The 115,343-nt window shown below is 50.1% G+C and carries 119 protein-coding genes and 1 pseudogene (1 of these 120 running past the window's edge); 27 read left to right on the forward strand and 93 right to left on the reverse strand.

Annotated elements, in window-relative coordinates; genetic code table 11:
* From RB298_RS08700 to RB298_RS08760, 13 genes are all read right to left on the reverse strand, one after another.
* On the reverse strand, positions 1–2,258 hold a 2,258-nt coding region (locus RB298_RS08700; RefSeq protein WP_486046818.1), incomplete at its 3' end, for a glycoside hydrolase family 95 protein.
* A 141-nt stretch (positions 2,259–2,399) separates the two neighbouring features.
* On the reverse strand, positions 2,400–5,006 hold the full coding sequence (locus RB298_RS08705) for a carbohydrate-binding protein (protein WP_096775898.1): 2,607 nt from the start codon (positions 5,004–5,006) through the stop codon (positions 2,400–2,402).
* 16 nt (positions 5,007–5,022) lie between these two features.
* A complete protein-coding gene (locus RB298_RS08710; protein ID WP_486046821.1) occupies positions 5,023–7,083 on the reverse strand; it encodes an alpha-galactosidase in 2,061 nt (686 codons plus the stop codon).
* Positions 7,084–7,344: 261 nt separating this feature from the next.
* Positions 7,345–8,118, reverse strand: a complete 774-nt coding sequence (locus RB298_RS08715; protein ID WP_486046823.1) for a VOC family protein — start codon at positions 8,116–8,118, stop codon at positions 7,345–7,347.
* A gap of 253 nt (positions 8,119–8,371) precedes the next feature.
* Positions 8,372–8,638 (reverse strand): hypothetical protein, encoded by a 267-nt coding sequence (locus RB298_RS08720; RefSeq protein WP_486046825.1) that lies wholly within the window; start codon positions 8,636–8,638, stop codon positions 8,372–8,374.
* Between the two features lie 20 nt (positions 8,639–8,658).
* Positions 8,659–9,345 (reverse strand): class I SAM-dependent methyltransferase, encoded by a 687-nt coding sequence (locus tag RB298_RS08725; protein WP_486046826.1) that lies wholly within the window; start codon positions 9,343–9,345, stop codon positions 8,659–8,661.
* A 32-nt stretch (positions 9,346–9,377) separates the two neighbouring features.
* Complete coding sequence (locus RB298_RS08730) at positions 9,378–9,893, reverse strand: hypothetical protein (protein ID WP_096775903.1); 516 nt, start codon at positions 9,891–9,893, stop codon at positions 9,378–9,380.
* A 15-nt stretch (positions 9,894–9,908) separates the two neighbouring features.
* On the reverse strand, positions 9,909–10,790 hold the full coding sequence (locus RB298_RS08735) for an alpha/beta fold hydrolase (RefSeq protein ID WP_486046828.1): 882 nt from the start codon (positions 10,788–10,790) through the stop codon (positions 9,909–9,911).
* A gap of 26 nt (positions 10,791–10,816) precedes the next feature.
* Entirely contained in the window at positions 10,817–11,515 is a 699-nt protein-coding gene (locus tag RB298_RS08740; protein ID WP_486046830.1) for an HAD family hydrolase, read from the reverse strand.
* 16 nt (positions 11,516–11,531) lie between these two features.
* Positions 11,532–11,999: an NUDIX domain-containing protein gene (locus RB298_RS08745; protein WP_096775906.1), complete on the reverse strand. Its 468-nt coding sequence runs from the start codon at positions 11,997–11,999 to the stop codon at positions 11,532–11,534.
* A 90-nt stretch (positions 12,000–12,089) separates the two neighbouring features.
* Positions 12,090–12,632: a YfiT family bacillithiol transferase gene (locus RB298_RS08750; protein WP_015736525.1), complete on the reverse strand. Its 543-nt coding sequence runs from the start codon at positions 12,630–12,632 to the stop codon at positions 12,090–12,092.
* Between the two features lie 42 nt (positions 12,633–12,674).
* Positions 12,675–13,076, reverse strand: coding sequence for a hypothetical protein (locus tag RB298_RS08755; RefSeq protein ID WP_192571159.1), 402 nt, complete (start codon positions 13,074–13,076; stop codon positions 12,675–12,677).
* Positions 13,077–13,161: 85 nt separating this feature from the next.
* Complete coding sequence (locus RB298_RS08760; protein ID WP_486046833.1) at positions 13,162–13,611, reverse strand: NUDIX domain-containing protein; 450 nt, start codon at positions 13,609–13,611, stop codon at positions 13,162–13,164.
* Between the two features lie 437 nt (positions 13,612–14,048).
* Between RB298_RS08760 and RB298_RS08765 the strand changes: the two genes are divergently transcribed.
* The 3 genes from RB298_RS08765 to RB298_RS08775 all read left to right on the forward strand — a co-directional run bounded on the left by RB298_RS08765 (position 14,049) and on the right by RB298_RS08775 (position 18,808).
* Complete coding sequence (locus RB298_RS08765; RefSeq protein ID WP_486046835.1) at positions 14,049–15,140, forward strand: class I SAM-dependent methyltransferase; 1,092 nt, start codon at positions 14,049–14,051, stop codon at positions 15,138–15,140.
* Positions 15,141–15,530: 390 nt separating this feature from the next.
* Positions 15,531–17,015, forward strand: coding sequence for an endonuclease/exonuclease/phosphatase family protein (locus RB298_RS08770; RefSeq protein ID WP_486046837.1), 1,485 nt, complete (start codon positions 15,531–15,533; stop codon positions 17,013–17,015).
* Positions 17,016–17,236: 221 nt separating this feature from the next.
* The gene (locus tag RB298_RS08775) at positions 17,237–18,808 is read left to right on the forward strand and encodes an acetamidase/formamidase family protein (RefSeq protein WP_096775912.1); all 1,572 of its coding nucleotides are present in this window, start codon (positions 17,237–17,239) and stop codon (positions 18,806–18,808) included.
* A gap of 77 nt (positions 18,809–18,885) precedes the next feature.
* On the opposite strand, the gene RB298_RS08780 is transcribed toward RB298_RS08775, so the two are convergent.
* Both RB298_RS08780 and RB298_RS08785 read right to left on the reverse strand, forming a co-directional pair.
* Entirely contained in the window at positions 18,886–19,362 is a 477-nt protein-coding gene (locus tag RB298_RS08780) for a DinB family protein (protein WP_486046839.1), read from the reverse strand.
* Positions 19,363–19,402: 40 nt separating this feature from the next.
* The gene (locus tag RB298_RS08785) at positions 19,403–20,080 is read right to left on the reverse strand and encodes a class I SAM-dependent methyltransferase (RefSeq protein ID WP_486046841.1); all 678 of its coding nucleotides are present in this window, start codon (positions 20,078–20,080) and stop codon (positions 19,403–19,405) included.
* Between the two features lie 530 nt (positions 20,081–20,610).
* Here RB298_RS08785 and RB298_RS08790 point away from each other — a divergent pair.
* Positions 20,611–21,672 (forward strand): S-layer homology domain-containing protein, encoded by a 1,062-nt coding sequence (locus RB298_RS08790; RefSeq protein WP_486046843.1) that lies wholly within the window; start codon positions 20,611–20,613, stop codon positions 21,670–21,672.
* Between the two features lie 64 nt (positions 21,673–21,736).
* On the opposite strand, the gene RB298_RS08795 is transcribed toward RB298_RS08790, so the two are convergent.
* The 5 genes and pseudogenes from RB298_RS08795 to RB298_RS08815 form a co-directional block, all read right to left on the reverse strand.
* Positions 21,737–22,195 carry an NUDIX domain-containing protein gene (locus tag RB298_RS08795; RefSeq protein ID WP_277746492.1) on the reverse strand — a complete coding sequence of 153 codons (459 nt, stop codon included), beginning with the start codon at positions 22,193–22,195 and terminating at the stop codon, positions 21,737–21,739.
* Positions 22,196–22,234: 39 nt separating this feature from the next.
* Complete coding sequence (locus tag RB298_RS08800; RefSeq protein ID WP_375120399.1) at positions 22,235–22,678, reverse strand: GNAT family N-acetyltransferase; 444 nt, start codon at positions 22,676–22,678, stop codon at positions 22,235–22,237.
* A gap of 39 nt (positions 22,679–22,717) precedes the next feature.
* Positions 22,718–23,197 (reverse strand): GNAT family N-acetyltransferase, encoded by a 480-nt coding sequence (locus tag RB298_RS08805; RefSeq protein ID WP_486046923.1) that lies wholly within the window; start codon positions 23,195–23,197, stop codon positions 22,718–22,720.
* Positions 23,189–23,638 (reverse strand): annotated as a pseudogene (locus tag RB298_RS08810) (GNAT family N-acetyltransferase); the annotation flags it as partial. The pseudogene RB298_RS08810 and the gene RB298_RS08805, both read right to left, overlap by 9 nt.
* A 113-nt stretch (positions 23,639–23,751) precedes the next feature.
* Positions 23,752–24,135, reverse strand: coding sequence for a nuclear transport factor 2 family protein (locus RB298_RS08815; protein ID WP_486046846.1), 384 nt, complete (start codon positions 24,133–24,135; stop codon positions 23,752–23,754).
* Between the two features lie 131 nt (positions 24,136–24,266).
* On the opposite strand from RB298_RS08815, the gene RB298_RS08820 reads away from it, so the two are divergent.
* Positions 24,267–24,527: a hypothetical protein gene (locus tag RB298_RS08820; protein WP_096775918.1), complete on the forward strand. Its 261-nt coding sequence runs from the start codon at positions 24,267–24,269 to the stop codon at positions 24,525–24,527.
* A gap of 169 nt (positions 24,528–24,696) precedes the next feature.
* Here the strand turns inward: RB298_RS08820 and RB298_RS08825 are convergent, their stop codons facing one another.
* The 4 genes from RB298_RS08825 to RB298_RS08840 all read right to left on the reverse strand — a co-directional run bounded on the left by RB298_RS08825 (position 24,697) and on the right by RB298_RS08840 (position 29,068).
* Positions 24,697–25,386 (reverse strand): stalk domain-containing protein, encoded by a 690-nt coding sequence (locus RB298_RS08825; protein ID WP_486046848.1) that lies wholly within the window; start codon positions 25,384–25,386, stop codon positions 24,697–24,699.
* 70 nt (positions 25,387–25,456) lie between these two features.
* Positions 25,457–26,665, reverse strand: coding sequence for a TolB-like translocation protein (locus tag RB298_RS08830; protein WP_486046850.1), 1,209 nt, complete (start codon positions 26,663–26,665; stop codon positions 25,457–25,459).
* Between the two features lie 175 nt (positions 26,666–26,840).
* Positions 26,841–28,376, reverse strand: coding sequence for a sensor histidine kinase (locus RB298_RS08835; protein ID WP_486046852.1), 1,536 nt, complete (start codon positions 28,374–28,376; stop codon positions 26,841–26,843).
* A complete protein-coding gene (locus RB298_RS08840; RefSeq protein ID WP_096775922.1) occupies positions 28,373–29,068 on the reverse strand; it encodes a response regulator transcription factor in 696 nt (231 codons plus the stop codon). Before RB298_RS08840 ends, RB298_RS08835 begins: the two co-directional genes overlap by 4 nt.
* A 174-nt stretch (positions 29,069–29,242) precedes the next feature.
* On the opposite strand from RB298_RS08840, the gene RB298_RS08845 reads away from it, so the two are divergent.
* Genes RB298_RS08845 through RB298_RS08865 form a run of 5 tightly spaced genes read left to right on the forward strand, consistent with a single transcriptional unit; the run spans position 29,243 to position 33,369 of the window.
* On the forward strand, positions 29,243–30,187 hold the full coding sequence (locus tag RB298_RS08845) for an ABC transporter ATP-binding protein (protein ID WP_486046854.1): 945 nt from the start codon (positions 29,243–29,245) through the stop codon (positions 30,185–30,187).
* A 1-nt stretch (position 30,188) separates the two neighbouring features.
* Positions 30,189–30,923, forward strand: coding sequence for an ABC transporter permease (locus RB298_RS08850; protein WP_486046856.1), 735 nt, complete (start codon positions 30,189–30,191; stop codon positions 30,921–30,923).
* Positions 30,920–31,606 carry an ABC transporter permease gene (locus tag RB298_RS08855; RefSeq protein ID WP_452520412.1) on the forward strand — a complete coding sequence of 229 codons (687 nt, stop codon included), beginning with the start codon at positions 30,920–30,922 and terminating at the stop codon, positions 31,604–31,606. The genes RB298_RS08850 and RB298_RS08855 overlap by 4 nt, the downstream gene beginning before the upstream one ends.
* Positions 31,607–31,657: 51 nt before the next feature.
* The gene (locus RB298_RS08860) at positions 31,658–32,764 is read left to right on the forward strand and encodes a sensor histidine kinase (protein WP_486046859.1); all 1,107 of its coding nucleotides are present in this window, start codon (positions 31,658–31,660) and stop codon (positions 32,762–32,764) included.
* Positions 32,761–33,369, forward strand: coding sequence for a response regulator transcription factor (locus RB298_RS08865; protein WP_015736546.1), 609 nt, complete (start codon positions 32,761–32,763; stop codon positions 33,367–33,369). The genes RB298_RS08860 and RB298_RS08865 overlap by 4 nt, the downstream gene beginning before the upstream one ends.
* Positions 33,370–33,410: 41 nt before the next feature.
* Here RB298_RS08865 and RB298_RS08870 read toward each other — a convergent pair whose 3' ends face one another.
* Genes RB298_RS08870 through RB298_RS08880 form a run of 3 tightly spaced genes read right to left on the reverse strand, consistent with a single transcriptional unit; the run spans position 33,411 to position 35,361 of the window.
* Entirely contained in the window at positions 33,411–34,295 is an 885-nt protein-coding gene (locus RB298_RS08870) for a class I SAM-dependent methyltransferase (RefSeq protein WP_486046861.1), read from the reverse strand.
* Between the two features lie 29 nt (positions 34,296–34,324).
* On the reverse strand, positions 34,325–34,840 hold the full coding sequence (locus RB298_RS08875; RefSeq protein ID WP_486046863.1) for a GrpB family protein: 516 nt from the start codon (positions 34,838–34,840) through the stop codon (positions 34,325–34,327).
* Between the two features lie 41 nt (positions 34,841–34,881).
* A complete protein-coding gene (locus RB298_RS08880) occupies positions 34,882–35,361 on the reverse strand; it encodes an NUDIX hydrolase (protein WP_096775930.1) in 480 nt (159 codons plus the stop codon).
* A 303-nt stretch (positions 35,362–35,664) separates the two neighbouring features.
* On the opposite strand from RB298_RS08880, the gene RB298_RS08885 reads away from it, so the two are divergent.
* Entirely contained in the window at positions 35,665–36,168 is a 504-nt protein-coding gene (locus RB298_RS08885; protein WP_096775931.1) for a VOC family protein, read from the forward strand.
* A gap of 75 nt (positions 36,169–36,243) precedes the next feature.
* Here RB298_RS08885 and RB298_RS08890 read toward each other — a convergent pair whose 3' ends face one another.
* From RB298_RS08890 to RB298_RS08955, 14 genes are all read right to left on the reverse strand, one after another.
* Positions 36,244–36,678 carry a GNAT family N-acetyltransferase gene (locus RB298_RS08890; protein WP_486046866.1) on the reverse strand — a complete coding sequence of 145 codons (435 nt, stop codon included), beginning with the start codon at positions 36,676–36,678 and terminating at the stop codon, positions 36,244–36,246.
* Positions 36,679–36,834: 156 nt separating this feature from the next.
* Entirely contained in the window at positions 36,835–37,236 is a 402-nt protein-coding gene (locus RB298_RS08895) for a DUF1801 domain-containing protein (RefSeq protein WP_486046868.1), read from the reverse strand.
* Positions 37,237–37,284: 48 nt separating this feature from the next.
* Positions 37,285–37,608, reverse strand: coding sequence for a hypothetical protein (locus RB298_RS08900; RefSeq protein ID WP_486046870.1), 324 nt, complete (start codon positions 37,606–37,608; stop codon positions 37,285–37,287).
* Positions 37,609–37,661: 53 nt separating this feature from the next.
* The gene (locus RB298_RS08905; protein WP_486046872.1) at positions 37,662–38,063 is read right to left on the reverse strand and encodes a class I SAM-dependent methyltransferase; all 402 of its coding nucleotides are present in this window, start codon (positions 38,061–38,063) and stop codon (positions 37,662–37,664) included.
* 23 nt (positions 38,064–38,086) lie between these two features.
* The gene (locus tag RB298_RS08910) at positions 38,087–38,851 is read right to left on the reverse strand and encodes a Nif3-like dinuclear metal center hexameric protein (protein ID WP_486046874.1); all 765 of its coding nucleotides are present in this window, start codon (positions 38,849–38,851) and stop codon (positions 38,087–38,089) included.
* Between the two features lie 40 nt (positions 38,852–38,891).
* Positions 38,892–39,437 (reverse strand): hypothetical protein, encoded by a 546-nt coding sequence (locus tag RB298_RS08915; RefSeq protein WP_486046876.1) that lies wholly within the window; start codon positions 39,435–39,437, stop codon positions 38,892–38,894.
* 25 nt (positions 39,438–39,462) lie between these two features.
* Positions 39,463–39,705 carry a hypothetical protein gene (locus tag RB298_RS08920; protein WP_255250614.1) on the reverse strand — a complete coding sequence of 81 codons (243 nt, stop codon included), beginning with the start codon at positions 39,703–39,705 and terminating at the stop codon, positions 39,463–39,465.
* 286 nt (positions 39,706–39,991) lie between these two features.
* The gene (locus tag RB298_RS08925; protein ID WP_486046878.1) at positions 39,992–40,543 is read right to left on the reverse strand and encodes an NUDIX hydrolase; all 552 of its coding nucleotides are present in this window, start codon (positions 40,541–40,543) and stop codon (positions 39,992–39,994) included.
* A gap of 42 nt (positions 40,544–40,585) precedes the next feature.
* Positions 40,586–41,068 (reverse strand): 8-oxo-dGTP diphosphatase, encoded by a 483-nt coding sequence (locus tag RB298_RS08930; protein WP_090907886.1) that lies wholly within the window; start codon positions 41,066–41,068, stop codon positions 40,586–40,588.
* Between the two features lie 76 nt (positions 41,069–41,144).
* Positions 41,145–41,717 (reverse strand): hypothetical protein, encoded by a 573-nt coding sequence (locus RB298_RS08935; protein ID WP_486046881.1) that lies wholly within the window; start codon positions 41,715–41,717, stop codon positions 41,145–41,147.
* A gap of 24 nt (positions 41,718–41,741) precedes the next feature.
* Positions 41,742–41,897, reverse strand: coding sequence for a hypothetical protein (locus RB298_RS08940; RefSeq protein ID WP_486046883.1), 156 nt, complete (start codon positions 41,895–41,897; stop codon positions 41,742–41,744).
* Positions 41,898–41,931: 34 nt separating this feature from the next.
* Positions 41,932–42,243, reverse strand: a complete 312-nt coding sequence (locus RB298_RS08945; RefSeq protein WP_486046884.1) for a hypothetical protein — start codon at positions 42,241–42,243, stop codon at positions 41,932–41,934.
* 56 nt (positions 42,244–42,299) lie between these two features.
* Entirely contained in the window at positions 42,300–43,076 is a 777-nt protein-coding gene (gene murI, locus RB298_RS08950) for a glutamate racemase (protein WP_096775939.1), read from the reverse strand.
* Positions 43,077–43,306: 230 nt separating this feature from the next.
* On the reverse strand, positions 43,307–44,857 hold the full coding sequence (locus RB298_RS08955) for a tetratricopeptide repeat protein (RefSeq protein ID WP_486046885.1): 1,551 nt from the start codon (positions 44,855–44,857) through the stop codon (positions 43,307–43,309).
* A 252-nt stretch (positions 44,858–45,109) separates the two neighbouring features.
* Between RB298_RS08955 and RB298_RS08960 the strand changes: the two genes are divergently transcribed.
* Positions 45,110–45,916: a lipase family protein gene (locus tag RB298_RS08960; RefSeq protein ID WP_277746510.1), complete on the forward strand. Its 807-nt coding sequence runs from the start codon at positions 45,110–45,112 to the stop codon at positions 45,914–45,916.
* Between the two features lie 80 nt (positions 45,917–45,996).
* On the opposite strand, the gene RB298_RS08965 is transcribed toward RB298_RS08960, so the two are convergent.
* The 18 genes from RB298_RS08965 to RB298_RS09050 all read right to left on the reverse strand — a co-directional run bounded on the left by RB298_RS08965 (position 45,997) and on the right by RB298_RS09050 (position 70,049).
* Positions 45,997–46,833, reverse strand: a complete 837-nt coding sequence (locus RB298_RS08965) for a PIG-L deacetylase family protein (protein ID WP_096775941.1) — start codon at positions 46,831–46,833, stop codon at positions 45,997–45,999.
* 48 nt (positions 46,834–46,881) lie between these two features.
* Positions 46,882–47,304, reverse strand: coding sequence for a VOC family protein (locus RB298_RS08970; protein WP_486046886.1), 423 nt, complete (start codon positions 47,302–47,304; stop codon positions 46,882–46,884).
* Between the two features lie 52 nt (positions 47,305–47,356).
* The gene (locus tag RB298_RS08975) at positions 47,357–47,731 is read right to left on the reverse strand and encodes a VOC family protein (protein WP_096775942.1); all 375 of its coding nucleotides are present in this window, start codon (positions 47,729–47,731) and stop codon (positions 47,357–47,359) included.
* A gap of 90 nt (positions 47,732–47,821) precedes the next feature.
* Positions 47,822–48,088 (reverse strand): GNAT family protein, encoded by a 267-nt coding sequence (locus RB298_RS08980; protein WP_486046887.1) that lies wholly within the window; start codon positions 48,086–48,088, stop codon positions 47,822–47,824.
* Between the two features lie 77 nt (positions 48,089–48,165).
* Complete coding sequence (locus RB298_RS08985) at positions 48,166–48,561, reverse strand: DUF6508 domain-containing protein (protein ID WP_486046888.1); 396 nt, start codon at positions 48,559–48,561, stop codon at positions 48,166–48,168.
* Between the two features lie 75 nt (positions 48,562–48,636).
* Positions 48,637–49,404 (reverse strand): class I SAM-dependent methyltransferase, encoded by a 768-nt coding sequence (locus tag RB298_RS08990; protein ID WP_452520397.1) that lies wholly within the window; start codon positions 49,402–49,404, stop codon positions 48,637–48,639.
* 66 nt (positions 49,405–49,470) lie between these two features.
* Positions 49,471–50,394, reverse strand: coding sequence for a DUF7638 domain-containing protein (locus tag RB298_RS08995; RefSeq protein WP_486046889.1), 924 nt, complete (start codon positions 50,392–50,394; stop codon positions 49,471–49,473).
* 333 nt (positions 50,395–50,727) lie between these two features.
* Entirely contained in the window at positions 50,728–51,204 is a 477-nt protein-coding gene (locus RB298_RS09000) for a DinB family protein (RefSeq protein ID WP_486046890.1), read from the reverse strand.
* A 150-nt stretch (positions 51,205–51,354) separates the two neighbouring features.
* Positions 51,355–52,236, reverse strand: a complete 882-nt coding sequence (locus RB298_RS09005; protein WP_486046891.1) for a carbohydrate ABC transporter permease — start codon at positions 52,234–52,236, stop codon at positions 51,355–51,357.
* 17 nt (positions 52,237–52,253) lie between these two features.
* Entirely contained in the window at positions 52,254–53,153 is a 900-nt protein-coding gene (locus RB298_RS09010) for an ABC transporter permease (RefSeq protein ID WP_009589934.1), read from the reverse strand.
* A gap of 112 nt (positions 53,154–53,265) precedes the next feature.
* The gene (locus tag RB298_RS09015) at positions 53,266–54,948 is read right to left on the reverse strand and encodes an extracellular solute-binding protein (RefSeq protein ID WP_486046892.1); all 1,683 of its coding nucleotides are present in this window, start codon (positions 54,946–54,948) and stop codon (positions 53,266–53,268) included.
* Positions 54,949–55,042: 94 nt separating this feature from the next.
* Positions 55,043–56,734 carry a response regulator gene (locus tag RB298_RS09020; protein WP_486046893.1) on the reverse strand — a complete coding sequence of 564 codons (1,692 nt, stop codon included), beginning with the start codon at positions 56,732–56,734 and terminating at the stop codon, positions 55,043–55,045.
* Complete coding sequence (locus tag RB298_RS09025; protein ID WP_486046894.1) at positions 56,700–58,505, reverse strand: sensor histidine kinase; 1,806 nt, start codon at positions 58,503–58,505, stop codon at positions 56,700–56,702. Before RB298_RS09025 ends, RB298_RS09020 begins: the two co-directional genes overlap by 35 nt.
* 173 nt (positions 58,506–58,678) lie before the next feature.
* The gene (locus RB298_RS09030) at positions 58,679–60,970 is read right to left on the reverse strand and encodes a glycoside hydrolase family 3 N-terminal domain-containing protein (RefSeq protein ID WP_486046895.1); all 2,292 of its coding nucleotides are present in this window, start codon (positions 60,968–60,970) and stop codon (positions 58,679–58,681) included.
* 299 nt (positions 60,971–61,269) lie between these two features.
* The gene (locus RB298_RS09035; RefSeq protein ID WP_486046896.1) at positions 61,270–64,386 is read right to left on the reverse strand and encodes a glycoside hydrolase 5 family protein; all 3,117 of its coding nucleotides are present in this window, start codon (positions 64,384–64,386) and stop codon (positions 61,270–61,272) included.
* Between the two features lie 3 nt (positions 64,387–64,389).
* Positions 64,390–65,763 carry an alpha-L-fucosidase gene (locus RB298_RS09040; RefSeq protein ID WP_486046897.1) on the reverse strand — a complete coding sequence of 458 codons (1,374 nt, stop codon included), beginning with the start codon at positions 65,761–65,763 and terminating at the stop codon, positions 64,390–64,392.
* 363 nt (positions 65,764–66,126) lie between these two features.
* Positions 66,127–67,644, reverse strand: coding sequence for a DUF3502 domain-containing protein (locus RB298_RS09045; RefSeq protein WP_015736579.1), 1,518 nt, complete (start codon positions 67,642–67,644; stop codon positions 66,127–66,129).
* A 125-nt stretch (positions 67,645–67,769) separates the two neighbouring features.
* On the reverse strand, positions 67,770–70,049 hold the full coding sequence (locus RB298_RS09050; protein WP_486046898.1) for a helix-turn-helix domain-containing protein: 2,280 nt from the start codon (positions 70,047–70,049) through the stop codon (positions 67,770–67,772).
* Positions 70,050–70,508: 459 nt separating this feature from the next.
* Here RB298_RS09050 and RB298_RS09055 point away from each other — a divergent pair, with 459 nt between their 5' ends.
* Together RB298_RS09055 and RB298_RS09060 are read left to right on the forward strand one after the other, a co-directional pair.
* Positions 70,509–71,435: an ABC transporter permease gene (locus tag RB298_RS09055; RefSeq protein ID WP_009589944.1), complete on the forward strand. Its 927-nt coding sequence runs from the start codon at positions 70,509–70,511 to the stop codon at positions 71,433–71,435.
* Between the two features lie 37 nt (positions 71,436–71,472).
* Positions 71,473–72,351, forward strand: coding sequence for a carbohydrate ABC transporter permease (locus RB298_RS09060; protein WP_009590031.1), 879 nt, complete (start codon positions 71,473–71,475; stop codon positions 72,349–72,351).
* A gap of 234 nt (positions 72,352–72,585) precedes the next feature.
* Here RB298_RS09060 and RB298_RS09065 read toward each other — a convergent pair whose 3' ends face one another.
* The 3 genes from RB298_RS09065 to RB298_RS09075 all read right to left on the reverse strand — a co-directional run bounded on the left by RB298_RS09065 (position 72,586) and on the right by RB298_RS09075 (position 74,504).
* Positions 72,586–72,990: an NUDIX hydrolase gene (locus tag RB298_RS09065; RefSeq protein WP_009589775.1), complete on the reverse strand. Its 405-nt coding sequence runs from the start codon at positions 72,988–72,990 to the stop codon at positions 72,586–72,588.
* 37 nt (positions 72,991–73,027) lie between these two features.
* A complete protein-coding gene (locus tag RB298_RS09070) occupies positions 73,028–73,645 on the reverse strand; it encodes an SUKH-4 family immunity protein (RefSeq protein ID WP_486046899.1) in 618 nt (205 codons plus the stop codon).
* Positions 73,646–73,709: 64 nt separating this feature from the next.
* A complete protein-coding gene (locus RB298_RS09075) occupies positions 73,710–74,504 on the reverse strand; it encodes a hypothetical protein (RefSeq protein WP_486046924.1) in 795 nt (264 codons plus the stop codon).
* A gap of 268 nt (positions 74,505–74,772) precedes the next feature.
* Between RB298_RS09075 and RB298_RS09080 the strand changes: the two genes are divergently transcribed.
* Positions 74,773–77,106: a helix-turn-helix domain-containing protein gene (locus RB298_RS09080; RefSeq protein WP_486046900.1), complete on the forward strand. Its 2,334-nt coding sequence runs from the start codon at positions 74,773–74,775 to the stop codon at positions 77,104–77,106.
* 56 nt (positions 77,107–77,162) lie between these two features.
* Here RB298_RS09080 and RB298_RS09085 read toward each other — a convergent pair whose 3' ends face one another.
* From RB298_RS09085 to RB298_RS09110, 6 genes are all read right to left on the reverse strand, one after another.
* Positions 77,163–78,179, reverse strand: coding sequence for a glycoside hydrolase family 130 protein (locus RB298_RS09085; protein WP_486046901.1), 1,017 nt, complete (start codon positions 78,177–78,179; stop codon positions 77,163–77,165).
* Positions 78,180–78,242: 63 nt separating this feature from the next.
* Positions 78,243–79,859 carry an extracellular solute-binding protein gene (locus RB298_RS09090; RefSeq protein WP_213579319.1) on the reverse strand — a complete coding sequence of 539 codons (1,617 nt, stop codon included), beginning with the start codon at positions 79,857–79,859 and terminating at the stop codon, positions 78,243–78,245.
* 56 nt (positions 79,860–79,915) lie between these two features.
* Positions 79,916–80,827, reverse strand: a complete 912-nt coding sequence (locus RB298_RS09095; RefSeq protein ID WP_192571110.1) for a carbohydrate ABC transporter permease — start codon at positions 80,825–80,827, stop codon at positions 79,916–79,918.
* Positions 80,828–80,843: 16 nt separating this feature from the next.
* Positions 80,844–81,833, reverse strand: a complete 990-nt coding sequence (locus RB298_RS09100; protein ID WP_486046902.1) for an ABC transporter permease — start codon at positions 81,831–81,833, stop codon at positions 80,844–80,846.
* 500 nt (positions 81,834–82,333) lie between these two features.
* The gene (gene dhaK / locus RB298_RS09105) at positions 82,334–84,094 is read right to left on the reverse strand and encodes a dihydroxyacetone kinase subunit DhaK (protein WP_486046903.1); all 1,761 of its coding nucleotides are present in this window, start codon (positions 84,092–84,094) and stop codon (positions 82,334–82,336) included.
* A 1-nt stretch (position 84,095) separates the two neighbouring features.
* The gene (locus tag RB298_RS09110; protein WP_096775963.1) at positions 84,096–85,214 is read right to left on the reverse strand and encodes a glycerol dehydrogenase; all 1,119 of its coding nucleotides are present in this window, start codon (positions 85,212–85,214) and stop codon (positions 84,096–84,098) included.
* A 204-nt stretch (positions 85,215–85,418) separates the two neighbouring features.
* Between RB298_RS09110 and RB298_RS09115 the strand changes: the two genes are divergently transcribed.
* On the forward strand, positions 85,419–86,465 hold the full coding sequence (locus tag RB298_RS09115) for a PocR ligand-binding domain-containing protein (protein ID WP_486046904.1): 1,047 nt from the start codon (positions 85,419–85,421) through the stop codon (positions 86,463–86,465).
* An 89-nt stretch (positions 86,466–86,554) separates the two neighbouring features.
* On the opposite strand, the gene RB298_RS09120 is transcribed toward RB298_RS09115, so the two are convergent.
* The 8 genes from RB298_RS09120 to RB298_RS09155 form a co-directional block, all read right to left on the reverse strand.
* Positions 86,555–87,133, reverse strand: coding sequence for a GNAT family N-acetyltransferase (locus RB298_RS09120; RefSeq protein WP_192571108.1), 579 nt, complete (start codon positions 87,131–87,133; stop codon positions 86,555–86,557).
* A 5-nt stretch (positions 87,134–87,138) separates the two neighbouring features.
* Complete coding sequence (locus RB298_RS09125) at positions 87,139–88,149, reverse strand: nucleoside-triphosphatase (protein ID WP_486046905.1); 1,011 nt, start codon at positions 88,147–88,149, stop codon at positions 87,139–87,141.
* An 81-nt stretch (positions 88,150–88,230) separates the two neighbouring features.
* Positions 88,231–88,989, reverse strand: a complete 759-nt coding sequence (locus RB298_RS09130) for an ABC transporter ATP-binding protein (RefSeq protein ID WP_213579324.1) — start codon at positions 88,987–88,989, stop codon at positions 88,231–88,233.
* Between the two features lie 3 nt (positions 88,990–88,992).
* A complete protein-coding gene (locus RB298_RS09135; RefSeq protein ID WP_486046906.1) occupies positions 88,993–91,308 on the reverse strand; it encodes an ABC transporter permease in 2,316 nt (771 codons plus the stop codon).
* Between the two features lie 120 nt (positions 91,309–91,428).
* Positions 91,429–92,082 (reverse strand): TetR/AcrR family transcriptional regulator, encoded by a 654-nt coding sequence (locus RB298_RS09140; RefSeq protein ID WP_486046907.1) that lies wholly within the window; start codon positions 92,080–92,082, stop codon positions 91,429–91,431.
* A 285-nt stretch (positions 92,083–92,367) separates the two neighbouring features.
* Positions 92,368–92,922 (reverse strand): GNAT family N-acetyltransferase, encoded by a 555-nt coding sequence (locus RB298_RS09145; RefSeq protein ID WP_213579328.1) that lies wholly within the window; start codon positions 92,920–92,922, stop codon positions 92,368–92,370.
* A complete protein-coding gene (locus RB298_RS09150; RefSeq protein ID WP_486046908.1) occupies positions 92,919–94,028 on the reverse strand; it encodes a sensor histidine kinase in 1,110 nt (369 codons plus the stop codon). The genes RB298_RS09145 and RB298_RS09150 overlap by 4 nt, the downstream gene beginning before the upstream one ends.
* On the reverse strand, positions 94,019–94,738 hold the full coding sequence (locus RB298_RS09155) for a response regulator transcription factor (RefSeq protein WP_486046909.1): 720 nt from the start codon (positions 94,736–94,738) through the stop codon (positions 94,019–94,021). Before RB298_RS09155 ends, RB298_RS09150 begins: the two co-directional genes overlap by 10 nt.
* 192 nt (positions 94,739–94,930) lie before the next feature.
* Between RB298_RS09155 and RB298_RS09160 the strand changes: the two genes are divergently transcribed.
* A complete protein-coding gene (locus RB298_RS09160) occupies positions 94,931–95,653 on the forward strand; it encodes an ABC transporter ATP-binding protein (protein WP_486046925.1) in 723 nt (240 codons plus the stop codon).
* Positions 95,646–96,344 (forward strand): ABC transporter permease, encoded by a 699-nt coding sequence (locus RB298_RS09165; RefSeq protein ID WP_192571100.1) that lies wholly within the window; start codon positions 95,646–95,648, stop codon positions 96,342–96,344. The genes RB298_RS09160 and RB298_RS09165 overlap by 8 nt, the downstream gene beginning before the upstream one ends.
* 267 nt (positions 96,345–96,611) lie before the next feature.
* Here the strand turns inward: RB298_RS09165 and RB298_RS09170 are convergent, their stop codons facing one another.
* From RB298_RS09170 to RB298_RS09185, 4 genes are all read right to left on the reverse strand, one after another.
* Positions 96,612–97,364, reverse strand: a complete 753-nt coding sequence (locus tag RB298_RS09170) for a hypothetical protein (RefSeq protein WP_452520344.1) — start codon at positions 97,362–97,364, stop codon at positions 96,612–96,614.
* 42 nt (positions 97,365–97,406) lie between these two features.
* Positions 97,407–97,871 (reverse strand): GyrI-like domain-containing protein, encoded by a 465-nt coding sequence (locus RB298_RS09175; protein WP_251497586.1) that lies wholly within the window; start codon positions 97,869–97,871, stop codon positions 97,407–97,409.
* Between the two features lie 261 nt (positions 97,872–98,132).
* Positions 98,133–98,906 (reverse strand): SDR family NAD(P)-dependent oxidoreductase, encoded by a 774-nt coding sequence (locus RB298_RS09180; RefSeq protein ID WP_486046910.1) that lies wholly within the window; start codon positions 98,904–98,906, stop codon positions 98,133–98,135.
* Positions 98,907–98,960: 54 nt separating this feature from the next.
* On the reverse strand, positions 98,961–99,698 hold the full coding sequence (locus RB298_RS09185) for an SDR family NAD(P)-dependent oxidoreductase (protein ID WP_096775978.1): 738 nt from the start codon (positions 99,696–99,698) through the stop codon (positions 98,961–98,963).
* Positions 99,699–99,894: 196 nt separating this feature from the next.
* On the opposite strand from RB298_RS09185, the gene RB298_RS09190 reads away from it, so the two are divergent.
* A complete protein-coding gene (locus RB298_RS09190) occupies positions 99,895–100,509 on the forward strand; it encodes a TetR/AcrR family transcriptional regulator (RefSeq protein ID WP_486046911.1) in 615 nt (204 codons plus the stop codon).
* Between the two features lie 35 nt (positions 100,510–100,544).
* On the opposite strand, the gene RB298_RS09195 is transcribed toward RB298_RS09190, so the two are convergent.
* The 6 genes from RB298_RS09195 to RB298_RS09220 form a co-directional block, all read right to left on the reverse strand.
* Positions 100,545–101,192, reverse strand: a complete 648-nt coding sequence (locus tag RB298_RS09195) for a FusB/FusC family EF-G-binding protein (protein ID WP_096775980.1) — start codon at positions 101,190–101,192, stop codon at positions 100,545–100,547.
* Between the two features lie 251 nt (positions 101,193–101,443).
* The gene (locus RB298_RS09200) at positions 101,444–101,902 is read right to left on the reverse strand and encodes a GyrI-like domain-containing protein (RefSeq protein ID WP_213579336.1); all 459 of its coding nucleotides are present in this window, start codon (positions 101,900–101,902) and stop codon (positions 101,444–101,446) included.
* A 46-nt stretch (positions 101,903–101,948) separates the two neighbouring features.
* Complete coding sequence (locus RB298_RS09205) at positions 101,949–102,704, reverse strand: GNAT family N-acetyltransferase (RefSeq protein ID WP_486046912.1); 756 nt, start codon at positions 102,702–102,704, stop codon at positions 101,949–101,951.
* Positions 102,697–103,236 (reverse strand): DinB family protein, encoded by a 540-nt coding sequence (locus RB298_RS09210; RefSeq protein ID WP_486046913.1) that lies wholly within the window; start codon positions 103,234–103,236, stop codon positions 102,697–102,699. The genes RB298_RS09205 and RB298_RS09210 overlap by 8 nt, the downstream gene beginning before the upstream one ends.
* Before the next feature lie 53 nt (positions 103,237–103,289).
* A complete protein-coding gene (locus RB298_RS09215; protein ID WP_096775983.1) occupies positions 103,290–103,697 on the reverse strand; it encodes an NUDIX hydrolase in 408 nt (135 codons plus the stop codon).
* Positions 103,694–104,251, reverse strand: coding sequence for an HAD-IIIA family hydrolase (locus RB298_RS09220; protein WP_375120440.1), 558 nt, complete (start codon positions 104,249–104,251; stop codon positions 103,694–103,696). The genes RB298_RS09215 and RB298_RS09220 overlap by 4 nt, the downstream gene beginning before the upstream one ends.
* A gap of 123 nt (positions 104,252–104,374) precedes the next feature.
* Here RB298_RS09220 and RB298_RS09225 point away from each other — a divergent pair, with 123 nt between their 5' ends.
* The gene (locus RB298_RS09225) at positions 104,375–104,653 is read left to right on the forward strand and encodes an excalibur calcium-binding domain-containing protein (protein ID WP_486046926.1); all 279 of its coding nucleotides are present in this window, start codon (positions 104,375–104,377) and stop codon (positions 104,651–104,653) included.
* 160 nt (positions 104,654–104,813) lie between these two features.
* Here RB298_RS09225 and RB298_RS09230 read toward each other — a convergent pair whose 3' ends face one another.
* Both RB298_RS09230 and RB298_RS09235 read right to left on the reverse strand, forming a co-directional pair.
* Entirely contained in the window at positions 104,814–105,056 is a 243-nt protein-coding gene (locus RB298_RS09230) for a DUF6985 domain-containing protein (RefSeq protein ID WP_486046914.1), read from the reverse strand.
* Positions 105,057–105,080: 24 nt separating this feature from the next.
* The gene (locus tag RB298_RS09235) at positions 105,081–105,587 is read right to left on the reverse strand and encodes a GNAT family N-acetyltransferase (protein WP_486046915.1); all 507 of its coding nucleotides are present in this window, start codon (positions 105,585–105,587) and stop codon (positions 105,081–105,083) included.
* Between the two features lie 246 nt (positions 105,588–105,833).
* Between RB298_RS09235 and RB298_RS09240 the strand changes: the two genes are divergently transcribed.
* The 3 genes from RB298_RS09240 (at position 105,834) to RB298_RS09250 (ending at position 107,912) form a co-directional block, all read left to right on the forward strand.
* The gene (locus tag RB298_RS09240) at positions 105,834–106,265 is read left to right on the forward strand and encodes a BlaI/MecI/CopY family transcriptional regulator (protein WP_036664254.1); all 432 of its coding nucleotides are present in this window, start codon (positions 105,834–105,836) and stop codon (positions 106,263–106,265) included.
* On the forward strand, positions 106,262–107,062 hold the full coding sequence (locus tag RB298_RS09245; RefSeq protein ID WP_486046916.1) for a M56 family metallopeptidase: 801 nt from the start codon (positions 106,262–106,264) through the stop codon (positions 107,060–107,062). The genes RB298_RS09240 and RB298_RS09245 overlap by 4 nt, the downstream gene beginning before the upstream one ends.
* Positions 107,063–107,153: 91 nt before the next feature.
* Positions 107,154–107,912 carry a prolipoprotein diacylglyceryl transferase gene (locus tag RB298_RS09250; RefSeq protein WP_375120445.1) on the forward strand — a complete coding sequence of 253 codons (759 nt, stop codon included), beginning with the start codon at positions 107,154–107,156 and terminating at the stop codon, positions 107,910–107,912.
* A 264-nt stretch (positions 107,913–108,176) separates the two neighbouring features.
* Here RB298_RS09250 and RB298_RS09255 read toward each other — a convergent pair whose 3' ends face one another.
* The 5 genes from RB298_RS09255 to RB298_RS09275 all read right to left on the reverse strand — a co-directional run bounded on the left by RB298_RS09255 (position 108,177) and on the right by RB298_RS09275 (position 111,706).
* Complete coding sequence (locus RB298_RS09255) at positions 108,177–109,361, reverse strand: alanyl-tRNA editing protein (protein ID WP_486046917.1); 1,185 nt, start codon at positions 109,359–109,361, stop codon at positions 108,177–108,179.
* A gap of 221 nt (positions 109,362–109,582) precedes the next feature.
* Positions 109,583–109,936 carry an acylphosphatase gene (locus RB298_RS09260; protein WP_277746549.1) on the reverse strand — a complete coding sequence of 118 codons (354 nt, stop codon included), beginning with the start codon at positions 109,934–109,936 and terminating at the stop codon, positions 109,583–109,585.
* Positions 109,937–110,026: 90 nt separating this feature from the next.
* Positions 110,027–110,575: a GNAT family N-acetyltransferase gene (locus RB298_RS09265; RefSeq protein ID WP_486046918.1), complete on the reverse strand. Its 549-nt coding sequence runs from the start codon at positions 110,573–110,575 to the stop codon at positions 110,027–110,029.
* A 27-nt stretch (positions 110,576–110,602) separates the two neighbouring features.
* Positions 110,603–111,073: a GNAT family N-acetyltransferase gene (locus RB298_RS09270; protein ID WP_096775991.1), complete on the reverse strand. Its 471-nt coding sequence runs from the start codon at positions 111,071–111,073 to the stop codon at positions 110,603–110,605.
* 12 nt (positions 111,074–111,085) lie between these two features.
* Entirely contained in the window at positions 111,086–111,706 is a 621-nt protein-coding gene (locus RB298_RS09275; RefSeq protein ID WP_486046919.1) for an alpha/beta hydrolase, read from the reverse strand.
* Between the two features lie 775 nt (positions 111,707–112,481).
* On the opposite strand from RB298_RS09275, the gene RB298_RS09280 reads away from it, so the two are divergent.
* The 4 genes in view from RB298_RS09280 to RB298_RS09295 are tightly spaced (at most 47 nt apart) and all read left to right on the forward strand, a layout consistent with a single transcriptional unit that may run on beyond the window.
* Positions 112,482–113,645 (forward strand): ABC transporter ATP-binding protein, encoded by a 1,164-nt coding sequence (locus tag RB298_RS09280; protein ID WP_096775993.1) that lies wholly within the window; start codon positions 112,482–112,484, stop codon positions 113,643–113,645.
* A gap of 1 nt (position 113,646) precedes the next feature.
* A complete protein-coding gene (locus tag RB298_RS09285) occupies positions 113,647–114,312 on the forward strand; it encodes an ABC transporter permease (protein ID WP_009589947.1) in 666 nt (221 codons plus the stop codon).
* A 47-nt stretch (positions 114,313–114,359) separates the two neighbouring features.
* Complete coding sequence (locus RB298_RS09290; protein ID WP_486046927.1) at positions 114,360–115,262, forward strand: glycine betaine ABC transporter substrate-binding protein; 903 nt, start codon at positions 114,360–114,362, stop codon at positions 115,260–115,262.
* A gap of 12 nt (positions 115,263–115,274) precedes the next feature.
* On the forward strand, positions 115,275–115,343 hold the beginning of the coding sequence (locus RB298_RS09295; RefSeq protein ID WP_096775996.1) for an ABC transporter permease. It continues 633 nt past the right edge of the window; 69 of the gene's 702 nt are visible here — the first part of the coding sequence; it begins with the start codon at positions 115,275–115,277; the stop codon falls past the right edge of the window.

Below are 115,343 nucleotides of genomic sequence, written 5' to 3' on the forward strand. Positions count from 1 at the left end.
CTCCCACTCTCATTCCCCTTCACCCTCGCCTCAACCAACTTCCCGTTCTCCCAGCTCATATCCACCTCAATATTCCCTTTCGCCTTCAGCCCTTTCACGCTGCCTTTCGGCCATATCGTCGGCAGTGCAGGCAGAAGATGAATTTCGTCTTCGTGGCTCTGCAGCAGCATTTCCGCAATGGCGGCGGTGCCGCCGAAGTTGCCGTCGATGACAAAGATGTTGGCTTTGGCTCCGGCTACGCCGGGTTTGGAGTAGGTGAGCATGTTGTCGAAGCACAGTTCCCCGATCAAGTGGGCGATATGCTGGACGGCTTGATCTCCGTCATGCAATCGGGCATAGAAGAGTCCGAACAGCGCCGCGGTAAATTCGATATCCTCCAGGTCGGCTCGGCTGTTCCGGTTCTCCAATGTCACTCGGGCTGCCGCAGCTAGTTCCGGCGTATGATGCGGCGTGATTTGGCTGCCGGGATACAGGGCATATAGATGCGACAGATGGCGGTGCTCCGGTTGCGCCTCCTCATAGTCCTCCAGCCATTCCTGCAGCTGCCCCTTCTTGCCGATCATCAGCGGAGGCAATTGATCCAGCGCCGTCTGCCACTTCTGCTGAAGCTCCTCATCCACGCCCAGCGTCTGTGCCGCCTTCACGCAGAATGCCAGCAGATCCCGGACCAGGACCTGATCCATGGTCGGGCCCATGGACAGCTGCTGGTGCCCATCCTCCGGATTGCTGGTATAAAAGCTGTTCTCCGGCGAATTCGACGGACCCGTCACCAGCCAGCCATACTTTGGATGCACGGTCATGTAATCCATGAAAAAGGCTGCGGCCTCCTTCAGGACGGGATAAGCCAGCTCCTCCAGAAAAGCCTGATCGCGGTTGTACGCGTGATGCTCCATCATATGCGTCGCGATCCACAATCCGCCCGTCACGTTCAGCCCCCAGGAAGTCCCCCACCCCGGTGACGCAAATCCCCAGGCATTGGAGAATACATGGGCCACCCAGCCTTCGGCATCATAATAATGGCGCGCCGCCGAGCGTCCTTCCACCGATAGCTGCTGGATATACCGCATGAGCGGCTCATGGCTCTCGCTCAGATTCGCGGCCTCCGTCGGAAAATAGTTCATCTGGGTGTTCACATCCAGGTGATAATCGCAGCTCCAGGCCATTTTGTTGGCTTCGCCGTCATTCCATATGCCTTGCAAATGCATGGGCAGGATGGAGTCTTGTCGTGACCCGCTAATCGTCAAGTACCGGCCGTATTGATAAAACAACGCAAACAACGCCGGATCGTCCCCGTTGCCCTGCTTAAACCTGCCGATCCGCTCGTCCGTAGGCAGACTGGAATGCTCGGAGCTTCCCAGCTCCAATCGTACACGGGCATACAGCGGCTGGTAATCCGCCAGATGCTTGGCTCTCAGCGCGTCATATCCCAGCAGCACAGCCTGTTCTAGCTGCAACGCGCTTTTCTCCCGCCAGCTCTCACCTTCTTGACGGTAATCCGTATTCACCGCAAAATAAATCGCCGCCTCATCCGCTCCGGATACGTTTATGGTGTCATCCGTGCAGCTCACCTGCCCGCCTTCCGTTACGACGCGCAGCTGGCCTTGGCAGGACACCCCGCACTCCCCATTGCTATGTACGCTTTCCAGCGCCTGTCCCTGGAATTCGATCGTATCCTTACTAGTAACGACAGCATGAAAAGGACCATTCTCGCCTCGAATCGAAATGCGGAATGACACGCCTAACGAGCCATGGCTGCTACGGATCCGGGAAACGATCACCTGATCGGCATGGGAAGCAAATACCTCTCGCGTCATCTCGGCTCCATCGATCTCGTAAAAAGAACGTGCCACCGCCTCCTCCAGATCCAGTTCCCGATGGAACAGCGGCTCAGCTGCTGCATCTTGTCTCCCGCCTTCGGGTGACTTCATGTTGTGATCAAACTCCAGAACGACTTGGCATAGTCCCAGATTGGTGCCAAAATTCAATTTTTCCGGCTCCAGGTGCTTCTTGGCTAGTCGATCGCCTTCGCGATAATCGCCCTGGAAGAAGTGTTTCCGCATCTGCTCCAAATCCGCTTTGCTGTTGCTTCGTCCTTGAGCCGGCTCCGGCTGGCCGGACCAATAGGTGGTTTCGGTGATATTCCATATTTCTCTGTTTGGAGTGGATACCACCACATTCCCCATCCGGCCATTGCCGATCGGCAGCCCTTGCGACCAGCCCTGAGCCGGTTTCGTATACCAAAGCTTCATATCTGACATGTTGTTTTCTCCTCTTCATTTGATTTTCCAATATCGCGACAAGCACTACCCTTACAGCAAAAGCAAGAAATCGCGATCCCCGGATGAAGCCGGGAACCGCGATGAACTTGCAGATGTACATGATGAATAGATGATTTCTTGTTATGGATTAGGGACGATTTTATAAAGCTTGGATTCGGCCGCTTTTAGCGTCACATCCAGCGAAGAGCCAGACGCCGTCTGAGATTGGCCGCTCCAAACATCCGTCACCGTATAGGACGCCGCCCCTTCCGAAGCGATACCGGCACGAACGAGATCCACGGTGTGCTGTGCCGCATTTTGTGTATAGTTAAACACAGCTACGTAGTGGGTTCCCTGATCGTCCAGCACGAATACGTTTGCTGCCTGGGTGCCCGTGTTGCCTTCTACCGGCCGGAACGCCTTGCCCTTCATCGCCAGCCCGTTTACTTCCGGGTTGGTCAGCAGCGTTTCCATGTACTGCCGTGCCGTCGCATCCGTGACGTCATCCGAATTCAGGAAGACCGTACCGGAGATCGCGGCCGCATTGACGCGCGACTGCGCGCCTTCCATCGATCCGCCTTTGGTTAAGTGCATATAGTCCGGATCGGTATAATGGTAGATCGTTCCGTTCTGCCACCAGCCGTATGTGAGATTGTTCAGCTGGTATTCCGTGCTGCCGATGCTGCCGTCGATATCGCAGGAGATGCGGCGGCTGTGCGCATATTGGCTAGGGAACAGCGGCGCGATGGAAGCGCTGATGAACATGGAGCCGTCCAGCACTTCATTCACGTAAGCCATCCCTTGGTTATAGGCCTGGATGCCGGTTTGAACGTTGGCATCATAATGCTTGCCTTCCATTGCCCCATGGCTCAGAAAATCGATTTTGATATATTCAAAGCCCTTGCTCTTGAACTTATTCATGTAATAATCGATCCGCTGCTTCACGCCCGGATGCGTCGGATCCACGGCATAAGCGCCATCCAGCGTCGGCAGCACGTTGCCGTCCATATCGCGCAGCACGATATCGCCGTATTTATATTTGCCGTTCGTCCCTTCGACTTCCTGCTCCATATTGTTGCCCCAGTACACGAACGGCGAATAATAGATGCCGGCCTTCTGTCCATTGCTGTGAATGAGCTGAACCAAATCCGTCAGCTGCTGATCCGTCATGTTATCCCAATAGGAATCGAGATTGATGTAGATATCGCCTTCATTGTTGAAGGAATGGTTCTGAATATGGTCTTTAACATAATTCGAGACCGAAACCGCCTTGTCAAAGCTTAAATCGCTGGCATACGCTCCCCAGCTGTTCCAGCCGACCGGAACGCCTTCAGGAATGTCCTCGCCAAAGGCTAACGGAGGCTGGATCGCTGCATTCACCTGGCCAAACGCTTCCAGTCCGGTCCGGTAATCCTCGAAAAAGCCGACCATGATTTTCGGCGAAGCAATCTGTTTGCCCGTTACCTTTCCATGCGGAATCGTGTCCCACGTGGAGGTGGATGACGTAAATCCGCCATATACGCGCAGATTGTTCAATTTGTCATTCGAGCCGCTCCAATAGATGCCGGTCTTCCACGTGTCATGCGTCACCGATCCGATGACGAGACCGTTCCGGCTCGTATTGTCATAGATGGCCGTCAGCTCCGAGCTGATATACAGCCCGTTGTTGAGGCCGGTATTCATCGACTTCGCTTGGTATCTGGACCAAGCATCGTTGTCGAAAGGAACGACGAGGACCCGGTTATCGTCATAGCTGCCGATGTCGATGCCGCCTCTCGCTTCCATCGCGATAGGTGCGATGTTCCCCGTAGAAATTGCGGAATGATGGGAAGCGACCGTTTCCGTAAGCAGATACGGCCCGTCTTCATAGACGTAATAGATTTGGCTGAGCGATGGCATTCCCCCATCCTCATTCACGACCGTCACCTTGATGCCCTTGCCGGTGGCATCCTGGAATGGGACCACTTGATTTTTATAGAATTTATGATGTTTATAATCTGTACTTGCAACCATCCGGTCGAGCTGGATCTCGCTGTATAACCCCTTGGCAACCGGTTTGCCGTTCCAATTGTATTGCGACAATCCGGTCGAGGTGTTGTACAGCAGCTCATACGTCGGATTGGATACCTTGAAGCCGTTGGCATATTCGGTTAAGGTGATGGAGCCATAGCTCGTGGCTTTCTTTTGTTTGCCTAAATCGCCAATGCTGCCATCCGGGCCTGATCCGTTTTCGCCGGCTGAATCAAAGGTCAGCTCAATTTTGTCAAAATCGGGCGAGTATCCGCCTGCATCATCGAACAGAATCGTGTTGCTGCCCTGATTCAAGTAAATTTGAATCTGGTAGGTGCCGATCGTGTTCCAATCCGCTGTTTTCGGAAAACTGAAATTCTCCTTCTCCGCTCCGTTCACGGAGATCGAAGCCGCGCGGGAATCCCCTGAGATGTAGAACATGTTCATATTGTAGATACCGGCCTTATCGACCTGAATCCCGTTGAACGTCAGCGTGGAACCGCCGTATAGATTGCCGGCTTTTTGCCCGCCTGAACAGAAGCTGCAATCGACCGCTCCTGCATTGCCGGTAAACGTGTTCTGAGATGCCTCGGCCTCGTAGGAAAAGATGCCTCCGGCCGCCTGACTCGGCTGCTGTTCTGCCGAAGCCAAGGAGCTGCCTAGCACAGACCCCGCTAACAGAATCGATAAGAAGAGCATGAATGGCTTTTGGAAGAATTTGAACGGATGAATACGCACTGAACCTCTCCTCCTTTTATTGATTTCGAATTAATTTCAAGATTTTCGATTCGGCTGGCGCCAGCTCGACCACAAGCGTGCCTTCCGATTGACCTGCCGTTCCTTCCCACACATCCAGAACCGTATAAGATGCGTGCGCCTCGAGGCCGCAGCGTCCCAAGGAAACCGTCTTCAGCACGGACTCGGCCCCGTCAAAGTTAAACACGGCAATATACGTCGTTCCCGCTTCGCTCGGATGGGTCAGCACAAACGTATCCGCAGCCTGTTTCCCGAGATTCCCCTCTACGGGCACAAAGGTTCTGCCCAGTCTCGCAATCTCGATGATCGCCTCATTTCCCAGCCAGTTCTTGGCGCGCCATGCCGCTTCCTCATGCCGGAAGTCATCGCCCAGCAGCAGCACCGTTCCCGAGATCACGGACGCGGTCAGACGGCTTCGCCCTTCATGGCGGGTCGTCGAATCCTGGTTGAAGCTTTTATAGATCACGGCATGGTCCGGATCGTTAAAACGGTACAGCGTATCGTTCATCCACCACCCGTGCGTCAGCGAGTTCAGCAAATATTCCGTATCCTGGATCGTTCCGAACACATCGCAGGAAATTCTGCGGCTGTGCGCATAGGAATAAGGGAACAGCGGGGCAATCGACAGGTTGATGAAGAACGGTCTGCCGATCCGCTCCGGGGAGAGTTTATCCGTCAGATACGACAATCCGTAATTGTATGCAGCGATCCCCGTCGTAATATCCGGGTCGTAATGCTTGCCTTCCAGAGCCCCGTGAGCCATGAAATCCAGCTTGATATACTCAAATCCCTCGGAGACGAATTTATCCATGAACCAATCGATTCGCGCCAGGTTCCCGGGATGCGTAGGATCAATCGCAAGTCCGCCGTCAACATCCGGCAAAATCTCGCCATCCTGGTCGCGAAGCAGGATATCGCCATAGGTGTACTTCCCATCGGTGCCCTCCACGGGGCTGCCGAACCCAGCCGGACTTCCCCAGAACGCAAACGGCGTCCAGTATGTACCGGGTTTGTGCCCGTTTTCGCGGACCCTTTTCAAGGCATCCTCCATCTCGGCAGGCGTCAGGCGATCCCAGAACGCATCGAAATTCATGTACAGGGTATCCTCGTTGTGAAAGCCCTGCGGCTGAACCTCCCGCTTCAGAAAATCGCTCGTCGCCACATAGAGATCGTAATCCAGCGTGCTCATGGCGGCCGACCAGCTGTTCCAACCGATCGGGACGCCGCCGTCCCAGCTCAGTGCAGGCGCTACCTTCGCATTCGCTTCCCCATACGCTTCGAGTCCTGTCCGGTAATCGTCGTAATCCCCTACCATAACCAGCGGAGATGCGACGCGCGTTCCTCTTACGTAGCCATGCGGCTGGGAATCTCGGGTCATGGTGTCGGCCGCGCCAGCGTACAGTTCCAGTTCATCCAGCTTGCCTGCGGTTTCCCCTTTGGCGCGAATGCCGGTCTTCCACACGTCATGACTGATCGATCCCAGAATCAATCCATTGCGGCTATCCGGCTGGAACAAGGCCGTCACTTCGTAGCTTTCCGTTTCCAGCGGGGCTGTCTCCGTGAGGTAGCGAACCCATTTGTCATTGTCATATGGCACGCGCAGCACATGCAGCGCTTCTCCCGGAACCGTCTCGCTCCCGCTCGATACGCTATCGGTTTTCACCACCGCGATGCGGTTTACCTTCAATTCCTCTTGGCCGACTATGATGACCCGCGTGATGAAAGATGAAGCCCCCTCATAGACATAAAAATGCTGTTCCAGGCCTGGGAGCAGATCGGATTCATGTTTAATCACGGCATGGATTCCGGTTCCGAACGAATCTTGGATCTTCTCCGGCTGCCCCATCATATAGTGGCGGTCGTAATGTCCCGTATGGTATTCCCGACCCTGCCATCGAAAACCGCTTCGTACTTCTTGCAGAGCGAATCCCCTGCTGCCTGCGTAGGCGTAACCGCCTTTTTCCAAATCCACCTCGATGGCCACCAGACCATTCGCCAAGCGAATGTGAGTTTCGGCATTCACCCCCGCGTTCACCGCCGTATCGCTGCTTCCTAACATCTGTGGATTGCCTCCTTCTGCGTGCATCTGTGCTGCATTCAGGACGCTATCGCATCAAGCCCCTTTTACAGCTTGCTATCATTATAGAAGCGCGGGTAAAGCGCTTACTATACAACGATCTTCCGATCCATATCGGGATATAACGCATCTGGAGCGACCCATTTGTTAAAATGCAATATGGAGTTTCCTGCGATGAAAAGAACCATTAAAAAAGGCTAACCGTGAGCCATACATCGCTCTTGGGATAGCCTTTGTATTTAGTCACAACATTTGATCGCGAGCTATGATAAAACAATCCATGCCGTCAGGCCCCGTAAAGCTGGCAAACCGACCGACGCCGAGCTTTTCCTGAGGTTCGATGATGGCATGCGCGCCAAGTGACTGGGCTTTGGCTGACACTCGATCACAGTCTTGAACGGCATAATAAACATTCCATTCAGACAGAGCAGATCCTTGTTCAGATGCAACGATCGCCACGCCACTCTCATATGGACCCTTTTCGTGAAATAGAATGGCTGAATCCTGATTTCGGTACTCAAACTTCCAATCGAATAACTTCGAATAGAACTCTTCCGAAACTTCCAGATTGGTTGATGTAAGCTCCAGCCAGCCGGGCAGCCCTTCGGCTGCCATGCCCGAAATTAAGGGATTGGCATCCTTAGTTGATTGCAAAGTGATCACGGCGCCCATGGGATCCTGAATGGTGGATAAACGCAAGTTCATGACATCAAAAGGTTCTACCATTACACTTCCACCTAAAGCCTTAACCTTGGCAACTGAAGCATCCACATGCTCAACATGGAAATACAAGCTGGTATGGGGTTTAGCTCCCTTCGGAATAACCGGGGAGTCAAGGGAAGTCATGCTGCCCCATTCTTTCTCGCTCGAATACATCTTGGTCATGACCCTTCCCGGCAGCACTTCCTCCTTAAATGTCCAGTCGAACAACTCTCCGTAAAATGTTTTTGTCTTGTCGATACTCGGCGTCTTTAAGTCCACCCAGGCCAATTGGCCCGCCGTTTGCACAGGTCTCATCGAACATCCTCCTCCAAACACAAAAAAGCGCACACTCCTCCCAAGGAATGTGCGCTGGTGCGCTAATTGATATTTAATTCATATGTGTAGAATACCATGGTAAGGCATGTATTTCAAAATGATCCACAACGGTCATTACAAGTTCATACGATTATGCTTTATGATGGAGAAACTATAGCTCTCACGCTAGATCCTATCATTAGACGGTTGGTATGATGCCGCCGTAGATCACATATTCATAGCCTTTACTGAATCATTGAGTGATCACGTCAATCACCTTCGCCACGACCACGCACTCTATGACGAAGATCAGTAAACAACAAAAATAGAAAACGGACAGCTTGAGCTCCCCGAACTGATCCTTCCAAAAACGTCTGCGGAACAAGGAGATAATATCCGGCGTTAACGAATACTTCACCGACTGCTTCAGATCATCCACGTCATCGAATATCCGTCTAAAGATCCACTTATAGATCGGAATATTCAGGATGAACAACGCGACATAGATTAGAAGCTCCACGTGGCCGCGTCACCTCCTAGTTAAACATGCTTCCACCAGACCCCCGCGCACTCCGGCACCGTTGACCATTGGTTCGCTATGATCTTGTCCGTTAACTCGTCACCGAAAAAGAAGCCTGTGTTTAGCAATGCCTCCTCTACCGTATCAAAAACATAATCGGTCCGAATCCACTGATGGCTGAATCCGTATTGCTGCTCCAATTGAGCGTAATAACCGGTTAGGAAATCGGGAGGATTCGGCGTCTCCGTTCCGGTTCCCATCGTTTCCAGTATCAAGATCGTCCCCCCGGGTCTCAAAACTCGATGCAGCTCCGACATCACAAGTTCAAGATTCTCACGCCATTCCTCGTGGCTGGAATCGACCAGATAACTAATGCTCCAGCCCGATACAATCAGATCTACACTCGATGAAGCAACCGGGAGATTTCGATGATCAGCAACCATTGTGATCCAATTGCGAGCATCTAAAGCTTCAGAGCATTTTTCGTCCAAAATATCGAGCATGGGTTGCGATATGTCGGTACAGATCAATGATCTAGCGTCGGCGGCAAGCAGCATGGATAATCGGCCTGATCCTGCCCCCAAATCAAGGACATCCAGTCCTTCGTACGGTTTGACCCTATGGATAAGTTCAGATAAATCAGGCTGTCTGCTAACCATGGCCTCATAGGCTTGAGCCTGCTTGTCGTAAATTTCATCAATAGACACAATTTGTCCCCCTATCCAGCCCGCTTACGGAATTAATTCTCCGCGGATGTTCCTTGTCTTCTGTTCATGATGTGCTGTATCAGTTTGTACATGAAGCACAGCAGCAGCGAGAAGGCAATCATCATGAAATACGTGTTCCAATTGAAAAATTGATTGTTCATATGTATCGAAAGGAGTCCGCCGGACGTTATCGATTCGATGTGATCCCAGTCCGTTTGGCCCCACCTCAATTGGAAAGCCTCGGCTAGGATTTCTCTATAGATTTCGAGTCGATGAAGCTGATATGCATAACCCGCTGTGATATAGCCAGCCAGAGCTAAGATCACGAGGCTTAACCAGCTGAGAGGCATCTTCAGGTCTTTAAAAATACGAATCCATTGATAGACCAACATAAGAAAAAGAATGCTTAAAGGGATGAGCAGCAGGATGGCAGGATTGCCGTTTCCGGAGCTGCTGCCAGGTCGAGGCGTCATCATATTGCCGAATAGAACCACGCCTAGCAAGGCAAGCGCAATGATGATTAAAGCGGCAAAACGTCTCATTTTCATATCGGCACACCTCGCTCAAGCTTCCTTGCAAAAGCCTATAATCTCTTCATGAACGAGCTCCGGCATCTCATGGTTAATGGCGTGACCCGCCCTGTTAACGATGCGGTAGCGCATCCCGTTCGTCTCCAATCTGGCAACCGCTTTCGGATAATGACTAAGCAAATCCCGCTCGCCAATGACGAACAAGGACTTGCTGCGAATAGCCTGAATGTCGGCAGGCGAATGGATCGTAATCGCATGCTTCATCATGGAGCGATTGTTGAAGTACTTCAGCAAGTAGAACCAGTGCTGCATAAGCTCCGGGTTGTTCTCAAATGCATCTGCATGGGTACCGCACAGCTTACGAAGCAATGAACGCACATTCCGTTCCGAAGGGAATAAGGCTTCCGGCAGAAAAGCCCGCATCATTTTGCTCATCACTTCAAACTGGCTTCCGGCAATGCTCCCGGCCAAACATACGATCTTGCTCACCCGATCCGGTCTAACGATGGCGTAATGGTAAGCCAGATAAGCTCCATAGGATACGCCCGCGATATAAACAGCGTCCACGTTCATTGCCTCAAGGACCTCGTCCAACCATGTTGCCTGATTGAATTCGCGTGCATACTTGTCGTTCGGCTCGCTCTTCCCGGACCCTCCGATATTATCCACCGCGATGATATGAAAGTTACGGGATAGCTCCTCCACGTTATATATCCACATCATGGCGACGTTATCGCCCGTTCCATGCAGTAGCAGCAGCGGAGGAAGATCCGAAGAACCTACTGTTATAACGTGGGTCATACCGTAGGAAGTAGAAATATTATGCTGCTCATACGGTACCGTCCACGCTGACAGCAGGCGGTCGTAGGATGCATAGACGAGCTTTTGTCCATGATTGCTTTTGAATCGCTTCAATGCCTGCACCTCCAATGACATAAAATTTATCTTATGCACTTGCCTTCATGGTGTTCGGCATATATAGGGATCAATTGTTCCAGCTTATGTATGGTCCTGTATGGCTTCACGTCCAAAGAGTCGTCCCATCTCCCGTCTCTTGTATACCAGATGGCTTTGATACCGCATTGTGCGGCCCCGATTATATCGTTATGCGGTTGGTCTCCGACGTACCATGTTTCTGATGGCGTCACGTGAAGTTGGTTCAGAGCCCTCGTAAAGATTGCCGGCTCCGGCTTTTTGACGCCAGCCTCTTCGGAGATCACGATAGAATCGAAGTATTCGCGAATCCCCAGCTGATGGATCTTGCCCTCTTGGACTTGAACGGTTCCATTGGTGATAATGCCAAGCTTAAGTCCCCAAGTCTTCAACTCGCGCAGGACGGAAACCAGCTGATCCATCGGCTGGATACAACTGGCGATTTCCCGTCTGAAAAATGACAGGTATTCCTCCGCCTTCGGGGGATTCACCCACGGAAGCTGCTCGACCAGCATCTCATATACTTCGCGCTTATCCCGATAGCCGTTATGATCCGCTTCCTTGAATCGCTTGGCTATCATCATTTGGGCAGCTTCATCGGAGTCGGGAAAGTACCTGGCAATCAATCGCTTGATGAACGTGTTAATCGCTGCCCTTCTGTCCGTTAATGTCTCATCCAGATCGAAGATGATCGCTTTTACTGTCATAGGCGCCTGCTTTCTATTAAAAATGGGCTCTCTCTCCATTTCCCTTGATGAAGATAGGTTCCGGATATTTCAAAGCCGTCTGTGGCCGCTGATCCTCCGGATAGAACGCCAGCTCCGCAAACTCGTCATTCTCCGGGTCCAGCTCACCGCTCACAACGCTGCACTCGAACACAATGGTCAGGTACTCCACTTGGTGCCCATTGCTGTATGTATATCGGCGTTCTTTTCCGCCATACACCCCAATGATTCGCTCAGGATTGATATCAAGCCCCGTCTCTTCCTTCGCCTCGCGAATCATCGCCTCCGCCGGCGACTCACCCAGCTCGATGGCACCTGCTACAAGGCCCCATAATTCTTCCTGATGCTTTCTTCCGAACAAAATATCATCCTGATCATTTCGGATAATGCCTGCAACGGACGGCATGAATATCAGCTGATCTCCGATCTTGTCTCTCAAATCTTTATAGTAATCCGACATTCCCATGGCTTTACGCTCCTTTGGTTTTGTTCTTCATGCTGACATGGAAGGCTTGGAATCTACCTTCTTCTGCCTGGATCTCCAGCTCAAATGGGCTCACTCCTTATGTAACTTCACAGTTTCGAGGTTCGCTATGGATCTAATCTGTGCGATATGATGCTGGTTGTGCCATACGAATCGCTGCAAGGCGATGTCCAGGGTAAAGCTGCCGAGCACTTGGGTTCTCATGGTTCTTTTGAAATCCTCGGGATGTAGATCCTTAAGCAGGATAAGAAAACGAAAATGGAGTGTTTCCAGAAGCGAGAGCGAGTTCTCCACGGGAACTTCCGTGTAATCGCTCAGCTCAGCCCATAAATCCTCCCGGTACGAGCTTGCCAGCGGCTCATCCTCGGTCAATGCCCGTTTGAATCGCAAGTAAGCGTTCATGTCGTTATCGGCGAGGTGGTGCACGATTTGCTGAATGCTCCAGCCACCTTCACGGTATGGCATGTGCAGCTGGGAAAGAGGACACTTCATGATGATTTGCCGAAGCGTCGGTACGATTGAAGGGATCTGCTGCATAAACTTCTGTCTGTCCTCCAAAGTTGGCTCCACCAATGGCTCAAAGGAGCCCAGGGGATAACGGATGCTGACCACCACTTCCTTACCTCCTCAATACATCATCGTACCCTTCATATGTTTCTAGTCGCAGATAGATCGAATAAACAATACACCGGATAATACGGAAAGCAGCATGTGTATTTCCGGTTTCCCGAACATCTCAATAACAAACAGCCTTCCAAGTCCAAACCACTCGATCCAATAAACACCAGGAATAAAGATGATAACTGTAAGTATAGCAGCGGGCAATAACAGCCACCTTAATCGAACTTGCCCCTGAATTAAACTACCCAGTGCTCTCCACTCTATTAAAACTCCGAACAGGAATCCGTATAAACTCATCTTTAATAACGAGAATTGCTGGGGAGATAAATCTGTATAGGCCCTTTGAATTTCATTATGAGTTTCTGTCATCAGGTAGAGCAGCATGACCATACCGATCACAACAAATCCGCCAAAAGCCATTTTTTTAGGTTGGATCATCCCTCTTTCGCTCCTTTATTCGAAAAAATAATACGAAATATCCGCTAAGAATTATGATTATGCGATGCCCCCGAAGTTAGAAGCGTTAAGACGGATGAAACAGCGCAAGCGGGTGCTGTACGCCTTTTTCGAGGCTCTCCACAATCCGCCTCATAACTTCGGCATCCCGGAATATCATGCTGTCATCCGCGAAGAGATCAGGCAGCGTGACCCAGCGGCAATCCTTGATCTCGTCAGCACCCAACTCAAGCGAGCCCCCGGTCACGATTCCGGTAAAATGAAACATGACGACATGGTAATTCAAACTGCTGATGAACTGATAAACCCCTGTTGTGCCCGTCAGTTGTACTTCATACCCTGTTTCTTCCTTCACTTCTCTAATAGCCGCCTCCAACATCGTTTCTCCAGGCTCGATGCGCCCTCCCGGGAAGTTCCAGGTATCCCGAACCGAAGGTTTATTTTCTTGGATAATAAGCACTTGATCTCCCTGTACGAGGGTAACGCTGACCACAAGCACGATCCCATTTTCCGTCATATCCACAATCCTTTGCACATGATCTACATAAACAGAACCCTCCTTTGGCGTTAACCACGAGGAGGGTTCTTGGATGAAATATCTGGTAACTCCCTTTATTCTACCGTTAACGCACATAACACGCAATCGCACGACGTTGTTGAACCTTCAACTCGAATGCCTCTCCTTCCCAAGCATTTGGCCCACCGCTGCTAGAAGTCTTTTTTTAAAGATAGAGTCACGCGTCGGGTCAAGCTAATAAGGCAGAGAGTATATTATTGAATACTGAATGCTCCAGAACATCGCCCCATGATCATGATGTCAAATTCTCCGGTTACCCTTCTGAATACCAGTATTGCAAGAAGCAAGCATGTTCTACAGAACATTCCCATCGGAGATTTTTCTACCTATTTATTTTCTTTGAAATAAGGGAACTACGATAAATTGGAGGTTGAGCGATGTCCGGGTATGTAAATGTTGATGTCCCGATCGAACTGCTGTTCACGGATCTGATTACGGAGGAAAGAAAAAAAGATATTCCCAACTACACCGATAGCTGGTACGAACATCATAAGCTTTCCGCTGATATGCCGATCATGCGTTTTGATTCGCACAAGAGCCTGTACCGATATTTCATGAACGAACAAGCCAGCCCGTCCGCGTACCTGGATTGGTATAAGAATATCTTTCTCACCAGGGGAATCGACCCGCCTTTACAGGATGAAGAGGTCCTCTCCTTTAGGAAAAATCAGTATCACATGATGAAGGTGGATCTGTCGTCCAATAGCGCTTTTTTTCACCAAGACCCGCCTTTGGTGAAATTTAATCGCGCAGGAGGTTATTTTAACCTGAGGGACGGACATCACAGGTCGACTTTTTTGTATTGCCAAGGTAAACGGAGCATGAAAGTCAAAATGTCCAGCGAAGATTATATGGACTGGATGAATATCGAAGGGCTGTCAGAGGTTGCCGATTCTTTTCAGAGATATCAACGGAGCCTTATTTATACCCCCATACTGCACCCTTCCTATCTTCATTTGAAGAGCGAGCGCGATCAAGCCTATCCGACAAGACTTGATGTCATTATGGATTTCTTGGGTACACGTTCTCTTCTCGGCACGAAAGTGATCGATATCGGCTGCAATATCGGATATTACGCGCGGCATTTCGCCCGCCAAGGTGCGCACGTGACCGGACTGGAGCCGCTGGCTGAGCATTATGATCTGGCTTTGCAGCTGAATCGGCTGGAAAGGGTGAACTTTGACCTGCTTCCGGACCGCTTCGAATCTTCATCAAGACTTCAGCGGTATGAGATCGGCCTCCTGTTAACCGTTTTTTATCATCATATGGGAGACCAAGATATCCGTAACGCTTTTATGCGGAAAATCAATCAATGCATTACCGATATGCTCTTCTGGGAATCAGGCGGCGAGCCGGAAACGGAAAAATCGTTGCTGCTGCAAAATACGCATTTCACCCGGTATGTAAAGCTGGCGGCCACATCGGGCACAGGGAAAGTAAGGGAACTCGGCGTATTCTTAAAAACCTGAAATGGGTGGTTACAAAAAACTCGGGAGCCTGTGCTTCTTGAGGCGTTATTTACGTTCATGACGGTATTGAGGTCACAGGGGCCTGCAGCTACAATGGTCTTCTTGGCCTCTTTCTTGTGCCGTACCACCGCGGAGCCGGAAACAACCGGAGAGGCGGAGCTAGGTTTACATATTACGAGCAGCCTGATGGACTTTTCATGGATCAACCCGCGAGGGATCACAGGTGGCTTTCCAAAGAATAACCAAAACAAAAGCAAAAACCTAAAAAAATGTAAATACGCAGCCCGCTAAAAATACGATATGATATGGGCAAATCAGGAAGGGAGGACAAGTGACCTGCTTAGCATCCATTAGGAACATATTCTTGCACATGATAAAGGAGGAATTTTAATGAGAATCCCCAAAATCACCAGCCTGTTCATGATGCTTACATTTCTGACGACGGCATCGCTATCCGCTTCCGGCGAAATGGGAAGCACCGCGGAAGCATCGTCCGGTCCTTTAAAGGTTATGAGCTTCAACTTGCGGTATGCCGCCAATGACAGTCAGCCATGGGAGAACCGCCGCCCAGTCACCAGAAACCTCATCCTGGAGCATCAGCCGGACGTCATTGGAACGCAGGAAGGACTTCACCGGCAAATCGTGGATCTGGAGAATGATCTGCCGGGATATGATCGGATCGGAGTCGGACGTGAAGGCGGGAGCCTAGGGGAATATATGGCGATTTTTTACAATACGGAACGGCTGAGGCCACTGGAGCAGTCTCACTTTTGGCTGTCCGATACGCCCCAGACGATCAGCTCGGCCAGCTGGGGCAACCAAATTCCGCGGATGGCAACCTGGGTTCGCTTTCAGGATCTTCGAAACGGCAAAACCTTCTATATGGTGAACACGCATCTGGATCATCAATCCGAGGTTTCCCGGCAGAAGAGTGCGGCACTTATCGTTGATAAGATGAAGGCATTTGACCCGGATATCCCCGTTGTAATCACCGGCGATTTCAACACGCTTCCGGGGAGCGATACGTATTCGATTTTTACAAGCAACGGGTTGTCGGATGCGCATGTCACGGCCAAGAAGCGAACCAACGATGATCTGGGAACCTTCCATAACTACAAGGACCCTACGGGCGGCGGCAGCGGAAACCGGATCGACTGGATTCTGCACGGCCAAGGTTGGAATGTCCTGCACAGCGAGATTATCAACTACAAGGAAGACGACCAATACCCTAGCGATCATTATCCCGTCATGATGGAGGGCACCCTGCAACAATCCAACAAAACCACCGGAGAAACGGTGCCCAAGCAGCCCTTGACCACGGCTCTGCATATCACCGAAGTGGTCGCCAACTCGAACGAGCAAGGGAATTACAATTATGTGGAGATCTATAACCCCACGAACCGGGAAATCGACCTGGAAGGGTATCAAATCTACTATTATTACGACCCTGCCCTTCCGTTCGACAAATCCAAGTCCAACCGCTGGACCATTACGAAGGATCGCTACAGCACCAACACCCTTATCGGCCCGAATGAAACCAAGGTGGTCTGGATCAAGAAGCAGCCTTGCTGTTATGACCTGAGCTTGGAGCAGTTCCTTGCCAACTATCATGCCGATGGGGATGAGCTCTTACCGTCTCAGATGCTTGCCGTCTTCACGCCGGGCAACAATCAGGGCCTGAACGGAACCTCCACCAGCGGACGTTCCTTGGGTATTTCATCGCCATCCGGCACGCATCTCGTAGGGGTCCAGTTTAATAACGGACAGCTGGATGCCGGTGTGAACGAATCGATCACCTATCAGGAGCCTGCGCCGCTGATGAGCATTATGCAGAAAAAAGACACATTTCAGCGCCCTTCCCCTGGTCAGCCGTAAGCTTCATACTCCAAAAAAAACAGATAAACCTTCCACATGCCATGACTCAGGCTCATGGTGCGTGGAAGGTTTTTTAGGTATTCACCCTCAGAAATCTAGTTCTATGTAATTAATTTCATCTTTTCATGTCATATAACATAACATAAATATTGTTAAACTTATCCTTCTCCATGTATAATGCTGCTAGATTGATAATATGCACAGGATATGGGGGAGATAATATGTCATCAAGGAAAAGAAATAATCGCTTTCATTCCATCACCGCAGCTTTATGTACGATTTCCTTGTTCGCCGCTGTACCCGCGCAAGCCGCTGCCCTCGATTCGTTTCCCATCCTGCAATCCACCAGCAATGAGCAACTCGGAGCCGATTATTATGTCCCCAGCACCGTAGAGAATATCAGTTGGGGGCATCTACCGAATCGGGACAGCAAATCCATCATGACCGTCACCTCCGGCAGCACCGTCACGTTTGATACGATATCCCATGAAGGCATCCTTGAAGACCAGGGAAGGGATCCGGAGAAGTACTTTGCTTCCTTCGGCATCCGGCCGGATCAAGTGCTAGATGACGCTAAAGCGGTTGCTGCCTCTGAGCTGCAGCATGATTTTGACAACGATGGACCGCATGTCGTAACGGGACCGATCGGAATCCAGGGAGCAGAACCTGGAGACGTGTTGAAGGTCGAGGTTCTTTCTCTCACCCCCCGGGTTCCCTACGGCGTCATATCCAACCGGCATTATAAGGGTGCCCTTCCCGGCGAATATCCCGAGAATGAAGGGCGCAAGGAAGGAGCAAGCGCAGCAAATCCGGAGTTATACCAAAATATTTCCAAATTCACGCCGGTAGAAGAAATCAACGGTAAACTCTATGGCGTGCTTCCCGTTGAACAGGGCGGGCATGTCCGCTTCCCGCTCAAGCCTTTTATGGGACTTATGGGCGTCGCACCGGATACCAGTGAAAAAGTTAGCAGCGTCCCGCCGATCGAAACCGGAGGCAATATCGATATCAATGAGCTTGGCGTCGGATCTACACTGTATCTTCCGATTCAGGTAAAAGGCGGGCTCTTCTATACCGGCGATCCTCATTTTGCACAGGGAGACGGCGAGGTTGCCTTGACCGCAATGGAGGCCTCCCTTCGCGGTACCTTCCGGTTGACGGTGCTGAAAGCTGGCGATCCATCCTTGCCGCGTGCAGAGCTCAAGCAGCCTTTTGCCGAAACGGAGGATTACTGGATTCCCGTCGGTCTCGACCCCGATCTGGATGAGGCCATGAAGGAAGCGGTGCGCGAAGCCCTTGGCTTCTTGAATGAGAAGCTGGGCATGGATCGCGCAACGGCCTACGCCTACATGAGTGCGGCTACGGACTACGAGGTCTCCCAAGTAGTGGACAAAACCAAAGGTATACATGCGCTGATTCATAAGCGGCATTTTATCAACAATCTTAAGCTGTCGATCGCCATCAACGGCTCGGCACTAGGCTCCTCCATCATCGGGGATGAGTTCTATGTTCCCCTCCGTCCGCTCGCTGAAGGTTTGGGATATGAAGTGGAGTGGGACCCTAAACGGCATGCGGCCTTAGCAACCGCCCCGGGCAAAAACTTAACCGTCCCGATCGGACAGTCAATCTATGAAATGGATGGCAAGGCGGTGTACAACAGCGAAGCGGCCATCATGAAGAATGGCATAACCATGATTCCCATCAAAACAATCCCTGCTCTGTTCGGAGCCCATGTGAACTGGACCACCAGCGGGAATGTGCTGAAAGCCAGCGTAACGCCTTCCCTGAATTAATCTTGTGCACTTGTCTATATAATTGTACCGAAAAAAGGCCCCTTTAGCTGGAAACGCCATCTAAGGGGGCTCGTTCATTAGATCGATGTGGTTTTATATTGAACCGTCAAACACTGCTTGGCGATATAAAAAATTTGACCCATATGCTCCGAATAATGCGTAGCGCACTGATGCAGGATGTCGAGATTGCTCCGTTCTTTTCCCCGGACCGATTGAACCTGTTCAAAGTCCTGACTCGACATGGATTTTACCGTATCGATCAGGAACTGGAACCGATTCTTCACAATCTGGATCAGATCATCCCGGCTGACAAATACCTGGGTCAACTCCTGCTCCCGGTTTCGCGGGGCAACGTCTTGTTGCAATATCCCTTTTGTGACCCGTTCTTGAATGTTGCCTTCGATGTGCCTGATCAACGTAGATATGCTCAGACTGGAATGATTGGGCCGCCAATTCACTTGCTCATCGTTTAACTGCACCAACGCTTTCAAGATACGGCTGCGGATGTTTTCAAATTTGTCCTCCAGCCACTTCCGGTTGAACTCATGATCCATATCGCACACTCCTTATTCGGTATGATAAAAGATCCTTGATTCACGCCTTCATCGCTTTCCAGATATATTTGTGCTCGCGAACTCCAAGCTGGCCGTCGATCTGGTTCTCCCGTATCCTGGCCTCGAGCTCACCCTTCATTTCCGGTAAAGTATAATCGGGATTGCCTGGCGTATCCGACAGGTTTAATGCAAATTCGTGGGCATTCGGGAAGTAAATAATCGCTTCATTATACTCCTCAATCTCGACATTCATGTAGCCATTCTCCGACAATCGCCTTCGAACGTGAGTCACATCGGTATGTATCCCGAAGATGGTGCCGCCTGAAGCTAATATCCTGGGATGTTCCAGGATGGAGGTAGGTCCTCTGCGGTCATAGATAAGGTCGAATTGCCCGTCTTGAAAAGGCATCTGTGTCTTCGTCGTGGCAAACACGAATTCCACATTCCGGGTTCCGCTGCTCTCGAGCAAGTATTGGGAGATTCGAATCATCTCCGCGGAATTGTCAAAGCCAATGATTTTCTCAGCATGTCTGGACATCCGAAGCGTGAACTCACCATGCCCGCAGCCTGCGTCCAGCACGGAATGATACTGCGGCAGCATCTCCACCAGCCGCTCCTCAAACACTTCTTCCGCCGATCTTCCGACTACGGTACACACCGCTCTTCCTCTATAACCGCCATTCCTGCGCGCGATCATGTCATACCAGTCGATTCCCATGCGTTCCCCCTCCGTGATAGGCTGTACTGCATTCACAATCCAAGATGGCACAACCCTGTCGTTACATGATCTTGTGCATGCCAACAGGTACCGAATCAACGAATCAACCGCTATTGCTAATGTCTTAAAATATTACCATTTTGTTCCGCAATGTCAACGGTTACATTTAAATTACCCGTCGAAAATCATCCACTTTCAATCGATTTCCCCGGCATTCGTCTTCGCGTCCAATACGCTTCGGATCAAAAACAATGCAAACCGACTCTTTTTTTTCAATAGGTAAGGAGGACTAAAAAAGCATTGCTATTGTCATAATTTGTCGTCTACAATGGAGGAATATTCATCCAATCTATCGATACATACAGGAGGATTTCATGTTTTTAAAAAGGTGGCGTCAATTATTATCTTTAACCCTTATTTTATCGTTTTGCATGACATCCGTGGCAAGTGCGGCGGAATCTGGTCAAGCCAAGTATGCATGGGCTAATGAGTCCATTGACTTCCTTAGATCCCATGGAGTTTTTGAGAACATGGAGTATCGGACAAAAACGTTAGGCAGGATGGTGACCAAAGCCGATCTTACCCTTATGGTTCACCGGCTGTTTACCGATTTTCGAGTCGATGCTGATAAGAAGTTCAACATTCCCGGCGTCCCTAACGGGCACCCATCCTACCAGATTTTTAAGGATGTTTACGGCAGCATACCTTCAGCGCCGAACGGATTAATCGGAGCCGCAGACAGAATCAATTACAACGATGAAACCTTCAAGTATATACCGGAGAAAGTGTTAACACGCTGGGACTTGTTGATTACGCTGAATACGCTGTTCGATGATATTGGTTATTCCTTGGAGTTATCGGACGCTGAGGAAATGGCGAGATTGCGGGCGATTAAAGACCTGCCCAAAAGATATTTCAATTCCTACAAGCATTATGACAAATGGAAGTATGCCTATCAGCCACTGGCACCCGAAATCGGATTGATGCAAGACAAAAAATACGGGCCTTCCTTAGCCTCCGATCTGGATTACGTCAAAGCCTATGCACTGCTCGGCTTTGACGAGGCCGACATCATGAAACCCGACGCCAAAGGCTATTTTCGCCCGAATCAAAAGGTAACGTTAGCCGAAACGGCGGTCGTCCTGCATCGAATTTACGACTATTTTGATGGCGGCAGCTATGTTCGGGAACCATCGCCGGATGATCTCATTCCGAATGGCACAAGAAACTTTATCTATGCGGGTTCCCCATCAGGACACGGACAAAGTCCGGTTTATGACTTTGCTTTGGTGAATTCCGATGCCCTGCCGGAATTCTATCTGGCTTTGAAGGCTTCGGAGAAAATCGACCTGCAGATCAACGTGAACGGGGAGCCATCCTATTATACTTACGAGCAGTTGAGCAACCCTAAGCAGCCTGTTCGAATCCCCTTGAATGGCGCATACTATGCGGAATTCATCCCCATTATCCGAAGCAAGGGTCAAAAAGCAACCGGCGAAAATAACAACATTGAAGTTATGTATTATTACGCTGATACGTTCCAGGACTTTACCCAAGCCGTATGGTATGAACCCAATCTCCAATTAAAATGACACAAGGGAGTGCATAACTGTTGCATACAGTATGCACTCCCTTTTTTGTCATGGTACAAACATATCAAGTTCTTAAAATGTTTGCCTTACCATTACGCAGATCCTCAAATACCGGTCTTTGTACAGAGCTGATATCCTCTAGATCGATCTCATGCAATGCTTTGAATTCCAACTGCAACGACTCGTTGTTCTCATCGTGATAAATCAGTATTCTGCCTGTCTCCTCCGTCTTTCCTTGTAAATCCACCGTGGCGTTAAAAACAAACATGACAAACACGACTTCGTTTCCGTCCGGATATCGATACTGCATTCTGGATCCGCTATAGACCCCATAGAGTTCACTATCGCGTACGACCAGCCCCGTTTCTTCGAGCACTTCCCGTCTCATCGTCTCTTCAACGGATTCCCCTGCCTCCATACCGCCACCGGGAAGACCCCAATTGCCGTAGTCCGAGCGTCGTTGGAGCAATATCCGCCCTCGATGATCCCGGATAATGGCGCCGCCTGTCACTATGATTTTCATTTCAGCATTATCCTCTCTCCATACTTGAAGGCTGAGGGTTTATAGCCCCAGCTTCGCTACGGATTCACCACCCGACCACGGCATAACGCCGATTTCCTCAAAACCCGCTCTGATGTACAACTGTCTGGCCCGTTCGTTCTTCGGATCAAAACTTAGCATAAGGACATCTGTCCGGTCATGCTTGTTTCGGATTTCTTCAACGATGTATCGCAAAGCCTCTTTCCCGTAGCCCTTTCCTTGGAAATTCCCGTCGATCATGAAACGGTAAATCCAATAGTTGCCGTCATCGGCGTCCAAGCCATATAACGCGAACCCGACCATCGTCTGATCATCATAAATGGCCATCGCTTCAAATTGTTCAAGAAATTGATACTGGGCAATCGAATACAGATTGGAGGCAATGAAGCCTTCTTGCTCCGGTTTCGCTTTCAGTTTAATGCATTCGGTCCAATTATCCTTATTTACGGGCTGCAGTCTAATCATGTCAAGCTCCTTCGAATCGTTGTTGATGTTCACACTGGTTTACGCCAAATGTTTAATAAAATAATATTGCTGATGACCCCTTGGGGCATCCTCAATGCGAGTTATCTCTTGAAATCCATGTTTACGGTAGAATACCGGCGCTTGAAAGCTGAAGGTATTGAGCTTGATGAAGGTGCATTGCTTTTCTTTTGCGATCGTCTCAATCTCTTGTAGTAATCTTGAGCCATATCCCCGCCCTCGATATCGATCATCGATCCACAGAATATCGACCTCAATCCAATTCCAGCAAAATACACTGTTGATGCCGCCTGCGATCTCTCCATGCTCATCTTTTATATGTAAGTTGATCTCCTCGTAATTCTGCTGCAAATCTTCTGCGATAAACCGTGCATTAAATTGAATCAGGTTCGTCCGTACCGCAAGCGCTTCTTCCGGGCTGCTTCGATTGATGTTGATTTGCGACAATGGGTCACTCCCCCTTCTCTTAACCTCTTGCTTGGATTGAACATTCAGCTTCATAACTTCCTCATCGCCGAACCAGTTCCCCGTTTCAACAAAACCTAGATTGCTGTACAAATTTTTCGCTGTCCGGTTATCCTTATGCACGGTCAGGCGTATTTCCTCGCATTGCGGAAATTGGCTTTGGATCCATGTAATCATCTGGAGTAAAGCTGCTTTGCCATATCCCTTACCCTGTTCCCCCGCATCTATTAAAAAGCCGTTAATCCAATACATATCGGATGAATTCATCACATAGGCATGCATGATAAATCCAACCATTCGGTTCCTCACGTATATCGCAAAGGGAAGGTATTCGACTTCATCACCGTCCGGTTTGATGTAGATCTTGGCGAGAGATACGGCTACCGCCGGCACAAACCCCTGCTGTTGGACCGAAACCTGCATTGCCAATGCTTCTTCCCAGTTCTTTCGGTTAACCGGCTTCAACTCCATGTCCATATCATGGCCCCCCCCAAGCAAGCATACATTAACCCAAATAATACCACATAAAGAACCCTACTTCCGGGATTAAACGACTTTAGATAAACTTTTCCTAAATACTTCTAACCTTATCAACTATAATCTTCTATCACGGCGATCCTATCGTTTTTAAACGCAAATACGGACTTTCCCTTCATATGAATCTTCTCCCCGGCCTTCATACCGTTAGGTAGATCCTTAGCGAGGATACCCTCGTAGTCAATCTCAATCTGAAGCTTGCCATCTTCAAACGAAGAACCAACGATAGTCTGACAACGGTGGGAGAATAACGACTTGGACTGTTCGGCTATTTCCCGAAATTCCTCAATGCCTTTTGTCTCCACGTCCACCGATCCGCTAGAACTATTTCTGAATTCGATCTCCTCATGCAGAAGAGCTATCATCCCGTTAATATCAAACGAATTATAGGCTTCTACATACTTCTCAACCATGTCCCTCATTTTCATAGGATTCATACGATTTTCCCCTTTCGTCCCTTGTTGGGCGTCAACCCTGTTTTTGAAAAACTCCGCCTTTCGCTTTGCACATTTCTCATCAACTTGTCATTTAATATACGGACTCTACTATAGTATAAGAGGTGATTTGAATGGGTCGTATCACTGCTGTTCCTCAACCGGATTTAGTATTAATCAGCTGGTCAAGAAATCCTCTGGTTGCGGGTTCTCCTCGCAGAATTGTTGCTGCCCGCGTCATCGGCAATGCTTCACCTTGCCGGGCTGATTTGACGCCGAATGCATTGCTTAGAACCGCCTTGGCCTGCTTGCAGGATCATGATGTAGGTTTCAAAATCGTATTTCGTCAAAGAACATCCAACATTAGCGGTTACCTGTTATTGCAGCGCAACTAATGAAACGATGGGAGGAGCAGCGTCTTGCTGCTTCTTTTTTATCTACGAGTTTCTAATATGAAAAAGCTCGCAGGCTATTCCGTTCACCCTGCAAGCTTCCTCGTAAGAACCTCTATTTCCTTTTTCATATCTGAAATATATCTCTATCACCTTAGAATTATCTCTATCTTTATTTCAATTGGGCAACGCTTACTGCAACCTTCTCCAGCTGCGCTTTGCTTAAGGAATGATCCGGAGAGCTGATCGTCACGAAGCGGTCATTGATCTGAAATCCCAGCATATCCGTGTCATCCGGTGTATACCATTTCGCTTTAACCCCATTGGACAATGTAACCGGTTTGCTGTCATATCCATGAGAGTAGTCTCTTGGAGAGATGTACACCGTCATATGTTTGAAGACCATGTTCACGCCATCTGCCGATGCGCCCGTCTTTTGATACACATCGCCTTTTACCATCTGACTTGGAGCGTACGGTGTTTGGAAACCATCAAATTTGGCGAATGCGCTTTTGATCTCTTTTAGTTGGGTATCGCTGTATTTCACGTTGGTCAGCTCGATCGTCTGACCCTTTCCAGGATTACTTCCGATTAACACCTGGTTATTCTTCGCATCGTATCTCACAGGAACTTCCAGCACATCGGCAATCGCGCGTACCGGCAAGTACGTTGTATTCTGATACGTGATCGGAGTCAATTTCTTGCCCGTGTTATAGACGGTACCGTCCACTTTGATGCCGATGCTGTGATTCAGGTAAGCCGAGATTTTCTCCAGGTTGGCTCCCGCATAAACACCTGCCGCTCCCGTTAAGGTCATTCCCAGCACGGCAACCGCCGCGATTGATTTTTTCAACTGTTTCATTTCATTCATCCCTCTCGTTTGTCTCACCAACCTTCCAAGTCGATGAGTCATAGTATGAAGCGCAATAACTTTATTGAAAATCAATGACATGCGTCGCAATTAAAGCTTCTTTATCGTCAATCGTAATTCCCAGTCTTTTTCCAGATGGACTCCAAGTCAGCGGGTAGACCGGATGGGCCGCAGGATGCACCGCTGAATAATAGGGCGCCATCCAGCTTACTTTCCCGGAAGCCGTATCAAACACATACACGCCGTTCATTCCGCTTTCATTCTCCGAGTACACATCAAAGGCTAATCTGGCAGAATCCGGCGACCAGGACGGGTAAGAAATCAGATTGCCTTTTCCGATTAGCGATCCTTGCAAGCTGCCGGCTGCGTCATAGATCAGTAAATTGCTGCCTGAGTTCCCTTCCGTGTTGGTTGCTGTGGAGACGGCAATGTACTCTCCATCCGGGGAGATGGTGAAGCTCCATACATTTTCGATGAGCTGTACCGGCTTCGACTGCCCCGGTTCAACCACCTTAAGCACCTGATTCACATCGGTATAATAGATCCGGCCTTTACTCGCTCCGAATTGGTTGTAAACTTCAACGTCCTCATCCTCAATGGCGGTGGTGGTGTAAGTACCGTCCGTGGAAATGAGACGAATCTCTCCCTTGCCGCTCATGGAGCCTGCCGCAAGAACATAGGTATCCGCATCGAGCCAACCGCCAATTTCCATGTAGTTGTCCCCTTTTACCGGAATGCTCTTGCCGGTATTAAGATCCTTCATGAAATTGTCTGCCGTGTACTTATCCCTCCATTTCTGTACAAAGCTATATTTACCGTCCGGCGAGACTTCTTCCTTGACCAGATGTTGGCCTGGATGCGACGCTTCATGATTCGTGAGCTCACGCCGCTCGCCCGTGCTTACGTTCACCTCTTCGGTGGCGTACGCATATTTCGGTTCTTCCGTTGCGGTTGCTTCCTTGACCATTTTGGTGGTAGTGACCCTGACCATATCCTCCGATATCCACGTCTCGATGTTGGACGAGGCAATCCGGTGCGTCTGATTCACGACCACTTCCCAACCGGCCTGCCCGCTCGCCCCGTCAACGACCGTGAGCTTGCGCTCTCCCGGTGTCTTACCTCCTCTGGCATTCGATACAGGCGGCTGGCTGGTTTGGCTGCCCGGTTCCACGATCGTCAACCGATCCTGGGACTGGCAGGCCGCAAGGGCTGCAGCCACAGCAACGATAGACAGCAACTTGATCCCATGCTTCCCAAATTTGTGTTTCATAACAGGTTTCCTCCAATGCTTCTCCCCCAAGGAGCTTCGGCAGCTGCAACTCATGTGACTTGTCATGCCGCCTCTTTCCCTGTTGAACTCAGTATAGAATGCGAATATCTCGATACGATATCGAGCTTGTAACGAACTTGTAAACAAAGATGTACATTTTAAAAAGAGCCCAGACCTATTCCAAGTCTGAGCTTTCTTCCACCGAATGAACCTCCTGGGATTGCGGCCGTTCCATCGGCAAGGTGACCACAAACGTAGAACCGTTTGGGCTGGATTCCGCAACCTCCACATAACCGCGCTGCTTCTCCGCCAAATTGCGAACCAGGGATAATCCTAAGCCGGTACCGCCATGTACCCGGGAGCGGTCGCTGCTCACCGTATAAAACGGATCAAAGATCCGTTCCCGGGCTTCGTCTGGAATTCCGATTCCGGTATCGCTTACCTTAATGACCATGCGATCATTGCCTTGTGGATCCCGGTCCACTTCATTCGATAGCGTAACGGTCCCACCGGGCCTGTTATATTTAATGGCGTTATCCAGCAGATTCAAAATCATATGCATCAGATTCTCCGGATCGGCCCATACCTTGCCTTCGGATAATGAGGATCGCAGCGTTATGCCCGATTGCTCTGCTTTGGCCTCCAGCCGGGCTGCCGCCTCTTGCAGAATCGGCATGAGGTTTACGTGTTCCGCGTGGGTTTCGAATTCATATATATCCATGGACGATAACTGAAGCGCCTTTTCTACCAGGCGATATAGCCGCTGTGCTTCCCGGCTGATCTGTCCTCGGGCTTCCTCGAGCAGCGCGGGATCGTCGCGATACATCTCAAGCAGGTCCGCGTAGGCCAGTATGGAGGTCAGCGGCGTTTTCAACTCATGGCTGATATTCCCGATAAACTGCTTCTGCTGCTGTTCCAGCTCCCGCAGCCGATCAATGGCATCCAGCAGCTTCTGTTTCTCTTCCGTGAGCTGGTTCACCGACAAGGAAATTCGCCCGCTCATTTCATATATCCCTTGCGCCAGCTCGCCGAGCTCATCGTTTCGCTTCACCGTCGGCTCACGAAGATAGACGCCTTCGCCGATCCTCTGCGCAGCCTGGTTCAATCTGCTGATGACATGCACCTGCCGCCACACGTACAGAAAACCGATAAGGAACCCGGCGGCCAGCACCGCAAGACCCGTCACGATAAACATTGTCTGGATCCGGTCATAGAACGCATGCTGCTCGGCCAGGGAGGCGTGGAATTGAATCGTTCCGATCGGCTGCTCCATATTCCGAAGCGGGGCAAGATATAACAGCTGGTCGCCCTCGGTAATATAGGCGGAACGCCCTTGCGCCGTGTGAGCAAGCGCGTCCTGTACATCCATTTTCGGCTGGAACGGAAGAGAAGTCCCCGTGAATGTACCATCTATCTTATACAGGGTCACCGGCATACCGCTCTGGGTTCCGAGATCGACGGCCAGACGTTGGCCGACATTTTCCATAAAATCATCCGGCTGCGTTTGAGGATTCGTCAGTAATTCCTGATGAATCCTGAGATTGGCTGCTTCTGCTTCCTGGGCGAAGGTTTGCTCCAGGCGCACCCGCTGGTCCTCCCGTATCCCGGCAAGAACCAACGTGCTTAGAACAACCACAACGGCGATCAGCAGCAGAGCGAGAAGCAGTGCGACTTTCCACTTTAAGCCGAAACGCACTTTTCCTTTGTTCATGATGGAATCTCCGTGCTTTTATACCCGATGCCATACACGGTCTGGATCACTTCATGCTGGTTTCCCAGCTTTTTGCGCAATCGCTGGACGTGAATATCTACCGTACGCGTGCCGCCGGCAAAATCCATGTCCCATACCTGTTCAAGCAAGGCCTCTCGCGAATATACCCGCTCCGGATTCCGGGCCAGGAGAGCCATGAGGTCAAACTCTTTCGGCGTCAGTTCAAGAGGCTTGCCTTCGGCATGAATGGTTCGATTTAACAGGTTAATGGTAAGTCCGGCTATCCGGATCACATGCGTTTCGGGGGCTTGCTTCCCGGCTGCCTCAGGAGTACGGCTTCTTCGGGACAATGCCTTTACCCTGGCGATGATCTCCCGCATGTCAAAGGGCTTTGTCATATAATCATCGGCACCAAGCTCCAGCCCGAGCACCTTATCCACAATATCGTCCTTCACCGTCAACAGCAGAATGGCAGGACGCTGCCGATCCCCGAGCCTGCGACAAACATCGTACCCGCTAAGCTTCGGCATCATGACATCGAGCACCATCACGTCAGGATCAAACGATTCCACGCGCTCCAGCGCTTCCTGCCCGTCCCCTGCGGTCTCTACCGTATATCCTTCCCTTCGCAGCGCATAAGCAACTGCGCTTGAGATACTGATCTCATCATCTACAACAAGTACCTTCGTCATCGCAGATACGACTCCTTTACTGGCCGATTACACATTTGCTAATTCCATGATGGTAACGTATCCGGCATCATATTTCAACAGCGGTCCCCTGCCGATTTCATTACAATTGTAACTATGAACGCTTTCGTCCGGTGGCCATAATAAAGCTAAGCACTCAAGCAAAGGAGGATTCGGATGACAATCGCTACCATGAACCATATCATTAAGCGCTATGGGCATCAGCTTGTCCTGGACCATGTCCATTTAGAAATCAGGCAGGGAGAAATACTCGGCCTTCTTGGGCCGAATGGTGCAGGTAAAACCACATTGATCCATGCGTTATCCGGCTTAATTGGCATCGATTCCGGAAACATCGAGCTGTTTGGGGAACGGCCAAGCGGCCCTATGCTGGAGGTTAAACGAAAGATCGGACTGGTTACGCAGGATATCACCGTGTTTGAGGATTTAACCGCTCACGAGAATCTCGCCTTTTTTGGCGGAATCTATGGGTTAAGAGGCACGGAATTGAGAAGACAAATCACGGAAACGCTCCAGTTCGTCGGACTAACGGATCAAGCCCATAAACGTCCTTCCAAATTTTCCGGAGGAATGAAGCGGAGACTGAATATCGCCTGCTCTATTATTCACAGACCCAGGCTCCTGATCATGGACGAACCTACGGTTGGAATCGACCCCCAATCCAGAAATCACATCCTGGAATCGGTCCGCGAGCTGCAAAAAAGGGGGACGACCATTCTCTACACTACCCATTACATGGAAGAAGTGCAGTCCCTCGCATCCCGCGTCGTGATTATGGATCAAGGCCACGTCATCGCGCAGGGGACGATCGATGAGTTGGTAAAGAACATCCACCATGAAGAGAAGATCAAGCTGGAAGTCGTGGAGCTGACGAAGGATCTGATCGATAACATCAAACAGCTGGATGGAGTCAAGCACGTGGTTTTGAATGGAACGCAAATTCAGATCATATCACGAGCAGGTGCAGGAAATCTGGATCGCATCCTGTCGTTGGCCAAAAGCGCGGGCGGCGTCCTATCCATCCATGCGGAGAAACCTACGCTTGAAGACGTATTCCTTACGCTTACCGGCAAGCAACTACGTGACGCGGAGGGAACTTAACATGCTTATATTCAGAATGACGTACTTCTCCTTGCTGCGCCTGATACGCGAACCCATCGGGCAGCTGCTTCTGGTGGGCCTGCCACTGGTCGTCATTACCGTGCTGGGTGTCGTTATTGGACCCTATGAAGGCATGAAGGGGGTTCCTCCGCTGGACTTGATGGCCGTTACGACCATTATGGGCGTTCAGTTTTTTGGCGGCACGTATTTGATGAGTTATTTGGATATCGATTTACTTAAAACCCGGAAATGGAGAATCTATTCGCTCCCTATTAACGTAACGGTGTATTCAAGCTCTCTTATTCTTGCCTGCACGCTCTTCAGCACTTTGCAAGGGTTGGTCTTAGTGCTATTCACAACCTGGGTGTTCGGGATAGCGTGGGGATCGCTGGGCTGGGTCTTACTGGTATTAATTATTTTTTCCTTCTTTGCGCAGTCCGTACATCTGCTGCTGACATTATCCATCCATAACATAAAATTGGCTGAAAGGATATCTGAAGTCCTTGGAATCGGCTTCATCATCTTAACCGGATTAATGTTTCCTCTCCCGGATCACCGTTTCTTTGAGTTCATGTCGTCCTATGGGAATCCGGTATCCCTCGGAAAGATGGCCGTCCTGGAGATGCTTGTCGATGGCGGGCAAGGGACAGCGTACCTAAGCATACTATTGCTGTTAGCCTTAACCGTGATATGCATGATGATCAGCGCATGGCTTGGGAGGAGGAAGCTCGCTTGACGATATTTAACTTCGCGCTCATCCGGAGCGTACGCAGCTTGCCCAACCTTATCTTGCTGTTAGGCCTTCCCGCAGCCGTCGTTGTCCTCCCGGTGGGCGGTTGGCATGGCTTACCGCTGGGGTATCACTTCTATGGAATCCTGCTGTTATTCTGTGCCTCCAAACTCGTTCATATGATCATGGAGGATCGGAAGAATAAAATGATGACCCGGATCGGCGTTGCACCTGTGACCCACTTCAAGTATTTATCGCAGAATCTGCTTGCTTTCGCTCTGCTGCTCGTAGGACAAAGCGCCGTGGTCACATTCAGCGCCTGGTTGCTGCATGCCGATGTTTTTGGCAGTCTGATTCAACTCTTCTGCATGTTCAGCGTGTTCTCGGTCACCGCGATTAGCTTCTCTCTCGCGTGGTGCTCCATGTTCCGCCAGCCTGAATCTTCTACAGCCGTTATGCTGGGAATCATCTTGATCATGGCCGTGCTCGGAGGAACCTTATTTCCCATTCAGGCTATGCCTGCATCCCTGCAGAAAATCGCCATGTTATCCCCTACCTATTGGTTCCATGAGGGAATCATGCTTGCTAAGAACGGAGGCTTGTTCGCGGAACAACTCACTCCGCTCGGGATCCTGCTGTTGTTTGCGATCGCTTTTATGCTGGTTGGCAGCCGAAGGAAACTGGCTTGAAAAATATGTTACGATATGGGGAAAAGAGTACGTATGCCATGGGAGGTTTTCATGAGAAGCTATACCGATTCGTGGTCCCCAAGCATAGCGGTCGTGATTTGGAGAATGTTTGCCCTGCTGCTTCTGGCCGCTCTGTGGTTTATGGGAGATGCCGGGACCGAAGGGTTCGTCCTGGTCTTCGCCTTAGCGATCCTGGCAATAGCCCGATGGCGGTTTTCCCTTCCTTCATGGACAACACTGGTCGACCAGATTCTATGCATGTCCATCATTCCATACTGGCCGGAGGCCGGCTTCGGACTGGCTCTGCCGCTATTTGAAACCATGCTTGCCGGTAAACCGCTGTTTTCCCTGCCCATCCTGGCAGCGCTTGTCATCGGCTATGTCGATCCGGACCTCCCGCTTCTTCTCATGCTCGTTCAAGCTTCATTTGCGGGGTGGATCGTTTTTTGTTGGTCCAAGCAAATCCATCAGTATCGATTGGAGGCAGATCAGGAGCGTCGCGATCGCTACGAATTGGAAATATTGAAAGGTGAGCTGCTCATGGCCAATGTCCAAACGGCTCAGCTTGCAGAGCTGAGAGAGCGTCATCGAATCTCCCAGAAGCTGCACGATGAGGTCGGCCATGAATTAACAGCCGCGTTGTTAGCCTTTCAAGCTTTTGAAACATTATGGAGGGAGAATGACCCGCAAGCGGAAGACATGTTTGCTCAAGCCCAGATGCGTTTGTCGAGCAGTGCCCTGGAGCTGCGGGAAACGGTCCATAATATGCAGCCTGTCCAAGCGATCGGCATTCGGAGCCTGGAGGAGATCTGCCGCAATTTCAAAGCGATGCCTGTACAGCTGCAAATTTATGGAGATACATCCCGTATAGCTGCCCATCTGTGGGTCATCCTGAATGCTTGCCTCAAGGAAGCCTTGACCAATGCGGTGCGTCATTCCAAAGCCAAACACGTTGAAGTATCGTTGGACGTCAATGAACATATCGTGCGGTTAAGCGTCCAAAATGACGGCGTTTTGGATTCCTCCTCGCTGCCTGGAACCGGACTCCGCAACCTAAGGCAAAGAGCCCAGGCGGCAGGCGGGAGCATCTCCACCAATACATCCAGCGGCTTTCAATTGGTCTGCGTATTACCTATGGAAAAGGAGGGCATTCGATGAACATTCTCATTGTGGATGATGATCCATTAGTATGTCAGAGTCTCCGGCTGCTTCTATCCAGAGAAGCGGATATGGAAGTGACGGCGACTGCGAATGACGGCGCAGCAGCCATTCAATGCTGTGAAGAGGTCCTGCCGGACATCGTCCTCATGGATATTCGGATGCCTGGTATGGACGGAATCCAAGCGGCAAGGCAAATCAAGCAAAAATGGCCCCAAGTGCAGATTATGATGCTGACCACGTTTCAAGATGAGCATAGTATCCGCCTGGCGCTGCTAGCCGGAGCCGAAGGGTATATGCTGAAGTCGACGCAGGTCTCCAGTATGGCACAACAGCTTCGTGCTTTGGCCTCCGGCAGTTCCGTTGTGGATGCCAATGTGCTGAAGACCTTGATGCTGCCCGAAAAAGAGAATCGTTCCGACCTTACCCCGCGGGAAAACGATATTCTTGAGCTGGTAGCCTTAGGCTGCTCGAATCGGGAAATTGCCGAGCAATTGTTTATCAGCGAAGGAACCGTGCGCAATACCCTCTCGATCATTCTGGATAAGCTGGAGCTCCGGGACAGAACCCAATTGGCGATCTATTATTGGAGGCAGTCGTTGTGATGTCTTACCCATCCCATTTTCATAGGGCTCCTTACGTACGTTTATTCTCGACTAACCGTGCCAAAAGAAATCTTCATATTCGGCGCGTAAGTCAGCCACGAATCGCTATCAAACTTCTGGAACAGCTTGAGTTCAGCAGCATATTGGGCTTGTGCTTCCTCCGCTGTTAAACCTCTCCGTACCAGTTGCTCCATTGTCATTGAAGGTTCATCGGGCTCTTGCCCAATCCCCTCTTCTCTTAGGGATTGATACAGCCGTTCTTTGCTAGCATCGTCCATATGCCGATCCAAAAAATTCACTTTATCGCTTACTCGACATTCAACATTCCGTAACCCCAGCTGACTTAGAAGAATAGGGAGCTTCATGCCGATGTTCCCGTCTTTGCCGCTGCGGCTGGCGTCCCCCTCATACAGCTTCTGTAATACGCCTAGACGGACCACTTCGGAATGCAACAATCCATCATCGAAGCCAAAATTCGCCGCATTGGCGATCCAATGGGGCTCAAAACAAATGACCCGGCCGCCGTTCCGCACACTGCCGATCATTTTTTGAAGGATATCTCGGGGATTCTTCATATGTAATAGAAACGCGTGACAGAGCGCAATGTCGTACTGCCGATGCACCTGGATTTCTTCGATATCCCCTTGAATCAATTCAACGGAATATGGCAGCTTGTCAAAGATTCCCCTTGCTTCCTTGATCAAATCTTCACCTTTGTCTATACCTGTGTAGGTTGACCCATCGGGTAAAAGCGGGAGAAGCTTTAATGCTAGATACCCATAACCACAACCGTAATCCACCATGTTAATGGGCGTATTCATTTTCCAGACGTTCTTAACCAAAAACTCCAGATAGTCGTCATTGTAATATAACCATCTGGTATTCCTCAGGTATTCGATTTTGGAATCCCAGTAATATTCGGACATCCTCTTTACGTCCTCTCTGCATCAGGATTCTAACTCTGTTCCAGCCTTGCCTTACGGATCACTTCACGAATGAAATCAGCCTTGCCGTTCGTATAGGCTACGCGGTCGTGTTTATATTGATTTTCGAGTGCTTTTTTCAAAGCATAATATCGATCCTTTATTTCCGGATGTTTCTTTAAATACTCCCTGAATAAAATCTGGCCAATCCACTGTTGGCCCTGGTACTTGTAAATATGCAGATGATGCGTTCCTGCCCGCCATTGCCCTCTTCGAAAGAACAGCCGCTCCGGGAACTCCGGTTTAACAACATATTCGTAGCCGATCCCAGCCAGATTCTCAATGTAATGCTCATCGACTTCCTCTAGGCTAAGAACGCCAGCCATCATATCGATGGTCGGTTTGGACCCTAAACCCGAAACGGACGTGCTCCCGATATGTTCCATGTGAACGTCGAGGCCTTTCAGTGCCGACTCAATTTTCGCTTTTTCCAGGTTGTACTCATCTTTCCAGTCCGGGTTGTATGGTGTGACAATCACTTCTTCCATGGGACGTTTCCTTTCGATAGCAGATAGCAAACCTCGAATGCTTATATATTCCGTCTCAGTTTAATTTCAAACTCCGGTTTCGTGATATATTCCATATAGACAAGGGCTCGGTTAAAATCCAAATAAGCCTGGAAACGCGTACGAATGGCCGGGGCCGTAATGTATTGAAGCACTTCATCCTTATGGATCCAACGACAGTCCGTCGTTTCTTCCGAAGTCCTCAGCTCGCCGCCCGTAGGCTTACACACGAAATCCATCATCACTTTCGTTGGAACCACGGCAACTCCGCTGTGTCCCGGATAGGTTGAAGTATTGGAATAGACGCCGATCAGATGAGATATAATGGTCTCGATCCCGCTCTCTTCTTTGATCTCCCTAATCAGCGCATCCACGAGATTCTCTCCGGCCTCCACCTGTCCTCCCGGAAACACCCATCCGTTACGATCCTTCACCAATAGAATTTCTCCGCGTTCATTCTCAACCACGCCGCCTACGGCAACAATATGCGTTGGCATCATCATGACAACAGCCTCCGATAGATAAGATATCCCACAAACTATGACAAGACCCGTTAGAATTCGTTAGCGTATCCTAGAAAGATAGCTTCATAAATATATACTGCTACTTCTTCACCACGGGCATGAGCTTTACCTTTATCTTCCTCCAAATGGAAAAGGACTATTTTTCCCCGAACGCAAATCTGCCCGTTGTTATCCGAAATTCATGATCGGCAGGAATAGATCGCAATCGGTAAGAAATCATGATCCGAGTGATTTGATACAATGACATTACATTCTAGTAACTGTGATGAAGGAGTTGGGATGATGAAGAATAGAGTCCAGAAGATATCCCCTAACTTGTGGTTTGATCACCAAGCCGAGGAGGCAGCGCAGCATTACGTTTCGATTTTCAAAAACTCGGGGATCGAACGATTTACGCGATACGGCGCAGAACGCAACGATCACTCGCCATTCGCCGAAGGAGCTATAATGACGGTGGAATTTCAATTAGAGGGACAACATTTTGTTGCGCTCAACGGCGGTCCGCATTTCAAATTCAACGAAGCTATTTCGTTTATTGTGCATTGCGATTCGCAAGAAGAAATTGACTACTATTGGGAGAAACTGGCCGAAGGCGGTGACGAAAAAGCGCAAGTATGCGGTTGGCTGAAGGACAAGTTCGGCGTATCGTGGCAGATCGTTCCGGCTAACTTAAACGAAATGATAACCGATCCCGATCCGGCTAAATCGGAACGCGTCATGAAGGCCTTACTCCAAACGAAATCAAAAATCGATATGCAAACGCTACAGCAAGCCTATGAAGGATAGGGAAGGCTGCCTTCATGGCAGCCTTTTTTATGCTTGAATGTTATATCCATTTGAGACGGGGCAACCATGATTACATCATAGCACAAGTTCATGCGTGACCAATCCACCGTCGGCAATTTCCCGAAAACCTAGATTCTTATAAAATGCAGACGCCTTGGGATTGTCTGTTTTTAATACGAGTTTCGTATAATGGCTGCTCGCCATACGAATCACAGCTTCAACCAGCCTTCTCCCGACTCTTTGACTCCGGAATTCCTTTAGTACATATAATCGGCGGATCCTGCCTATGCTTCCGTTCGCATACGGATCCCGATTTAACCCGCAGATGCCGATGACTCTATGGCCAACTCGACATTCAAACAAGGCTTCATTCTCATGATGAAAGGTATTGATACCCTTATGATACTCATGCACTAATCGATGGATATTCCTGAATCCTTCTTCCTGGCTTTCAGTCAAGAGTTCGGTAAGATTTACGGCACGGAGATCGGTAACTTCATGAATGATCATGTTGTTTAATCTCCCTCTTGAGCCTTTCGACTGTATGTTCAATTCCAGTATTTACGCACGTAATTCCATGTTCCTTTGACAACCATCTGTTATAAATGGCCTCATTCGCTTTAGATTCGAACTCAATTTCCAGAGTAAACTTCGACACTCTACTAGTCATCCACTCGTCACTTCAATCCATCTAGCAATAACGGCTTTTAACTGTTCCTTCTTTTGCTCCAAATCGTCTGTATCAACGATTTTCACGATGGCCCGATCATGCGACGCCCATTCCAATAACCCCGCCGCATCCTCAGTCAGTGTTCCCTTTATATCATGGTCCTTTACCTTGGCTCCACAATGAAAAATCAACCGAATGAAACCCTTCCCCTGCAAATTCAAGGTGATCCGGTCTTCGCCCTGAACGCAAAAGCTGGGTGCATTCCATTTGATATGTTCCGTGATTCGATCATCAACACTCAGGATGAAGCTTCGGACCTCCTCGATTTCTTTTTTCAAGGGATGCTCAAGTTGATGAAGATACTCCTCGACTTGTTCTTGACCCCGCAATTGTGCCATCCTTAACGCCTCCTTATATACTGGATTAACTCATCCTGCCTTATTGGTCTATGCTCCTGGCTTCCTTGCCGTAACGATCGGCTGATAAAAGCCCGAATCTGAAGGCATGTGCCACTGGATATCGATGAGTCCCGCTTCCGCCAGCAAACTGCTTAATTCTGATCGCAATAATGCTCTATAGGATGTGCTGTTGACTTGGGTATGCCATGCTCCATCGATTTCTTGCATAATAAATTGGTTCGTCACATAGTGATATCCACCTTCCGCCCAGTCCCAAACTTGAAAAACCATACGTTTTCCTTCATCCAAGATTCGTGGAACCGTTGCACACTGGCGGTTCTGAATAATAGCGTCGTAGTCCCGAATGGACACTACAAGCAGACCCTCGTTACGAAGTTTGGCATACAGGTTGCGGCATGCCTGTCTTAGCTCCTCATCTGACAATAAATGAGGGATCGCATTGTCAGCAGACAAACGACATCGAATTGCCCAGCAATATCTTGCTCTAGAGACCGAAAATCGGCGATTCCAAAATCAATGGGAATCCCCAGCTTCTCGGCTTCCTTTCTGGCCCGCTCCACCGACTTGGGACTCAAATCCGTAGCCGTTACGACAAAATCATGCCGTGCCAATCCCAAAGCCTGCGTCCCTATTCCGCATGATGCGTCCAGGAGATGGAACCGAGCCTCAGGGTTCTCGTCATGTAACGAACGAATAAACCGATTGAAGAATTCACCCTGCCATCTTACCGCTTCATGCCAATCCTCAAAAATCAAATGATACGTATCCGCAAGTTCTTCGTAAAAATCAAAGCTGGAGTCCTTCAACCGTTATCCCTCCGATGCGCTTTTTAGTTCACTACTTCCATATGCTCCTCGTACAACTGGATAACTTCCACATCTGGATACCTTTCCTGCAGCTTCTGGGCGAGCGATCGTACGCCGAAAATTTCGGTAAACGTATGACTGCCCACGATGAGATTCAATCCGACGAACCTGGCATATTGAACCGTATAGAGCGTTTTTTCCCCGGTAATGTAAACATCGCAGCCATGGTCCAAGGCCTCTTTCAATTGATTCGTGCCGTTACCTGCTCCGGTTATCATGCCGATCCTTTGAACAGGTTTATTGCTATTCTGCTGATAAAACACGTGTTCGCCCAAAGCGGAGGACATGGTTTCTACAAGCTCTTCCATCGAGACCGGAGACTCCAGTTCTCCGATACCTATCGAGCTATTCCCCTCCATATGCCGGGATGATTGGACAATATGTTCCGCCCCCAATTCACGCAGCAACGAATTGCAGGTTCCGAACTCGGCATAATCCAAGGGAAGATGGATATAGAAATGAGCGATGTCATGATCCTGCAGCAACTCTAAACACCGTTCCTTCATCCCGTACACGAAGCTCCATGCATCATGATGCGTGATAATCAGATCGACCTTTTCGACTGCCGCTTGTTGGACAACCTCCGGTGTCAGATTGGTGGCGTAGCCTATCCGTAGATAGTGGTTCGATGAAAAAAGATGGTAGCCATACTCGTCGTCTTCCTCAAAATCATTCAATAACGTGCCGAAAAGCTCATGGATATAGGATTTGAATTGTATCGTATCCACTTTACTCCTCCCTCGGTAAGCTGGATCCACCTGGTAAACCTCAATCTAATGTTACCACCTTTAAAAAGTCAGCCATCAAAGTATTGGATACACGCAGCCCCTCCTCTCTGCTGCTAGCCGGTCCGGCAATCATCATCCCACGTGTGGCCTCCCACGACTTTGTATTTGTTTCTCCATTCTCGGTTACATGTTTGGCTATAGCTACGCTGCTAAAATCCTTATCGATAAAAATCAATCCATATGAATTCAGTTTAGGAACTCCATTGGCTGTTTCATCATAGACCAGGACTCCTCCCCCACTTAGATTAAATACGATTTGGGTATAACTTTTCTCGTCTGTAAGTCGTTTGTCATCGCTAAATAGTTTGATTGAGCCGTCAAAACGCTTCTCTCCAGTGATGGACCGTGCCAGATAACCATCGATCTCGATACGAACCGGCATGATCGCCTGGTCCGCATTCTTTCCTAATTGAAACTCTACTGCTTCTATGTTTTGAACAATTTGTCTCGGATGTGTATACCACTTATAAGACAAAATCAAAAAAATCGAGAAAACCATGATGGTTGGAACGATCCATTTTTTCAAACCATTCAGCACCTTCAAAATTTTTTCATTCTTCGAGTGTATGTACATTGATGCTCTCGTTAGCCAGCGTACGGCCGTCCATGCCTAAAGCTTGAACAGCGATATGATCGTGGAATTTCCGGTTGCCAAACTCCCAGGATAACGACCACCCATCCGATCCGTCGATGTCATAACCGATAAGCTCCCTTTCCTTCCAAGTTTCTGTACCCGTTGGCGCTACCCAGAACAGAACCGACTCTATATGTTCTGCCTCAACATGGATGGTCATCCTATGGGTATCCCTAGATACAACCCACCAATTCGAATCATATGGCAAATCTGTAGATACTTTTAATATCTTAGCCTGAAGGTCTACAGCGTCCGCTTGTTCGTTTGTGGGTGTCGAAGCTTTAGCCGAGACGGATTCTTCGACCGGAGAGCATGCAACCAGAAGCAGTAAAACGAGTAAAAACATATTTTTAATTCGCATGATTCCTCCCGCATATAACAACAAAACCCGCCTAAGATCATTCCAATCTGAGTCGGGTCATGTGGTGTGATAGATTTATGCCAGGTTAATACCTAACCTGTTCTTCTAGATATTTCTTAAATAATTCGGCTCTTATCTCCTCGTTCGTTTCAACCATAGAACTTATCTCAACCGATGTGTGCTGCAGTAGTTTACCATCCTTATACGTACAATGATGTTCGTAACAATTCGGATCATCCAATATCAGCTCGAGCGACTTAGGGATATTGGCTGCGATTCCGGCATTTCCTGCAGTCAGAATCCATTGCGTGGATTTCCAATCCAAAATGCCCTCGTCCGTCTTTATTGGGGTCTCATAAATGTAGTCCTCAGGTACTTCGGCAAGATAAAGGTACATTCCTCCCAAGCTCTTGCCTTCCGATGTCCAAGTGACAAGGCCTTTGAAGGTTAATCGGCAATCCTTATCCCGAATGTTCGTCTCCTCATACAGCTCACGTATCATGGAGTCTCTGGGCGCCTCGTTATATTCAAGCTTGCCCCCCACTCCATTCCAACATCCCATCCATGGTGCTCTATCACGGTTTAATAATAAAATCCCATCACCGCGTCGAACGAAACAAATATTGTATTTCATCATCGATTGTTTTCTCCCATTCTGGTTACACCGCAATCCATCATATCATCGTAAATTTCTGATTTTCTCTTCGATCGGCTTCTGTCCATCTTCATCCCAGACAATGGAGATTTCAAAAGTCCCCTCTTCAAAGTAAAGGGGGAATCTTCGTTTGAACCAGGGCTGCATAGGTAAATCCATCGCTTCTTGAATCGGTACCCAAACGAGCTCCCCTTCTGGCGGATTCGCTAAGAGTTCACCTTCGTAAGAATCTGTCAAATAGTTAAATACCATGTAACGATAATTCGTCTGGGGAACCACATACTCATCTATGCCTTTATACTCCAGGTTGTTAACAATCAGCCCGGTTTCTTCATAAACCTCACGAATTGCACCTTCCGATAGGCTCTCCGGGAACTCCACTTTTCCTCCAGGCCCAAGGTAACCGGGAAAACCGAGCTGGTCCGGACGATTAATAAGCAAAACCTTGTCGTCATTCCGAATCATGCACATTGTATACATGCCATAGGTTATTTGCGGCTTTGTCATTTCATTTCTCCTTGAGCGGATCAGCAATCCGTCACTATGTAAATTGGATACAAGAACGTCAGGTAATGGATCTCATTTATTCCCTCGAATACAAAAGCGCACCGCCAGACCCCAAAATAACGAAGTGTTTGCCCGACGGTGAAAAACCACATTTTATTTTTCCGTCCAGCCGGTTCAAATCAATCATCGTGGCTTGCTTCAGATACTCATAATTAGGGACGAACACCTGGTCCAAAATAACGGAAGCCCTTGGCCACCAAGGATGAATGACTTCCAGCATCCAGCCATCGTTTGTTGCGTGAATCCCATCCCCCGACTCAAATCCAAAAATCGAAATGTCCTGTCCGCTGAGCGGAATACGAAAACTTAAGTGGTCTCCGCTCATATGATCTTCCGTTAGGTCGGAATCCCGGTCTCTGTGAATGACGGTTCCGGTTATGGCCTGCGTCAAACTGTAACCGGAGCTGCTGATCAGAACCAGATTCTCATCGGCATCCCAACCGCAAGCGATGCATCCGGAAGCCGGAATGATGACCTCAGCCGTCCAGGGGCGAGGCGGTTTTGTAGGTTCTTTCGCTTGGGCAAAGCGCAGCAAGTCGATCTCAAACGTTGTTCTGATTTCTTTTTTTGATTGATTAAAAGAGTTCATATCATACACCTGCCGTTTGATAGGTTATCGCTTGGATTCATCATTATTCATTTCACGTATTCTCATATTAAGCTCATCCAGAGAACGCTGCATGCGCTCCATTCTTCTCAGGGCAGAATATTGATTGCTGATAATCCCGGCCAAGCCGACAATCAAGATAATCACAATGAAACCGATCATAGATAGCGTGCATCCTTTCCATTTTATGATTGAACTAATAATCCCTGTTATCGGGTAACATCGATGTATTCACCCAGTCTTCGAAGCTGCTGAATAACAAGGTCTTCGGCCAATCAGCCGACTCTTCATGCTTCCAAGTTAAATGCACCTGCACATACGTACCCGGTTGTTCTATTAGAGAAAACAAAAAATCATCCCGATCGCATCTTCTTGCTAGTGTCTTCACTTGTACTCCAAACAATATATGCTCGCTCGAAATTTCCTTAGATAACTCATCCGCGAATCGATCCGAAGTCTCGTCTTCCCAGGGCTCTAAGTAGGTGAAATCTTCCGGTATCGTCGTCACTATAACACCTCCGCTGCTTATCTTTTCTTATACTCAACGGTCGGCCTCCAGTTTCCCTATCCCTCAATCTCCCTGTATATGCTGAGCGCTTTCTCCATCTTCTGAGTATACTCCGCGGATTGGCTTGAATTTAGCAGCTTAACATCCTGACTCCCGCTGGAGCTGAGCAGATCCTGGCCGCTCAATACTTGGATGAGTCTGTTCACGGTACCTTCGCTGCCATCGATAATTCGGATATGATCCGGCAGCAGATCCGACAAAATCCTTTTGTAAAAAGGATAGTGCGTACAGCCCAAAACGATCGTTCCATACTCATTCAGATCAAAGGCTTCAAACTTCTTCGTGAAGTATGCGTTCATGATCTCGGGGTCGAAATTCAAAGCCTCACAGTGCTCGACCAGCTCCGGTAAAGGCAGGGAATCCACGATATGCATGCTATCGACTCGCCGGACCAGGTCCTTATACTTCGACTCCTTCAGGGTCAGTGGCGTGGCAAGCACCAGGATTCGCTTCCCGCTGGCACGGTTAATTTCAACAGCCGGCTTTACGGCAGGCTCCATCCCGATAACCGGAATCGGATAGGCCTTCCTTAAATCGGAGATCGCCATGCTTGTAGCCGTGTTGCACGCAACGACGATGGCTTTGACCTCTTCCTGCATGATGGTTTCCATCGCTTGATGTATGTAAGCTTTCACGTCTTCCTTAGCTTTGGTGCCATATGGCACATGGAGGGTGTCCGCAAAAAATAAAAAGTCTTCATGGGGCAGCTTTTTCATAGCCGCCCTTAACACGGTTAAACCGCCTAAACCTGAATCAAAAAAAGCTATTCTCATTGTTTTTCACCTGTCGTTATATGTTGGTCTGTCCGTATCATTGCAATCGATGTCCTTATACATTATACTCCACTTCCCGGAAACGCGCAGAGCCATCTGAGCATTAAGCGTTTCAAAATAAACAGACCCGGCCAAGTAAGAATCTCGGGAGGCCGGGTCTGATGTGTTGTTCTTTTGCATAGGGAAGAATGATTAACTTCCTTCATGATCATGAAAAAAACGCAATCCATTTACTCAAAGCATTTCAGCAAAGCCAAAGCCTCTTCATGATCGGGCTCCAGAACGAGCGCCTCGCGCGTATATTCCAGAGCCTCCTCGTCCAGGCCAAGCTCGTAACAACAGATCGCCAAACAGTATAATACCGTTGGCACCGGCTCGTCTTCATCCGTGTCCACGGATTCCTTCAGGAAGAACTTGGCCTCCTCGTACATATCCATCTCAAACAGCACCAGTCCCGCGTCCAGAGCCAGATCATAACGCTGTTCCATCACATAATACGATGACCTCATCTTGAAGATGCCTGCACGGATATCCAGCATTTCTTCGTCATTGGCCTCCGGCAGCAGATTCGAGATGCGCTTCGCGCTCTGAATGAAGAACTCGGCGTCATACCCGCCTAATCGCCAGAAGGACAAAATTTGCTGCAAGCCCATGCTTTCAATATTCCGGTCGACCCATTCCTTCATACTGAAGAATTCATCCGGTCCGAAGCGTTCGATGAATTGACGGTAAGCGAGCCGGGTATTGGCATAACTCGCCGGTGCTTCCAGCATGAGAATGCAGCCGACGTTAATATTCTTATAATGCTGCGTAGGGAACATGGCCAGTGCGCCTCGCTGTTCGAACACATGCTGCAGCGCGTGATAATTAGCCGTTAGCGAAAAGCTGCCATGGTAAATTAATTGCGGCGGCTCGGCGAATTTCCAATTATCGATGCGATGATCTCCTTTATCCGCCGTGAGGAGCATGAAACCTGACGTGGATAACCGATTCAGACGTTCCAAGCAGGTCAAGCCCACCTCCGGAAACAGGATATGCGAATCCTCCAGTTCTTGCTGGTAATGAGCAATCACATCGCGATAAGGGTAAGTATCTTCTTCGTATCTTGGTTCCCGGCGGTGCTCGTAGGCCAGCTTCATGCGTTCCAGCGCTTCAGCGGGCTTGAGCTTATGGTGCTGCTCCGGAAATTCGATGACCACATCGCTCTCATAAATCTGGCCTTCCCCGACGTAGATCAATTCTTGCGGAATGCCGTCAAAAAAATAATTGGCGACGATCAGCAGCGGCTGCTTCAAGTCTCCGGGACGAATCGTGGTCTTCGACACTACCAAGTTCAATTCCGTATCATGCACGGCATCGAACCTCCCGAAATCCAGCAGTCCCTGCTCAATATACGATTGCATGGCAGGATGCTGCTGCCATGCCGTCACATTTTTCATCGGCAAATCCGTCATGACATAGCGGAAAGGAGGCAGCGCTATCCCCGAATCATCTCTCAGCTCGCACAGCTTGTGCAGCACATGGTAACCGAGGCGTCCGGCTCCGGCGCCCAATTCCAGAATCGTCACGGGTTCGAAGATATCGCCCCGACCCGCGCGATCTCGAAGGAATCCGAATATCATTTCGGCGTAAGCCGTAGCAATCATGGGGTTGCTCGTAATATACTGCGGGACCTGATCATTATTCCACGCCTTCATCCCCAGTTCTTCATAATATGTCCGCTGTAGTTCCCAGATGGGTGCTTCACTGAAACGGAAGCGTTGTTGATTATTATCCGTCATTTCTATTTAACCCTGCTCTCTATGTATCGTATAAGTACAATCTGAAACCTCGAATGCCTTTACACGGTTAGACCAAAGACCAATCCATGTCTATAGAATGGTACCATATAACTTGGTTCTTCCCAAACCCTCAAAGTCAGGAAATCCCGCGGACTCCCTTCGGTTGATAACCGTTTGACAAACCAACGGGCAATAGGCACCTTTCCTTCCTCTCCCTAATATAGTGTAGGAGAACAGAAGGGCGGGATGTACATGGGTGCGAGCACGGAGCAAGAACAATGGGCCATTTTCCTGGCGGCGATCTGCGGACAAACCTATACACAATTCACCAGCACGGACGGCTCATTTGTCCTTCCGCTAAACTTCTCGCTGTTCGACACCATTGAAGCGAATTCCTTGATCCGCGTGTCGGAACGCTTCGGGTTTATCCTTGAATCGCCGGAGGAGATTATAATCGCCTTTCGGGGTACCATGTCCTCCACGGATTGGATCACGGATGCCATAGCCTCCCAAAAGAACTTCAAATACATCAAAGATCCCGCGCTCACGCACCGCGGCTTCACCAGCATCTACGCTTCCGCCCGCGGGCAGATCATGTCGGCGCTTGCAAGATTGCCTGTCGATAAGACCTTGTTCATTACAGGCCATAGTCTCGGAGGGGCACTTGCCACCTTGTGCGCCGTGGATGTTGCCGCGAACACGGATCACCAATCCCCCCATGTATTCACTTATGGATCACCGCGCGTAGGGGATCCCGATTTTGCCAAGGCCTTTGCCAAATATGTTCGAAGCAGCTTTCGTATAGCCAACCTGTTCGATGTCGTCACTCATGCACCGCCCAGTATCTACAAACTGCCGAAACGGGAAAAGAAATACTATTACAGTCACGTCCATACTCATTGGCCATTGAACTTCCAGAATGGGTCGGTTAGCGGCAATCATGTAATCAGCAGTTATTATGCGGAGCTTGCCAAGCTCCAGCCGCCATTTGCCGAGCTTTTAAATTCGGCGAATCCCGGATTCTGTCCCGTCACAGAATTACCAATAGAGAAGGTGTAAGCTTATCTGGAGGGTCATATAAAGAAAGCGGATTTCCCTGAAGAGGAAATCCGCTCTTTTATGGCTCAACCGAGAATCGATTACACGCGAGTACCCGTTAGCATCGGGAACAATACCTTCATTTCAGCGTCATTCGGTCTTCGGCCATAATCCGCAATTTCGAAAGGCTCGGCATATTGTACGCCGGCTGCATACTCTTGACCATACAGCTTGGCAAGCGTAGGCAGCATTTCGTCCGACACGCGCAGAAACCGATTCCAAAACTTCAGAATAAAATCCCGCTTCTCTTCCCACGTATCCGGTACGGCATGCAAGAAACCGCCCTGCCAAGGGGCAAACTCGTAAAACTGGGAAGCATGGGCATCGCAGGCCAGCAATTTCTTCTCGATGACGCCTCCGGCATCGATGACCATATCCGGCTGATATGACGCCCGTGCCGCGTAATCCGGCATCAGCAGGTATATCGGGGATTTTTTTAATGACGGTACTTCGGGCACGGCATTAGGTACATTCGCCACAAAATCTGCGGCATCCCGCACGACCTTCCCGGCATTTCGGTTATCCACATGGCCGGGACCGTCCGGATGGAACGTGATGACGATATCTGCCTCCCAGCCGCGGATTTGACGGATCACTTCCTTGCGTACGTCCGGTGTCGGCATCAATTCGCCATCGGGTATGGGCAAAACGACATATTCCAGAACCCCAAGATGCCGGGCAGCCTCATGGGCTTCCCGTATACGACGGTCGATCAGGTCCTGCCCGCTCATTTCATGATGACCGCAGCATCCATCGGTTAACGTAACGAACTTCACCCGATGGCCCATCTCTGCGTAGGCTGCGGAGATCGCTCCTGCATAGATTTCGGGCTCATCGGGATGCGCTGCAATGACAATCACATTGAGAATAGTGGACATCTATTGCTTCCTCCTTATCGTTTCTTCAATAAACGATCGATGTATCGATTACTTCAAACGTTTCATCAATGGATGATCTTCTTTCAGCTCCAGCAAATCCCACAGGTTCCCGTACAAATCCTTGAATACCGCTACCATGCCGTAATCCTGCTCTTTCGGCTCTCTTACAAACTCGATTCCCCGCGACGACATTTCGCGATAATCTCTCCAGAAGTCATCGGTATTCAGGAACAGAAACACTCGGCCGCCCGACTGGTTGCCTATAAACGGCTCTTGTTCCGGCTTGGATGCTTTGGCAAGCAATATCGTCGTGCCGACCGACCCGGGAGGAGCAACAACCACCCAGCGTTTGTCTTGTTCGGGCTGATATGTATCTTCGATCAAAGTAAAATTCAGCTTCTCGGTATAAAATGCAATGGCCTCGTCATAGTCCTTCACGACTAACGCGATATGAACAATGGATTGTATCATGTCCTTCCAGCTCCTTAAGGTTGAGTATGCAGCTAGTCTTCAATATTCGTTTCTAGTTATCCTCCTGCACGATCATCATGAGATTCCCGTCGGGATCTTGAATCGAAACAAACGAAATATCCGGAAACCGCTCAATCTCTCCGATGATCGTCACGTCAATGGATTTTAGATATTCGTAGGTTTGGTCAATGTCATCCGTTGGCAGTGCGAATAAAGCCTGCTCTGCAGGCGTAAACCGACCGGATCGGTGGCTGTCCAGCAGGATCAACAGATTGTCCAGCTGGATGCTGTACATCTCCTCATAGGGACCGGATCTGAAAGGCACACCCAGAAGCCTTGCATACCATTCTACAGCTTTTTCCATATCGTTAACATGAATAAATACAGACGCTATCCTTTTCTGAATGGGCATTGGGGTATGAGTCATTATTAAATCCCTCCATCTTATAGATATAGTTCCGTTTCATAATTCACAGCTTACCTAATCCCGTCTTCCTCGTCACCAAAAAACTCTTTTTCAAGAATGGAGTAATAAACTCCATTCTTGAGCCAGTCCGATCGGTTGCCGCATCTCATCATCAGCTAATCTGACTATAAAATCATAGGCTGTTGCTTCGCCTCCCTCATTGATTCTGGCCATATATTTGCTGCGAACGACTTGTTGATCTGACTCAACCGATTCTTCAAAATGCCATAGATCCCGATCGCATTCCATTCCGCAGATAAAATCCAGATCATGTATAGTGATTTTTGATAAAATGACGTTCTCTCCAAAGATCTCCATAAAGGCACCTTTCTTATAAGTTTCAGAGTATCAATATATTCAAAAATGCGATATTTCCCCGCTCAACCTTCCAAATATTATAGCGAGCTCTTCAACTCTCTCAGTCGCATTAAAATTTCAGCAACATATCCTTTCATGCATACGCTGAGGAATAACCCTTCATTGAATCGGTCACCGCGAACATAACTGGTCATCAATTTTCTAAGGGTTACCAGATCGGCGCTGCGAATGCTGCTCCCCACAGGGTTATCTAAATCTCGATAAGCCTCATTCTCCGCTAACCATTCGCTCCAGTTAAATACCATGAGGAAGCCGACTTCATCCAACGCTTTACGAAAACTTCCGATTTCTTTGCTTTCACATCGATATCCATTAACGTCATGGCAAAAAACGGACCCGGGATTTTGGAAATATTCGAGGTATGGGAGCAACCGCTCCACATCTGAAGCAGTTAAGTCTGAGTCATACGGCATACCGTCACCTCATTGATTTTTATTCGTCATCGCGCAAGGTACCCATGGCACCACATATAAACGCCCTGATGCCTGTTAACGCCCCCTTGAAGCCTTCCTAGCCTCGTATGTAATCATCTGACCCGCATTTACAGGTTGATTCATCCAGCGATAGTCAGCCGACTTCGTAATCTCATCGTATCCCTGCTTCTCTAACATGAGTTCAAACTCATGCATCCCATACCAGCTTAGAGGAAACCGCTGCAGCTCGGTCTGAACCAGATGGCCTTCCTTCCATTTTTCATATTTCAGGATCGATACGATGCGCTGGTCAAGCAGATTGCATTCCGTACGTCTTTCCTCCAAAACGATGACTTCGTTATCGGAAGTTTCCCAGCTTCTAGTCGAGGTGTGATTCGCGTCGAAATCCGTAGGAATATACAAATCCACGATCAACCTGCCCCCAGGGGTCAAATTGGAAGCATAGTGCTTCAGAGCCGATTCAGCCCGATCGCGTCCTTCCACTAATTGAAAAGATCCTGCTGGAATGATAATGGCTTCATAGGCATCCGCCAACGAAAAGTTATGCATCTCGTCTTCAAACAGCTTCGCCTCAAGGCTCAATTCCGCTAATCTTCTTCTGCAGGAGTCCAGCATCGCAGCCGAATTATCCACGCCTTCGATGTTGATGCCTGCTTGGAGCAACGGGATTAATACCCGGCCCGATCCGCATCCAACTTCCAGCACCTTGCCTTTAACGTCTTTTAGGCGCTCTGTATAATATTCCACGTCGCCAAACGAGAAACCTAACGGTTTGCTCAGATCATACACTTCCGTACACAGCGCTCCGTACGAACTATACATTGTAATGGCCTCACTTTCTTTAAAATGTTTTTTGTTTCCCATCCACCCGGCTGATATGATAGCCCACTACACTTCCCGCTTCTCATCCGGCCGATAGAGGATTCTTTGGTAGTCCCAATCTTTAGAATCCATATCACCCAAGTACATCCGCTCATGCTCGGGCACCCGTTCATATTTCTCTCTTAAATGTTCCCTGTAAAACTCGGTGGGATTTTCTAGATATAAATAATAAGCGTCCCTGCATTCTTCATGCGCTGATTTCTCCCCGTTCAATTTCCTGTGGATGTCGATAAGTTCCTTGAACTTCTCCTCCTTGTCTGCCGCATACAACGGTTCAGACAGCGTAACCTCGCCAAGTCCCGCTATGCTAAGAGGCAGCGCTCCATCGAATGTCGTGAACAGCGTCCCGTCCTGAAACCATTCGTTTAGCTCATCGAGATGGCTGCGGACGTCAAGGGGCAGGTCGTGTACCAAGACTTGACCGTCCTGGTACACATTCAAATAAACTAAATAATTCGCACCCTCATATTTCATGAAAATGTGGAAACCGTCGCCCTCCACCGTTTGATAGAACATTTCATCCTTCACATAAAAATCAGTGGGACGAGGGGAGTGGGCCACTCTTCTGGTCTCCCATTGCTTCTGCTCACGCTCTGAAACTTCATAGATATTCACGAATTCCGGATTCATCACGCCAATGGTCTGCTTAATATGTTCATAATAGCTGTCTGGATGGAATCTCCAGTTCGTTTCCTTGACTCGGAACGCACCCAGTCCATGGATCGACAGATTTTCGCCAAGCGGAACGACAGGCGTCAGCCAGTTCGAATCGATCTTGTTTTTTAGGCCTTTGAGGTCAACCAGCTCCCAGCAATTGATCATGCCGTCTTCATAGATATCTACGCCAATATAAAAGTACTGACCTCCGTTGCAGATTATTCCCGGTATGGAAGTACCTTCAACGATTTTGGATCTCCGAATCTTTTTCATATGAATCACCTTCCGATTATAGGCAGTATATGGCTTCGTGTTTTGGTATTCCTCGAATGTGTCAGCGATTCACCCGCGTCGCTCTATTGATCCTATGAATTTCTATAGCTATGAGGGCATTCCTTACATCATATAAGAGAGCCGCAGGAAGCTCTATACCAACGATATTTATAAACATTCTCTACCAAAACCGACTCCCCATCATCCCTCTTGTAAACCTGGCATTCTTATTCTATTTTACATCCTCTTTTCCGTTTGGTAAAAATAGCAAAAGAACTCCCTGGCTCATGTGATCATGGCAGCAGGAAGTCCCCTATGTGTGGTGCGTTTAAACTACACTCTTAAAAAAGCAATATAATCCGTTATGATTCCTTTGTGTCCCAAATGCCGAAGCATGGTCGTGATATTGCCTCTATGGTAGGTTCCATGATTTACGACCTGCTGGAGAATCTCCGAAATCGAATTCTGAAATGCCTCACCCGCAGTGTTGTGATAAGTCACAACCTTCCCCATATCGCCAACCGACGCCAAATATTCATGGTGCCCGGTTTGGAGCCGGCTCAGGTATTGACGAGCTGCTGCCATATTCGCGAACGGTCTCGCGGCAAGCGACGGAGGTCTTTCCTCCTTGATTCGGGCAAACCAAACTTCCTCCGCAGCTGCAAGGTGACCGAAGACTTCGGCGATGGATGTAAAGCCCAGGTTCACTTCCTGGAGAAACACGCCTTCCGGCAAGGATTGCAAATGGTCCCATAATCTTTCGTTCGCCCAAATGTGATAATCGTACAATTGAAGATACGCTCCGTTCATGTTGCACTCTCCTCTCTTGATCGCTGTATCGGTAAGCCTGAATTGACGATGCTAGCCATAGCACCTAGCCCCTAGCAGCCCACTAGAAAATTATACCATATATAACGAAAAAGCACGGAGATCAAACGAAACACAACGCCTATTTTCGTATTACTCTTTGACGCTGCCAAGCACGATGCCTTTGACGAAAAAACGCTGGAGGAAGGGATACAGCAGCAGAATCGGCAGCGAGCCGATGAATATTTGCGCGGCTTTAAACGTTCGGTTGGACACTTCGGAGAGTGCCGCGGCATCGTCTGCATTGATCGACGTCAGGTTGGTCTGCACGATAACGGTCTGAAGATAACTCGACAACGGGTATTTTTCCGGAGAATTCATCAGCAACAGTCCGTCAAACCATTCGTTCCATTGGCCGACGATCGTAAACAGCGTTACGGTAGCCATGGCCGGCAGCGACAGCGGCGCGTATATTTTCCACAGGCTGGTGATGTAGCTCCCGCCGTCAATGAAGCAGGATTCCTCCAGCTCCTTGGGCAGGCCGCGAAAAAAATTGAGCAGCAAAATCACGTTGAACACAGCTACCGCACCCGGGATGACCAATGCCCAAATCGTATCGATCAGTCCGGTATCCCTTATCGTCATATACCTTGGAATAAGGCCTCCGGAGAACAGGGTCGTGAACACGAAGAACCAGGCATATTGCGTGCGGAATTTAAAATCCCGCGATTCCTTCGACAGCGGATAAGCGATGAGCAGGGTCAGCAGCATGCTGATCCCGGTCCCAAGAACGACGCGCTGCACGGTGACCCACATGGCTACCATAAATTGCGGTTTGTTCAACACGTACTGATAGGAGCTGAGCGTAAAATCGACGGGCAACAGCTTCACGATCCCTGCCGTCGCCGCGCCTTTGGAGCTGAGAGAAACCGCCAGGATATGAACGATGGGAAGAAAGCAGAGCAGCCCCAGACCGATCAGAAAAGCGTAGTTGAAGCCAAGAAAAAATTTGCGGCTGAGTGACGGTTTATGCATACGGGACACCTTCCTTCCTAAAATATTCTGTAATTGGCGAACTTGGATGCCAGGGCGTAGGACGTCACGATAAAGACGAACGAGATCAAGGATTTGAACAGGCCGATCGCCGTGGCTACCCCATACTGGGCACCCTGCATGCCGATCCGGTATATAAACGTATCCAGAATGTCCCCGCTCTCATACACCTGCGGGCTGTACAAGTTGAACACCTGGTCAAAACCGGCATTCAGCACGTTCCCGAGCGAGAGGGTTGCCAGCAAAATGATGATCGGCATCATGCCGGGAAGCGTGATGTGCCAGGTCTGTTTCCAGCGGTTTGCGCCATCGACCGTAGCCGCCTCATACAGGGAAGGATTGATGGAGGTTAACGCGGCCAAATAGACGATGGTGCTAAAGCCGAATTCCTTCCAGATGTCCGTTATGACGAGGGTATAAGGAAACCATTGGTTGCTGCCCAGGAAAAAAATCGGCTCGATGCCGAACCAGCCCAATATTTGGTTCGCGATCCCGTTCGTCGGCGACAAAATGTCGATAAAGATTCCGCCGAGGATGACCCACGACAAAAAATGCGGCAAATAGACGAGCGTCTGCACGCCCCGTTTGATCAGCTCGTTCCTCAGCTCATTCAGCAGCAGCGAAACCAGGATCGGCACGACCAATCCCCCGATGATTTTCATGAAGGCGATAAACACCGTATTCCAAATGATTTGGCCGGTTTCCGGCAGATCGAACACATAGCGGAAATTGTCCAGCCCGATCCAGTCCGAGCCGAATAGGCCTTTGAACGGAACGAATTTCTGAAAGGCCATGGCGATGCCGATCATCGGCCAATAGCTGTAGATCAGTACGATGACGATGCCGGGCAAGATCATCAAATGAAGCGGCCACTGCCGCCGAAATTTTTTGCTTAACATGGCGATCCTCCTGTCTGTCAATGTGTATCCCATTCGCCTTCAGCAGGTGGTGAAATGAGAACAGGGGCGGGTGTCAGAAACCTCCCTCCCCTGTTCCCGTTAGCCGAACTTCTTATCTGGCGGCCTTCCATGCATTAACTTCTTCCGTAATCTTGTCGCCGCCGAGCTTCTTCCAATTAGCCACGAACTCATCAAAGGCGTCGATGCTCGCCTCGCCCAAAATGATTTTGATGAACGTTTCCTGTTCCAGCCGGTCGAGCGTCGCCTTTTTGTCGGCCATGGTCTCGGTCGGAGCGCCGACATAACCGTTCGAGATGACTTTGCCCGCATCGTTCAAATCGCGAAGCTGCTTCATGGAGCCTTCCGGCCCATTGGCGGCATAGCCGGACCAGCCCATCGGGTTGTTGCCTGCGAGATATTCCTGAAATTCCTTGAACATGATCTTCGTTTCGGCGCTGGTGATGTCCGCGTCGCTTTCGGATTCTAGCGCTTTGGCCAGCTCCTCCTGCCGGATCAGGTCTTTGTTCGGATTGACGACCTCGACCAGCGAATATTTGTTGACCCCGATGGATACGCCGTCTTCGACGATTTGGCCGTACTTGTCAAATTCGGCATTGTCGCTGTACAGCTTCTCGTAGTACTGGTTAGCCAGCTTGACGATGACCTCGGGATGCTCGTACCCCTTTTTGACCACGTAATATTGGGAGACGGCAAAAGGCATCTGCACCGTCGCCGGACCGCCCTCCAAAGACGGGATAGGGTAGGACTTCCATTTCACCGATTCATCTTCTTTCACCATGTCCCAGAAAGGCCATGCCGGATACCAGCTTGGTCCGATCAGCATGCCGATTTTGTGGGTGGTCACGGATTCAAAGACCTTGACGGTATCCTTTACGCCGAACTCGGGGTCGATCAGCTTGTTCTTGAACATGTCCTGCAGCTTGGCCAGCGCTTCCTTCATCTCCGGCTGAATGCTGCCGAACTGCAGTTGCCCCTCCGCGTCTTCGATCCAAATTTGCGGGAAACCGCCGAAGCCGTTAAAGAAACCTACCGAAGAGCTGTTTAATCCGATATCCTTGGTCAGCGCAAGTCCGTAGGTATCCGCCTTGCCGTTACCGTCCGGATCGTGCTGGGCAAACGCCTCCGCAATGGTCACAAGGTCATCCATCGTGTTCGGTTCAGGCAGATTCAGCTTCTCCATCCAATCCTCCCTGACCCACAGCAGGGGAGCCGAGCCGCCGATTACCGGCTGGGTGGACGGGATCGCCAACAGCTTGCCGTCAAACGTCGCGGAAGGGAGCGCGTTTTTCTCGATCTCCATGACCTTCTTCAGGTCATCGCTGGCGTAATTCTCGAAAGCGGGCGTCAAGTCCGCCAATTGCCCGGCGTCCGCAAGCTGGCGCAGCTGCTCCGGCGTCACCTGCATGATATCCGGGAGGTCATTCGAAGCAATCGCGATATTCATTTTGGATTCATACTGCTCCTGGCCCGTTACCACCCATTTATAGTTGAGGTTGATGCCCATTTCCTTATATAGGTCGGTCCACACGTTGTTTTTAATATCCTGTCCGGACGGGAACTTCACTTCTTCTCCCACAAACCGGACGGCATCCAGCTGAATGGGAGGATCATACTTGCCGAACGGGTCGCCCGGCTCCATGGCCGAGGCTTCGCTATCGGTGGATGAACCAGCCGCGCTGCCTCCGCCTCCTTCCCCTTTGCTGCAAGCGCTTAAAATAAACACGAAAGCCAGCATACTGATCCACAATAGGGACAAGATCTTATTTCTCTTCATGTTTGCGACCTCCTTGAATTCGATGTTTGTATAGAGTATAAGGGAACAAAAAAAGAGCTATCTACTTCAAGCTCTTTACTTTGATATCTTCTCTTTACATGTTGTGAAGTTCTCTGTATTCCTGCGGCGTCAAATGGGTCGTTTTTTTGAAAAAGCGGTAAAAATACGGCGGAGAACTGAAACCCACCGCAGCGGCGATGACATGGATTTTGTCCGTCGTCTCCTTCAGCAGCTGCTTCGCTTTGGCCAGCCGTGCCGCATTGATCGACTCGGATAGGCCCTCACCGGTCACTTGTTTGTACAATCTGGACAAATACGAAGGGTTGTGTCCCACGGCCTCCCCGATTTGCGTCAAGGACAGGTCGCCGCTTAAGTGATCCTCGATATACCGCTGAACTTTGGCAATCACTTCATGCTGCTGATCCTGCTTCCCCTGCTCTTTCCGGTTGAAGATGATGTCCGCCAGCCTTTCGAAATATTCGGCCGCCTCCGTCCAGGAATCATGCTCCTCCAAATGAGTCAATGTGATATAATCCACCGCCCCTTCCCCTTCCACGTTCCGGCAGAGAGCTTCCATATCCACCAGGGACGGCATCATCACGGACACCAGGCCGTAATATACCTCCATTTTCAGCAAATATTCAACCTCCGGCGGGAAGGAAGAGGTATCGGTCACCTCATGGAACAGCTCCATGAATTCCTCCCGGTCCCCATTGTCTAAACAGCCGCGCAGCAGCTCCATCCGCTTCAGATGCGAGCGAGAGCGCCCCAGAAAATGCCCCGTACGATCCGGGCGGTTGCGCTCACGGGCTTCGGTCAACAAAGATTCGTGGCCGATCCCGAGGCCGCTGTCCAGCAGCTGCTTCAGTCCTTCGAACTTGTCCGGCAGCCGTTCCCAATCGACCCACTCGCCAGCCATGGCAAACGACGTCTTCAATTTCAGAAGCGTTTTGCAAACGTCCTGAATTTGTTCCAGCATCCCGTGGACAAAACGCTGGACCCGTTCCGCCGCCGGACTTCGAACCTCCTCCGGATGCTCCTCCCCCTCCTCTTTGTGCTGCAATATCCAGATCATCTTGGCCCTGCCGAACTCCACGGCCATGCCGTCGGTCATCGGGCCGAGCAGCTCGCCGATGATATTCTGGACCGCGTACAGCATCAGCGATTGGGCCGATGGACTTTCTTGCCTTTGCCAGCCGTCCAGCCTGCATAACAGCAGCAGGCATGGCTTGCCGGGATCCAGCTTCATCTCCAGCTCCGCAAAGCGCTGCTCCAGCTCCTCCCGCCGAATAGGACCAGGGGCTTTTTGCATCAGCTCCAGAACGTACTGCTGCTGTAAAAAAGGCAGCGCCATGCGCATATTGTCCCTCGCTTTGGCAAGCAGAATGTCTGCTTCCATCTCCTGGTCAAGCAGCTCCACGGTCTTCTCGATCGCGCTCAGCACGGCATCGTTTCCCTCGGCCTTGAGAACGTAATCGACGCTTCCTTGCCGGGTGGCCTCCTGGATATAAGAAAAGTCGTCGTATCCGGTCAAAAAAATCACTTTGCAATGGGGCCACTGCCTGGATATTTCCTTTTGCAGGGCAAGGCCGTTTAACCCCGGCATTTTGATATCCGACAAAACGATGTCCATTTTCGCCCGTTTAAGCCAGCCCAAGGCTTCCGAAGAGGAATAAGCCTTATATACCTCAAGCTCGAGAAACTCCGCGCCAAGGCACAATTCCGCAAGCCCGTTCACGATAAAAGGTTCGTCATCCACGATCAGTATTCTGAACCTGCTCTTCATCCGTCTCGCTCCTTTCCTGCTTTGGCAGTGTCATATCGATTCTCAAACCGCCCAACCGGCTTCTCGAAAAGGTCAATCCGCCCACAGGCCCGAATTTTAATCGAAGGCGTCGGTGCACGTTGGATAAACCGGTGATCTCTCCTTTCACGTCCGAATTCGCGGTCATGGATTGCAGGTTCCGCAGCCTTTCGTCCGTCAACGTCTCCCCGTTATCCTCCACGACGATATGCAGGACATGCCGCTCAGCGGCGATGGTAACCCGGATTTGCCCGTCCGCCTCCTTCTCCTCAAGTCCGTGCTCGTATGCATTTTCGATTAAGGGCTGAAGGATGAGCAGCGGAACGTCCAGTTGCTCCCAATCACCGGGGATGCCATCCCAATAAGCCGATATCCGGTTATGGAAACGGATGGACTGAATGTCCACGTAAGCTTTGGCATGCCCCACTTCCGCCTTCAACGAAACTTCGTCGGCAGCGTTGCGGGTGATGAACCTGAAATATTCCCCCAAATGCCTCGTAAAACGAACGATATTCTCGTAATCCTCCATCTCTCCCATCTGATGGAGCGTAAAGAAGCTGTTATATAAAAAATGGGGGTTGATTTGGGATTGGAGCTGCTTCAGCTCGGAACGCTGCGAGCGGATTTTCTGCTCAAACACTTCGTGGATCAGTACCTGCAGGCGCTTCACCATATGGTTAAACTGCTCGTACAGATAGTGGAACTCGTCATGATGCTTATGGCGCAGCTCCACCCGGGGACTGTCGAAATCGATGTTGCGGAATGCCCTCACCATCCGCTGAAGCGGCTGATGAATTCGGCTGTAGATCCAGCCCGAGAACAGAATAACCACCAGCAGGGAGAAGCCAGACAGCCCGAAAAAGATCATGCGGTATTTCCCCAGCGGGCCCAAGAATTCGGCTTCGGGCACATACACCACCAGGTCGGCATTCAAAAAGGCGGAGCGCTCCACGCTAACCCAATAGTTGGCCCCGTCCGCCTTTACCTTCGTGTTGTAGGGAAGCTTTGAAAACTCGGTGCCTGTTAGCGCTTCCAAGTCAATGTGTTCGGCCAACCGCGGACCGATGCTGCCTCCGTCCTCCTGAGTCAGGACCCAGCTATTGTCCACGCCGATGAGAACGGCGCCCCCGTCCCCCGTGGCCAGCTGCAGGAGCGCCGTTTGCATTTTCGGAACGGAGAGCTCCGCCGCAATCGCAAAATTAGGCGGATGGCCGTTTCGCAATCGTTCCGGGTATACCATACCCAGCAGAAGTTTGTTCTTCCATTCGAAAATGACCCGTTCGGGATGCTCCTCAAGCGCCTTCATCTGCTCTGGCGGCATGGCTCCTTCGTACGACACCTGCTCAATCGTTTTCTCAATCAACGGAATATACGTTTTGGCTTCCTGAACGTATTGATTGGAGCTTTGCAGCAGCCGCATTTTGCCCTGCAGGCGGTTGATCGCCTGAAAATATTCGGAACGGCTCATGGCAGGCGCGATGGTGCTTAGCTTTTGCAGGTCGGAGTCCTGCGACAAATCGTTCATCAGCAGCACCGTCGATCGCAGCTCCTGTTCCAGCGTGCGCATGAAAAAATTAGTCCTCGCATTCAAGGACTGGGTAATTTCCTGCTCCACGCTCGCAAGCCCGGACTCGTTCATGTAGAGGGCAGCGGCGTAAACCGGCATAATGGCCAACAAAAAGCCGGCCACGATTTTGGGATAAATCGATTTGAACCACAGCAGCTTCATCGTTTTCCTCCACTTCGTTACCATGATCGCTTCGCCTTACCGATATACAGGATGAAAACGGACCATAACGGTTAAACGATTGTTCACGACCGGTTAGCCCGGGTAAAGCAAGGACATCCGACAACTTCAGGATATCCGCTTTCGCCGGGTTGAACCTGTATCGTTAAGATTCATTATGTTTGGGAGGGACGGACCGGTTAGCCTTCCACCATCAAGCTTGCGACCACTCCTCTCGTCGAGTCGGGACCGACCTGAATGCGGAACTCGCCCGGCTCCACCACCGGCTTCAGGTCAAGGCCGATCAATTCCAGCTGCTCGCTGCCGATGGTGAACGTTACTTCCTGCGTTTCCCCGGCCTTCAGGAACACCTTTCGGAACCCTTTCAAGGCCTTCTCGGGACGGGTCACGGAGGCGGCCAAATCCGAGACGTACAGCTGAACGACTTCCGCGCCGTCCCGTGCTCCCGCGTTGGTCACGTCGATCCGGACCGTGGCTTCGCCGCCTATGGGAACAACGGCCGGCTCGACCGTCAGACGGCCGTAACGGAATTCCGTATAGCTTAAGCCGAAGCCGAACGGATACCGCGGCGCAAGATCCGTCTCCAGGTAACGCTTGCCCCGGGTCCGTCTGGCATTATAAGAGACCGGCAGCTGGCCAACCTCCTTCGGAATGGACAGCGGCAGACGGCCGGACGGGTTGATATCGCCAAACAGCAGGTCCGCAATCGCGCTGCCTCCCTCTTGGCCGGGATACCAAGCTTCGACGATCGCCGGAATAAACTCGTCGATCCACGGCTCCGTAATCGGCCGTCCGTTGATATAGACAACAATCACCGGCTTGCCGAGCTTCTGGAGCTCCTGCAGCAGCTCCAGCTGCACGCCCATCAGCGTCAGGGTCGAGCGGTCAATCCCTTCCCCGCATTCCATATCGCTCTCGGCATGTCCGGTCACGACCGAGGCACCGGTTCTCAGATCGATGGTGCCCTCCCCGAAATCCCGTGCGCTGGAGCCGCCAAGCACCATCACGATGACGTCGGCTTTCTCGGCACATGCCAGCGCCCGAGGAAACCCTTCCCTTGAATCGCCTTGTATGCGGCAGCCCGGCGCATACAGCACGCGGCTGTCTCCCAGCCGTCGGCGGATGCCGTCCAGCACCGTTACGATCTGCCCCGGCGGCTGGGGGGAGGTATAATCGCCAAGCTGATGGTACGGCGCATGGGCGTTGGGGCCAATGACGGCAATGGTTCCGCTGCTCGAATCCAGAGGCAGCAGGTTCCCCTCGTTTTTCAGGAGCACGATGCCTTCAGCCGCCGCCTGGTAGGCCAGAGCGATATGCTCCTTGCAGCCTATGATCTGCTCTGCCCAGGCTGGATCCACATAAGGCCGATCAAAGAGTCCCAGGCGAAACTTCAGCTGCAACACGCGTCCGGCTGCCATATTCAGATCGTCTTCAGTGATCAGCCCTTGCTCCAGCGCTTGGTGAAGATGTGCCCGGAACATGGTCCCGGACATCTCCATGTCGACACCGGCCTTCAGCGACTGGGCCGCCGCCTCCACGCCCGATCCGGCCGTATTGTGACCGCATGCCAACATATGGATCGCGCCGCAATCGGTAATGACGAAGCCGTCAAAGCCCCACGCCTCCCGAAGAACGTCTTGCAGCAGGTACCCGCTGGATGTGCAAGGGACTCCGTCGATTTCATTATAGGCCGTCATGACCGACAAGGCACCCGCTTCAACGGCCTTGCGGAACGGCAGCAAATCGACCTCGTGAAGCTCCCGAAGGCCCATGTGAACTGGGGCCCCATTGCGTCCCCCTTCGGAAGCGCCGTAGCCTGCGAAATGCTTCAGCGTAGCCAGCAGGCTGGTATGCGAATCCAGGCGCTCGCCTTGCAGTCCCTGCACGGCGGCAACCGCGAATTCGGCCACCAAATGGGGATCCTCGCCGAAGGTTTCTTCGGTACGGCCCCAGCGGGGATCCCGTACCACGTCCAGCACCGGCGAATAGGTGGCCGCTCCCCCCTGAGCTCTTGTCTCGGCGGCAACGGCGCGGCTTATGCTGCGGAACAGCTCCGTGTTCCAGGTGCTGCCGATCGTAAGCGGTACGGGAAACACCGTCGCCCCGATCGCCATATGCCCGTGGGAGCATTCTTCCCCGAACAGAATCGGAATCCCCAGCCGCGAGTGCTCCATCGCATAACGCTGAATCGCATTAACCGCTTCCGCCCCTTCCCGCGGGGACAGACCGTTCGCCAGCGTCACCCCGGTCCAGGGATCGGCCCGCAGCGTTCCGTACAAGGAACCGATTCCTCCCTCCGCAAGCTGCGACTTGAACTCCTCGGTTAGCTTGATCGTACCGTCGTCGCTTCTTATGTAAGCTTTCCAGCCGAACGGCTGGATCAGCTGCCCGATTTTCTCCTCGACCGTCATCCGCTTCAGCAAGTCCTCGATCCGCCGCGAAACCGGCCATGCAGCGTCCTTGTAGTCCATGGCGCACACCCTTTCCTATTCCTGTTAGATTCGTTCTTATTGATCTCATGCAACCGTTTGTTGAATGTTCCCGCATCCTATGGGGTTTCGGTTTTATGCTCTTCCCATCGGATTCAACGCCACACCGCTAAGCAGCAGCCCTGCCGAAATTTCCGATGGAAGAAAGAGGCTCTCCGGCACGATCTAATCGGCCGAAGAACCTCCCACTATGCGTATCCTGCAGAATGGCTGCACCGCACCTGGACAAACCAGATCAACGGCTAGAACCGTCTTCCAACCTTTTCATGGGCGAGCACGCCTCAAGATGGTTGGATCTGCCGGATGCGAACCTCCTCCGGCCGGTAAACCGTCTGCACTTGTCCCCCGGCATCGGTCGTAAACATCACGGTCCGCTCCCGTTCCAATTCGAAAGCGTAGACCTTTCCGGTTGCCGGGTCCTTTACCTCGACCTCTGCGCTTGCCCCATGCTCGGAGACGAAGACGTACAAGCTTCCTTGCCCGAACGTCAGCTTGCGGCCGTAAATACCCGGAAGCTCGCCTCCCTTCGGCCATTCCATCTCAGGCGAAACGGCTGCGGAGCGGATAGCTTCCGCGTACAGCGCCTGGATCGGCTCCCAGCGCTCGTTCATCTCGACCGGGAGCGGGCACCAGATGAACCGTCCCGAGCCCAAGGTCACCGTGACGGGTGCCAGCGTCCCATCCAACCGGCCCGCCGGACGATCCACCGCCAGCGCGTTAATCTTCCGCTCGCCGAACGAAACGGCGAAATGCTCTCCCGCCAGCTCCAGCGTTTCTTCCCGAAGAACGTTGGCATGGACGGTTTCGCCGATCTCCTGCTGCAGACGATGCGGTGCCGGTCCCCAATACGCATCGGTGCGAAGCGGGCCGGTCCACAAGACCGTGCTCCCTTCCCTTGCCAAGTCGAGGAGCTGGGCAAACGCGCCATCGTCGAAATTATGCGCGCTCGGCACGATGATCAGCTTGGCCGGATAGCGCTTCAGGTCCTCCAGCTGATATTCGCCGATGCCCCGCGGATGGACGTTCATGCCGAACGTCAATGCGCGCATGGCTCTCGTCGTCGCTTCGTACGCCAGCTTGCGGCTGGAAAAATCATTCGAATACGGGTAAACGATGGCGATATCCTCCAGCTGCCGTTCATCGTCGAACAGGCCGGCTGCTTCCTTCATGAAGCGGCCGAAGTCATAGGACACATCAGCCTCCGGCTTCTGCGTTCCGTCCGCCCGAAGCGCCCCGATGTTGGATTCGTTGGCATTATCCATGAAGTAGTTAATATTCCAAATCCACTGCACGGCACCCGCGCCCCCGGTCGAAAACGAATACGCGTACTTCCGCTCCAGGATGCTCCGAAGCTCTTCCTCCGTCCGCTTGGCGATGCCGTCCGGACGCTGCACGTGCATGATGCCGGTCTCCTGGATCAGATTCGGCTTGTCCGGCGTTTTCGTAAATATGCCGTCCCAGGCCAGGTGATCGTTCTGCCACCAGGAGTGGACCGTCGTGTAATCGACCGCGGGGCCATAGAACGAAGGCGACGGACGCTGGGAGCAGATGCCCTCATCCTGACCGACCGTTACCAGCTGGCGGGGATCGGAGCGGCGAATGGTGCCGATGAGCTCGGACGCCCACCGATTATGCATGTCCATGGTGAACAGCGTGAAATCGATCCACGGTCCCCACTTCTTCGGCTGCAGCACGCTGTTGAACAGCTTGTCGTCCGGACTCGGCGCAGGCGCCGACTCGAATGAAGGCAGCTCGCCCGGCGTCATGTTCCAGCGCTCCTGAAGCAGCGCCAGATCATCCCCGTGGCGCTGCCGCAGCCACTCGGACCAGGCCTGCCGCTCGAACCGGTCCCCCATCGATACCGGCCCCTCGAAGATTCGCTTCGGATCGAACAGCGAAGGCTCGTTGATCAGGTCCCAATGCACGTTGGTCGTGCCCCTGTGACGTCCGACGATGGAGGCGACGAAGCGCTTTTGCGCCTCCACCGATCGCGGATCCAGGTAGGGGTTCACGCCTTCCCAGGCTTCGGGCGCAAACGAGAAGAACGTAAACGTCACTTCAAGCTCATGCCGCTTGGCCGTCAGGATAAAGGCATCGATCGCCCGCATGACGTCCTCGGCCGCATGGCCGTCGGCAAACATGATCATCCGGTACCCCGTCCATATGCCCGTCCGGATCAGGTTGATTCCTGCCCGCTTCATCTCCGCCATATCCGCATCCCAACGCTGCACGTTCGGCAGATGGAGGAATTTGCGCGCGACGTCGGAGGTCATGTACGTCATGCCAACGATCGGAACCGTCCGTCCGCCGCGGCGGAAGTAATCGCGCCCGCATTCCAGCCGCTCTCCCGCCTGCAGCAGCGGACGATCGACGCCCCATACCGCCTGGGTCAGGGTGCGGCGCTCCCCGGAATCGGACTCGGCTTCGCAAACGATCCGGTACAAGCCCGCTTCCAGCCGTACGGGTACGGACAAGCGAAGCTGCTGCAGATCCCGCTTTTCCATGCCGGCTTCCGACTTCTCTTGTCCGGTCCAGACGGTCTCGCCGTCAGCTTCCTTGATAAGACTCACTGCAAAATACCAGGTCTGCGCCGGGGCAGACGTCCGGGACAACGACTGCAGCTGGATCGTCAGCCGCATCTGCTCGCCCGGCTCGTAGGAGGCGTAGTTCGGCTTCAGCCACAGCTCCGTCACGCCTGTTCCCGCGTAATCGGCCAGTTCCTTCAGGACGTCCATCCCTTTCGTCTCCCAGAACGATGCCCTCAGCTGCTGGTTGATCAGAATCCAGCGGCCCCCGGCGTAATCGCCCTTATGCTGCTCCAGCATGACGACCGGAGCGGACCGCTCGCGTCGATCACGGTCCATGCCGATCAGCAGCGGCGAGATGACGGCGTCCATCGGACCGCATGCCCCCATCTCGGCCGGGATGTCGCTCGCTTTGGTCGGATGCAGCGTCAAGCCCCAGGTCGGCTCCATGCCGAACAGCTCCTCGCGCCCCAGCAGGATCGGGCATTCGGCGGAGGCCTTCAGCTCCCGGACGCGCGATACGTCAACCGCCAGCGCATCATGGATATCCATTCGCTGATGGTAAGCCAGCTGCTCGCGTTCGGCATGCCAGCTTCCGTTCAGCTCTCGAACCGGCCTGCGGAAAGGCACGCCTCCGGCATGAACCAGACCGCCGCCGGCCTTCAGGTGGGCTTCGATGGCCGCCCAAGCCGCTTTCGGAAAGTATGGCCCGTGCAGATGAACCAGCGCGTCCCAGCCGCCTTCCGTCAGACGATCAGCCACGTCCGCGGCACCTGAGACCACCGCCCATTCCCGCAATCGCTCCAGTGCTTCAGCAGACGGACGTTCGCCTTCGTAAGGAAAATGCTCGTCGTAAAATACTAGCGTTCTCATCGCCTACTCCTTTCTTGTCCGCGGCTGGCCGTCGACGTATACGGATGTACCGCGCGTTCGCGCCCAGTCGGCGATCCGGGAAGGGTCGCCGGTCCAAAGGCGGTTCACTCCCCATGGATTGGTCTGCGGCCGCTCCTCGCATTCGATGCGGATGACCGGGAAGAGCTCGGTCGGACGTTCCCGCGGCAGCCCTTCGATCCACAGCACGTCGCCTTCCTGTCGGAACGACAGCTCCTGCCCCGTTGTCAGCAGCGTCACCCGTGATACCGGCGTCACCAGATCCGCCAGCCTCAGCACCGGCCTCCCATCCCAGAAGCGGATGATGAGATACAGCTTGTTGTCTTTCATCGTCTGCCGCCCGTAGGTGATGAATTCCGTGAGGTTCCCGCCGTCGGAGCCGTAGATGGCCTCGCCGTGAACGTCCAGCCACTCCCCGATCTTCAGCGCCCGCTCCACGAACGCCGGCGGAAGCTGTCCGTCGGGCTGCGGTCCGACGTTAAGCAGCAGATTGCCGCCCACGGTCCCCCCTTTTTCCGCGCACTCGCACAGCATGTCGAGCAGAACGTCGGCCGGACGCCATCGTTCGCCGTTCGTGTACCCCCACAGCCTCCACGTGGTGACCTGGCTGGATTCCCACAGCCGCTTCTGATCCGGGACGATGACATGCTCCGGCGAGCCGAAATCGCCCAGCACCTCGGAATCGCCCGAGCCGCCGCCGCCGTCCGCATGCAGCTTCTCCTCCTCGGACAGCCCAAGACGGTTGTTCACCAGGATGTCCGGCTGAATCGACTTCATCTGTTCCACCAGTTTGATGCTGTCCAGGTCCTCCGCGGTTCGCGGCCAGACCCCGTCAAAAAAGAAATGATCGATGCGCCCGTATTTCGTGACCAGCTCTTCCACTTGGGCATGCAAATACTGCTTCATCGTCTCCCAGCCCTCGGGATCCTTCTCCGGTCCGTCGAAATAAGCCGGGATCCGCCAATCGATCCAGGAATAATATAAGCCGACCCGAAGCCCCTGGGCCCGGAACGCATCGGTAAATTCGCGCACCAGATCCCGGCCGGGCGCCTGCTTCGCGCTGGAATAATCCGTCGTGGCCGTATCCCACAAGCAATACCCGTCATGATGCCGCGTCGTTAAGCAGGCATATCTCATCCCCGCCTTGCGCGCGGTGTACGCCCAAAGCTCGGCGTCAAAGAATTCCGGATTCCACTCGCAGGCCTTCCGAGCGTATTCGGCCTGGTCCAAATGCTCCCGGAACAGAACCTGCTCGCCGCGCCCGTATTGGGCATAAGGCCCGAAATGAATAAACATGCCGTACCGGCTTTCTGTAAACCATTGCCAGCCTTCCCGGATGGCTTGTGTTTGCTTGGTCATGAACTACGTCCTCCTTATTCTGCACGGCTCTTGCCGTGCGGCCAGCCTTAATAAAGACTTTCGCTTCAAACTCTTTGAGCAGTCTCAAGGCTTCTTATGACCTTTACTCTAGCCCGGGAATCCCTGTCTTGAACACTTTACTTTTGAGAGAAAACTTTGATTTTGGCCAATATCGGAGAATTGAAGTCCTAAACGGTAACGTGGATCACTTTCGAATCCCCTTGGAGTCTCCTTGGAATTCCCTCTGTACTCCTCACGGAACGCTCCATGGCGACGCACGAAAAAAAGCAACCCCTTCCCGGTTATCAAACCGGGGAAAGGATTGCCCTGTTCCAATGTTTCTTAGCCGTTAGTGCGCTGACCTTACGACTGACCCGCTCTCCACTCATCGAATTGCCGTTTGTATTCATCAACGACCTCATCGAGACCGGCGGACTTCATTGCGGCCAGCATTTTATCGTAGGCGTCCTCGTATTTCACGACCCCGTGCATGACCGGATAGACGCTGGTCTTCAGCTCGGCGATGCAGTTGGCGTACTGCGAAGCAACGTTGGTCGGATCGAAGGTGAAGCCGATCGTGATGCTGTTCACGGCGTCCTCCGATACCGTCGTTCGGCGCTCCAGTCGCGCTGGGTCCGTATTCGTCGGATAACGGTTCATTTCAACGTGGCCGAGCAGCCAGTATGGAAGCTCATAAGCCGGGGAACCATTCTCGTTCTTGGCCAGATAGTCCTTGGTATTCTTGCCTGTATCCTTCCAATGCACATCTTTCACGCCGCTTTGGACGAGATCCATGTTCTCCTGGCTGCTGTATACCCAGTTCAAGAATTGAATGCCGGCCTCCGGGTGCGGAGACGTGGCCGAAATCCCGTTGGAATTCCGGATCGCGTAGGATCTGAATTTCGGCTGGTCGGCCAAATAATAAATATCCAGCTTCGCATCCGGGAACGTCTGAAGAATGGCATCGCTCAAGCCAACGTCGCCCGGACGGTAGAGATAACGTCCTGCCAGCTCCTCCTGGTTGATAACCTCCGTCGGCGTCGTAAGCAGATCGCTCATGATCAGCCCTCGCTTGTAAGCCTCGTTCATGAACTTCACGTCTTTTTTGAACTCCTCGGTTTCGAACCAGGACTTCACGTTCCCCTGCTGGTCGATGTAAATCATGTTGTCGGCCACGGTAAACGGATAGGTGTCGTAGGTCGTATGCAGGAAGTAGGCCGGCTCCTCCAGCATCTTGATATATACGTTCTTGTTGTCCTGCGGCCAATTCTTCTGCAGCGTCTCTGCTGCATTGAGCAGCTCTTCCGGCGATGTCGGCGGCTTCAGGCCATTTTTCTCGAGCAGATCGGTGCGGATCGTGAACATGCCATCGTTATACGCGGTATCCGCCCAGAAGTTCGGCACGTACGTGATCTTGCCGTTGATTTTCGACGACTCCCAAATCCAGTCCGGCATGGAAGCTTTCAGCTCGGTGCCATACTGATCCAGCAGATCGTCGATCGGAATGATACCGCCGCTGCCCGCAAGCACCGTCGGTCCTTTGGTATCGTGCATGATGGCTATCAGCTCGAATTCCTCGCCCGTCGACATCATGAGGTTGGTCTTCTGATCCCATACGTCCCACGCGATGTACGTCGGTTCGTAGGTAAGGTTCAGACCGTCGGCCTCCAGCTTCTCGTTGATCGCTTTGACCGCCGCATCCAAATCCTGCGGCGCGGAGCCCGGAAGCAAATACCGTACCGGCAGCTTGTCCCCTCCGCCGTTCTCCCCGCTCGCCGATCCATTCTCACTGCCGGCGTCGCCGCCGCCGGAGCAGCCCGCGATCACGGAAACCATGAATATCGCGGCCAACCATAGTGCTAGCGCTTTCCTTTTTTTCATGCATGTGTCCCCCTGTCTTCATTTGGTTTAGTCATGCGGTACGATTCCTATCTTAAGGAGACAGTAGGGAAAACGTATACTTCAAAATGATGGTTTTCGCCATTTTAAAACACTGAATCTGCCCGTCACTGCGCCTTTTTCGTCTCGATCGCATGCTGGCTGCGGAACTGGGCCGGCGAGATCTGGTAGTGCTTTTTAAACAGCGTGTAGAAATAGGTCGTATTCAGAATGCCCACCTGCTCGCTGATCGATTGAACCGACTCCTCGGTGCTTGCGAGAAGCTCACGCGCCTTCTCCAGACGAACGGCATTCAGGTAATCGTTGAACGACAGCTCGCAATGCGCCTTGAACAGCTTGCCGACATAGCTGCGGGACAGCTTCACCTCGCCCGCCACCTGCTCGAGCGACATATCCGGCCTTGCATAATGCTTGCGTACGTACATCTGGATAAAATCCACCACCTCCGCATGCCGGACCGCTCCCGATTCCTCGGACAGGCTGCAGAGCCTAAGGGCAAGATCCTTCAGGGCATCCGCGGTTTCCTGCAGCGTCTGAAAGCGGGTAATCCGCCGCGTAAAGTCGAGGAAGAGATCCGCGCTTTCCCGATTTTTCACGGTATGGACATTGAGCTGCTTGTACAGGCCGCCGATGAACTGGTTGATGAAAAACATGACTTCATGGTAGTTGTAATCGCGTATTTCCTTGATCCACTGATCGATTTCCTTCTCCAATTTATCCCGCTGCTGCAGCTTGATGGCCTCGATGATGCGCTTCTCTCGCTTGTCCGGATACTGCGCCTCGGAATGCTCCGACTCCGCGGCGATGACCGGATCGCCATGGAATATCCTGCCCTTTCCCGCGAAAAAGCGCTGCTGGAAGCAGGACTGCGCGCAATCGAACGATTCGCGGAGCTCCTCGTACGTCTGCGCGGCGGTTCCGATGCCGACGGTGACGGACACGCGGAGCGTGCGGAGCATCTCGCCCTGCAGCTCCTCCAGCATGCCCAATACATGGAGCGGAAGCCGGCTCTGCTTCATGGGGAGAATGATCGCAATGGTTCCGTCCCCCACCGTTGCCACGCTCGCTCCCTCCGGCTCCAGCATCTGCTGGGCCGCCTGGGCGACGGCCGCGCAGGTATAGGACTGCAGCTCCTCGTCCTCGCCCCCGGGCGAGCCGTCTAAGCTGTCGAGCAGAAGGACGGCCGCCAAGAAATAGGGCCCCTTGCCTTCGCGGGCCAAACGGCGGAATGCCGTCTCGTCGCCGCCTTTCAGCAGCTGCAGCACATGCGCCTGCCGGGCGACGGAAGCCTCGGACTCCATCGACTTCATTTTCTCCGTCATTTCCGCGTAAGTGGTATCCAATATGGCAAATTCGTTGATTTGCCGACGGTTTTCCTTCATCTTCGGAATGGCGCTCATTTTCTCCAGCAGGTGGCGGATCGGGTTGTACGCATGATGCGTCAGCCAGATCGACAAGAACATGCTGACGACGAAGCAGGCCAAAGCGAGAACCAGCGCCGACGTTCGGAGCGCCTGCATGTTGAACAACAGATTTTGATATTGGCTAACGCTGATAAACGTCCAGTTCATATCCTTGGATTTGACATAGGTAACCAGGCTCTTGCGGCCGTCGATGGAGCGGGTGAAGTAACCGCTTTCCGCGTCCGATTCCAGAATGGACTGGACATAGGACTCCTGCGATACATCCTCCATGAACCGGGACCGATCCGAATGGGTGATGATGGTTCCCTTGTCGTCAATGACGTGAAGCGAATCCACCGCTTCGTTGCGGTAGCCTCCGATCAGATCCTGGATGGTGTCGGTGCTCATGTTGATTACGATCGCGCCCTTGGAACTTAGCGGCGAATAATAGCTCGGAAGGAGAACGAAAGTCAGGACGTCTTCGCTCCGCTTCGCCGAAGTGGCGGAAGAGATCTTGCGCGGGAACAGATGAAAATAAGATGTATTTTTGCTGTTGATTTCCTCCAGCAGCGCCTTCTCCTGCTCCTTGGTAATCCCCTTCGTATTCAGGTACGTGTTATTCGAGCCGTTATAGATCCCGATCGAATGGATGAACGGATAGGTGGACTGGACCCGGTTAAGGGTACCGAACACGCCATATTGTTTCAGCGGATCAGCCTCTTTGTCCAATAGGGCGTTCACGATCTCCTTGTCGCTGAGCAGAAGGTTGCCCACGTTATACACCTGGTCGCGGATGACGCTGGATACGGCGCTGTTCTGCTTCAGCATCGACTCGGATATTTTTCCTACCTCCTTCGCGGTGCTCCAGGAGAACATCATGTACAGGACGACGGTTACGAGGGCAATCATGGCTGCCGTGAGCAAAACAAAGCTGAGAAACATATTTCGATACACTGCATAACGGAATAATCGCTGCCGGATCATATTCTCCCTCCTTTATCTTTCGGTCTGTATAGCAAACTGAGAACTTATCATCCATGAATATTACTAACATTATATGTAATATACATGTTAATTTTATGGGGTTGCTTAGCCATCCGATCGCTTGGAACGGATAGATATTTTATTCTCATCTTACATTTGCTCAGGGCATACATCAATATGAAAACGCATTCTTTATTTCCCTCCCCAAACTCCCCTTCATAGGCTTCATCGGCTAAACTCCTTATAAAATCAAGCTTTTCCGGTCATTATTCAATCCTGGCGACACTGTGCGAAATACTCAAATTCGAAGTTTTTGCCGTTTTTTAAAGCAGGCGTCCCCCCTTTCAATCCGCTCAAACTCCATTTTCATAGTTTACTGCACGCGGCAACTCTCTTTACACTCGAAACAGAACTGCTACGCTTGCAGCCCCCATCACTTACGAAAGGACGTGCCTACTCATGAAAAAAAGCCGCTTCGGCTTCCTGCGCGAAATCCGCTCGAACGGATCCGCCTACCTGCTCGTCGTACCGGCTGCCATCTATACGCTGGTCTTCGGTTATTTCACGCTTCCGTACATGCTCATTGCGTTTCAGAAATTCAACTTCAAGACGGGACTTTTCAATTCCGCCTGGGTCGGCTTTGACAATTTCAAGTTCTTCTTCTCGTCGCCCCGGGCTTGGGAGGTCACCTTCAACACCTTGAAGCTCAATTTTCTATTTATCATCGTCGGCACGCTCGCAGCCATGGCGCTGGCCATACTGTTCAACGAGCTCCGCAGCCGCTGGTTCTCGAGGGTGACCCAATCCACGATTTTGTTCCCGCATTTCTTGTCCTGGGTTATCGTGAGTTACATCATCTACAGCTTGCTGTCGACCGACTACGGTATCCTGAACCGGATCCTGGCGTTCTTCCATATCGACCCCGTCAACTGGTACGCCTCTCCGCAATACTGGACGTGGATTCTTACGACCGCGGCGGTGTGGAAGGACCTCGGGATGAACCTCGTCATTTATCTGGCGGCGATCACGGGAATTGACGACAGTTATTACGAAGCCGGCCGGATCGACGGCGCTACCCGTTGGCAGCTCATCCGCCACATCACCATTCCGCTCATGCTGCCGACCATATCCATCTTAACCCTGCTGGCTCTGGGCAAAATCATGTACGGCAGCTTCGACATGATCTATGCCATCGTCAAGGACAACGGGCTGCTGTATCCGACGGTTGACGTCATCGATACGTATGTGTTCCGTTCCCTCCGCACCATCGGGAATCCGGCACAAGCCATGGCCGTCGGACTGTATCAATCCGTGGTCGGCTTTATTCTCGTATGGGGCAGCAACAAAATCGTGAAGAAGGTGAATCCGGACCATGCCTTGTTCTAAAGCAAGCCGGATTCATTCGGAAGGGAGCGAAATCTAGATGACGTCCAGACCTAAATTTTTCGACGCCGTGAATGCCGCGCTGATCGGCATCATCTCCATTCTCTGCATCCTGCCGATGCTGCTTGTGCTCATGGTGTCCTTTACCGACGAAGCCAGCATTAAGCAATTCGGCTACCAGCTGTTCCCGAGCGAGCTGTCGCTGGATGCCTACAAGCTGCTCCTGTTCGGCAGTACGCCGCTGTACCGGAGTTACATGATCTCGATCATCGTGACGGTCGTCGGCACGATCCTTGCGGTCACCATCACGTCCATGGCCGGATATACGCTGGCCGCCAAGCACATCCGTTACCGCAACGGGCTCGGATTGTTCTTTTTCATTACGATGGTGTTTAACACGGGCCTGGTGCCTTGGTATCTGATCAACCTGAATCTCGGCATGAACAACACCATCTGGGCCCTGATCATACCGTCCCTGGTGTTCAACCCGTTCAACCTGTTTCTTGTGCGCAACTACATGTCCCAAATTCCGCCTTCCCTGACGGAGGCGGCCAAGATCGACGGCGCGAGCGACTTCTATATCGCGTTCCGGATCTACTTCCCGCTCTGCATGCCCGTTCTGGCCACGATTACGCTGTTCTACGGCATTGCCTACTGGAACAACTGGTTCAACGCCATCATGCTGGTGGACAACGAGAAGTTGTATCCCCTTCAATACCTGCTGTTTAAGCTGAACTCCGAGATCAGCATGATTCAGCAGATGCAGAGCAGCGGTGCCATCCTCGGCAGCCAGACGCTGCCGCAAGAATCGGTGAAGATGGCCACCGCCATTCTGACGATCGGGCCGGTGGTGCTGTTCTATCCGTTCCTGCAGCGGTATTTCATAAAAGGGCTGCTGATTGGCTCTTTGAAGGAGTAAAGGTTTTATCCACATGCCATGATCTCAGGACATAAGCAGGTAACCCGGCTTTACTGAAATCAAAGAGGCTAACCGCTCTCACGGTTAGCCTCTTTTTTATATGCTGATGTCTTCGTGGATGCAACCTCTGCCGCTTCGGATGGAACATCGTCAATGGAGTTCGTAAGCATAACCCTGATGTTGTGCATCGGGTCAGTAACGGTAATCCGGTTTTTTAAAAAATAAGGATGAATGCTAAAACGCCCGGCTTTTGACTTCTCCTTGATAAGCCAATGCATCCTGGGCCCTTAACCGCTGAACCTCGCTCAGCTCCGACAATTCGGCCCATTTGTATTCCGAATGCTCGGAGCTGAGCACAATTTCCTCGTGAAGCGGGATCGAACAGCGGAATATGCCGACCTGCGCGTTGATATGACTGTGATAATAAAATCCGGTCAAGACCGCATCTTGCAGGGTAAGGCCCAGTTCTTCGCGGCATTCGCGAAAAATCGCTTCATGGATCGTTTCGCCGGAATCCACCCCGCCCCCGGGCAAACTCCATCCCTTATTCCCATAGGTCCGTTTTAATAAGAGCAGCTTGCCGTCAGCGTTCAATATGATGGCATGCACACCAAATCTGTACGTGTCATGAAAGCCCAACGTTCATCCTCCCATCCCGTCAATAAATGCTCATCGGCTACCTCAAACGATCCTTCATTTCCTCCAGCACAATTCCCCACCATGAAGAGGAACGTACAGCAGGGAGATCCATCTCTTTCAGCTCCCGCTTCATTTGTTCGAAGGCTGACTTCCACTCGTGCTGAGCCTGCGAGGCGTCCGGACGGGTTCCCGGCTTGATCTCTCCACTTCTGAACTTCTGAAGTTTCTCGCGAAATTGTTCTGCCGTCAAAATCATGGGAGGAGGATCAGGCTGCAAGCGCTCCGTTTGCTGCTTGAAGCGAAGCACACGGTCCATAAAAGCGAGCAGGCTGTCGATGGAGGCGTTTATGTAGGTCGGTTTCTGTGTACCTCCCTCCGTGACTGCCCACACTCCCCCTGTATCCTTTTGGATCGCGACATGCAGCCCTTCGCTCCAGATCTCCCTTCCGATCGCGATATAGGCTCCATGAATATCCTGTAGCGGTAACGCTTCATGAAACAGAAGACCCAACGGTGGCTCCTGCGGATCAAAGACCGGCATTCCCCGATGCACAAGCGTTTCCACCGTCTTATCGTGCATTCCCAGGACGTCCAAGCTTTCCCTCGTATAAGGCAGCACTCCGTGATCATACAGCGTATGATATTGCGGCTCCATTCTAACCCTCCCTTAAACTCCTAAACCGGTACGTATTCTGTAACCTATAATGATGCAGCGCGGTCTACAGATATTCGCCGAAATAAAACTGCAGCGCTTCAGTGGAATATCCGTCACTTCCCTGCCACTCCGACATCGAGAAGAAATCGTCGTCCCTTCTCGGACGCGTGCGGGGCGTATCCTTCGGAACCAGCACGCCGGCATATCCCAGAATTTCCATCAGCACGTCTCGTTCATGCTTGCTTGAAGGCAGAACATCCTTCAAGCGCTTCTCAAGATGACGCGGGCTTTCTGATTCGGCGCATCCGTCGACGGCTGTCATCAGCTTCCTCAGAATGGCAATATCCTCCTTGTCCACCGTCAGGCCCTCCTCATGGCTCAACAGCTCCAGATCGAGCCAGCAGTAGAGAAGCTGATTCAAGCGGATGCCTCCCCATTTGACCCGTTCGAAATTCAGCACGTTCAGGTCGGCATTCACGTAATTCCGGTCGGACTGGAGCCCGGCATGGTTACAATCTCCGCAGCTGCTGTAATTCGGCATGGCCGAGCGTCGTTCTTCGTACTGATGCAGAGGCAGGCGCGATGTAAGCGCCCAACTGGAAAGCGCGCTTCGCAGATGCACTTGTCTCGTGGACAGGCTGTGCAGAAATGCGGCAGCAACCCTTTCTTTAGTAACCGTCTTATGTAAGCTATGAAGCCGCTGGTTCAGCTCATCATGTCCGATGGTGATGGGGTCGAACATCAGCCTCATGCTCTTCGCGTAATCAAAGTCCTCCCCGACGAACGGCAAAGGACTGCTTTTCCAGCCGCTGGATGACCAGAACGTTTGAAGTAAAACCTTTTTCGCCTTTTTGTCCACAGCTTCCACTTCCCATTTTTTTCTTGTCCCTATCATAACAAAATCTTCCTATAAAGCGAAGACGATCGAAATCTGACTGAGTTGGATTGAAGCCGTGAGACTATGAAAACTACGAGTTATATCATGTAATGAATAATGATGAATTTATTCTTAATATTTCTCCGAATAATCATTATAATGATATAATGTTTCAAATAACCCTATCCTTGTTGATCAAATCGGAAATTTCGCATGACATGAAAAGAATGCAATGGAGGATGCACCCAAAATGACCATTCACAACCTCAAATCATTCATCGTATCCACTTTCACTTTCCGAATAAACTGGAATCACTTTAAGTCGAAGCTGCTCTTAAGATACGTTCTGTCTTATATTCTGATCTTCCTGATTCCTCTGACTGGAGTAACGATGTTTGTTTATGATAGCGCTGTCAGCGGGCTTCGTACCGAGATCGAACAATCCAACATCAATCAATTGAACCAGGTGTCAATGACCATCGACTCCCGTATCGCGGAGCTTCGGGAGCTTTCCGGCCGGATCGCTTACGACAGACGCTTAACCCCTTATATGGTCCGTGATGATTATTACAGAGTGGAAGCCATACAAGCTTTGGCCAACTATAAGGCAAACAGCAGCATTATTGAAGACATCTTCTTATACTATCATAACGACCCGATTATCTACTCTTACCGCGGACTGACGAATGTTAACGTTGCGTTCGACTCCTTCTATCGTTATGAGAACTGGAGTCTGGAAGATGTCACCCTTGCGCTGAACGAAACGAATCAGATGGTAATACGGCCGGCCGAGAATGTTTTGATCAACAACTCCAGGCAGGAGACGATGCTGACCATCATCGTACCGATCAAGCCCAATGCCCCCTATCCGTACGGAAGCGTCGTATATATGGTGAAAGAGTCCAATCTTACCGGGGTCATGGATTCCATTCTTAGCGATTTCACCGGGAGCAGCTACATTCTCAATCAAAATGATGAAGTGCTTACAGCGAGCAATCATGGCGTAACCCTGTCTCAGGAGCACCTTGGAACATTGGCTGCGCTTGATGCCGGCATACACAATCTCTCCCTGAATAATGACAAGTATTCCGTCGTATCCGTCAAATCCGGGGAGAATGGCTGGAACTACATGACCATCATGCCAAGCTACCAGTTCTTCAGCCGGGTCGCTCATGTACAGACGCTCATTCTGCTGGTGTTTGGCATCGCCGTCATAACCGGAGTGCTTGCCGCTTTTGTGCTGGCTAGACGCCAATATCACCCGATTAAGGATTTGATGGAATTCGCCAAGCTCAGAGTTAGCGATTCCCCAGAGCCCAAAACGCGCAATGAATGGGAATGGATTCGTCAGACCCTTCACGATTACAGCACCCGGATCGATATGCAGGAGCCCTTCGTGCGCAACCAATGCATGCTGCTTCTGCTGAAGCACGGAAAGCCGGATGATCCCGAAATCGAGCGAATGATCGCCGGAGTCGGACTGGAATCTCCCCAAGAACAAGTCATTTATTTCTGTGTGATTCTGTCCTGGGAAGAAAACGATGCGGCCGAGGAAGTCGTCCAGAAGGATCGTCAGCAGGTGCATGAAATTCTCAGCCATGTTGAACCATCAGGGCTTCAAGCGAATATCTATGGCGTTGAATTCTCAGCCGATAATCAATTTGCACTGATCGTATCGCTTCCTGACCCTGGTCAAGATTCGCTGAAGCTCCAGATGGAGCAGATCATTCGCGCGGTCCAGGGATTGATCTCCGAGAACACTCGGCTCGATCCGAGCATGGGCGTAGGTACGCCCTACCGGGATTTGGGGCAGCTGAACCAATCCTTCATCGAAGCCGCAACCGCACTCGAGCACCGAATGGTCGGCAGCAGCCGGATCACCTATTTCGACCAGTTGGCAGAGCAGAATCATCCTGTCGCCAAAGGCGTATGGCTTCCAAGAAAGTCGCTGCTCAAGCTGGAGCAAAGCCTAAAGCAAGGCAACGAGTCGGTGGCTGTGCAGATGATCGCCGAGATGATGGAGACCATCCGCAGCGAACCGCTGCAGATTCATCTGCTGCGCTGCATTTGCTTCGATCTGCTGAACGCGCTGCTTCGGTCCGCCTCTGAGGTTGGAATGAACGAAGCATTCAGCAGCATCTCGGACTATACGTCGTTTGAGACGCTGGAAGAATTTGAGGACAAGCTGTTGTCGCTCACGACAGAGGTTTGCGACAAGGTTGAACGGAACCATGAACAAGCAGCACCAAAACTGATCGATGATATCGTACATTATGTAAATCAGCAGTTTGCGGACTATACGCTCAGCCTGGAGCATGTTGCCCTTAAATTTTCCGTCTCTACCTCTTACTTAAGCCGCAGCTTCAAAGAGAAGACCGGGATCAGTTTCTCGCAGTATATCTGGAAGAGGCGTACGGAGGAAGTCATTCGGCTGCTTGTGACGACAAGCGCTCCCCTGAAGGAAATCATCGAACAGGTGGGCTACCTGGATGCACCCAATTTCATCCGCAAATTCAAGAAAGAAACCGGGCTTACGCCCGGTCAGTACCGCAAACAACATCGTTCGAATAGGCTGGATATATAACAGAAGGGCCCTTTAGGAGAACTTGTCTCGAAAGGGCCCGGATGCTTCTACTTCACTCACTGCGGTTCGTTCAAGATATGCTCAACCAGCTCATCGACCGACACGGTAGCCAGTGCAATTGCTGTGTCGGTCACACCATAATAGATATAGAGCAGACCGTCTTTGACCACGTTTCCTGTCGGGAACACCACATTCGGAATTTGATAACCGAATTTCTCGTAATAGGTTTCCGGTTCCATAATGTAATTCTTCGTTCTTGCTATGACCTTCTCAGGGTTGTTCAGGTCAAGAAGCATCGCCCCGACACGGTAAACGACCTGATTATCAACGCCGTGGTAAAGGACCAGCCAGCCTTTATCGGTTCGCACAGGCGGCGTGGCTCCGCCGATTTTCCTGGATTCCCACGCCGGATTCTCGGCTTTGGCCAGAAGTTTCGGCTCTTCCCAATGAACCAGATCCTCGGAGTACGTAATCCATATCGCCGCGCTGTCCGTTCCGTAAGCTGCACCCACGTATTCCTCCGGACGGCGCAGCAATACATACTTTCCGTTAATCTTCTCAGGGAACAAAATGTTGTCGCGGTCATTGATATCGAGCGGTGTCGTATCGGCAACGAACTCCCAGTCGATCAGATTGTCCGACTTCACGATCGAAGAGCGAGTGAGCCAGTGGCCCTCCTCCTCCCCCCAGCCGTCCGGATATTTGGGTATCGACCGCTCCGGTATCCCCGCTCCCGTCGGATAGTAACTCATGGCGCATGGCCTAAGGGCATAGTTTAGATAGTACGTCCCGTCAATTTTGACAATCCGCGGATCCTGGACGCTTCCATATGGAAAGCCCAGCATGTCAGGCGTCACGATCGGCTCGTCTTTCACGTGCGTAAAATTCACCCCGTCTTCGCTCTCCAGCAGTCCCAAAACATTCTTGCAAGGCGTTAGCGAGCCTGCGGTTCGCTCAATCATGTAAAACTTCCCGTTGTCTATAATAACCGCAGGATTGAATACGGTGACTTTACGCCATTCGTACGTTCCCGGAACGACGATCGGATTGTTCGGATGTCTCGTCATTTTCATAGGCTATGCCTCCACATTTGTATAATATTCAGGAGATTTATCAGGCCCTCTATCATTCTATGTTTAGCTCGACTTCCAGCGGTCATATGCGCCTTGATAGATTTCAACAACTCGGTCGGCACCCATTTTCTTCATCGTGTTCAGATAGTTATCCCAATTGGACAACGGTTCTGCGCCGGTTATGAATTTCGCCTCCATCTGTTGTACATACGTGCTCAGATCCGAGTTCAGGCTGTTGATCTCGGTTTGCTCTTCCACGGTAAGGAACAAGGCAGGGAACGGAGGTCTTGCTCCCCGATCGAGCAGTTTCTCCTTCGTTTCCTTTTCAACCCACAGATCAAAGTCGGTCTTCAATCCTTTATTGATATCGTCCGTGTTGATGGTAGGAGCCGGAATGCCGTAGTTTGGCGTCAAAGTCGCGCGGTAATCCTCCATCTCCATGCCCTCCGGCACAGACAAATAGCGTTTCACGCGATTGGCTTCATCCGTGTACTCCCACAGCATCCCTTCCGGTCCTTTGTTGAAAAAAAGCGACCCTTCATAAGAGTAAAGGTAGTCCACCCAACGGATCGATGCTTCAGGAGCAGGATTGGTAGCCGAAATGGCAAAAGCCCCTGTCGTAATCCCTCTGTTCTTGGCGATGGCCGGCTTGTCTACCAAATCGCTTTTCACCGGAGCGAACATCGGATCCTTGGTGGACGGTTCTCCGCCTTTGGTCATGTAGGCATGCCAGTCGGAGAACAGGGCCACCTGATTGTTCTGTGCCTTGGCCTTTTTCTGTTCTGCGGTTTGCGAGAAGCTTTCATGGTCAAGCAGATCCTCTTTCCAAAGACGGTTCATATAGGCCAGATACTCTCGGAAGCCTTCTTCTATCGGGGTATAATGAACAACATCCGCATCGTCTACATAAATTTCGTCTTCATAAACGCCGAAAGCGCCAAGAAGCCAAGTACGCAAATCACGAGCATTGGTCGTAGCCGTCGATACGGAAGAGATCGGGATTTCATCGGCGACTCCATTGCCGTTCGGATCCTCTTCTTTTACCCGCTTCAGGAAGGTGTAGAGCTCCTCGGTCGTCTCCGGAAGCTTGTCGATATTCAGGGCCTCCAGGAAATCACCGTTGTACCACAGCGGGTTGCGATACCAGTGCTGGCTTAAATCGACCGCAGGCAAAGAGTAAATATGCCCATCCGGAGCCGTAATGGATTTACGAATCTCCGGAATTTCGTCCATCAGCGCCTTGAAGTTCGGAGCATATTCCTCGATGAGCTCCTCCAGCGGAATCAGAATACCCTGCTCGCCATAGTTCATCTGTTCGGCCGCGGTCAACCCTGCAGCATAGAAGACATCCGGGTAATCGCCGCTGGCAAATACGAGATTCTTCTTCGTATCAAAGCTATCCTTCGGTGCGTTCAAGTATCGGAACGAAATGCCCGTCTTTTCCTCCATCTGCTGCAGCACGACCATATCCTTCCAGTTCTGAACACCGACATCAGGTGCCATCATGGTCAGCGTAATCGGTTCATTCATAATCGGGAAGCCTTCCTTATTCACGGCGGCTGCTTCCGTTGACTTTGTTCCGGCAGATTTCGTATCGCCGGCCGAACCGCATCCGGCGAGCAGGGACAGGGCTGTCATCCCCGTCAACACCAGCTTCCACGGTTTGCTTGTCATCTTCATCCATGTTTCCTCCCTTTGCATACTCAAGCTCATATCTTATAAAACGCTTTCATTCATCATCCTTTTACAGAGCCGATCATGACCCCTTGGACAAAGTATCGCTGTAAAAAAGGATAGAGAGCCACAATCGGCAGCGTAGATACAACGATAACCCCGTATTTGATCAATGATGCGGTTTCGGCTTTGGAATTCATTGCCCTGGCGGCATCCCCGCTGATTCCGGCGCCGGTCGTCTCCGCCGTCATTTCCTGAAGAACCAGAATCTGCCGCAGCACCATCTGCAGAGGATACTTGCTCTCATCGTTGAGATAGATCAGAGCCGGAAAATAGCTGTTCCAGTGACTGACCCCGTAAAATAATGCCATGACTGCAATAATCGGCGCGGACAGCGGCAGAATAATGCGGACGAACAGCTTCAGGTTGGTACAGCCGTCCATATATGCCGCTTCCTGCAGTTCCTTGGGAATCGTCGTCTGGAAGAACGTCCGGGCAACGATGATATTCCATACCGATGCTGCTACGGGAAGAATGAGCGCCCCCATCGTGTTGATCAGCCCCAAATTCCGGACGACGAGATACGTGGGCACAAGCCCTCCGGTAAAGAACATCGTGAACAGAATAAATCCCAGGAACAGTTGACGGCCGACCAAATCCGACCTGCTGAGCGCATAAGCTGCAGGCAGTGTCACGGCCAGGTTCAACAGCGTTCCTATTCCAGTATAGACGATCGTGTTCAGATATCCGTTCCAAATCTTCGGATTTTCGAAGACCAGCTGGTATCCGGCCCAGGTAATCTCCTTCGGAAACAGCCACATCGCACCGGAATTCACCTGCTGCGGGCTGCTGATCGATGCGCTGAGAATATAAACGAGCGGATACAGAACAACAATCAGGGCGATGCATAAATAGATATAAACGCTGCCGAGAAAAATCTTGTCCCCCTTCGATTCCTTCATCGCGGTAACCAATGCACTTTCCTCCTTTCTACCATAGGCTGTTCTCGCTGGTGCGTCTGGCAATCCGGTTGACCGTTACCAATAGAATGACGTTGATCACGGAGTTGAACAGGCCAACGGCTGTCGAGAAGCTGTACTGCGCGTCGACCAGACCGGTCCGGTAAACATAAGTTGAAATGACATCGGAAGATTCCATATTCAGCGAGTTCTGCAGCAGCAGTATTTTTTCGAAGCCAATCGTAAGGATGTTGCCCATGTTCAAAATCAACAAAATGGTGATCGTTGGGAGTATGGCCGGGAGGTTGATGTGCAACAATCGTTTGAAACGACTGGCGCCATCCACAATCGCGGCTTCATGCTGCTGGGGATCGACCCCGGACAGCGCGGCCAGATAGATAATGGTCCCCCATCCGGTGCTTTGCCAGACCCCCGACAGAACGTACACGGTCTTGAACCACGCCGGATCCGACAGAAAGTTCGGCGCATCGATGCCCATCCATTTGATCAATTGGATCAGGATGCCTGTGGACGGCGATAAGAAGGTAATAATCATACCCGCCATGACAACAACGGATATAAAATGAGGCGCATACGTAACGGTCTGGACGATTTTCTTGAAGGGACCCGTCCGGATTTCGTTGAAAGCGAGCGCCAGGATGATCGGCAGCGGAAACCCGATGATCAGCTCGTAGAAGCTGAGGCTGAACGTATTCCAGAGCAGATCCCAGAAATAGTAGGAATTGAAGAAACGCTCGAAATGATCGAAGCCCACCCATGGGCTGTCCATGATTCCTTTGCTAGGGATAAAGTTCTTAAAGGCAATCTGGATGCCGTACATGGGCGCATAGTGAAATACAAGGAAATACAATAAGGCCGGTACCAAGAACAGATAGAGCTCCCAGTTCACCCTGATTCGTTTACCAAGAGACGTTTGGTTTACACCTGGTTTAGGCGGCTTCGTTTCGCGATGGATGGAACGTCTTTCGGATATCACAGCAAGCAGTCTTTTTCCCTTCATGTTTCCCCTCCTTTCTTACATATCGATTCATGTCAGGTTATCTGGTTCACTCACGTACATCACGTTTCAGTGATTAACAGGTAACGCTTACATTCCAAAGTGTAGAGAAGACAGCATGACATCGTAAATGTGTAAGATGTGCATTGTCACCCGTCTGTCCGGCGAAATCCCGCTGCTGTCCTTTATTTTTCATCCGAATCTCCGTGATTTTTGATCATAGTTAATACGGAGTATGTGTAACATATGAACCTGTTATCAGGATTCATATGTTACATATTGTGCTCCATCAAGCGTTGTGCGAACATGGCCTACGAACACCGAATATGCGTTAATTCGCACGAGAACAAGGAAGGGCAGAATGAAAATGTCTCTGTCCATTTCATTCCCTTTGACCATTCACCTATCCAAATAAAAAAAAACCACCAACTTTAATTGGTGGTTTTTTTCTGAATTCTTTTAGTTAGTAGTAGTAGCTTATTGTTCTCTTTCTTGCTTCGGAATTACTTCATCACTTTAGCCAGCTCGGTGAAAATAACCCCGAGCGCATACGCGCCCGCATCCGGGTATCCGATGCTGCGTTCCCCTACCGTGCCCGCTCTACCCATTCGGGCAACGATATCCGCCGTCTTCTGCGCGCCGAGCACCGCCGCTTCGGCCGCTTTGATCGCTGCCGTCTTCATGTCTTCGCCTTGCTCTCCACTCTGCGTCCAGGCATCCGCGAACGGCACGAGCGCATCGATCAGCGTCTTATCGCCGACGACGGCTCCTCTTCCGAAGGATCTTTCGCCCGTATCCTGAATTCCTTTGACGACGGCCTGCATCATCTCCGCGACCTCATGAACGGACAGCTCCTGTTTCTGCCCTGCATATTTGCTTGCGGCTCGGAACGCCGATCCCCAGATCGGTCCCGAAGCCCCGCCGCAGTGCTCCATAATGATCATCGAGCAGGCGTCGAGGAAATCGCCGATATCGCGAAGGTGATGGGTAAGCAGATCGTTCCACTCCGATTTTAGCTGCTTGAAGCCCTTGGCGACGCTCATCCCGAAATCGCCGTCTCCCGCATGGGCGTCGAGCTCGCAGAACGGCACCTCGTTCTCGATGATGACCTCGCTCATCTGATCGATCAGGTACACGATATTTTGCAAGGATAACCGGTTGTTCTTAATCACCGCTGCCGCGGCATCCGTATTGTTTTTATACGATACCGTGCCTTCTGACTTCTCTTGTGGAATCACCTCGGTATAATTCACGGGCTCGAATGCGCCCTTGACCGTTAGTGCCGGCGTATCGCATGGCGCAGACAGCCACTTCTTGAGCGTCTCGTCCAGCTTCATGATCGTTACCGAGGCACCGGCCATATCGATGCTGGTCATATAGTTGCCGACAAATCCTTTGAATACCCGCTTGTTTCGAGCCGTCAATTCACGCGTCACGGAATTGTTCAGCAAATACAGCTCCTGCAGCGGCGTGCCGCCAAACCCGTTGATCAGTACGGCAACTTCGGCTTCCGAAGCATCATCCAGCTCCAGGTTATCCAGCAAAGACGTAACCATCCGCTGCGCGAGCTCATCCGCTGGAACGGCTTTCTCCCTGCGGATTCCCGGTTCGCCGTGAATGCCGACGCCATATTCCATCTCGCCATCCTCGATCTGAAACGTCGGGGTACCTTTCGCGGGAACGGTGCAGGAGCTAAACGCGAAGCCGATGCTGCGGACATGGTTGATCGCATGCTGCGCAGCTTCTTTCACTTCCGGCAGGGACAGCCCCGCTTCCGCGGCGGCTCCGGCCACCTTATGAACGAGCACCGTTCCGGCAACTCCTCTTCTCCCAACCGTGTAGAGGCTGTCTTCCACAGCGATGTCATCGTCCACCTTAACGTAATCCACTTCAATGCCGTCTTCGCCTGCGAGATGGGCTGCATTCTTGAAGTTCATGATGTCGCCGCTGTAGTTCTTGATAATAAGCAGCGTCCCCTTATCGCTGGCGGAGCTGCGGATCGCTTGGTACACCTGGATTTGGGATGGGGAAGCAAATACGTCCCCGCACACCGCCGCATCCAGCATCCCGGTTCCCACAAATCCGGCATGGGCCGGTTCGTGCCCGCTTCCACCGCCGCTGATCAGGGTGACTTTACCTTGATTGATCTCTTTTTTGGAAATTACTTTGTATTTAGGGTCGAACGCCAGCTCGGGATGCGCCAGTACCAGCCCATTGCACATTTCCCGAACCAAGGTTTCCGGTTTGTTCATGATTTTCTTCATCTTAGATCTCCTTGCTTGATTTATATTGACGGCCCAACTGGTCAGCCGCCATAATGGCCGATGCTACCGCTTCCTCCGAAATCGGGAACGGCATCGAATGAATGGATTCCTCGGCAATGCATGCCTTCTTGGCAACCTCAAGCAATTCCTCGTAAGTGACATGCTCTACGCCGATGTCCGCCAGGCACACGGGAAGACCGATCGACAGACAGAAATCCAGCACTTCCTTCATTTCATCCTGTTCCGCATTCTCAAGCACCAATTGGGCAATCGTGCTGAAGGCTACCTTCTCGCCGTGATAATAATGGTGCGTTCCTTCCAAAGCCGTCAAGCCATTGTGAATCGCATGAATCGCTGCCAAACCGCCGCTCTCGAAGCCCAAACCCGATAACAGAATATTCGTCTCGATGATATTCTCCAGCGCAGGCGTCACGATGTTCTGATCGCAGGCCAGTTTCGCCCGATATCCGTTCTCGAGCAGGGTGTCATAGCATAGCTTGGCAAGTCCCAACGCGGTGATCGTTCCCTTGGCCTCGCCGCCGCACGGCAAACCGGCATTGACATTGGAGTACGATTGAGCCGTCGCTCTTGCTTCGAAATAAGTCGAGAGCGCATCCCCCATTCCAGCAACAAGGAATCGAGTTGGCGCTTTCGCAATAACCGTTGTATCGATCATGACGACGCTTGGGCTTTGCTTAAAATAAGCGTAATCGTCGAATTCGCCTTCGGGGGTATAGAGAACCGCCGAATGGCTTGTCGGTGCATCCGTTGCCGCAATCGTCGGAACGATAATCAGTGCCTCGCCTTCGGCTACGCATTTTGCCGTATCGATCGCTTTGCCTCCGCCGAGGCCAATCGTGCAGGCACATTGATGCTCCTTGGCCAATGCCTGCAATCTGGCAACCTCCTCCCGGGAGCATTCTCCACGGAATCCGCTTTCAACGAGCGTTATATTAAATGTCTGTTTCGTTGCGTCCAGCTTGTCTTTCACGCGGGCAACGTCATCCGGATGGGCGATCAGCAGCGCGGAATCTCCGAATGTTTTAACGAAATATCCCAGATTCAACAGTTCGTTCTCACCTTGCACATATTTTGTCGGACTGATAAATGCCCTTCTCATTTTTCATTCCTCCTAATTTGACTATATGTATTATTATAGGTTGTGCTCATTCGGGAAGCATGAAACAATGAGATCGGAATAAAGCGTTTTCTTATCGTGTTTTTTTGTCATCTAGATGGCAAATTGTATTATCTTGTCCTTTAGTAGAGTTATTCGCTATAATGATGAATAGAATTTCTATTACGTTCATAGGAGAATATCGTCATGTCCAAATCCCGGTTCGATTTAGAAGAAATCATCGATTTGGAGAAATGGGAGAAGCTGCAGGATTCCTTATCGCTTGTGACCAAAATGGCGATCCTTACGGTCGATTACAAGGGCGTTCCCGTGACCAAGCACAGCTACTGCCAGCCTTTCTGCCAAGGCGTGCGCCAGGATGGCCATCTCTCGCAGTATTGCCAAAAATGCGATGCGCGAGCCGGCATTGAAGCGGTTCGCCAGAACAAGCCATACATCTATCTGTGCCATTTTAACATTATCGATATCGCCATTCCGATCATCATCGATAACCAATATCTTGGCGCGATCATGGCCGGACAGCTCAAGCTCCGGGAGCCTGACGCGCCGATGCTGGAGCAGATCGTGTCCCGGCCGCCCAATGTGGAGTCAAACCGGAAGTTCAAGGAGCTCGAAGGGGATTACAACGCCCTGCCAGTCCTGTCATACGAGGAAGTAACAAGGTGCGTGGATCTGCTGCTGCAATTGAGCACGTATATCGTGGAGGAAGCCATTCAAAAGCATACCACGGTGGATATGTACAAAAAAGTGCTCACGTCTAACATGGACGCGCCAGTGTCGGTTGAAACGCTGAGCGAGTCCGATCGCGCGGTCCGCAGCATTCAATCCATCCAGCAGGAGCTGTCAGGGGCGCTGATCGACACCAAATTGAGGAATGGCGCCGCGCGGTTTGCTTCTTCGAATCCGGTGCTTCAGCCCGCGTTTGATTACATTTTTACGCACAAGCATGAAAACTTCAGCCTGAAGGAGATGGCCAAGCTGTGCCACATCAGCCCCAGCTATTTCAGCCGTATATTTACGAAAGAGACCGGGGAGAATTTCTCCGTCTTCATCGCCCGGCTTAAGATTGAATGGGCCAAGCGGCTGCTGGAATCCACAGATTCGCCGATCCATCAAGTGAGCGATGATCTAGGCTTTTGCGACACGGGCTATTTCATCAAAACGTTCAAAAAGTTCGAGAACCTCACCCCGGCCGTGTACCGGAACATGTATGCCGGGATATCCGCGAAGTAATCGTTCCAGGCTGTCGACCATTCATGTAAAAATCCCTTCGTGCATGCACGAAGGGATTTTTGCGATGGCCGTTATCCGGCCAAGCCCCGTTAACGGGGCTTGTTCTGATTCCGGTAGTCATCCACGACAATGGAATATAATTTCAGATCTTCATGTTTGCCTTTCACGAATATCGACTGTCTTATGATTCCCTCAAAGGTCATGCCGGCCTTTTCCATCACTCTGGCTGATCCTAGGTTTGACGGCAGACAGCTGGCTTCGATTCTAACCAGCTTCATTCGTTCAAATCCATAAGAGATGATGGTCCTGATCACTTCGGTCATGTAACCGCGATTCCAATAATCCTTGGACAAGGCATATCCCAGTTCTGCTTTGTCATGATGAACGTTCCAAGCCATAAATCCTGAAGTTCCGATGACCCTTCCGGTTTCTTTGTCCACGATCCCCCACGGGGCCACGGCATGATGGTCGTATTTTTGCAGCACCTTGTTTAGATAATGGCGGGTATCTTCCATCGTTTGATGCGTCGGCCAGGAGGTATATCTCGATACCTCATCATCCGATCCGTAACGAAAGATATCTGGCTCGTCCTCGCTTCTTAATTTTCTTAAAATCGTTCGGCCTGTTTCTAATGTTGGCAGATCCGAGAAGATATCCTCTATCCGCATGTCCCTCATCCCTCCAATGCCTTCAAAATATCCTTTATCAATAATTCCGGCATCCTATTACGATTGAATTCGTTCAAGCTGATGATGCCGACTTCCTTCCGATATTTAATTGCATCTATTTCAGGGTGACTCTCGACGGGTATCGTTCCTAGTACAATCCGGCGATCACTAATAATCTCATGTACCATGCTTTGAAAAGAGGCAGACAGCATCTGCATAAACCCCATTTCGTCAATGACGATGATTTTCTTGGAGGACAAGGCTTCCCGTAGTTTATGAATAGCAAAATCCTCGAATTTCTCAACATCTACGCCGTACCTGCCAATTCGAATATGGCTGGGACTTTCCACATTTGCAATCTCTACGCTTTCTCCATCGACAGCCACGCATCTGAAACCGATTCGATCGCCTGCATTCGTTATTTCCTCCGTATAAAAACCGCCGCAAAGATCAGGGCCGACGAGATGTATGAGTTTCTTGATCAGGGTCGTTTTGCCCATCCTCGGCTTCCCCGTGAGTAAAAATGCCGTTTTGGCATTCAGCGGTTTCCCGTCCAATCTGGACAGCAGCTTATACTGAGGCGGGTTCAAATCCCAAGTCTCATAAGGGACCGAACGCTCTGCACGGATGGCGTCCAACGTGCGCGATTGAATGTGGGGCCTTTTTATGTATTCATCCAGGTTGGAATCTACCAAGTCTACGAATTTCGCTTCCACAATTTCTTCCGGTTGAACGGTTATTTCTCCGCTGACGTATTCCGCATGAAAAACGACGGACAACACGTGCAGCCTCTCATTGTAGTAGACTCCTGAAATGCCTAAAGGGCGTATAACCACGCCCGTCTCCTCCAGAAACTCCCGGCTCACGGCTTGATCCAGCGGCTCCCCGGCATCAACGAAGCCTCCGGGCAGTTCCCACGTATCCGAACGCAAATGCGTCCGAACCATCAGCACATGTCCGTCTCTATTCTTCACTAAAGCTGAAACAGCAACCAAATGCTTTGACTGCTCAAACATCGATTAACACCGCCATTTCCATGTTTTATCTATCATTTCAATGACTGATCAAGTGAAGAATTATTTTCCCATCATTATACATTATATTCCGATCTCCAGCATTTTCGCCCTCACATGCTCAACCCTGCAATCCACATCCGTTCCGTCGTACTTGGGAAGCTTGAGTTCACTGACCATGTTCCCGTCGCGCATAAACATAATGCGCTCCGTCCGGGCCGCCACGTTAGCGTCATGCGTTACAAGCATGACCGCCGTGCCTTCCGCGTTGATTTCGGAGAAAATGTCCATGATTTCCTGCGCCGATTTGGAGTTGAGCGCGCCCGTAGGCTCATCGCCAAAAATGATTCTCGGGCTGTTCATCAGCGCCCGGCAGATTCCAGCACGCTGAAGCTGTCCTCCCGAAACCTGAGTGATATCTCGCTTTTCCAGCTCTGCGATTCCCACCCTGTTCATAAGAGTTCTTGCTTTTTTTGTTATGGATGCAACGTTTTTTCGTTGGTCCCGCATGGATGGAAGAATGATATTATCGAGGATATTGAGGTTTTTCAGCATCGTTGGCTGCTGGAAGACAAACCCCATATGGGTCCTCCGTATATCTGAAAGCTCATTCTCCGAGGCTGCCGATAAATCCTTGCCGTCAAAAAAGACCGTTCCGCCATTCACGCCATCCGTCCCGCTCAATGCAAACATGAACGTTGATTTTCCCGAACCCGAAGGCCCCATAACCGAAACGAACTCGCCCTCGTGAATGTAGGCGGACACGCCGTCCAGAACACGGCGCTGCTCATCACCTTCGCCGAAAGATTTTACGATATCATCACAGATAATCAACTTTTTCATAAGTTACTCCTTCATATGTTCGGATATTTTGATTCGTCCCGCGCCAGAAACGCCGATCACGGTTGCGAAAAGCACCGCGCCGATCATCAACACGGGGCTGAACAGATACGCCGAAAGCGGATCGATCGCAAAATGAAATGTCGACGCTCCAAACGAGGAAATTGCGGCACCTGCAAGCATCTCACCGACCGTGTTGGCCAGAAGCGTTCCAACCATGATGCCGACAATCAGGACAAATACCGAACGCGAGACATACTGCACCTTCATATCCGAGTTCGTAAAGCCAAAGGCTTTCATGACGGCAATCGCATGCCGGTCCTTGGCAACCAGCATTTTCATAAACAGCAAGGTAACGAGAACCGCTATCATCAGCGCAACCGTAACGGCAGCGTTGGAGGCCGTTTTGACGGAGCTAATCGTCGAGCCGAACGTTTGCGATACAAAGTCGTCAACGTCCGAGATCTTTGCATAATCGAACCTCTCCGCATAGGCGGAGACCTTCTCATGGACAAGCGTTTGATCGGATAGCTCAGCGCAGACAATGCTCCACATCGTGTCCGCCGTATCGTCGGTGAATACAGCCTTTGCGGTTTTGCCGCCGTTGGTAATGTCGGAGTAGATTCCGCTTACCGTGAGGGCTTTCGCCTTCCCTTCGATCACCACCGTGATGATATCGCCGACCTTTTTGCCCATCTCATCGGCGTTTATCGCCGAAAGCGCAATTTCGTCTTCTGCGGGTGCTTTGCCCTTGGCATATGCTATAGGAAACACCGTATGGTCCCCAAGCTCGATTTTGATATTTTCCTCCGTCCCATCTCCCGTTTTGATTTTGAATGTTTTGGTTGTAAGGACGGCTGTCTTTGTAATGGCAGGGTCGTTGTTCATCGTATATAGAATCTCGGCCGTTTTTTCCGACATTTGCTCGGTCTGCTGAATGTCAACCCGCATGTCGTAGCTTCCGATGCCCATATATTGAATAAAGCTTTTGGACGAGATCGTGTTGTGCAGGTTCTGCGGTACGATCATGATAAATGCCGAGATCACGATTACCGTCAGGCTTGTAGCGTAAAGTCTTTTCCTGGCGAGTACGTCTTTCATCCCGAGAAAAACATTGGTGCTAAACAGCCTGTTTCCGCTCAGATTAAAGCTTCCGGCGCCCGTGTTTTTCTCGGGTGAAGTGCCAAAGCGTATCGCTTCTGAAGCCGATATGGTCCGAAAGCGATTCAGAACTCTGCTTACATAGGCGATGATCGTCAGAAAGACAAGCAGTATGCCGATGAGTCCGAACGGCAAGGCATAAGAAGAATGGCTGCTTTCTCCCATATAGAGACGTATGTTCTCAAGAAGCAATCCTTTGAAAGGCACCGAAAGCGCAAAGCCGAGAATACTGCCTGCCGCGGTAATCGCAGCATATTTCGCGAGATAGATCTTTTTCATGTCGGAAACACGCAGCCCTATCGCCTTCATGACGCCGATTTCACGGTAATCGTCTTCGATTTTGGCTAAGAGGGTAAAGCGTATGCACATCAGAGATATCGCTACGACAAGAATGCTAACGAGAAGGATGACGCCGATCATCATCCCGTCGGAAAGGGCGTTCATCATTTGGAACAGCTTATAGGTAACCGTAGGTCCATTCGCTTCAAGACCCGCGGAAGCGTAGTCTGCTTCAAATGCGCCTAGCTCCGACAAATCCCTTAGTCTGAACTCAATCAAATATTCCGTACTGCCCGAGTTTTTGATCTCCGCGTAATCCTTGTCACTGACCAGAAAACGCTTGGAGGCGGAGAGCGTGGAATTCATCTGCGAATCGCGGAGGAATCCGGCAACGGTAAATGCCTTCCCGCTGATCACCGCAGCATCGCCAACCCTTGCCATATTGTCTCTCATATAATTTATGGGAACATATAACTCACCGTCGTCCGCGTGAATGATGTTCCCGTCCAAATCAAGCAGATAATCGAATTTCTTGCTCTGTATGCTGAATCCGTTATCCTGAACGCTATGGGCAAGCGAATGCTCCCCTAACCGAATCCGCGCACCGTCCATGTTGAGAAATTCTGTCACTTGAAAATCTTCGACATTGCCGTGCTGCTCCGCAAAAGCTGCTAGCCGTTCAGTATCGATGTCACCCGAATGCATTTGCATAAAATGCGGGGTTTTGGCTTGCGTCATGAGTGTATGTACCGCTCCGGATAAATTTAAAATGAGCACGGCCGCGAGCGAAACCAGCATCGCTGCTGCCGCAACGAAGATCATGGTCATCAACGTGATCCATTTGCTTTTGGATATATCCCTTCGGATGATTCTGAAATACATAAGGCCCCCCTGTGTTCAAGCATTTTAACCGATGTCAACCATCACAGCTTTCCTAAGATGAAGAGGAGAAAGGTCTGCTTCTCTGCCGTCGCCCCTGCTGATGAACTTTCACGCGCTGATTCATGCTTGGCCGTTTTCATCTCCTCCACCAAACATCCCCATAACGTCCATCAGGCTTCCGCTTTCTGCGCCGAGCAGCCTCTCGACGTTGCAAACAAAGGCCAGAACTCGCTGCCTTCGCTCCTCGTCCGTCATCGTTACCAGATCTTCATCAAAAACGGTATTCGCGTAGATCACTACCATTTCCATGCATTCATACGGGAACGGCGTGCTGAACAGCCCCTGCTCGATGCCTTCGCGGATGATGTCCGTCAGGATCGGCGGAACACCGTTAATAATGACCTTATGTATCTTTTGATGCATGAGCGCATTCTGAGGCTTGTGAATATGCTCCATGATTTCCTTGCTGCTCTCTCCATCGCCGCTTATGTTCAGCGCCATCACAACGCGGATGATGCGCTCGATTACCGGTATGCTCTTGTCCAAGGCAATGGCCTGTGCCCTATCCAACAATCGGACGGTATACCGGTCAATCAGCGCATCCATGATATCCTCCTTCGACTTGAAGTGATGATACAAAGTTCCGCGCGCAATGCCGACCTTTTCGAGAATATCGTTGGTACTTGTGCCGTCAAAGCCCTTCTGACCGAAAAGCGTATCCGCTGCGTCAAGGATTTCATTCTTGCGTTCCTCCGCTTTTTTTACGATTCGCATGCTTCCCCCTCCTTTACCAGACCGACTGTCTGTCGGTAATATCATATCATGCCGCTTTCCGTTGTCAAGGCCGTTGTTATCTGAAAAAACAAAAAGCGACCCATCCCCTATTAAGGGATGAGCCTTCAAGACGCACATCACGATTTGCCATCTATATCACTCCTTAGCTGGGAATGATATAGTATATTACCAGAGTCATAGAATGGTAAAAGACAGAAACCACCGTTTAATCGTTTGTTTTTTCGGATGTACCCGCGATCCAGTTTTTGATATCAACCAGAGTCCTTAGCTATTCTCTGATACATACTCTTCCCTCAACAGACCATAATGCGCAAGGTCTTCATATTCACCCCATTTTTTTACATGTTGTCTTAACAGTCCTTCATGCTTCATTCCCAGCTTTAACATGACTTTGCCTGATGCAGGATTGTTCCCCAGATGACGTGCAAAAATGCGGTTTAATCGCATCTCTTCAAACGCATATTGTACGATTCCTTTTGCCGCTTCCGTACAATAGCCGTGATTCTTGTATTTTCTCCCTATCCAATATCCAAGCTCACCGTGATCAAAATTTCGATTGCAGCCTATACTGATTGCGCCAATTACGTAATTTTCTTCTTTATGTACAATAGCTAGCTCAAGGGATCGACCTTCATTGAAGTTAGCAAAATGGGACTCTATCCATTGTTCTGCCATCCCATCCTCGTACGGGTGCGGAATATATAACGTTGTTTCTGCAATATACTTATCGCCTGCCAGTTCCTGTACAACTCTTGCATCTTCTAAACTGAACGGCCGTAAAATCAACCTTTCTAATTGGATCGTCGGTAGTTTCTTCATCCATATCTCCCTCCTTCTTTCGGCAATCGAATCGTAAACGTTGTCCCTTGCGAAGGCTTGCTCTCCACTGTGATGGTGCCGTCATGAGCTTGAATCAGCTTGTAAACGATCGCCATTCCCAGTCCGGTGCCCTCAGAGGCAGCATCCGTCGTGGTCCCGCGATAATATTGCTGGAACAGATGCGCTACCGTATCGGCCGGCATGCCTATGCCATTGTCCGTAATGCGGATAGCGGCAAACTCTCCTGCGTCCGTGATCCGGACGAAAATCTCCGTAAACTCCGGATTATGAATGATCGAGTTCATCATGATATTTTGCAGGATGCGCTGCATGTATTTGGCATCAAAATCCACGTGCATGGCAGACGAATCCGTTTGAAAATGCAAAAGGTAGTTGCTTGCCTGCGGATTATTGCTGATATCGGCTACCACCCTTTTGGTGAACTCGACGATATCCTGATTCGCCTTCTGTAACGGCAGCGCGCCATCCGCGCGGTTGAGTTGCGTAACGAGGCTTAAATCCTGAATCAATTCCTCCATATGCTTCCCTTTATCGTCCATTTCCCGGATGAAAGAGATCGCCTCTTCCTTCGACCATTCGTATTGTTCATTCAATAAGAGAGCCGAATAACCCTTAATATAGGTTAGAGGTGTTTTCAAATCATGGGATATCCCCGCGATCCATTCCTGTTTGGCCTGTTCGATTTGGGTTCTTTCCGCCTCGTTCGCTTGGAGGACGCTGCCCAAGGACTGAAGATGCTGGAGCACCTCCTGATAGAGGCGGTACCGCATGCGCAGTTTCCCTTTTCGGGTAACGATTTTGGACAAATCGGTCGGTTGCTTGTAATCATCTTTCGAAAGCTGTTGAATCCAAGTCATTATGAATCCGATCGGGCCGCCAAAATACCATCCGAACAGGGCTATACATAGCAGCGTGCTGACTCCGAAGATCGCTCCTACGATAAGCCCTTCGTTATCCTCGCTGAAATGGATACCTAGCATGGGAAGAACACCTTCAAGCAGAATAACAAGGAGAATCCCCGTCCCAAGAATCCACAGAATGAGCCCTGACGCCAAATGTACCGTGAACCGAGTTTTTATTCGCATGCCAGTGCCTCGTTCGGAGGGATGAATTTATAACCGATTCCCCTTAAATTCACGATGATTGCGGGTTTGCGGGTATCATCGCCTAACTTTTTGCGCAGCTTGGAGATATGGATCGTGACCGTTTTTTCTTCCCCGAACACGTCACTCCCCCATACCAGCTCATAAAGCTGAGCCGTCGTGAAGATATGATTGGGATGCTTGCAGAAGAAATGCAGCAGCTCCAGCTCCTTGGCCGTGCAATCTACTGGTTGGCCCTTCACGATTAACGTTGCCGATTCCGGATGAAATGAGAGGTACCCGTAATCGTATGCCGTGTTTTGTTGAAGTTCGCTCTCCATAATTTTTTGCCTACGAAGAATCGCCTTGATTCGGGCAATGACCTCCAATGGATTAAAGGGCTTTGTTATATAATCGTCCCCGCCGATGCCTAACCCCGTTAACTTATCGAAGTCGGTAGAGCGCGCGCTGATGAAAATGATCGGCGCATTCGTATGTTTCCGGATCTCCGTGCAGAGTTCAAAGCCGCTTAGATCCGGGAGCATAATATCAAGCAGGATCATGTCATATGATTTTTCTTTGACGCGCTGCAGTGCGCCTTTTCCGGATGAGACCGTGTCAATATGCGTAAAGTTTTCTTTTCGGAGCGTAATCTCCAATAACTTCAAAATACCAATCTCGTCATCGACGGCCAATATGGTTGCAGATTCCATTTGCTATTCTTCCCTCGTTTCAAACTAATCCAGAACATGTAATTCTATCTTACCTTATTTCATCGTTTACGAGCTTACACTATGTCAAATGTTACGAGTTTTTTCCGCTCCGTTTACTTTATTTTTACTTTCGTTCCTTAAGCTAAATGTAGCACATCAATCAGAGAGCGGGAGGAAATCAGAGTGGAAACCATGATTCAAATCCATCAAGTAAGCAAGGTATACAAGGGTACAGAAACCATTACGAACGTCAGTATGAACGTTAACAGAGGGGAAATTTACGGGTTTTTGGGTCCGAACGGTGCCGGGAAAACCACCATCATGAAAATGATCTTAAACCTGGTCAAACCGTCTTCCGGTGAAATCCGAGTATTCGATCAACCGGTTCTCCCCACATCGGTTCAATACCTAAAGAGAATAGGCAGCATTATTGAATATCCCGTGTTTTACGACCGGCTTACGGCCGAAGCCAACTTGGATCTACATTGCAGATACGTCGGATATCACAATAAGTCTGCGATTAAGGAAGCGCTGGAGATCGTAGGCCTTCACGGAGTCGGGAAGAAGAAAATCCATGAATTCTCTCTAGGAATGAAGCAGCGGTTAGGGATTGCACGGGCCATTGTGACGAAACCGGACATCCTCATTCTGGATGAACCGATCAACGGACTGGATCCAATCGGAATTAAGGATATTCGGGAGCTCCTGCTCCATTTCAAAGCGAACTACGGAACAACCATTCTCATATCGAGCCATATCGTGTCGGAAATCGAATCGGTTGCCGATACGATCGGCATTATTCATCAGGGGCAATTATTAACGGAAGTAAAGATGGCGGACATCCGGGGACAGCATGCCGGGTCGTTAGAGGCGTATTTCATCAATCTCGTTCATGGAGGCAAACGCTATGCTTAAATTGATACAGCTGGAATGGCAAAAGAATAATCTGTCCGGATATTTCAAGGGATTAGCTATTTGCATTGCGGCTATTTTCGCCGCCGTTACGCTGATGGCGCTGGGTTCCAAAGGGGAACACGAGCCCATGAGTTATGCAGATTTCATATCGTTATCAGGTGTTTTGATTCGAATCACCTATATCATATTCTCAAGCGTTATTCTGTCCCGTTTAGTGATTGACGAATACAAGAGCAGCATGATCCAGGTGTTGTTCACCTACCCGCTGCAGCGAAAAAAAATTATTCAAGCCAAGTTATCGATTGTGTTTGGGTTCTGTTTTTTCAGCATCATCATAACAACGTTCCTGATCCATCTGTTTACGTACTTCTTGAATCCGATGATCGGTTTATTTGACGCGTCTATTCCTGTCGCTGCCATGATGGCCGCTGTTCCGGCCACGGTGCTAAACGCCTTTATGATGGCCGGCATCAGCCTCATTCCGTTATCGTTCGGCATGAGAAAAAAATCGGCGCCTTCCACGATTACTTCGGCTGTCATTATTGGATTCTTGATTAACGCATCGGTGTCCGACGGGGGAAGCTCGTCCAGTTTGTTCCAATTCATCGCCATCCCGATTGTTCTCTGCCTGCTTGGCCTGATCCTTGGCTATCTTGCTTTTAACAAAGTGGATCGAACCGATGTAGCTTAAGAGACATGTAGCATTTGAACGGAGGTACAGCATTGTCTTGGTAGCCGTCAGCGGGTTGGCTATGGGCTGTCAAGGCATAGGGAAACAAACATTTAATCATGAAGCTTCCTTTGAAGCGAGCCTTATCTTGATATCCATAAGGAAAACGAAACGGACTATTGCCGGCAAGCCCTAGCCAGGGGAAATCCCTTAGAGCCGCACGGCAATAGCTGTTTTTTCCTTTTGGATGTAACGTTCTCCCCAGACTAAGGTGTTAAAAGCCTAGCGTTAAGGATGCGAAGACTTCTTCGAGTAAACTTCCAATGCCCGTATGACGACTTCTTCATGGATCCCGCTCATCGTATGTATTCGTTCCGCCCATTCCCCGATATCCTTCAGCAGAGGCTCCGCTATCCTACCTTCCTTGGAACTTAGGTAGCTTTCGTAATGATCGAATTCCCAATGGAGAACCTCCTGATCCGTAAAAATCCTCTTTTCTACAAGCGGATCGCTGAACAGGCGCTGCGTTTTTTGCCCGGCGATGATCAATGCCTCATCGGATACAGGCGTCAAGTCGAATGCTTGGCTGCTTTCCTTTCCGTTTGGCCTTCCGTAGGTTATCAAGAGACGATTCGCTCGGGTGTTCAGTTTAATGCGTGAACCTGGAAAGAAACCGTCGACAAATTCTTCCGTATACGCTTCATGACCCGGTTCCAACAAAATGGGCTCAATCCATTGATCTCCAAGATCACAGAAATATTTATTGCCCTCTTCGTTGACGGCGACCACGGCGACATGCAAATGCTCCGTCAGCACTCCATAACAGGGGCGTTTGTTCTGTCTGAATTCATCGATTAACCAAATCGCCAAATCAAAACAATTGCCCGACGTTCCATACAATGCGCGATGCTCTTTCATGACATCCGTTGTTCGTTGTTTGCATTCCGGGTCTATTAAGCTGTGCCAGGCTTTCGTTAAGGTTTCCATCGGAAAATCGTTGAACTTCCTCCATACCTGCATGATATCTTCAGTCGCTCGCATATTCCTTCCTCCCTTTACGGCTTCTGTCATCTATGATACATTCTATTCCTTCGGGTAATAAATTTCCGTCACGCCATTCGGCTGCAAGGTGTCGTTAAAGGTTTCAAATCTTGCCTTGGCAGCATTGACGCCATATTTGCTCCGATGATCGGTTTCGCAGAAATACTGCCAGAATGAACAAATATGTTTCTCCTCGAACCGGAAAACCTCGTATTCCTCTTCCGGAAGATTCAAGGATACCATGCCCTCCGGGATCTCCCCGATACGACTTACCATCAAGGCTACCGTCATCTTCGAGCCGTCATCATGGATCACCATGTACGTATTCGGATCCGCAGTTTGATGCTGTATTTCGTCTCTTCTGGATCTAAGGGTTGCAAACAAGCGCTGTTCGTCCTCATAGGATTGCGGGAGCTCATTCTGAACGCCGATTAACCATCGATTGCCTAAGCGTTCTCTTCGAACCGACCACAGATCTTCCATATGGACTTGGCTGATCTCCGTCATTTCATATCCCCTTTCAATTTTTATTAACTGTGCATTACAGTTTCCGGATCTTTCGCATGAAGCGGCACAAACCCAAATCAGCACCTGCTCTCCCTTACTACACACCATTATATTCCAAAATCCGCATGACCCCAACATGAAAAATGGCCCGCTAATAACCGGGGAGAACAGGCCGCTGCACCACCACTCCTAACGAATATAAAAAAGGCCTTGACCGGTATAAACACCGGACAAGACCCTTTAACTAAGCAATTTGTAAACTTATTGATTGATTTGGCCGCCATCCACGGTATAAATGGATTGCGTTACATACGACGCATCGTCGGACAGCAAGAAGACAGCTACGTTGGCTACCTCTTCCGCTTCCCCGTATCGTCCGAGCGGAACGGCGGCGCCGAATGCTTTTCTTGCACCTTCGGCATCCTCAGGCACCGTATTTTTCTCGATTTGGCGCATCATGCGGGTATTGATCACTCCAGGCGCTACGGCATTCACTCTCACGCCGAACGGAGCAGCTTCTAATGCAACCACTTTCGTCATGCCGATCACGGCATGCTTGGAGCTATTGTATCCGACAAATCCGGGCGAACCGATAAGGCCTGCGCCGGAGGAGGTATTCACGATGCTGCCGTAACCTTGCTTTTTCATGACAGGAACCACGTATTTCAGTCCAAGGAAAGCACCCTTGACGTTGACATTGAAGACCATTTCAAAGGTTTCGGTCGGATAGTCCTCTACATTGGCAGTGATCCCTTCGATCCCCGCATTATTGAAAAAGCCGTCGATTATACCAAACTTCTCGACCGTTGCATCCACATACGCTTTGACTTCCTCTTCTTTGGCGACATTGGCCTGCAGCGCAATTGCTCTGGAATCGTCCAGGCCCAAATCGGAAATCACTTGTTGGACGGCTTCCAGGTTCAAATCGACCAGCGCAAGCTTGGCCCCCTGTTCCGCCAGTTTTTTGGCGGCTGCCGTTCCGATCCCGCCTGCTGCGCCAGTAATCACAATCACTTTTCCATCAAATTTGCTCATGGTGTATGCCTCCTAGTAAGATGTCATGATTCTCTGTATGTCTAAGTTCACCCATTATTGGGCTGTATATCCACCGTCAACCGTCAAGGTATTCCCCGTCATGAACGAGGAGTCATCCGAAGCCATGAACAGAACAGCCTTTGCCATTTCATCGGCTTGTCCCAAACGCTTCATCGGAGTGGCCGCTGCCAGCGCTTGCTTGCTCTCCTCCGGAATGATCGGTGTGTCGATAAAGCCCGGGCATAGCGCATTGATCCGAATATTGTGCTCGGCATACTCCAGTGCCAGGGAACGCGTCAAGTTAATGACTCCTCCTTTAGCGGCGTTATATGCCGCGGAACCGGGCGAGCCGACCCAACCGTACATGGATGCGGTATTAACGATCGTGCCTCCGCCTGCTTTTAACATTTCACGGATAGCTTCCCGGGCGACCAGGAATACGCCGTCCAAGTCCACGTTTACGGTGTTTCGCCACTCGGAGTACTCTAGATCATGCGAAGAATGAACGCGCCCGATGCCAGCGTTGTTAAATACAACATCCACTTTGCCAAAAGCTTCCGTCGCTTGCTTAAAGATATGGGCTACTTCTTCCTCGCTGGTAATATTCGCTTTAACGAACAACGCCTCGTGATGAAGCGCCTTCAATTCGGCTTCAAACGCCTTGCCTTTGTCCTCATTGAGATCGACAAGCACCACTTTGGCTCCTTCTTCAACGAAAAGACGCGCGGTCGCCGCACCGATGCCGGATGCACCACCGGTAATTACAGCAACCTTGTTTTGTAATTTCCCCATCTTGGATACCCCCGTATAATGGATTAAAATAGTACTATATTGATTACAATTAAATTAAGATATTAAATTTAGTACTATTTTGCTTACAATTCAATTGTACTATTCTGTTCACATTTAACAATCATTAACCTGTGATGAAGTGTCGATTTAGTCAACACTTGGAACCAAACTGTCTTTTTGGGGGGGCGCTCTTTTCGTGAATCATGAACAAATCGTGACATCGGCACGAAGAAATCGGACGAAAGAACATTTGAAATCCGCCTTAATTCAACTTGTAAAAGAGAAGGGTTATCATGCTGTAACGGTGAAAGACATCGTGGATAAGGCTGCTTATAACCGCAGCACCTTCTACGTCCATTACCAGGACAAAATCGAATTAGCCGACGATGTGCTGGCTTCCAAACTCCAGGGCTTGGAAGAATCGGTGGGCAAGCCCTACATACCGGGACACAAAGTGTATACGGCGAACCTCAGTGCCCCGTCCTTTAATATCGTGGCCTACATCTACGAGCACCGCGATTTTTTTGAGCTGATCAAATACGAGGATACCTTGCCGGGATTGCATACGGAATTTCCTCAAACGATCGTAAAAATCTATCAGGAACGATTTATATTCGAAACGATTAACCAGATCCCGGTGAACATGGACTACTTCAAGCGGTACACCGCCTACGGCTTTCATGGGTTGATTCTGAACTGGATTCGAAACGATTTCAGGGAATCGCAGGAGGATTTCATAAAAGAGGTCATTGATCTAACGAGGACGCATATTTACTCGGTGGAGTATGTGAACAAAGCGGACGAAACCTAAATAGGCTGCCTCTAGGGCAGCCTATTTCTATTTTGTTATTTGCTGGCGGAGAGAATGAACTTCTCCAGAGCTGCCGTGTCGGTAATGCTGTGATTGCAGCCTTGGCTCTCCAGACAAACATAATGGCTTATGGCAGACAGATTATCCGCCGAAGCACCGGACGGCTTGGTCTTGACCGAGAACAAGGCGAGCTCTTGATGCCGATTGCAGAAGAGGCAGTACCCTTTCTTGTTGGTCGGGGTGATTCTCCCCTCGATCCCGATGAAGCGTCCTTCGAACGGATATACGATAAATAACCTGTTGCTGGCAATATCGACCCAGCCCAAATAGGTTACGTATCGAAAATCGATCGAGGTCAGATCCGGTAATTTCAATTTCTTATTTTTAGGAAATAACTTCTGAATCTGTTTTGGCGTAATCGTCGGAAACGACTCCAGGTAAGGTTCCAAGTCGTTCAGATATCGCTCGAAATCCTCGGCCTTCTCGAATGTGGAGACTTGGCCCAGCATCCGCTTCTGATCCTCGGTCAGCGATGGAAAGGCATCCATGATGTTGGCAACAGAACTGAACCTGACGGTTTCCAGAACGCGTCGATCCGCAACGGTTCGCAGCGTCTTCAGAAGGAATTCCGATTGTTTTTTAATCACGTTAAACTGGTGGTTTCTAATAAATGTCGTACTCATAGCTTTCAGCCCCTTATTCTTATTCAAAGTTCAATAAGGTGCAAAGCCTGTTATTAGAAACGATAAAGTTAAGTTTGGGCGATCGAATTCATCCTATCGCACCCCACGCAAAGTATCGCCCCAGATCAGGCTTTGCATGAGGACTTCCTAGCTAATGAGCAATTCAGCATTGCCATCGGTGTAACCCCCAATCCCATTTCATACGCAAAATTATATCAGCAAGTTATGGAAGGCGCAATTAGCTGCTGCATCTATTTAATGGTGTCATACAAGTCTACTTCGATATGATTGACATCCCCATGTCCCCATTCATCTGAAATCTCCAGATGCCAGGATCTTAGCAATCTTTCATGTTTATTTTCTTTTATCCAGTTGTGGAGCTCGTCATATGTATTTCTAATTTCATAATTAGGTCCCTTATGTCGTTGGACTGCATATTTTTGTTTCGGAACTACTACAGATACCATACCTTCTGGAACTTCCCTTATGTCATTCACTTCAACACATACCCAGTAACCATCCTCCTCTTCCGTTACATCCTCAACGAAGAATGCCCCAATCAATCTTGCTGGTTGTACAACCCCAGATATCTCATTCAGCCTTTCCTTAAGTACGACAGAAGCCTTTGGAATCTCATGGACATACTGGTCGCCAGGGCATACTACTCTTATTCCTACTAAATTCATTCCATTGAGTTCGACAATCTTCATTTTTGGCATACGCCCCCTTCGGTAAATTTATTTTTTGAATATTGGTTTAGTTAGACTCGAAATCCCTAAAATCAACTCGCCAATCCGTCACGAACGCCGGGTAGTATCCCACTCGGTAAGCCACTCTTTGGGAGGCGATATTGCTAGAGATCACATCATAAGTCGGCACGCGTCCGCGATGTAATACCTCAAACGTTAAACGGTTTACAAGATAAGACGCCAATCCCATTTGGCGAAAGCCAGGGAGTACCTCGATTCCGATTTGCCACATCGCGGCACACACGTTACAAGCCCCTGCCATGCCAACAATCTTGCCATTGTGCTTGGCGATTACGGCCAATACCGTCTGATAAGGACGCCCCGGGTCGGTTACAATGGCATCCTCCAATCCCTCAAGCCCCATAAGCCTTGAAATCTCATTCTCCTCCACCACTTCATACGAAAACCCGGCCGGTGGCGGCATCGGCTGGATTCTCTCTAGATCCGGGAGAAAATGCAAATAAAGCCCCCTAATAAACGGCAGCGAAAAAATCGTATCCCTGTTTTTCCCTTGCATAAACGTTTTGGCAATCGCCAGCCGTTCCGGCGTAGCCGACACCACAATCGATTTGCCCATCGACAACATTTCGAAATAACGTTCGTTTCTCGGATACGGTCTCCGCCCTGGATTCTCTCTGGCGTCTACATAAATCACGCGGTCTTTTTCCCCGTTTAAGTCATCCACCGTACAATTCAGATCAATCGCCAGCTGGGTCTGCACGATATGTATCATTTCTTTATGCGTCATCATGGTTTTACTCACTTTCCATTCCCCTCCTTTGCTCGGAATACCACTTTCTAAGCTGATTAATATGGGCCTGATGATAACGGTTATGGTCGGCCATATGCCACAAGCCCCAGCGAAGGGTGGCTTGCTTTTCATTCTCGTGTCCGAATGTGACGATGCGATCCAGATCGGCATCCGTTAACTGCGAGCATGCATCTTTCAGTAAATTGAATACAACTTCATATTTAGATAGGAGCGTGTCCAGAGAGATCCCTCTGACCATTGGCAGCTTGTTATGTTCATCGATCATCGGGCCGTATTCGTCCTTTAACGACGGAGGCAGCGCCTCTCCTTTGATCCGACAAACCCAATTCAGATCAACGTACGTGATATGTTTTATTAATTGACCGGCGCTATTATAATGGCCACCAGGTCCCATATAATCAACTTCCTCTTGCGACATGCCCTCGGATACGGAATTTAGCCTCTCACTGTTCTCTCTGACAGCGCCATATAACATGCCCACGATCGTTGACATATTCCCTTCACCTTGCAAATCATATAGCATCCTAACACAACCTTTCTTGTAAAAATAAGCAGCATTCCGAAACCCTCACGATTCTAGAACTCGACATAGATCGGATGTGCCGCCGGGTTTAAACACATTTCAATTCGCGCCCGAAAGTTCATAAAGTTAACCATCTGCAGTGCTTCTTCGATTGGAAAAAAACCAGTCTCCAAACTCTCTTCGGTTATGATCGGAACTCCTCCAACGGGCTTGGCCAGAAACAATGTATTGCATATACTGTCTTTCACATTATGGAAGATACCGCAAAACTGCATGATTTCTATATCGATCCCCGATTCTTCCTTTGTTTCCCTAATCGCAGCTTGTGCGGGAGATTCTCCGATCTCCACGACGCCCCCAGGCATTTCCCATCCTCGCTGCGGTCCTTTAATGAGCAAAATCTCGTCCTTTTCATTGATTACGATGGCAGCGGCAGACACAAAATGCTTGGCTGGATTCATTTATTTACTCCCCCTTCTAATATCCAGGTCACGGCTTCATTCAAGTCTGTCGCGATAAAATCGGGATACGCATCTTTCCATTTGCCGAAGAACTCGTGGTTATTATATTTTTCCAGTTCCTTGGCTCCGGCCCCCGTCATCACTAACGCTTTCTTGCAGCCGGCTTCTTTGGCAGCCACCATATCCGTCCACCTGTCCCCTATGACATAACACTTGGCTAAGTCCAGATGATTGTCTTCTGCGGCTTTCAACAGCATCCCTGCGGATGGCTTTCTACATTCACAATCCGCTCCATGCTCATGCCCACAAAGATAAATCTTATCAAAACCAAAGGCTGACAATTCCGACTCGAATTCTCCCATCGTTGCTTCGCCACGAGCAATTCCAGGTTGATTCGTAAACGAACAAATAAGCATCCCAGCGGCTCTGAGAGATTGAATCGAATCCTTTACCTTCGGATAAAGCTCAAATTCACCGGGCAAAACAACCCGGTCAGTTCCTCCAAGAGTTCCGTCCCTATCTATAAAAACCGCTTGCCTGACCAGTTTGGACAATGGCTTAGCCCCCTTAATCCATGAGATAACCAGCACTTGTGACGGTTCTAAAATTAACACTTGAACAAGTAATAAATTCCAGTTAACATATATTCATCATTTCTAAGGTGGGAAACTTAAATGATGAAGAAAACTATTGTTGTTTGTTCTGTATTATTGTTGGCTCTGAATGTTACTTCTGTTAATGCAGCTGCAAAAGCGAAGTCCTATAAAAACTGTACAGAGCTAAGAAAGGATTATAAAGGCGGAGTTGCCCAATCATCCTCTGCAAAAAACAAAGGTGGTAAAACCAAACACAAGCCTCATGTTTCCAAAGAACTGTATAATGCGAATAAGAAACTTGATCGAGATAAAGATTTAATCGCTTGTGAAAATAAGTCGTTTATTGGGGATTCCAGGTAACTTCATAAACCTTTATCGAAAGCCAGCCTTAGGTCTTTCTCAAACTAAGGTCGGCTCTTTGTTTCGTCTGCTTGCTTTCCATCAGCGCAGACACCTTGTTATAGGATGTCAGAATCCTAAACGATTTAAAAATCGCTGGCTGCCGATGCACCGCTCTTTCTTATTCACTTTCGTCGGTTTCGCTCCAAATGGCGTCTGCGCCATAACCTAAATACTCACGCACCTCTAGAACCTCACTGCCCCGTATCACAATTTCCATGCCATTTTCAGAGTCCCACTCTGCTCCTCCACCCAGGATGGCTCCGAAAGTATGATCGTTTCGATCATAAGGATTTCGATACATGCCGCTTTCATCTGAAGGATCCTCAACTCCAACGTTTTTCAACTGAAATCTTTCGGTCACTCTATCTCCTCCTGAATCATCCGTCTATTTTTGATTTTTATATAATGTAAAATACATCAAACGATTCTTTAAATCAGGCTCTTTAGTGAATCCCATCTTCTCTAATAACCTTTGTGATTGAACGTTTTCAATTTCCGTTGTCGCTTCGATACAATCAAGTTTCATCAAATTAAACCCTATCGGAATCAGTTCATGCAGAGCCTCTTGCATGAATCCTTTCCCCCAGTAATCCGGGGATAGATCAAAACCGATCTCAGCTCTTGTTTCTTCTTCGTCCTTTATCCAACAATGAAACCCACATGTTCCAATGAGTTCGTTCTTGTCTTTTCCGAACAGCCCGTACCTGCAGCCCGAATCATGGATATGAAACGTAATAATGTCCACTGCTTCATGTATGTCTTTACATGCTTCGATATCCATAAATTTTGTGACTTCGGGGTAAGAAAAGTGCATGTATATGGATTCAGCATCATCAAGTGTTAATTCTCGCATGAACAGTCTATTGGTTTCAATCATCGGAAATTCTACCATTCGTAATCGCCCTTTGCTTTAAATTAAACCTCATTGAACTTCTCCTAGTTCTTCTATTCTCGACTGCACGGCAAAAAACCTTTTGTCACGGACGTTTTCAGTCACCAATGCAGCGCCCGACAAATGAAGGATTCACTACAGAACGAACAGAGGGAAAGATATGATCGCTCAGGTATGCGGTGAACGAAGGAAAGTTGACTTTTATCCATAACCATACTACGATGTGTAGTATGGGGTGAGATAGGAATGAAGATTAAGAAAATGAATATCGAAGGCGAGGGCCTGAATCGATTTTTTGGACCACTGGAGTCAAGAATTATGGATATTCTCTGGTCTTCGGAGGCACTGAGTATCAAGGAAGTGCAGTCGATCCTGAATCAGGAGAGCCCGATCTCGATCAATACGGTGATGACCGTCATGAATCGTCTTCTGGATAAAGGCCTGCTGACAAAGGCAATGACGGGAACCGGCCGGACACGGGCAGCCAAGTTCAGTCCGCTGCAGTCGAGGGAGCAATTTCTCACCGAACAGACGAAAGAAGTGTCGCAGGGACTCATTCAAGAATATGGGAGCTTGGTCGTGAACCACATGATCGATGCGCTGGATGATGTCGATCCCGAGGTGATCGCAAAGCTGGAGCGTAAATTAAACGATATCAAACGCGGGAAAAAGCAATGAATCCTACCATACGGCTAAGATGTGCCTACGCGCTGATGATCGCATTCGTAGCTGTTGTCATGGTACATATGGGAATGCTCATTACATACCAGATTCGAAACGGAGTGGTTCAAGGCCCCGTACTGAATTACGCCTTAATCGACATTGTCATTGCGTATACCCTTGGTCAGATCATTTGGCGAAGTACCCGGCAGTTGGTTTTATCGCACAAATGGTTAAGGCACTTCCGTGCCAACAGGCACGACAAATTAACCAAGCGGCTCAATTACAAATACCGCGACTGGGGCACGGAAATCATCGTGGTACAGGACGATGCCTTTGTGGCTCTGACGATGGGTCTTCTGCGACCGAGAATTGTCGTATCCACTACCGTTTTAGCGATGTTTACTGACAAGGAAATAAAGGCGATTTTACTGCATGAACGATATCACTGCTGCAATTACGATGGATTAAAAATGTTTTTTTCGGCCTTGCTGGCAGACGCCTTTGGATATTTGCCGATCGTTAAACCGATTCTTCGCTACTATCAGACGTGGCAAGAGCTGTTTGCTGACCGCTACGCCATCCGGCAGATGGGTACGGAGCAGTATTTAGGCAGCGTCTTATTACAATTAGCGAAACTCGGAAAGCTTCAGCGGTATGAGACAGCCGTGCATTTTGCGAATACGACATTGGAGTACCGGGTCATGCAGGTTCTTGAGCCTGATCGAGGAGTCAATGTTCCGTTAGCCCTGCTAAAGCCTTTTCTGAGATCCTGTTCCATTTTGCTGCTCCTCATGTTGGGCGGGGATTCATAATCCCTTTTTTTTGAATAATTACACTACAATATGTAGTTCAATCACAATCGCGTTTAGACGGAAGAATTTTATCAAATAGGAGATGAAACATATGCACAATGAACTCATTCATATCGGACCTCTGACCATTTACGGCTATGGATTGATGATTGCAATCGGAATCCTGATAGCTTACAAGGTTGTTGCTTATAGAGCAGCTTCTAGACAAGTAGAACTATCCCATGTTTCCTCTCTGACTTTTTGGAGCTTATTAGGCGGGTTGGTCGGCGCTAAGCTTTTGTTTTGGATCACTCAAATGAACCATATCATCCAGGATCCCTCGATGGTTCTGAATTTTTCGGAAGGATTCGTGGTGTACGGTGGAATTATCGGGGGGATTGGGGTCGGTTATGCCTATTGTAAGAAGAAAAAGATAAACTTTCTAAAATACCTTGACCTTTTTGTGCCCTCCCTTGCATTAGCGCAGGGCTTTGGAAGAATCGGCTGCCTTCTCGCCGGTTGCTGTTATGGTGAAGAAACGGAGGGGTGGTTTGGAATTACGTTTCACGATTCCGAGCTTGCCCCGAATGATGTCAAACTCATTCCTACGCAAATATTAGAGAGCGTATTCAGCTTTTCTATTTTTTTCTTGCTGATTTATATGGCTAGAAGAAAAAGACCTAACGGCCTAATAGCAGGTCTTTATCTCATACTTTATAGTTTAGGGAGATTTATTATCGAATTTTTCAGAGGCGATATCATCCGAGGCCAGTTCGGTGCTCTCGCTACTTCGCAGTGGATCGCATTAGTCGTTGTTTTGCTCACGTGCATCGTATTCTTAACCCGGACTCAAAAAAAGATGACGACATAGGATAGTGATCATTATATTGGTATCCACTAGTACCCGACAAAAGAGACAGAAGTCCTTAATTGCATTGTGCTGTCTGACTGAGGCAAAGAGAACTCGAAACAGGACTGGGCCCGGCCTTTATCAATGAAAGCCGAGCCCCGAGGGTACCTTCTGTTCACTAGCCGAAACTGAATCCCCTGTTCACCTCATGTGTGTATTCTTCGTTCATCCTCGACATTAGCATCAAGCATACTGCTGAGGAACGGCTTCTGCTAATCGGATCGCTTATTCCTCTTCTGGCTGACCTAATGATTGCGCCGTAAACCGGTAAAATGCCATGGCATCCTCCAGTGTGCTAAAGCCAGCTTGGGCAATCTTATCGCTGCCCCCGCCTTTTCCTCGATAATCCGCCAGATGCTGTTTGAAAAAAGCACCGCAAGCAGGTCCGCTCTCCCCTCCTTGGGCGAGAACCACCTTATGGTCCGAGTTGGACGCAAAAAGCACGATAACCTCGGCTTGTTCGGTAAGCTTGGCTGCCAAGTTCTGCATATCCTTCATCGGCTTGTCCGCAAAAACATGTTTGACCAGTCTGCCTTGGCGCTCAGCCAACAGCTTCCCGGCCAGGTAAGCGTCATTCTCGGCCTTCACTGCGTTTAGTTCAGCTTGGAGCTGCTTCTGCTCCTGATCCCATTTGGCAATCCGGTCCAGAATCTCTTCCTTTGCCGTATTGAACCTGGCTGACAGGCTTCCGAGGATCTCCATTCCGGCATTAAATTCTTTCAACGCCCGATACCCGCACTTAAAATAAAGACGCATATGTCCCTTCTGCTTCTCTGCTCTCAGCAGCTTGATCATGCCGATCTCACCCGTTGCCGAGACATGGGTGCCGCCGCATGCGTTATATTCGATACCTTCGATTTCAACGATCCGAATATCGTCGGTTACCTTCGGCTGCTTCACCAGCGGCAGGGCGGCAGCCTGCTCCCGGCTCACAACATAATTCGTTACCTGTCGATTAAGGTAAATCTGGTCGTTGACTTCCAGCTCCAGCATCATCAGCTGATGCTGAGGCAGATCCGATCGGGCGATATCGATGGTGGCATAATCCTGACCCAGGTGGAAGCTGAGCGTCTCCGCCTCGCATACCTGCAGACACATGGCCGACAGCAGGTGCTGACCGCTATGATGCTGCATATGGTCGAACCTTCTGTCCCAATCCAGCCGGCAGGTTACCTCTTCCCTCTCCGGTAAACGTTCGATTTTATGCAGTATCTCTCCGTCCTCCTGAACGACATCAAGAACCGGGATTTTATCGATCCACCCGAGATCACAGGGTTGTCCTCCGCCATGCGGATAAAAGGCCGTCTCTTCCAGTACCAGGTAGGTCCCGTCCTCCCGTTCCAGCTTCTGCGTGATTCGTGTCTCCCACTCCCGGGTATAAGCGGATTCGTAATACAGCTTCTTTGTCATCTTCATGTCCTCACAGTTCCCAAGTTATAAATTCATACTGATATCAGCTTACTATAAAACGGTCCCGCAGCGCCAAATTCCATTCAATAAAAAAAGACCGCCTGCCGGCAATGCCAACAGCACGGTCCTTGAATAAGAGGTTCGGGATTTCATAGATTCCATCCTCTTCCGCAATGTACAAATCATTCCCCATGATGAATCCGGGGCTTGCTGCATGTATTTTATTCTGCGATCATAAAGCTTTCTTCTTCCTCTTTAATAGGCAGATCAGCTACCGTCACCTTCTTTACGGACGCCCGTTTCAATGAACGCATGCAACGGACCAGAAAATCAATTTGTGACGCTTCCCCTTGAAATTCCGCCTCCACACTTCCATCCTGTAAATTTCTCACCCATCCCGTTAAATTCATTCTTCGAGCGATGCAATATATTTCCAAGCGAAATCCTACCTTCTGCACCTTACCGGAAAAAACAACTTTTTTTCTGACGATGTTGCCCGGTGTGCGTTCAGGTAACTTAACCCGGTTGGCATGCCAAATGACATAGTCATTTCTTAATTTCTTAAGTACGCTCATTTCCCCGCAGCCTCCTTATATAAATTGGGATTCCCTTCATTTCAACATCGTGTGTAAACAACATAATTCACTGATGCATCAAACCACTACTTAACGCGCTTGAAAATCTCTTTTAAGTAATGCATAGATGACCGTATCAACAAATTGATTCCTCCAATAAAAATGCTGCTTCAATGTCCCTTCTTCATTTAATCCCATCTTCTCCAGCAACTTTCTTGATGCCGTATTCTCTGGCTCTACGAATGCTTCAATCCGGTTTAATTCAAGATGGTTAAATCCGAACTCCATGATCTTCTGAATCGCCTCCGTCATGTAACCTTGCCGCCAATATTCTGGTGCCAGCTCATATCCAATCTCAGCTTTATAGTGATGTTTCATCCAACCATGATATCCGCATGTTCCAATGACTCTGCTTTCCGACCGTATAGTGATTCCCCAACGAATGGCCTGATTGTTTTCAAACCTGTGATTCCATCTACGAATCAGTTCTTCTGCTTGTTCAATATGCGTAAAACTCTCCACATCATAAAATTTCGTAACGGTGTCCATAGAGAAATAATGAAAGATGTCTCTAGAATCCTCTGGTTTAATTTGTCTTAATACCAATCTTTCCGTTTCTAATAGGGGGAATTGAGGCATGTTGTTCTCCTTACATGGTTTGGGTCTTTACAGGGAATCTACTTCCTTATACAGATAATTTCGATAGCTCTTAAAACCATTTTTTATATAGAAATGACTAGCACTTTCATTGTCCGACCAATAATCTAATTGTATTTTGTTTATTCCATTCTCTTTGGCAAAGTTATTAATAAAGTTCATTAAGAGTCGTCCAATCCCTTTATTTCGATGCACTTTTATTATTCCTAATTGATGAATGTACACGGATCGATATGATTTCATAAATACGTTCTCCGGATATTCCCGAATTTCTAGCCAAGCATAACCAAGAGATTGACCTTCATCTGTAACGATATAAAAATAATAATTAGGTGTTGATACTATCTTCTTAAAAAATTCATTCACTTCTTCAAAATCATATTCCTTAAAATACTCCGGATAGAGCGAGACATGAATTTCATGAACTTCCTTATTCAGCATTGCGATTTCTTCAGAATTAAAAGACTGCGAGATCTTCATCAGGATCCCCCTCTACCATTCATTTAGAAAATTCGTATATATCCCTACCAGTTTGCTTAGAACCTCAACGCTTTCCGGAGCATGATTAGTCTCTAAAGAATGGTTGGCATTAGGAATTTCGATGACCTCTGTGGCCTTGTCTAGTATAATTTGGTTGGCAAGTTCATGATTAAACACTTCATCCTTCGAACCATAAACCACAAGTCCCTTAAACCTGTTGATATAGTGAATGGTGTCTTTAATCGGCGTCAAAAATAGATGTTTTATTGGCATTTCAAGTTTTTCATGAACTTCTCCAGCGACGATTGTGCCTATGCTCTTACTAATAAAAACAACCTCTTTATACTTGCTTATGATTCGTTGAACCGATTCGTGGCACTCTTCTATTACTCTTTGCAGATCATGAATATCCAAATCCGTTCTCGCGGCTTGATATCCATATTCAAGTACCATTAAGTCATAACCACTTTGAATCGCGGAAGTTCCAGCAAAATGTAGAATGGGCTTATCACAGGGATAGTTTTTTCCAGGAAACAGAACAACCAATTTACTATTGTCCTCTTGAAGTTGATAATATTTTTGTCTCATTTCCGTTTTCCAAAACGAGGGCATCGTTAAAATCTCTAATTTCATGGTCTCCATCCTCTCCGGCTTCAGGTAATTTTTCAGCTAACATCTTATCTCCGCACTTCATCAGTACCTCCATATTACGTGTATTCGCGCTCTTCGTAAATACTCCCAGCCATTGGCAGGATATCTCCTACCTCCGAGGACGCTTCTGGCCCCTAGGGACCAAATCTTCAAAATCGTTCGATGTACATGTTTCATCCCTTGACAAAGTGGGTAAATGTATAAAACATATTATTGCACCGTTGCAGTTATACGGTCCTACTCAACAAGGACTCGTTGCCTGCAAACGCATTTTGCATATATCCATTTGGGCTGAGAGAAGCAGTGGCGTAGCTGCTTGATTCTCACAGGTATATCAGGATTCATGGATGAAGACACAAATGATCCTTATATACGAATAGGGGCTAAAAGGCTTGGAATACTTCCTTCGGATGGATGTAATAAGGGATTGCACACCGCTTAGAAAGCTAATATGCATATAAAGGTGGAATTTGGGGCATGTAAGTCTATGCCATAACAAAGATTGCCGGCTTAAATTGTTAATACCCTCAGGGTTTCCTCTTGGTTTTTCTCCACCCCTTGATGATGCGCTTAATCCTATTCCATTTTGATTTCTTTTAGAGCTAACTTGCTTAGCTTCATTTCTATATCTACATAACGAGGCTGCCGCCTTCCCTACTCAGCAATATACTTTTCCTCAACTCTTTTTTGGGTCCCCGATGGATGATATGCCAAATGCTCCGCATAATATGGATACTGCTTGCAAAGGGGCGATTGAATGATAGTACTGGAGCATGTGAACAAGGTTTATGATAATGGCTTTCACGCGCTGAAGGACATTAATCTCGAATTTAAAAAAGGGGAAATTACCGTCCTCATCGGTCCGAGCGGCTGCGGCAAATCAACAACCATGAAGCTGATCAACGCGCTCAATACGCCATCCTCGGGCAAAGTTCTGATTGACGGTCAGGATATCTCCAGATTGAATCCGGTTGAACTGCGGCGCAATATCGGCTATGTCATTCAAAGCGTTGGTTTATTTCCGCATATGAATATCTCCAGGAACGCGGGCGTGGTTCCGCGTCTGAAGAAGTGGGATAAAGACAAAACAGATCAAAAAGTAAATGAATTGTTGGACATGGTCGGACTGGATCACACCATTTATGGTACACGCTATCCATCCGAGCTAAGCGGCGGACAACAGCAGCGCGTAGGCGTCGTGCGGGCGCTTGCGGCTGAACCCGATATCATCCTGATGGACGAGCCGTTCTCCGCACTGGATCCCATCAGCCGCGAGCAGCTTCAGGATGAGCTGATCCGGCTTCAGCAGGAGCTCAATAAGACCATTATCTTCGTAACGCATGATATGGACGAAGCTATTAAAATCGCGGATACCATCGTTCTGATGAAAGATGGCGAAGTGGTCCAAACGGGTAGACCGGACAGCATATTACGGCATCCCGCAAATGATTTTGTGCGTGACTTTATCGGTTCGAAACGTCTGCAAAATGAGAATGAAAGCGCATATGAAATTCCGCTTGTGGATGAAGTGATGATTACGAATCCGGTCACGGCATTCCCGAGCCGGGGATTGGCTGAAGCCATCAAGATGATGGAAATGAAGCGGGTCGATTCGCTGCTGATCGTGGATCGTAACCGTCAGCTTCAAGGCGCGGTTTCGATCTACCGGGTTCTCGACCAATACGGCGAAGAAGGCAAAACCGTCGCGGATGTGATGCATCCGGTCCGTTTTTCCGTGGCTTCGGGAAGCACGCTTCCGCAGGCCATCGAGATTATGGACAGCCACCAGCTAAGCAACCTCCCTGTCGTAGACAGCAATAACCGGTTCCTCGGATTAATCACAAGAGGCAGTGTGGTTAAACATCTGGCCGAAGTCTATCCAACGATGGTTCCTCCGGTGCTGAACGGAGAGGGTGAGTGATATGAATGCATTTTGGAGCTTCATCACGGATCGTTATCCGGATATTCTGAAGGCATTGCAGGAGCATCTGGTCCTCTCGTTCTCTGCCGTGCTGCTCGGGACTGTGATTGCCGTACCGATCGGAATCCTGCTGGTCTACAACCGGGTCGGCTGGTTGAACAGCATCGTCTTTTTCGTTGCGAATCTGTTTCAGACGGTTCCCAGCCTGGCACTCCTGGCAATTCTGATTCCGCTGCTCGGGATCGGCATGAAGCCGGCCATACTCGCATTGTTTCTGTATTCCCTGATGCCTATTCTGCGGAATACCTATGACGGTTTTCACTCCGTGGATAAAGGCGTGCTCAATTCGGCCAGGGGAATGGGATACAGCACCGCACAAACGATTTTGAAAATTCAGCTTCCCCTATCGCTTCCTTATATCATGTCCGGTGTCCGCATTACGACCGTGTATATCATCAGTTGGGCAACACTGGCTTCCCTGATCGGTGCTGGCGGTTTAGGCCAGCTCATCGTATCCGGACTTGGGGTCAATAAACCCGAGATGATATTCATCGGTGGCATCGGTGCAATTCTGTTGGCGCTTGTAGCTGACGGACTGCTTGGTCTGCTGGAGGGCTGGCTGAGCAAGCACTACCATCAGAATCAAACCCGGGACGCTGCGATATGATTAACGTCAACCGTAAACAGCGAACCGGACGGAACAAGGAAGGCGTGATGAAACTGAACAAGCTGAAAAGGATACCGATGTTAGTCTGCCTGATGGCTCTCGCCGCTTTTACCTCCGCATGCGGAATTCAAAGCGACATCACCATCGGGACGCAAACCTATACCGAAACCAAGATTATTGCTGAAATGTATAAAGCGCTGATTGAAGACCAAACCGATCTGAAGGTGGATGTTATCCCGGATCTGGCATCAAGTTCATTGGTCATCAATGCGATGAAACGAAACGACGTTCAGATGGCGACACTATATACCGGTGAAATATTCAACAACCATTTCCCGATTAGTGGCACCAAAGACCGAGCGAAAGTCTTGAAGGAGGCACAGGATGGATTTCAGGAACACTTCGGGTTCACCTGGATGAATCCGCTGGGTTTTGAGAACACCTACGCGTTCACGGTAAGAAAGGATCTTGCCGAAGCCAACGGGTACGCCAAGATTTCCGACGTCAAAAAAGACATGGCCTCCATGAAGCTTGGGGTAGATACGACGTGGCTGGAGAGAAGCACGGATGGATATCCGGCATTCTCCAAAGCATATGACATCAAATTCGGTCAGGTCTTCCCCATGGAAATCAGCCTGGTCTACAGCGCGGTAGCCAATGAGCAGGTGGATATCGTGTTGGCCTATTCCACGGATTCCCGGCTGAAAGCCTACCAATTGCAGACGCTTCAGGATGACCAGCAATTCTTCCCTCCCTATGATGCAAGTCCGGTATTGCGTTCGGACCTTTTGAAGAAGCATCCTGAAATTGAGGATACGATAGCGCCTCTAATCGGTCATCTGGATGCAGATACGATGATATCGCTTAATTATCAGGTGGACATTGAGAAGAAAAGCGAGCGTGAGGTCGCGATCGCGTACTTGAAAGAGCAGGGCTTCTTGAAAAGCTAAAGGAGGGTAAGCATGGAAAGTGAACATTTAACATTTGCCGACTTTTTGTCATATATATCACGAAATCAAGAATTGCTCTGG

It is taken from the genome of Priestia sp. BR_2, from assembly GCF_041954005.1.
GTDB lineage: Bacteria > Bacillota > Bacilli > Paenibacillales > Paenibacillaceae > Paenibacillus_AQ > Paenibacillus_AQ lautus_A.

Excerpts from the sequence above, each read along its gene's own strand:
- RB298_RS09150 (WP_486046908.1), bottom strand. The coding sequence starts at position 94,028 with ATGCGAATAAAAACTCGGTTCACGGTACATTTGGCGTCAGGGCTCATT.
- RB298_RS08780 (WP_486046839.1), bottom strand. The coding sequence starts at position 19,362 with ATGGATCATGAGTTCAACCGGAAGTGGCTGGAGGACAAATTTGAAAAC.
- RB298_RS09160 (WP_486046925.1), top strand. The coding sequence starts at position 94,931 with ATGATTCAAATCCATCAAGTAAGCAAGGTATACAAGGGTACAGAAACC.
- RB298_RS08835 (WP_486046852.1), bottom strand. The coding sequence starts at position 28,376 with ATGAACAAAGGAAAAGTGCGTTTCGGCTTAAAGTGGAAAGTCGCACTG.
- RB298_RS09035 (WP_486046896.1), bottom strand. The coding sequence starts at position 64,386 with ATGAGAACGCTAGTATTTTACGACGAGCATTTTCCTTACGAAGGCGAA.
- RB298_RS08870 (WP_486046861.1), bottom strand. The coding sequence starts at position 34,295 with ATGTCCGAATATTACTGGGATTCCAAAATCGAATACCTGAGGAATACC.
- RB298_RS09180 (WP_486046910.1), bottom strand. The coding sequence starts at position 98,906 with ATGAGCAAATTTGATGGAAAAGTGATTGTGATTACTGGCGCAGCAGGC.
- RB298_RS09030 (WP_486046895.1), bottom strand. The coding sequence starts at position 60,970 with ATGGACTACAAGGACGCTGCATGGCCGGTTTCGCGGCGGATCGAGGAC.
- RB298_RS09270 (WP_096775991.1), bottom strand. The coding sequence starts at position 111,073 with ATGAAGATCTCGCAGTCTTTTAATTCTGAAGAAATCGCAATGCTGAAT.
- RB298_RS09125 (WP_486046905.1), bottom strand. The coding sequence starts at position 88,149 with ATGTTTGAGCAGTCAAAGCATTTGGTTGCTGTTTCAGCTTTAGTGAAG.
- dhaK (WP_486046903.1), bottom strand. The coding sequence starts at position 84,094 with ATGAAGAAAATCATGAACAAACCGGAAACCTTGGTTCGGGAAATGTGC.
- RB298_RS08935 (WP_486046881.1), bottom strand. The coding sequence starts at position 41,717 with ATGAACTCTTTTAATCAATCAAAAAAAGAAATCAGAACAACGTTTGAG.
- RB298_RS09085 (WP_486046901.1), bottom strand. The coding sequence starts at position 78,179 with ATGAAAATGACGAGACATCCGAACAATCCGATCGTCGTTCCGGGAACG.
- RB298_RS09045 (WP_015736579.1), bottom strand. The coding sequence starts at position 67,644 with ATGAAAAAAAGGAAAGCGCTAGCACTATGGTTGGCCGCGATATTCATG.
- RB298_RS09280 (WP_096775993.1), top strand. The coding sequence starts at position 112,482 with ATGATAGTACTGGAGCATGTGAACAAGGTTTATGATAATGGCTTTCAC.
- RB298_RS09055 (WP_009589944.1), top strand. The coding sequence starts at position 70,509 with ATGAAAAAAAGCCGCTTCGGCTTCCTGCGCGAAATCCGCTCGAACGGA.
- RB298_RS09185 (WP_096775978.1), bottom strand. The coding sequence starts at position 99,698 with ATGGGGAAATTACAAAACAAGGTTGCTGTAATTACCGGTGGTGCATCC.
- RB298_RS09130 (WP_213579324.1), bottom strand. The coding sequence starts at position 88,989 with ATGAAAAAGTTGATTATCTGTGATGATATCGTAAAATCTTTCGGCGAA.
- RB298_RS08815 (WP_486046846.1), bottom strand. The coding sequence starts at position 24,135 with ATGAATCCTATGAAAATGAGGGACATGGTTGAGAAGTATGTAGAAGCC.
- RB298_RS09135 (WP_486046906.1), bottom strand. The coding sequence starts at position 91,308 with ATGTATTTCAGAATCATCCGAAGGGATATATCCAAAAGCAAATGGATC.
- RB298_RS09210 (WP_486046913.1), bottom strand. The coding sequence starts at position 103,236 with ATGCTATATGATTTGCAAGGTGAAGGGAATATGTCAACGATCGTGGGC.
- RB298_RS08770 (WP_486046837.1), top strand. The coding sequence starts at position 15,531 with ATGAGAATCCCCAAAATCACCAGCCTGTTCATGATGCTTACATTTCTG.
- RB298_RS09040 (WP_486046897.1), bottom strand. The coding sequence starts at position 65,763 with ATGACCAAGCAAACACAAGCCATCCGGGAAGGCTGGCAATGGTTTACA.
- RB298_RS08865 (WP_015736546.1), top strand. The coding sequence starts at position 32,761 with ATGAACATTCTCATTGTGGATGATGATCCATTAGTATGTCAGAGTCTC.
- RB298_RS08850 (WP_486046856.1), top strand. The coding sequence starts at position 30,189 with ATGCTTATATTCAGAATGACGTACTTCTCCTTGCTGCGCCTGATACGC.
- murI (WP_096775939.1), bottom strand. The coding sequence starts at position 43,076 with ATGAGAATAGCTTTTTTTGATTCAGGTTTAGGCGGTTTAACCGTGTTA.
- RB298_RS08715 (WP_486046823.1), bottom strand. The coding sequence starts at position 8,118 with ATGAGACCTGTGCAAACGGCGGGCCAATTGGCCTGGGTGGACTTAAAG.
- RB298_RS08980 (WP_486046887.1), bottom strand. The coding sequence starts at position 48,088 with ATGGAGATCTTTGGAGAGAACGTCATTTTATCAAAAATCACTATACAT.
- RB298_RS08985 (WP_486046888.1), bottom strand. The coding sequence starts at position 48,561 with ATGCCGTATGACTCAGACTTAACTGCTTCAGATGTGGAGCGGTTGCTC.
- RB298_RS09115 (WP_486046904.1), top strand. The coding sequence starts at position 85,419 with ATGTCCAAATCCCGGTTCGATTTAGAAGAAATCATCGATTTGGAGAAA.
- RB298_RS09010 (WP_009589934.1), bottom strand. The coding sequence starts at position 53,153 with ATGTTAAGCAAAAAATTTCGGCGGCAGTGGCCGCTTCATTTGATGATC.
- RB298_RS08800 (WP_375120399.1), bottom strand. The coding sequence starts at position 22,678 with ATGATTAGACTGCAGCCCGTAAATAAGGATAATTGGACCGAATGCATT.
- RB298_RS09145 (WP_213579328.1), bottom strand. The coding sequence starts at position 92,922 with ATGAAGAAACTACCGACGATCCAATTAGAAAGGTTGATTTTACGGCCG.
- RB298_RS09235 (WP_486046915.1), bottom strand. The coding sequence starts at position 105,587 with ATGGTAGAATTTCCGATGATTGAAACCAATAGACTGTTCATGCGAGAA.
- RB298_RS08745 (WP_096775906.1), bottom strand. The coding sequence starts at position 11,999 with ATGGGAATGTCGGATTACTATAAAGATTTGAGAGACAAGATCGGAGAT.
- RB298_RS09240 (WP_036664254.1), top strand. The coding sequence starts at position 105,834 with ATGAAGATTAAGAAAATGAATATCGAAGGCGAGGGCCTGAATCGATTT.
- RB298_RS09195 (WP_096775980.1), bottom strand. The coding sequence starts at position 101,192 with ATGAGTACGACATTTATTAGAAACCACCAGTTTAACGTGATTAAAAAA.
- RB298_RS09025 (WP_486046894.1), bottom strand. The coding sequence starts at position 58,505 with ATGGTAACGAAGTGGAGGAAAACGATGAAGCTGCTGTGGTTCAAATCG.
- RB298_RS09215 (WP_096775983.1), bottom strand. The coding sequence starts at position 103,697 with ATGAATCCAGCCAAGCATTTTGTGTCTGCCGCTGCCATCGTAATCAAT.
- RB298_RS08765 (WP_486046835.1), top strand. The coding sequence starts at position 14,049 with ATGTCCGGGTATGTAAATGTTGATGTCCCGATCGAACTGCTGTTCACG.
- RB298_RS08995 (WP_486046889.1), bottom strand. The coding sequence starts at position 50,394 with ATGAAAAAGATTCGGAGATCCAAAATCGTTGAAGGTACTTCCATACCG.
- RB298_RS08820 (WP_096775918.1), top strand. The coding sequence starts at position 24,267 with ATGGGTCGTATCACTGCTGTTCCTCAACCGGATTTAGTATTAATCAGC.
- RB298_RS08955 (WP_486046885.1), bottom strand. The coding sequence starts at position 44,857 with ATGACGGATAATAATCAACAACGCTTCCGTTTCAGTGAAGCACCCATC.
- RB298_RS08970 (WP_486046886.1), bottom strand. The coding sequence starts at position 47,304 with ATGATACAATCCATTGTTCATATCGCGTTAGTCGTGAAGGACTATGAC.
- RB298_RS09225 (WP_486046926.1), top strand. The coding sequence starts at position 104,375 with ATGAAGAAAACTATTGTTGTTTGTTCTGTATTATTGTTGGCTCTGAAT.
- RB298_RS08975 (WP_096775942.1), bottom strand. The coding sequence starts at position 47,731 with ATGACTCATACCCCAATGCCCATTCAGAAAAGGATAGCGTCTGTATTT.
- RB298_RS08825 (WP_486046848.1), bottom strand. The coding sequence starts at position 25,386 with ATGAAACAGTTGAAAAAATCAATCGCGGCGGTTGCCGTGCTGGGAATG.
- RB298_RS08880 (WP_096775930.1), bottom strand. The coding sequence starts at position 35,361 with ATGATGATGCCAACGCATATTGTTGCCGTAGGCGGCGTGGTTGAGAAT.
- RB298_RS08965 (WP_096775941.1), bottom strand. The coding sequence starts at position 46,833 with ATGTCCACTATTCTCAATGTGATTGTCATTGCAGCGCATCCCGATGAG.
- RB298_RS08790 (WP_486046843.1), top strand. The coding sequence starts at position 20,611 with ATGGAGTATCGGACAAAAACGTTAGGCAGGATGGTGACCAAAGCCGAT.
- RB298_RS09020 (WP_486046893.1), bottom strand. The coding sequence starts at position 56,734 with ATGAAGAGCAGGTTCAGAATACTGATCGTGGATGACGAACCTTTTATC.
- RB298_RS08760 (WP_486046833.1), bottom strand. The coding sequence starts at position 13,611 with ATGACGGAAAATGGGATCGTGCTTGTGGTCAGCGTTACCCTCGTACAG.
- RB298_RS09245 (WP_486046916.1), top strand. The coding sequence starts at position 106,262 with ATGAATCCTACCATACGGCTAAGATGTGCCTACGCGCTGATGATCGCA.
- RB298_RS08730 (WP_096775903.1), bottom strand. The coding sequence starts at position 9,893 with ATGAAAATGAGACGTTTTGCCGCTTTAATCATCATTGCGCTTGCCTTG.
- RB298_RS09090 (WP_213579319.1), bottom strand. The coding sequence starts at position 79,859 with ATGAAGATGACAAGCAAACCGTGGAAGCTGGTGTTGACGGGGATGACA.
- RB298_RS09165 (WP_192571100.1), top strand. The coding sequence starts at position 95,646 with ATGCTTAAATTGATACAGCTGGAATGGCAAAAGAATAATCTGTCCGGA.
- RB298_RS08875 (WP_486046863.1), bottom strand. The coding sequence starts at position 34,840 with ATGGAAGAAGTGATTGTCACACCATACAACCCGGACTGGAAAGATGAG.
- RB298_RS09140 (WP_486046907.1), bottom strand. The coding sequence starts at position 92,082 with ATGCGAATCGTAAAAAAAGCGGAGGAACGCAAGAATGAAATCCTTGAC.
- RB298_RS08960 (WP_277746510.1), top strand. The coding sequence starts at position 45,110 with ATGGGTGCGAGCACGGAGCAAGAACAATGGGCCATTTTCCTGGCGGCG.
- RB298_RS09290 (WP_486046927.1), top strand. The coding sequence starts at position 114,360 with ATGAAACTGAACAAGCTGAAAAGGATACCGATGTTAGTCTGCCTGATG.
- RB298_RS09015 (WP_486046892.1), bottom strand. The coding sequence starts at position 54,948 with ATGAAGAGAAATAAGATCTTGTCCCTATTGTGGATCAGTATGCTGGCT.
- RB298_RS08830 (WP_486046850.1), bottom strand. The coding sequence starts at position 26,665 with ATGAAACACAAATTTGGGAAGCATGGGATCAAGTTGCTGTCTATCGTT.
- RB298_RS09250 (WP_375120445.1), top strand. The coding sequence starts at position 107,154 with ATGCACAATGAACTCATTCATATCGGACCTCTGACCATTTACGGCTAT.
- RB298_RS09110 (WP_096775963.1), bottom strand. The coding sequence starts at position 85,214 with ATGAGAAGGGCATTTATCAGTCCGACAAAATATGTGCAAGGTGAGAAC.
- RB298_RS08990 (WP_452520397.1), bottom strand. The coding sequence starts at position 49,404 with ATGTATAGTTCGTACGGAGCGCTGTGTACGGAAGTGTATGATCTGAGC.
- RB298_RS09155 (WP_486046909.1), bottom strand. The coding sequence starts at position 94,738 with ATGGAATCTGCAACCATATTGGCCGTCGATGACGAGATTGGTATTTTG.
- RB298_RS09255 (WP_486046917.1), bottom strand. The coding sequence starts at position 109,361 with ATGACAAAGAAGCTGTATTACGAATCCGCTTATACCCGGGAGTGGGAG.
- RB298_RS09200 (WP_213579336.1), bottom strand. The coding sequence starts at position 101,902 with ATGAAGATTGTCGAACTCAATGGAATGAATTTAGTAGGAATAAGAGTA.
- RB298_RS09100 (WP_486046902.1), bottom strand. The coding sequence starts at position 81,833 with ATGAAGGGAAAAAGACTGCTTGCTGTGATATCCGAAAGACGTTCCATC.
- RB298_RS08795 (WP_277746492.1), bottom strand. The coding sequence starts at position 22,195 with ATGAAAATCATAGTGACAGGCGGCGCCATTATCCGGGATCATCGAGGG.
- RB298_RS09265 (WP_486046918.1), bottom strand. The coding sequence starts at position 110,575 with ATGCCTCAATTCCCCCTATTAGAAACGGAAAGATTGGTATTAAGACAA.
- RB298_RS08785 (WP_486046841.1), bottom strand. The coding sequence starts at position 20,080 with ATGGGAATCGACTGGTATGACATGATCGCGCGCAGGAATGGCGGTTAT.
- RB298_RS08860 (WP_486046859.1), top strand. The coding sequence starts at position 31,658 with ATGAGAAGCTATACCGATTCGTGGTCCCCAAGCATAGCGGTCGTGATT.
- RB298_RS08845 (WP_486046854.1), top strand. The coding sequence starts at position 29,243 with ATGACAATCGCTACCATGAACCATATCATTAAGCGCTATGGGCATCAG.
- RB298_RS08925 (WP_486046878.1), bottom strand. The coding sequence starts at position 40,543 with ATGATGAAATACAATATTTGTTTCGTTCGACGCGGTGATGGGATTTTA.
- RB298_RS09070 (WP_486046899.1), bottom strand. The coding sequence starts at position 73,645 with ATGGAGCCGCAATATCATACGCTGTATGATCACGGAGTGCTGCCTTAT.
- RB298_RS09285 (WP_009589947.1), top strand. The coding sequence starts at position 113,647 with ATGAATGCATTTTGGAGCTTCATCACGGATCGTTATCCGGATATTCTG.
- RB298_RS09120 (WP_192571108.1), bottom strand. The coding sequence starts at position 87,133 with ATGCGGATAGAGGATATCTTCTCGGATCTGCCAACATTAGAAACAGGC.
- RB298_RS08755 (WP_192571159.1), bottom strand. The coding sequence starts at position 13,076 with ATGATCCAACCTAAAAAAATGGCTTTTGGCGGATTTGTTGTGATCGGT.
- RB298_RS08885 (WP_096775931.1), top strand. The coding sequence starts at position 35,665 with ATGAAGAATAGAGTCCAGAAGATATCCCCTAACTTGTGGTTTGATCAC.
- RB298_RS09175 (WP_251497586.1), bottom strand. The coding sequence starts at position 97,871 with ATGACGGAGATCAGCCAAGTCCATATGGAAGATCTGTGGTCGGTTCGA.
- RB298_RS08930 (WP_090907886.1), bottom strand. The coding sequence starts at position 41,068 with ATGACAAAGCCGCAAATAACCTATGGCATGTATACAATGTGCATGATT.
- RB298_RS08710 (WP_486046821.1), bottom strand. The coding sequence starts at position 7,083 with ATGTTAGGAAGCAGCGATACGGCGGTGAACGCGGGGGTGAATGCCGAA.
- RB298_RS08940 (WP_486046883.1), bottom strand. The coding sequence starts at position 41,897 with ATGATCGGTTTCATTGTGATTATCTTGATTGTCGGCTTGGCCGGGATT.
- RB298_RS09050 (WP_486046898.1), bottom strand. The coding sequence starts at position 70,049 with ATGATCCGGCAGCGATTATTCCGTTATGCAGTGTATCGAAATATGTTT.
- RB298_RS08805 (WP_486046923.1), bottom strand. The coding sequence starts at position 23,197 with ATGAAGCTGAATGTTCAATCCAAGCAAGAGGTTAAGAGAAGGGGGAGT.
- RB298_RS09060 (WP_009590031.1), top strand. The coding sequence starts at position 71,473 with ATGACGTCCAGACCTAAATTTTTCGACGCCGTGAATGCCGCGCTGATC.
- RB298_RS09005 (WP_486046891.1), bottom strand. The coding sequence starts at position 52,236 with ATGCATAAACCGTCACTCAGCCGCAAATTTTTTCTTGGCTTCAACTAC.
- RB298_RS08890 (WP_486046866.1), bottom strand. The coding sequence starts at position 36,678 with ATGATCATTCATGAAGTTACCGATCTCCGTGCCGTAAATCTTACCGAA.
- RB298_RS09260 (WP_277746549.1), bottom strand. The coding sequence starts at position 109,936 with ATGAGCGTACTTAAGAAATTAAGAAATGACTATGTCATTTGGCATGCC.
- RB298_RS09000 (WP_486046890.1), bottom strand. The coding sequence starts at position 51,204 with ATGAACGGAGCGTATCTTCAATTGTACGATTATCACATTTGGGCGAAC.
- RB298_RS08840 (WP_096775922.1), bottom strand. The coding sequence starts at position 29,068 with ATGACGAAGGTACTTGTTGTAGATGATGAGATCAGTATCTCAAGCGCA.
- RB298_RS08740 (WP_486046830.1), bottom strand. The coding sequence starts at position 11,515 with ATGACAGTAAAAGCGATCATCTTCGATCTGGATGAGACATTAACGGAC.
- RB298_RS09170 (WP_452520344.1), bottom strand. The coding sequence starts at position 97,364 with ATGCGAGCGACTGAAGATATCATGCAGGTATGGAGGAAGTTCAACGAT.
- RB298_RS08895 (WP_486046868.1), bottom strand. The coding sequence starts at position 37,236 with ATGGCACAATTGCGGGGTCAAGAACAAGTCGAGGAGTATCTTCATCAA.
- RB298_RS09275 (WP_486046919.1), bottom strand. The coding sequence starts at position 111,706 with ATGAAATTAGAGATTTTAACGATGCCCTCGTTTTGGAAAACGGAAATG.
- RB298_RS09080 (WP_486046900.1), top strand. The coding sequence starts at position 74,773 with ATGACCATTCACAACCTCAAATCATTCATCGTATCCACTTTCACTTTC.
- RB298_RS08920 (WP_255250614.1), bottom strand. The coding sequence starts at position 39,705 with ATGACCATCCATGTTGAGGCAGAACATATAGAGTCGGTTCTGTTCTGG.
- RB298_RS08775 (WP_096775912.1), top strand. The coding sequence starts at position 17,237 with ATGTCATCAAGGAAAAGAAATAATCGCTTTCATTCCATCACCGCAGCT.